At 64.8% G+C, this 115,003-nt stretch carries 98 protein-coding genes (1 of these 98 cut by a window edge); 39 read left to right on the forward strand and 59 right to left on the reverse strand.

Annotated elements, in window-relative coordinates:
* A partial coding sequence (locus tag LNV28_RS18805; protein WP_263519679.1) for a PEP-CTERM sorting domain-containing protein occupies window positions 1–675 on the forward strand: 675 nt, incomplete at its 5' end.
* A gap of 62 nt (window positions 676–737) precedes the next feature.
* On the opposite strand, the gene crcB is transcribed toward LNV28_RS18805, so the two are convergent.
* Window positions 738–1,145: a fluoride efflux transporter CrcB gene (gene crcB, locus LNV28_RS18810; RefSeq protein WP_263519678.1), complete on the reverse strand. Its 408-nt coding sequence runs from the start codon at window positions 1,143–1,145 to the stop codon at window positions 738–740.
* Window positions 1,142–1,642, reverse strand: a complete 501-nt coding sequence (locus LNV28_RS18815; RefSeq protein ID WP_263519677.1) for a molybdenum cofactor biosynthesis protein MoaE — start codon at window positions 1,640–1,642, stop codon at window positions 1,142–1,144. The genes crcB and LNV28_RS18815 overlap by 4 nt, the downstream gene beginning before the upstream one ends.
* Before the next feature lie 217 nt (window positions 1,643–1,859).
* Between LNV28_RS18815 and LNV28_RS18820 the strand changes: the two genes are divergently transcribed.
* The 3 genes from LNV28_RS18820 to LNV28_RS18830 are packed head-to-tail and all read left to right on the forward strand — an operon-like array spanning window position 1,860 to window position 4,830.
* Window positions 1,860–2,903 carry an SPFH domain-containing protein gene (locus tag LNV28_RS18820; RefSeq protein WP_263519676.1) on the forward strand — a complete coding sequence of 348 codons (1,044 nt, stop codon included), beginning with the start codon at window positions 1,860–1,862 and terminating at the stop codon, window positions 2,901–2,903.
* A gap of 13 nt (window positions 2,904–2,916) precedes the next feature.
* On the forward strand, window positions 2,917–4,566 hold the full coding sequence (locus LNV28_RS18825) for a DUF4178 domain-containing protein (RefSeq protein ID WP_263519675.1): 1,650 nt from the start codon (window positions 2,917–2,919) through the stop codon (window positions 4,564–4,566).
* Window positions 4,567–4,602: 36 nt separating this feature from the next.
* Entirely contained in the window at window positions 4,603–4,830 is a 228-nt protein-coding gene (locus LNV28_RS18830) for a DUF350 domain-containing protein (protein ID WP_263519674.1), read from the forward strand.
* Between the two features lie 43 nt (window positions 4,831–4,873).
* Here the strand turns inward: LNV28_RS18830 and LNV28_RS18835 are convergent, their stop codons facing one another.
* Window positions 4,874–5,542, reverse strand: coding sequence for a PEP-CTERM sorting domain-containing protein (locus LNV28_RS18835; protein WP_263519673.1), 669 nt, complete (start codon window positions 5,540–5,542; stop codon window positions 4,874–4,876).
* Window positions 5,543–5,806: 264 nt separating this feature from the next.
* Here LNV28_RS18835 and LNV28_RS18840 point away from each other — a divergent pair, with 264 nt between their 5' ends.
* From LNV28_RS18840 to LNV28_RS18850, 3 genes are all read left to right on the forward strand, one after another.
* Window positions 5,807–7,402: a polyamine aminopropyltransferase gene (locus LNV28_RS18840; protein ID WP_263519672.1), complete on the forward strand. Its 1,596-nt coding sequence runs from the start codon at window positions 5,807–5,809 to the stop codon at window positions 7,400–7,402.
* On the forward strand, window positions 7,402–9,012 hold the full coding sequence (locus tag LNV28_RS18845; protein WP_263519671.1) for a flavin monoamine oxidase family protein: 1,611 nt from the start codon (window positions 7,402–7,404) through the stop codon (window positions 9,010–9,012). The genes LNV28_RS18840 and LNV28_RS18845 overlap by 1 nt, the downstream gene beginning before the upstream one ends.
* A gap of 160 nt (window positions 9,013–9,172) precedes the next feature.
* The gene (locus LNV28_RS18850) at window positions 9,173–9,691 is read left to right on the forward strand and encodes an outer membrane beta-barrel protein (protein WP_263519670.1); all 519 of its coding nucleotides are present in this window, start codon (window positions 9,173–9,175) and stop codon (window positions 9,689–9,691) included.
* Between the two features lie 84 nt (window positions 9,692–9,775).
* Here LNV28_RS18850 and LNV28_RS18855 read toward each other — a convergent pair whose 3' ends face one another.
* Complete coding sequence (locus LNV28_RS18855) at window positions 9,776–10,804, reverse strand: questin oxidase family protein (RefSeq protein ID WP_263519669.1); 1,029 nt, start codon at window positions 10,802–10,804, stop codon at window positions 9,776–9,778.
* A gap of 96 nt (window positions 10,805–10,900) precedes the next feature.
* On the opposite strand from LNV28_RS18855, the gene soxR reads away from it, so the two are divergent.
* Together soxR and LNV28_RS18865 are read left to right on the forward strand one after the other, a co-directional pair.
* Entirely contained in the window at window positions 10,901–11,470 is a 570-nt protein-coding gene (gene soxR / locus LNV28_RS18860) for a redox-sensitive transcriptional activator SoxR (protein WP_263519668.1), read from the forward strand.
* 125 nt (window positions 11,471–11,595) lie between these two features.
* Window positions 11,596–12,126, forward strand: a complete 531-nt coding sequence (locus tag LNV28_RS18865) for an outer membrane beta-barrel protein (protein WP_263519667.1) — start codon at window positions 11,596–11,598, stop codon at window positions 12,124–12,126.
* 231 nt (window positions 12,127–12,357) lie between these two features.
* On the opposite strand, the gene speD is transcribed toward LNV28_RS18865, so the two are convergent.
* The 6 genes from speD to LNV28_RS18895 are packed head-to-tail and all read right to left on the reverse strand — an operon-like array spanning window position 12,358 to window position 18,276.
* The gene (gene speD, locus LNV28_RS18870) at window positions 12,358–12,729 is read right to left on the reverse strand and encodes an adenosylmethionine decarboxylase (RefSeq protein WP_263519666.1); all 372 of its coding nucleotides are present in this window, start codon (window positions 12,727–12,729) and stop codon (window positions 12,358–12,360) included.
* A 15-nt stretch (window positions 12,730–12,744) separates the two neighbouring features.
* Window positions 12,745–12,999 (reverse strand): MoaD/ThiS family protein, encoded by a 255-nt coding sequence (locus LNV28_RS18875; protein ID WP_263519687.1) that lies wholly within the window; start codon window positions 12,997–12,999, stop codon window positions 12,745–12,747.
* Window positions 13,000–13,016: 17 nt separating this feature from the next.
* Window positions 13,017–14,276 carry a molybdopterin molybdotransferase MoeA gene (locus LNV28_RS18880; RefSeq protein ID WP_263519665.1) on the reverse strand — a complete coding sequence of 420 codons (1,260 nt, stop codon included), beginning with the start codon at window positions 14,274–14,276 and terminating at the stop codon, window positions 13,017–13,019.
* Window positions 14,269–15,675, reverse strand: a complete 1,407-nt coding sequence (gene thrC, locus LNV28_RS18885) for a threonine synthase (protein WP_263519686.1) — start codon at window positions 15,673–15,675, stop codon at window positions 14,269–14,271. The genes LNV28_RS18880 and thrC overlap by 8 nt, the downstream gene beginning before the upstream one ends.
* 5 nt (window positions 15,676–15,680) lie before the next feature.
* Entirely contained in the window at window positions 15,681–16,994 is a 1,314-nt protein-coding gene (locus LNV28_RS18890; RefSeq protein WP_263519664.1) for a homoserine dehydrogenase, read from the reverse strand.
* 55 nt (window positions 16,995–17,049) lie between these two features.
* A complete protein-coding gene (locus LNV28_RS18895) occupies window positions 17,050–18,276 on the reverse strand; it encodes a pyridoxal phosphate-dependent aminotransferase (protein ID WP_263519663.1) in 1,227 nt (408 codons plus the stop codon).
* Between the two features lie 196 nt (window positions 18,277–18,472).
* On the opposite strand from LNV28_RS18895, the gene LNV28_RS18900 reads away from it, so the two are divergent.
* The 4 genes from LNV28_RS18900 (at window position 18,473) to LNV28_RS18915 (ending at window position 22,456) form a co-directional block, all read left to right on the forward strand.
* Window positions 18,473–18,847: an Mth938-like domain-containing protein gene (locus tag LNV28_RS18900; protein WP_263519662.1), complete on the forward strand. Its 375-nt coding sequence runs from the start codon at window positions 18,473–18,475 to the stop codon at window positions 18,845–18,847.
* Window positions 18,848–19,011: 164 nt separating this feature from the next.
* The gene (locus LNV28_RS18905; RefSeq protein ID WP_263519661.1) at window positions 19,012–19,491 is read left to right on the forward strand and encodes a peroxiredoxin; all 480 of its coding nucleotides are present in this window, start codon (window positions 19,012–19,014) and stop codon (window positions 19,489–19,491) included.
* A 281-nt stretch (window positions 19,492–19,772) separates the two neighbouring features.
* Window positions 19,773–21,518, forward strand: a complete 1,746-nt coding sequence (locus LNV28_RS18910) for a PhoH family protein (protein ID WP_263519660.1) — start codon at window positions 19,773–19,775, stop codon at window positions 21,516–21,518.
* Between the two features lie 101 nt (window positions 21,519–21,619).
* Window positions 21,620–22,456: an HAD family hydrolase gene (locus tag LNV28_RS18915; protein ID WP_263519659.1), complete on the forward strand. Its 837-nt coding sequence runs from the start codon at window positions 21,620–21,622 to the stop codon at window positions 22,454–22,456.
* Between the two features lie 21 nt (window positions 22,457–22,477).
* Here the strand turns inward: LNV28_RS18915 and LNV28_RS18920 are convergent, their stop codons facing one another.
* From LNV28_RS18920 to LNV28_RS18950, 7 genes are all read right to left on the reverse strand, one after another.
* A complete protein-coding gene (locus tag LNV28_RS18920; RefSeq protein WP_263519658.1) occupies window positions 22,478–23,494 on the reverse strand; it encodes a 2-dehydropantoate 2-reductase in 1,017 nt (338 codons plus the stop codon).
* 19 nt (window positions 23,495–23,513) lie between these two features.
* The gene (locus LNV28_RS18925; protein ID WP_263519657.1) at window positions 23,514–25,040 is read right to left on the reverse strand and encodes a tripartite tricarboxylate transporter permease; all 1,527 of its coding nucleotides are present in this window, start codon (window positions 25,038–25,040) and stop codon (window positions 23,514–23,516) included.
* 1 nt (window position 25,041) lies between these two features.
* Window positions 25,042–25,563 (reverse strand): tripartite tricarboxylate transporter TctB family protein, encoded by a 522-nt coding sequence (locus LNV28_RS18930; protein WP_263519656.1) that lies wholly within the window; start codon window positions 25,561–25,563, stop codon window positions 25,042–25,044.
* 33 nt (window positions 25,564–25,596) lie between these two features.
* Window positions 25,597–26,607: a Bug family tripartite tricarboxylate transporter substrate binding protein gene (locus LNV28_RS18935; RefSeq protein WP_263519655.1), complete on the reverse strand. Its 1,011-nt coding sequence runs from the start codon at window positions 26,605–26,607 to the stop codon at window positions 25,597–25,599.
* Between the two features lie 53 nt (window positions 26,608–26,660).
* Window positions 26,661–28,199, reverse strand: a complete 1,539-nt coding sequence (locus LNV28_RS18940) for an acyl--CoA ligase (protein WP_263519654.1) — start codon at window positions 28,197–28,199, stop codon at window positions 26,661–26,663.
* A 63-nt stretch (window positions 28,200–28,262) separates the two neighbouring features.
* Window positions 28,263–29,084 (reverse strand): phosphate/phosphite/phosphonate ABC transporter substrate-binding protein, encoded by an 822-nt coding sequence (locus LNV28_RS18945; RefSeq protein ID WP_263519653.1) that lies wholly within the window; start codon window positions 29,082–29,084, stop codon window positions 28,263–28,265.
* 225 nt (window positions 29,085–29,309) lie between these two features.
* Entirely contained in the window at window positions 29,310–31,295 is a 1,986-nt protein-coding gene (locus tag LNV28_RS18950) for a M3 family metallopeptidase (RefSeq protein ID WP_263519652.1), read from the reverse strand.
* Window positions 31,296–31,657: 362 nt separating this feature from the next.
* Here LNV28_RS18950 and LNV28_RS18955 point away from each other — a divergent pair, with 362 nt between their 5' ends.
* Window positions 31,658–32,422, forward strand: coding sequence for a C40 family peptidase (locus LNV28_RS18955; RefSeq protein ID WP_318013879.1), 765 nt, complete (start codon window positions 31,658–31,660; stop codon window positions 32,420–32,422).
* A gap of 53 nt (window positions 32,423–32,475) precedes the next feature.
* On the opposite strand, the gene LNV28_RS18960 is transcribed toward LNV28_RS18955, so the two are convergent.
* The 12 genes from LNV28_RS18960 to LNV28_RS19015 all read right to left on the reverse strand — a co-directional run bounded on the left by LNV28_RS18960 (window position 32,476) and on the right by LNV28_RS19015 (window position 43,756).
* Complete coding sequence (locus LNV28_RS18960) at window positions 32,476–32,982, reverse strand: hypothetical protein (protein WP_263519651.1); 507 nt, start codon at window positions 32,980–32,982, stop codon at window positions 32,476–32,478.
* A gap of 49 nt (window positions 32,983–33,031) precedes the next feature.
* Complete coding sequence (gene paaZ / locus LNV28_RS18965) at window positions 33,032–35,086, reverse strand: phenylacetic acid degradation bifunctional protein PaaZ (RefSeq protein ID WP_263519650.1); 2,055 nt, start codon at window positions 35,084–35,086, stop codon at window positions 33,032–33,034.
* Window positions 35,087–35,306: 220 nt separating this feature from the next.
* Window positions 35,307–36,485: an ABC transporter substrate-binding protein gene (locus LNV28_RS18970; protein ID WP_263519649.1), complete on the reverse strand. Its 1,179-nt coding sequence runs from the start codon at window positions 36,483–36,485 to the stop codon at window positions 35,307–35,309.
* A gap of 80 nt (window positions 36,486–36,565) precedes the next feature.
* Entirely contained in the window at window positions 36,566–37,189 is a 624-nt protein-coding gene (locus LNV28_RS18975) for a TetR/AcrR family transcriptional regulator (protein ID WP_263519648.1), read from the reverse strand.
* Between the two features lie 39 nt (window positions 37,190–37,228).
* Entirely contained in the window at window positions 37,229–38,308 is a 1,080-nt protein-coding gene (paaE, locus tag LNV28_RS18980) for a 1,2-phenylacetyl-CoA epoxidase subunit PaaE (RefSeq protein ID WP_263519647.1), read from the reverse strand.
* A 22-nt stretch (window positions 38,309–38,330) separates the two neighbouring features.
* Window positions 38,331–38,858, reverse strand: a complete 528-nt coding sequence (gene paaD / locus LNV28_RS18985) for a 1,2-phenylacetyl-CoA epoxidase subunit PaaD (RefSeq protein WP_263519646.1) — start codon at window positions 38,856–38,858, stop codon at window positions 38,331–38,333.
* Window positions 38,858–39,634, reverse strand: a complete 777-nt coding sequence (paaC, locus tag LNV28_RS18990) for a 1,2-phenylacetyl-CoA epoxidase subunit PaaC (RefSeq protein WP_263519645.1) — start codon at window positions 39,632–39,634, stop codon at window positions 38,858–38,860. The genes paaD and paaC overlap by 1 nt, the downstream gene beginning before the upstream one ends.
* 162 nt (window positions 39,635–39,796) lie before the next feature.
* Window positions 39,797–40,090: a 1,2-phenylacetyl-CoA epoxidase subunit PaaB gene (gene paaB, locus LNV28_RS18995; RefSeq protein WP_263519644.1), complete on the reverse strand. Its 294-nt coding sequence runs from the start codon at window positions 40,088–40,090 to the stop codon at window positions 39,797–39,799.
* Window positions 40,087–41,088 (reverse strand): 1,2-phenylacetyl-CoA epoxidase subunit PaaA, encoded by a 1,002-nt coding sequence (gene paaA, locus LNV28_RS19000; protein WP_263569028.1) that lies wholly within the window; start codon window positions 41,086–41,088, stop codon window positions 40,087–40,089. Before paaA ends, paaB begins: the two co-directional genes overlap by 4 nt.
* 33 nt (window positions 41,089–41,121) lie before the next feature.
* Window positions 41,122–42,447: a phenylacetate--CoA ligase PaaK gene (paaK, locus tag LNV28_RS19005; RefSeq protein ID WP_263519642.1), complete on the reverse strand. Its 1,326-nt coding sequence runs from the start codon at window positions 42,445–42,447 to the stop codon at window positions 41,122–41,124.
* Window positions 42,444–42,911 (reverse strand): hydroxyphenylacetyl-CoA thioesterase PaaI, encoded by a 468-nt coding sequence (paaI, locus tag LNV28_RS19010; protein WP_411970001.1) that lies wholly within the window; start codon window positions 42,909–42,911, stop codon window positions 42,444–42,446. Before paaI ends, paaK begins: the two co-directional genes overlap by 4 nt.
* 41 nt (window positions 42,912–42,952) lie before the next feature.
* Window positions 42,953–43,756: an enoyl-CoA hydratase-related protein gene (locus LNV28_RS19015; RefSeq protein WP_263519640.1), complete on the reverse strand. Its 804-nt coding sequence runs from the start codon at window positions 43,754–43,756 to the stop codon at window positions 42,953–42,955.
* 294 nt (window positions 43,757–44,050) lie between these two features.
* Between LNV28_RS19015 and LNV28_RS19020 the strand changes: the two genes are divergently transcribed.
* The 4 genes from LNV28_RS19020 (at window position 44,051) to LNV28_RS19035 (ending at window position 50,064) form a co-directional block, all read left to right on the forward strand.
* On the forward strand, window positions 44,051–44,662 hold the full coding sequence (locus LNV28_RS19020) for a phenylacetic acid degradation protein PaaY (RefSeq protein WP_263519639.1): 612 nt from the start codon (window positions 44,051–44,053) through the stop codon (window positions 44,660–44,662).
* Between the two features lie 230 nt (window positions 44,663–44,892).
* Complete coding sequence (locus tag LNV28_RS19025; RefSeq protein ID WP_263519638.1) at window positions 44,893–46,710, forward strand: PAS domain S-box protein; 1,818 nt, start codon at window positions 44,893–44,895, stop codon at window positions 46,708–46,710.
* Window positions 46,707–49,205, forward strand: coding sequence for a two-component system response regulator (locus LNV28_RS19030; protein ID WP_263519637.1), 2,499 nt, complete (start codon window positions 46,707–46,709; stop codon window positions 49,203–49,205). Before LNV28_RS19025 ends, LNV28_RS19030 begins: the two co-directional genes overlap by 4 nt.
* A gap of 76 nt (window positions 49,206–49,281) precedes the next feature.
* A complete protein-coding gene (locus LNV28_RS19035) occupies window positions 49,282–50,064 on the forward strand; it encodes an oxygen-binding di-iron domain-containing protein (protein WP_263519636.1) in 783 nt (260 codons plus the stop codon).
* Between the two features lie 47 nt (window positions 50,065–50,111).
* On the opposite strand, the gene LNV28_RS19040 is transcribed toward LNV28_RS19035, so the two are convergent.
* The 3 genes from LNV28_RS19040 to LNV28_RS19050 form a co-directional block, all read right to left on the reverse strand.
* On the reverse strand, window positions 50,112–51,206 hold the full coding sequence (locus LNV28_RS19040; protein ID WP_263519635.1) for a M48 family metallopeptidase: 1,095 nt from the start codon (window positions 51,204–51,206) through the stop codon (window positions 50,112–50,114).
* A 5-nt stretch (window positions 51,207–51,211) separates the two neighbouring features.
* Window positions 51,212–52,360, reverse strand: coding sequence for a DUF898 family protein (locus LNV28_RS19045; protein ID WP_263519634.1), 1,149 nt, complete (start codon window positions 52,358–52,360; stop codon window positions 51,212–51,214).
* 71 nt (window positions 52,361–52,431) lie between these two features.
* Window positions 52,432–53,373 (reverse strand): PfkB family carbohydrate kinase, encoded by a 942-nt coding sequence (locus LNV28_RS19050; protein WP_263519633.1) that lies wholly within the window; start codon window positions 53,371–53,373, stop codon window positions 52,432–52,434.
* Between the two features lie 142 nt (window positions 53,374–53,515).
* Here LNV28_RS19050 and moaA point away from each other — a divergent pair, with 142 nt between their 5' ends.
* Genes moaA through LNV28_RS19065 form a run of 3 tightly spaced genes read left to right on the forward strand, consistent with a single transcriptional unit; the run spans window position 53,516 to window position 55,838 of the window.
* Window positions 53,516–54,667: a GTP 3',8-cyclase MoaA gene (gene moaA / locus LNV28_RS19055; protein WP_263519632.1), complete on the forward strand. Its 1,152-nt coding sequence runs from the start codon at window positions 53,516–53,518 to the stop codon at window positions 54,665–54,667.
* 3 nt (window positions 54,668–54,670) lie between these two features.
* On the forward strand, window positions 54,671–55,285 hold the full coding sequence (gene mobA, locus LNV28_RS19060) for a molybdenum cofactor guanylyltransferase MobA (protein ID WP_263519631.1): 615 nt from the start codon (window positions 54,671–54,673) through the stop codon (window positions 55,283–55,285).
* The gene (locus tag LNV28_RS19065; RefSeq protein ID WP_263519630.1) at window positions 55,278–55,838 is read left to right on the forward strand and encodes a GNAT family N-acetyltransferase; all 561 of its coding nucleotides are present in this window, start codon (window positions 55,278–55,280) and stop codon (window positions 55,836–55,838) included. The genes mobA and LNV28_RS19065 overlap by 8 nt, the downstream gene beginning before the upstream one ends.
* Window positions 55,839–55,850: 12 nt before the next feature.
* Here LNV28_RS19065 and LNV28_RS19070 read toward each other — a convergent pair whose 3' ends face one another.
* A complete protein-coding gene (locus LNV28_RS19070; RefSeq protein WP_263519629.1) occupies window positions 55,851–56,615 on the reverse strand; it encodes a YceI family protein in 765 nt (254 codons plus the stop codon).
* A 104-nt stretch (window positions 56,616–56,719) separates the two neighbouring features.
* On the opposite strand from LNV28_RS19070, the gene LNV28_RS19075 reads away from it, so the two are divergent.
* Complete coding sequence (locus tag LNV28_RS19075; RefSeq protein ID WP_263519628.1) at window positions 56,720–57,265, forward strand: Mpo1 family 2-hydroxy fatty acid dioxygenase; 546 nt, start codon at window positions 56,720–56,722, stop codon at window positions 57,263–57,265.
* Between the two features lie 20 nt (window positions 57,266–57,285).
* Here LNV28_RS19075 and LNV28_RS19080 read toward each other — a convergent pair whose 3' ends face one another.
* The 5 genes from LNV28_RS19080 to hrpA all read right to left on the reverse strand — a co-directional run bounded on the left by LNV28_RS19080 (window position 57,286) and on the right by hrpA (window position 69,129).
* Entirely contained in the window at window positions 57,286–58,956 is a 1,671-nt protein-coding gene (locus LNV28_RS19080) for a methyl-accepting chemotaxis protein (RefSeq protein ID WP_263519627.1), read from the reverse strand.
* 312 nt (window positions 58,957–59,268) lie between these two features.
* Entirely contained in the window at window positions 59,269–60,366 is a 1,098-nt protein-coding gene (gene apbC, locus LNV28_RS19085) for an iron-sulfur cluster carrier protein ApbC (RefSeq protein WP_263519626.1), read from the reverse strand.
* 84 nt (window positions 60,367–60,450) lie between these two features.
* Window positions 60,451–62,973: a serine/threonine protein kinase gene (locus LNV28_RS19090; protein ID WP_263519625.1), complete on the reverse strand. Its 2,523-nt coding sequence runs from the start codon at window positions 62,971–62,973 to the stop codon at window positions 60,451–60,453.
* Between the two features lie 84 nt (window positions 62,974–63,057).
* Complete coding sequence (locus tag LNV28_RS19095; protein WP_263519624.1) at window positions 63,058–64,896, reverse strand: HDOD domain-containing protein; 1,839 nt, start codon at window positions 64,894–64,896, stop codon at window positions 63,058–63,060.
* Window positions 64,897–65,097: 201 nt separating this feature from the next.
* Window positions 65,098–69,129: an ATP-dependent RNA helicase HrpA gene (gene hrpA, locus LNV28_RS19100; protein ID WP_411969995.1), complete on the reverse strand. Its 4,032-nt coding sequence runs from the start codon at window positions 69,127–69,129 to the stop codon at window positions 65,098–65,100.
* A 152-nt stretch (window positions 69,130–69,281) separates the two neighbouring features.
* On the opposite strand from hrpA, the gene argA reads away from it, so the two are divergent.
* The 9 genes from argA to hemH all read left to right on the forward strand — a co-directional run bounded on the left by argA (window position 69,282) and on the right by hemH (window position 83,409).
* Window positions 69,282–70,631, forward strand: a complete 1,350-nt coding sequence (argA, locus tag LNV28_RS19105; RefSeq protein ID WP_263519623.1) for an amino-acid N-acetyltransferase — start codon at window positions 69,282–69,284, stop codon at window positions 70,629–70,631.
* 117 nt (window positions 70,632–70,748) lie between these two features.
* The gene (locus LNV28_RS19110; RefSeq protein WP_263519622.1) at window positions 70,749–71,021 is read left to right on the forward strand and encodes an oxidative damage protection protein; all 273 of its coding nucleotides are present in this window, start codon (window positions 70,749–70,751) and stop codon (window positions 71,019–71,021) included.
* A 308-nt stretch (window positions 71,022–71,329) separates the two neighbouring features.
* Entirely contained in the window at window positions 71,330–72,382 is a 1,053-nt protein-coding gene (locus LNV28_RS19115) for an extracellular solute-binding protein (protein ID WP_263519621.1), read from the forward strand.
* Window positions 72,383–72,583: 201 nt separating this feature from the next.
* Entirely contained in the window at window positions 72,584–72,880 is a 297-nt protein-coding gene (locus LNV28_RS19120; protein WP_263519620.1) for an H-NS histone family protein, read from the forward strand.
* Window positions 72,881–73,171: 291 nt separating this feature from the next.
* The gene (locus tag LNV28_RS19125) at window positions 73,172–76,306 is read left to right on the forward strand and encodes a putative bifunctional diguanylate cyclase/phosphodiesterase (RefSeq protein WP_263519619.1); all 3,135 of its coding nucleotides are present in this window, start codon (window positions 73,172–73,174) and stop codon (window positions 76,304–76,306) included.
* Between the two features lie 9 nt (window positions 76,307–76,315).
* Entirely contained in the window at window positions 76,316–78,349 is a 2,034-nt protein-coding gene (gene dnaG, locus LNV28_RS19130; RefSeq protein ID WP_263519618.1) for a DNA primase, read from the forward strand.
* A gap of 412 nt (window positions 78,350–78,761) precedes the next feature.
* Complete coding sequence (gene rpoD, locus LNV28_RS19135; RefSeq protein ID WP_263519617.1) at window positions 78,762–81,041, forward strand: RNA polymerase sigma factor RpoD; 2,280 nt, start codon at window positions 78,762–78,764, stop codon at window positions 81,039–81,041.
* Window positions 81,042–81,321: 280 nt separating this feature from the next.
* Entirely contained in the window at window positions 81,322–82,302 is a 981-nt protein-coding gene (locus LNV28_RS19140) for an adenylate/guanylate cyclase domain-containing protein (RefSeq protein ID WP_263519615.1), read from the forward strand.
* A gap of 15 nt (window positions 82,303–82,317) precedes the next feature.
* Window positions 82,318–83,409: a ferrochelatase gene (gene hemH, locus LNV28_RS19145; RefSeq protein ID WP_263519613.1), complete on the forward strand. Its 1,092-nt coding sequence runs from the start codon at window positions 82,318–82,320 to the stop codon at window positions 83,407–83,409.
* 19 nt (window positions 83,410–83,428) lie between these two features.
* On the opposite strand, the gene LNV28_RS19150 is transcribed toward hemH, so the two are convergent.
* The 4 genes from LNV28_RS19150 to LNV28_RS19165 form a co-directional block, all read right to left on the reverse strand.
* Entirely contained in the window at window positions 83,429–84,958 is a 1,530-nt protein-coding gene (locus LNV28_RS19150; RefSeq protein WP_263519611.1) for a tripartite tricarboxylate transporter permease, read from the reverse strand.
* 10 nt (window positions 84,959–84,968) lie between these two features.
* On the reverse strand, window positions 84,969–85,484 hold the full coding sequence (locus LNV28_RS19155) for a tripartite tricarboxylate transporter TctB family protein (RefSeq protein ID WP_263519610.1): 516 nt from the start codon (window positions 85,482–85,484) through the stop codon (window positions 84,969–84,971).
* Window positions 85,485–85,575: 91 nt separating this feature from the next.
* Window positions 85,576–86,535, reverse strand: a complete 960-nt coding sequence (locus LNV28_RS19160) for a Bug family tripartite tricarboxylate transporter substrate binding protein (RefSeq protein WP_263519609.1) — start codon at window positions 86,533–86,535, stop codon at window positions 85,576–85,578.
* A 78-nt stretch (window positions 86,536–86,613) separates the two neighbouring features.
* Window positions 86,614–87,642, reverse strand: coding sequence for a porin (locus LNV28_RS19165; RefSeq protein WP_263519606.1), 1,029 nt, complete (start codon window positions 87,640–87,642; stop codon window positions 86,614–86,616).
* Window positions 87,643–87,830: 188 nt separating this feature from the next.
* Between LNV28_RS19165 and LNV28_RS19170 the strand changes: the two genes are divergently transcribed.
* The 7 genes from LNV28_RS19170 to LNV28_RS19200 all read left to right on the forward strand — a co-directional run bounded on the left by LNV28_RS19170 (window position 87,831) and on the right by LNV28_RS19200 (window position 96,274).
* A complete protein-coding gene (locus LNV28_RS19170) occupies window positions 87,831–88,532 on the forward strand; it encodes a response regulator transcription factor (RefSeq protein WP_263519605.1) in 702 nt (233 codons plus the stop codon).
* Complete coding sequence (locus tag LNV28_RS19175; RefSeq protein ID WP_263519604.1) at window positions 88,525–89,976, forward strand: sensor histidine kinase; 1,452 nt, start codon at window positions 88,525–88,527, stop codon at window positions 89,974–89,976. The genes LNV28_RS19170 and LNV28_RS19175 overlap by 8 nt, the downstream gene beginning before the upstream one ends.
* 15 nt (window positions 89,977–89,991) lie before the next feature.
* Window positions 89,992–90,414 (forward strand): Hsp15 family ribosome-associated heat shock protein, encoded by a 423-nt coding sequence (locus tag LNV28_RS19180; protein WP_263519602.1) that lies wholly within the window; start codon window positions 89,992–89,994, stop codon window positions 90,412–90,414.
* Window positions 90,415–90,511: 97 nt separating this feature from the next.
* On the forward strand, window positions 90,512–91,033 hold the full coding sequence (grpE, locus tag LNV28_RS19185) for a nucleotide exchange factor GrpE (RefSeq protein ID WP_263519601.1): 522 nt from the start codon (window positions 90,512–90,514) through the stop codon (window positions 91,031–91,033).
* A gap of 119 nt (window positions 91,034–91,152) precedes the next feature.
* The gene (gene dnaK / locus LNV28_RS19190; protein ID WP_263519599.1) at window positions 91,153–93,114 is read left to right on the forward strand and encodes a molecular chaperone DnaK; all 1,962 of its coding nucleotides are present in this window, start codon (window positions 91,153–91,155) and stop codon (window positions 93,112–93,114) included.
* Between the two features lie 127 nt (window positions 93,115–93,241).
* Window positions 93,242–94,393, forward strand: coding sequence for a molecular chaperone DnaJ (gene dnaJ / locus LNV28_RS19195; protein WP_263519597.1), 1,152 nt, complete (start codon window positions 93,242–93,244; stop codon window positions 94,391–94,393).
* A gap of 261 nt (window positions 94,394–94,654) precedes the next feature.
* Window positions 94,655–96,274, forward strand: coding sequence for a response regulator (locus LNV28_RS19200; RefSeq protein WP_263519596.1), 1,620 nt, complete (start codon window positions 94,655–94,657; stop codon window positions 96,272–96,274).
* Window positions 96,275–96,292: 18 nt separating this feature from the next.
* Here LNV28_RS19200 and LNV28_RS19205 read toward each other — a convergent pair whose 3' ends face one another.
* From LNV28_RS19205 to ppsA, 9 genes are all read right to left on the reverse strand, one after another.
* The gene (locus tag LNV28_RS19205) at window positions 96,293–97,447 is read right to left on the reverse strand and encodes a PA0069 family radical SAM protein (RefSeq protein WP_411969996.1); all 1,155 of its coding nucleotides are present in this window, start codon (window positions 97,445–97,447) and stop codon (window positions 96,293–96,295) included.
* An 86-nt stretch (window positions 97,448–97,533) separates the two neighbouring features.
* Window positions 97,534–99,504, reverse strand: coding sequence for a 3'-5' exonuclease (locus LNV28_RS19210; RefSeq protein WP_263519593.1), 1,971 nt, complete (start codon window positions 99,502–99,504; stop codon window positions 97,534–97,536).
* A 31-nt stretch (window positions 99,505–99,535) separates the two neighbouring features.
* Window positions 99,536–101,002 (reverse strand): replicative DNA helicase, encoded by a 1,467-nt coding sequence (gene dnaB, locus LNV28_RS19215; RefSeq protein ID WP_263519592.1) that lies wholly within the window; start codon window positions 101,000–101,002, stop codon window positions 99,536–99,538.
* 248 nt (window positions 101,003–101,250) lie between these two features.
* On the reverse strand, window positions 101,251–101,703 hold the full coding sequence (rplI, locus tag LNV28_RS19220; protein WP_263519591.1) for a 50S ribosomal protein L9: 453 nt from the start codon (window positions 101,701–101,703) through the stop codon (window positions 101,251–101,253).
* Window positions 101,704–101,716: 13 nt separating this feature from the next.
* Window positions 101,717–102,007, reverse strand: a complete 291-nt coding sequence (rpsR, locus tag LNV28_RS19225; RefSeq protein ID WP_102767400.1) for a 30S ribosomal protein S18 — start codon at window positions 102,005–102,007, stop codon at window positions 101,717–101,719.
* A 44-nt stretch (window positions 102,008–102,051) separates the two neighbouring features.
* Window positions 102,052–102,339 (reverse strand): primosomal replication protein N, encoded by a 288-nt coding sequence (gene priB, locus LNV28_RS19230; RefSeq protein ID WP_263519588.1) that lies wholly within the window; start codon window positions 102,337–102,339, stop codon window positions 102,052–102,054.
* Between the two features lie 82 nt (window positions 102,340–102,421).
* Window positions 102,422–102,784: a 30S ribosomal protein S6 gene (rpsF, locus tag LNV28_RS19235; protein WP_263519586.1), complete on the reverse strand. Its 363-nt coding sequence runs from the start codon at window positions 102,782–102,784 to the stop codon at window positions 102,422–102,424.
* A gap of 180 nt (window positions 102,785–102,964) precedes the next feature.
* The gene (locus LNV28_RS19240; RefSeq protein WP_263569030.1) at window positions 102,965–105,049 is read right to left on the reverse strand and encodes a sodium:solute symporter family protein; all 2,085 of its coding nucleotides are present in this window, start codon (window positions 105,047–105,049) and stop codon (window positions 102,965–102,967) included.
* A 230-nt stretch (window positions 105,050–105,279) separates the two neighbouring features.
* Window positions 105,280–107,688 carry a phosphoenolpyruvate synthase gene (gene ppsA, locus LNV28_RS19245; RefSeq protein ID WP_263519583.1) on the reverse strand — a complete coding sequence of 803 codons (2,409 nt, stop codon included), beginning with the start codon at window positions 107,686–107,688 and terminating at the stop codon, window positions 105,280–105,282.
* Window positions 107,689–107,896: 208 nt separating this feature from the next.
* On the opposite strand from ppsA, the gene ppsR reads away from it, so the two are divergent.
* The gene (ppsR, locus tag LNV28_RS19250) at window positions 107,897–108,718 is read left to right on the forward strand and encodes a posphoenolpyruvate synthetase regulatory kinase/phosphorylase PpsR (protein ID WP_263519581.1); all 822 of its coding nucleotides are present in this window, start codon (window positions 107,897–107,899) and stop codon (window positions 108,716–108,718) included.
* On the opposite strand, the gene LNV28_RS19255 is transcribed toward ppsR, so the two are convergent.
* The 8 genes in view from LNV28_RS19255 to bamA are tightly spaced (at most 13 nt apart) and all read right to left on the reverse strand, a layout consistent with a single transcriptional unit that may run on beyond the window.
* Window positions 108,715–109,503 carry a TrmH family RNA methyltransferase gene (locus LNV28_RS19255; RefSeq protein WP_263519579.1) on the reverse strand — a complete coding sequence of 263 codons (789 nt, stop codon included), beginning with the start codon at window positions 109,501–109,503 and terminating at the stop codon, window positions 108,715–108,717. The two genes, ppsR and LNV28_RS19255, sit on opposite strands and share 4 nt — an antisense overlap.
* The gene (gene rnhB / locus LNV28_RS19260) at window positions 109,500–110,138 is read right to left on the reverse strand and encodes a ribonuclease HII (protein ID WP_263519578.1); all 639 of its coding nucleotides are present in this window, start codon (window positions 110,136–110,138) and stop codon (window positions 109,500–109,502) included. Before rnhB ends, LNV28_RS19255 begins: the two co-directional genes overlap by 4 nt.
* Window positions 110,110–111,255, reverse strand: a complete 1,146-nt coding sequence (gene lpxB, locus LNV28_RS19265; RefSeq protein ID WP_263519576.1) for a lipid-A-disaccharide synthase — start codon at window positions 111,253–111,255, stop codon at window positions 110,110–110,112. The genes rnhB and lpxB overlap by 29 nt, the downstream gene beginning before the upstream one ends.
* Before the next feature lie 4 nt (window positions 111,256–111,259).
* On the reverse strand, window positions 111,260–112,054 hold the full coding sequence (lpxA, locus tag LNV28_RS19270; protein WP_263519575.1) for an acyl-ACP--UDP-N-acetylglucosamine O-acyltransferase: 795 nt from the start codon (window positions 112,052–112,054) through the stop codon (window positions 111,260–111,262).
* A gap of 13 nt (window positions 112,055–112,067) precedes the next feature.
* Window positions 112,068–112,511, reverse strand: coding sequence for a 3-hydroxyacyl-ACP dehydratase FabZ (gene fabZ, locus LNV28_RS19275; RefSeq protein ID WP_263519574.1), 444 nt, complete (start codon window positions 112,509–112,511; stop codon window positions 112,068–112,070).
* The gene (lpxD, locus tag LNV28_RS19280) at window positions 112,508–113,539 is read right to left on the reverse strand and encodes a UDP-3-O-(3-hydroxymyristoyl)glucosamine N-acyltransferase (protein WP_263519572.1); all 1,032 of its coding nucleotides are present in this window, start codon (window positions 113,537–113,539) and stop codon (window positions 112,508–112,510) included. The genes fabZ and lpxD overlap by 4 nt, the downstream gene beginning before the upstream one ends.
* 3 nt (window positions 113,540–113,542) lie before the next feature.
* Window positions 113,543–114,052, reverse strand: coding sequence for an OmpH/Skp family outer membrane protein (locus tag LNV28_RS19285; RefSeq protein WP_263519571.1), 510 nt, complete (start codon window positions 114,050–114,052; stop codon window positions 113,543–113,545).
* Window positions 114,052–115,003: the 3' end of an outer membrane protein assembly factor BamA gene (bamA, locus tag LNV28_RS19290; protein WP_263519569.1), read on the reverse strand. 1,376 nt of this gene lie beyond the right edge of the window; only the last 952 of its 2,328 coding nucleotides appear in the window; its start codon lies off the right edge, out of view; it ends in the stop codon at window positions 114,052–114,054. Before bamA ends, LNV28_RS19285 begins: the two co-directional genes overlap by 1 nt.

Below are 115,003 nucleotides of genomic sequence, written 5' to 3' on the forward strand. Positions count from 1 at the left end.
AACAACGCCGGCAGCTACGAACGCAACGGCCTGGGCACCACCAACGCCTATGGCTTCAACAACAGCGGCACGCTCAACATCAATTCGGGCACTTTTTTGCTGCGAAGCGCTTGGAACAACACCGGCATTACCCACATTGCCGCTGGCGCAAACCTGGCTTCATCGGAGTCCAACTTCAACAACCAAGGACGACTGCAGGGCGACGGCACCATCCGCACCGCAGGCCTGAACTACGCCTTGTTGAACCAGGGTGAACTGGCACCGGGAACCTTGTCCACCGTCGGCCGACTGGCTATCGACGGCGATCTGACCCTGGGCAGCGGCTCAGTGCTGGACATCGATCTGGCCAGTTTGAGCAGCTTTGATGCGATCAGCATCAGCAGCGATCTGCGGGTAGGTGGTGTGCTGAAGGTGGAAAACCTGGGCGGGTTCACCCCTCAGGTAGGAGACAGCTTCAAAATCGCCAGCTTCAGCCAACTGGTCGGCGGCAGTAGCTTCAGCCAGGTGCAATGGCAGGGCAACCCAGGTATGACGCTGAGCGTCGAGTACAACGCCAGCGACATCACCTTGCGGGTGGCGGCGGTGCCCGAGCCCTCGAGCTGGGTGCTGATGTTCTCTGGCCTTGCCTTGTTCGGCTGGTTGTCGTCGCACCGGCGCCGTCTGGCAGAACAGTAAGCAAGGAAGCGCGATCGAGCTCGCAACAAGTGAGCTCGATCGCTATCCCCCTGGTCGCGACTTCAATGGCCCAGCATGAGCCACAAACGCATCAGCTTCATACCCAGCGCCGCGCACGCCAGCGAGCCCACCACATGGGCCGCTGCGTGCAGCAAGGCCATTCCCATCTCACCCCGCTGCAGCAGCCCCAGCGATTCGCCCGAGAAGGCAGAGAAGGTGGTCAGCCCGCCGAGGAAGCCGGTGACCAGCAACAGACGCAAGAACTCGTCCGGCGTTCGGCCGAACCACTCCAGCGCCATGCCGATCAGCAGGCCACCGACCAGGTTGACCAACAAAGTGCCGAGCGGGAAGCCAGCATAGCTGCTGTTGAAGTACACGCTGGCGATCCAGCGGCACAGGGCACCCAAGGCTGCGCCGCCGGCGACGGCCGCGCCCTGCATCAGCCATAGAGGATTGCCGCTGCCGCTCATGCCGACGGCCCGGCATTGCCGGCCACCTTGAGGCCCCAGCGCGCCAGTGCCGCGTCGTCCGCCTCGCGTGCGTCGACCCACTGGCCGCCCTCGGCGGTGTATTCCTTTTTCCAGAACGGCGCCTGAGTCTTGAGGTAGTCCATCAGGAATTCACAGGCTTGAAAGGCCTGGCCGCGGTGACGCGATGTCACCAAGACCAGCACGATCTGATCCAGCGCGGCCAGACGGCCGACCCGGTGGATCACACGAGCACCGTGGATGTCAAAGCGTTGCGTCGCGGCATCGATCATTGCTTCGATGCTGGCCTCAGTCATGCCGGGGTAATGCTCGAGTTCCATCGCCTCGATGGCGGGCGCGTCGCCAGCGACATCCCGCACCGTGCCCAAAAAGCTGACCACAGCACCTGTGCGCCCATCGCCCGCACGCAGAGCGGCGGCTTCATGGCTCAAGTCAAAATCTTCCGTCTGGATGCGGACGCGGGCTGGGCGGGCTGTCATGGCGCGAATTGTGTCATCGGCGGGCGAGGTATCACATCCAGCTTGGGGAGCGACGGTGAATTTGACCCGGGCCGGCCAACAGCGGCTTCGGTACTTTGCCGCATACTGCCCGCCAAGCGCTGTCGGTTCGGGTCGAAGTATGGGCTTCGATGCTTGTTCGTGATCATCAACAAGTACCGGCAGCATGTGAACGGAGTGACAACAAGGAGACACGGCCATGGGCCTGATGGATTTCATCAAGAAGCAGTTCATAGACATCCTCCAGTGGACCGAGGACGGTGATGGCACGCTGGCCTGGCGCTTCCCCATGGCCGATATGGAAATCCAGTACGGCGCCTCGCTGACGGTGCGAGAGTCGCAGCTGGCCGTGTTCGTCAACGAGGGCAAGGTGGCCGATGTCTTCGGGCCCGGCACCCACACCCTGAACACCCAGACCTTGCCGGTACTGACCTACCTGAAGAACTGGGACAAGCTCTTCGAGTCGCCCTTCAAGAGCGATGTCTATTTCTTCAGCACCCGCCAGCAGGTGGACCAGCGCTGGGGCACGCAGCAGCCGGTGACCATCCGCGACAAGGACTTTGGTGCCGTGCGCCTGCGCGCCTTCGGCAACTTCGTCTACCGCGTGGCCGATGCGAAACTCTTCCACACCGAGATCTCCGGCACGCGCGAGCGCTACACCGTGCAAGACCTGGACGGTCAGCTGCGCGGCCTGATGCTGCAACACATCAGCGATGCGGTGGCCCAGAGTGGCATCCCCTTCCTGGACCTGGCGGCCAACCAGATCGAGTTTGCGCGCCAGCTGCAAGCAGCCACGGCGCCCGAGTTCGAGAAGATCGGTCTCAAGCTCGAAGGCGTGACCCTGCAGAACGTCTCCCTGCCGGAAGAGCTGCAAAAAATCCTCGACCAGAAGATCGGCATGGGCATGATCGGCCAGAACATGGGCCAGTTCATGCAGTACCAGACCGCGCAAGCCATCCCCAAACTGGCCGAAGGCGTGGGCCAAGGCGGTGGCGGTGGTGTGGCCGGCGACGCCATGGGCCTGGGTGCTGGCCTGGCCATGGGCCAGGTGCTGGCCCAGCAGCTGCAAGGCGGCCTGGCCGCTGCCGCTACTCCTGTGGTGGCCGCAGCCGCACCCGCTGTGCAAACGGCCGATGACATCGTGCTGCTGCTGGAAAAGCTGGGTGACCTCAAGACCAAGGGCATCCTGACCGACGAGGAATTCGCCGCCAAGAAAGCCGACTTGCTGAAAAAACTGAGCTGAAGCAGCGCGCGTCTTGACATCCGACACGACCCCGTCCGGCGCGCCTCAGCGCCGCTGGCAGGCGGCCTGCCCGAATTGCGGCGCCACGGTGGAGTTCGCTTCGGCGGCCTCCGCCAGCGCTGTTTGCAGCTATTGCCGCAGCAGTCTCTTGCGCGAGGGCGATGCCCTGCGCAAGATCGGACTCAGCGCCGAACTGATCGAAGACTATTCGCCGCTGCAGATCGGCGCCAGCGGGCGCTACGCCGGCGCGCCCTTCACGGTCGTCGGCCGCCAACAGATCGCCTATGCCGAGGGCAGCTGGAACGAATGGCATGTGCTGTTTGATGGCGGCGCCGCCGGGCCGCGCTCCGGCTGGCTGGCCGAGGACAACGGCAGCTATGTCATGGCCTTCGAGGCGCCGCTGTCCGAAGCCGCGCCCAAAGCTCAGGAGCTGATCCTCGACCGCATCCTGCAACTGGCCGGCCAGCGCTGGACGGTGGCGGCCGTCACCCTATGTCATCTGAGCGCCGCCCAGGGCGAACTGCCACGTCCACCCGTGCTCGGGGCCGAGCGGCAGTATCTGGTGGCCGAGCTGCGCGGGCCCGGCAATGAAGTCGGCAGCCTGGATTTCAGCCCCAGCCTGCAAGCGAGCAGCGCGGCGCCGATCTGGTCGCTGGGCCGCGCTATCCGCCTGGACGCCATGGCCATGCAAGGCCTGCGCGAAGAGGCCAGCAGCAACAAAGACCTGAAATCACGCAGCCTGGAATGCCCCAGCTGCGGCGCCGCCCTGACGCCCAGCCTCAGCAGCACCAAATCCATCGTCTGCGGCCAGTGCCATGCGGTGGTGGACATCTCTCAAGGCGCGGGGGCCGATCTCGAACACTATGCCCAGAACAACGGCATGGAGCCACAGCTGCGTCTGGGCAGCACGGGCATGCTGCAGACCGAGACCGGCCAGGCCATCAGCTGGCAGGTGGTGGGCTACCAAGAGCGCTGTGACCTGCCCGAGAGCAGCGAGGACGAGCAGACCTTCTGGCGCGAGTACCTGCTCTACAACAAGATCGAAGGCTTTGCCTTACTGGTCGACACCGAGGAAGGCTGGAGCCTGGTGCGGCCCCTGACCGGCGCCCCGGTGAGCAGCCGCGGCGAGCGCATCGACTGGGGCGGCAAGAGCTACAAAAAGCGCTGGACCTACCAGGCCAAGGTCACCTATGTGCTGGGCGAGTTCTACTGGCAGGTCAGCCGCGAGCAGCGTGCCCTGGTCAGCGACTACGAAGGTCAGGGCGAGGCGCGGCAGATGCTGCTGAGCCGCGAGCAGACCGACAACGAGGTGGTCTGGAGCCTCGGGCGCAAGCTCGACGCCGCCGTGGTGGCTCGCGCGTTCAAACTGGCACCCGAGCGCGCTGCGGCCCTGGGCCGCGATGCCAGCAGCCTCAGTGACGGCGGCGGCCTGCTGCGCAAGATCGTCATTGCTGTCTTCATCCTGCTGGTACTGGTCTTGCTGCTGCGCGCCTGCAGCCGGGACGACTGTCAGGCCTACAAGGACAGCTACGGCGAAGCCAGCGCCGAGTACCAGCAATGCCGCCGCAGCGGCGCTCGCATCAGTTCGGGCGGAGGTTCGTACGGAGGCTCATCGGGCGGCTCATACGGTGGCTACAGCAGCGGTGGCGGCGGCCACAAATGAACCCGCGACAAGGCAAGACTTCAGGAGAACACACCCATGGAACATGCATTTGAATGGCTCAAACCCGGCATCGTGCTGGGCTCCATCCTCTACGCCCTGATCGGCGTGCTGGTGTTCTGGATCAGCTTTGTCATCATCGACAAGCTGACGCCCTACAAGCTCTGGGAGGAGATCGTCGAACACAGAAACATCGCCCTGGCCATCGTGGTCGGGGCGATGTGCATCTCGATCGGCCAGATCGTGGCTGCGGCAATTCACGGCTGATGGGCGCGGCTGGCTCCGGCCAGACCGGCCCATCACTGGAGATTCAGGCGCTGCGGCGGCGACGCACCAAGCCAACAGCCATCAGGGCGACCAAGGTCAAGGCCAGCGACTGCGGTTCCGGCACATGGGTGGCGGTGGCTTGCACGCCATTGATGAAACTGGTGCGGTCATAGTTGCCCAGATTCCGGCTTCGGAATTCCAAAGCACCGGAGCCGCTGGCGGTGAAGTCAAGATTGCGCTGACTCCACTCCTGGCCGACCTCGGTTGAAAAGCTGCCCAGAATCGTGCCGGCAAACAAAACATCATAGGTTTGCACACCCGAAGACCAATTGCTGCGGCCGGCATCAAACCAGCTCAAAGCCACTTGCGTGCCCGCATCCAGGGTCAGGTTTTGCGACAGCGTGGCGCCGTCCATCTGTAGGCCCACCACAAAGTTGCCCAAGCCGGACTGACCGTTTGTCAAGCTCGACGGGTTCCCCCAGGGGCCGCTGCTGGCCCCGATCACAACGGCATAGCCCGAAGTATTCCAGTCGGCCAAGGTGCAACCCGCGTGCAAGCTTGTGTAGCAATAGTCGCCGTTAGGGCCGCCCATGGTCTGAATTTCGAAGCCACCGTTCTTCACGACAGAGGTCACAGGGCCAGCCTGCACCGCAGCAGCCGACATCAGCGTCGCGGCAAAACACAAAGCGCTGAGGGAAGAGGTCGAAATCATCTGCCTTTTCATGGGACGTTCCAGGTAGTGAAGAAGTTGTGGCCGCAGTGTCTATGCAAAGAGCAAGACCTGACCCCTTGGGCCGCCCTGTCACAGTGACGCAAATCACGGCCCGGCTTGTCAGCCGCTGAAAACCCCCTCATCCGAGTGCCATTCATAGAGCTCTCATGGCGGCCCCGGTGCAGAGACAGGGCAAGCACAATGCAGCTGCCGATCGGATTCGGACACGCAGGCAAGTCGCCGCCATCGGTTAACCTCGCGGCCATGCCTTCCCTTGCTGACCCTCCCGCAACGCCCGTCGATTCAGAGCCCGCCGTCGGCCGCATTTCCCTGCACGAGGTCTTGCTTCTGGCCAGCGTCTTTGTGGTGGCAGCCTGCGGTCTGGTCTACGAACTGGCTGCCGGGGCCTTGGCCAGTTATCTGCTCGGTGACTCGGTGCTGCAGTTCTCCACCATCATCGGTACCTATCTGTTTGCCATGGGCCTGGGCTCCTGGCTGAGCCGCTATGTCGAGCGCCAGCTGATCGCGCAGTTCCTGAAGATCGAGCTGCTGGTGGGGCTGGTCGGCGGCCTGATGCCGGCCGCCCTCTTCCTGGCTCACAGCCTGCTGCCACCGGGCCATCAGGCCGCGTTTCGCGTGCTGCTCTATGGCCTGGTGCTGCTGGTCGGGGCCCTGGTCGGGCTGGAGATTCCGCTGGTCATGCGCATCCTCAAGAAGCAGTTCCGCCACCGCTATGCCTTGCGCGATCTGGTCTCACAGGTGCTGACCTTCGACTACCTTGGCGCCCTGGTGGTGGCCCTGGCTTTTCCCTTGCTGCTGGTGCCGCATCTGGGCCTGGTGCGCACCGGGCTGTTCTTCGGCCTGCTCAATGTGGGCGTGGCGATCTGGGCGCTCTACCTGTTCCGCAGCGAGCTGCGCGCCTGGCGCGGCCATGCCCTGGCCTGCGGCTTCAGCATGCTCCTGTTGCTGGTCGCCATGCTCCTGGCCGACCGGCTCAACACCTGGGCCGAAGACCGCTTCTACGGCGAACACATCATCGTGCGCGAGAGCAGCGACTACCAGCGCGTGGTGGTGACCTCGGGCCAGGCCGGCACACGCCTGTTTCTGAACGGCAATCTGCAGTTCCATTCGCGCGACGAATACCGCTACCACGAAGCCCTGGTCCACCCCGCCATGGCCGGCCACGGCGCGCCCAAGCGGGTGCTGGTGCTGGGCGGCGGCGACGGCATGGCCGTGCGCGAGGTGCTGCGCTACCCCAGCGTCGAGCGTGTCACCCTGGTCGAGCTGGACCCGCACATGACCCGGCTCTTCTCCACCCTCCCCTTGCTGCGCCAGCTCAACCGCGACGCCTTGCTCAGCCCCAAGCTGAAGATAGTCAATGCCGACGCCTTTGGCTGGCTGGAAGAACAGCCGGCCGACGAACACTTCGACGTCATCGTCATCGACTTCCCCGACCCCAGCAATTTCGCGCTCGGCAAGCTCTACAGCAGCAGCTTCTACCGACTGATCGACCAGCGCCTCAATGCCGGCGGCTACGCCGTGGTGCAGACCACCTCGCCCCTGATCGCGCGGCGCAGCTTCTGGACCGTGGTGACCACCTTGGAGTCGGCCGGACTCACGACCACGCCTTACCACGCCCATGTACCCAGCTTCGGCGAATGGGGCTTTGTGCTGGCCGGGCGCCGGCCCTGGGCGATGCCGCGACAGTTGCCCGATGGCTTGCGTTTCCTGAGCCCAGCCGGGCTACCGGCCTTGCTCGATTTCCCGCCCGATATGGCGCGGCTGCCGACCGAAGTGAACCGCCTGTCCAACCAGATTCTGGTGCACGAGTTCGAGGCCGAATGGGGTCAAGTGCATTGATGGCGCTGCGTCGTCGCGAACTGATGCTGGCAGCTCTGGCCGGTGGCGGCAGCGCACTCTTGCAAGGCTGCCAGGCACAGGCACCCGATTTGGCCAGCCTGCCCGGCGGCTGGCTGGGCGCGAGCGCCGAACGCGGTCACCGCCTGCGCCAACCCCTGCCCGCGGGCAGCAGCCACCACAGCTTGCCGACACAGCGACGCCAGGTCTTGATCGTCGGCGGCGGCATCGCCGGCCTGGGCTGCGCACGCGGCCTCAGCCAGGCCGGCATTGACGATTTCGCGCTGCTGGAGCTGGAAGACGAAGTCGGTGGCAACAGCCGAGGCCACCGTATGGGCGGCATGGCCTGCCCCATGGGCGCCCATTACTTGCCTCTGCCGGGGCCACATGCGCGCGAGGTCTACCAGTTGCTCGAGGAGCTGGGCCTGGTTCACCAGGAGCTCGGCCGCCCCGTCTGGGATGAACGTCAGCTCTGCCACAGCCCGCAGGAGCGCCTGTACTTCCAAGGCCAGTGGCTAGAGGGCCTGTTGCCGCCGGCGCGCAGCCCAGCGGCCAAGGCTCAGCTGCAGCAATTCGAACAGGCGGTGGAACGCGCGCAGCGCGAACTCGGCTTTGCCATGCCCAGCCATCGCCTGCCCTGGACCGCCGGCCATGCTGCACTCGACGCTCAGACTTTTGCCGAATGGTTGAACCAGCATGGGCTCGATGACCCGCAGCTGCGTTGGTACTTGGATTACTGCTGCCGCGACGATTTCGGCGCCGGGCCTGAAGCCGCCTCGGCCTGGGCTGGCCTGCACTATTTCGCCAGCCGCCACGGCTTCCATCCGCCGGGCTCGGACACCTCGGAGCGCGAGCCCGTGCTGACCTGGCCGCAGGGCAACGCATTTCTCAGCGAAGCCATCGCGGCCCCCTTGCAGCCGCAGATTGAGCGCGGGCGCACGGTGCTGCATGTCGAGACCGGCAAGCATGAGATCACGCTGCGGGTCTGGAACGAGGCCGCACAGCGCGAAGAGCGATGGCAATGCCAGCAACTGGTCCTGGCGACACCGCTGTTCGTTGCACAGCGCCTGCTGGGCCAGGCCGTTTCAGCCCTGAACGATGCCGTCGCATTGCAGCGTCATGCCCCTTGGTTGGTCGCCAATCTGCAGCTCAAAGGCCCCATGCTGCAAGGCCTGGGCGTGGCGCCGTCTTGGGACAATGTCATCTTCGGCAGTCAGGCGCTCGGCTATGTGGACGCCATGCACCAGAGTCTGAAGCCTGTGAGCGGGCCGACCGTGATCAGCGCCTATTGGGCCTTGCCGCAAGCTCGCCGCGGCGAGCTTCTGCGCTCGGACTGGCACCACTGGCTGACGCAAGTCTTGGCCGAATTGACCACCGTTCACCCCGATCTTCCCGAACTCTTGCAGCGGGCCGATTTGGTGCGCTGGGGCCATGCGATGAGCATTCCAAGCCCGGGCCTGCGCGGCTCGCGCGCCCTACAGGCCCTGCGACGACCGCAGGGGCGGATTCACTTCGCACACAGCGATTTGGCGGGCTACTCGGTGTTTGAAGAGGCCTACACCCGCGGCTGCGAAACTGCGGTGACGGTTGCGAAATTTGCATCCATCAAGTAACAAAACAAGAAAAGGTAGCAATATTCAAGACTCAACGACTGCATGCTGGCACCTGCACCGCAGGCCACGACACCGCAGCGAAGCCTGGTTAGAGTGCGAAGCATCTCCCGAGGGGGAGCTTGATTTCAACCGCAACTTTTCCCTGAAAGCAGTCCACACCATGAACAAATTCATCGCCGCCGCCGCCCTGGCCCTGATCGCCACCACCGCCTCTGCCGCCGACAGCAATTTCTACGTCGGTGGAGACATCGGCTCGAGCAAGTTCAAAGCCGATGGCGATTCCCGCTCTAAGACGGGCTTCGGCGCCACCCTGGGTTACACCCTGAACCCCAATGTGGCCTTCGAACTGACGGCACGCCGCCTGGGCAGCTTCAAGGAAGACGGCAGCAAGCTCAGCGTCAATGCACTGCAAGCCTCGGTGCTGGGCATCGCTCCGATCACCAACGAGTTCTCGATCTACGGCCGCCTGGGCATGGGCCGCAACTCCCTGGACTTGAGCGAAGGCGCTGTCAGCGCTTCCGTGCACAAGAACAAGGCCCTGGTGGGCATCGGCGCCAGCTACCAAGTGGCCAAGAACGTCGCACTGCGCGGCGAGTACACCAATCTGGGCAACAACAAGGTGGGCGACACCAGCGTCAAGATGCACCAGTTCAACGTCGGCATGACTTACGCCTTCTGAGCCCGCCGGCCTTGAGGCCGGTTCGCCGGCTCCTCTGAATGACAAGCAAGCCCCGCCACAGCGGGGCTTTTCCTTTTTCAGGAATCAGCGCAAGACCAGCGCCGCAGCCTGGAGATAACGGGCATCGCCATAGACTGCCATTTCCTCGCGGCAGGCGTGGACGAGCTTGATCGTGTGGTCGTCGCGGGCTTGCGTGGCAGCCTCAGCCAACTCGCTCCAGCTCAGGTCCTCTGTTCGGGCCAGCGCCGTCGCAGTCGATCGAGGCTGGACACGCCCCGCCATATAGGCCGCGACAAAAGCCTCGCCCAGCAGATTCTGAACGGCCGGGTCAGAGCGCAAGGCCTCCGGCAACCAAGGCAAGAGCAGGCGCAGGGCGCGCAGACCGGTGATCATGTGCAAGACGGTGAAGTTGGCGCTGTCCAGGTAGTAGCCCAATGCCAAATGCGCCAATTCAGCGAGGCGCTGCTCCAGCGAAGCAGCGGGTGCCAGACCATGGGCCAATTCGGCATACAAGGGCATCTGTGTCGCCGCTTCCATGCGCAAGAAGATCAAGGGCGCCTCACTGCGCCAGGACTTGGCACCGTCGACCAGCGCTTGTGACCAGCCCTCCTGCTGACGCAGCGAAGCGGGTCCGGCAGCCGGTGCCGGCAAGACTTGCCATCGGCAGGCCCAGTAGGCCAAGGCCGAGGCCAGTTCCGCAGCGTGGCCGGACTCGAGTGCATGAGCGGTACGGATGGCACCGTGAAAAGCCACGGCCGAGACACCGGGCAGCAGCACCGGCAAAACCTGGCGCAGCAGCACGTCGCGCCCCTGCTCGGCGAGAGCAGCCGCGAAACTGTGCCGCAGATCTGCAAAGGCCTCGTAGCGACCCAGTGCCGCTTGCCAGTCAGGCAAGACTCGGCCCTCGCCCGGGCTGCGGCGGCCCTCGAAGCGCTCGGTGTAGCTTGCGAAGAAGTTTTCGATGCGAACCTCATCGGCGCCCAGGCTGTGCAGGGCCTGCAGAGCCATGGGCAGGTGGCTGCTCAACTGCTGTCCATACTCGGGCGGGAAAGCAAGGCTGCGGTCCAGCCAGGCATGGAGCTGTTTGCTGCTGGAAACGGTGGAACTGGACATGGTGGAAACGCTCGGAAGTGATGCAAGGCTCCTATACTGAAAGTTCAAGTGAACTTGAAGTCAAGCGCTTTTTCGATCAAGTCGATCAGGATTCATATGCCAAGTAAATCCGCCACCAAGCTGCCCATCGACACCGCTCAGGCACGACCGGATCCGCGCGCCAAGGCCCCTGCCGCGGCGAGCGATCGGCTACCCATCGGGGAACTGGTGCGGCGCAGCGGCGTGGCGGCCAGTGCCCTGCGCTTCTATGAAGACGCCGGGCTGATGCAAAGCACACGCAGCGGCAGCGGTCGGCGCCAGTACGCGCGCGCCGATCTGCGTCGTCTGGCCTTTGTCCGTGCGGCCCAGGCGGTCGGTTTGAGCCTGGAGCAGATCCGCGCAGCTCTCGCCCAGCTGCCCGATGGCCGCACACCGACCGTGGCCGACTGGGAACACCTGTCTGCCTCCTGGCGGCCCATGCTGGACCAACGCATCGCCGAGCTCACGCGCTTGCGCGACACGCTGAGCTCATGCATAGGCTGCGGCTGCCTGTCCTTGAGCAAATGCGGTCTCTACAACCCCGATGACCAGGCCGCTCGGCATGGCGCGGGCGCCCGCTACTTGCTCGGCGACAGTGCCCCGGCGGCCATCCAACAAAAGCCGATGCGCCGCAGGCGCGCTGGGTAATCTTTCCATCAAACCTTGATGGCTCGATACAACAGCCGAGAAAGGACAAGGGGAAACCCTTGATAGGATGCGCGCCTCTCTCCGGAGGGAGAGTTTTTGTGATCCTAGAAAAGAGTTCCATTTCCATGAAGAAGATTTTTGCCCTGGCCGCTCTGGCCTTCGCCGCTTCCACCGCTTGCGCCGCTGACAACAGCTGGTATGTGGGTGGCGACATTGGTTCGAGCCGCTTCAAGATCGAAGGCGATTCGGGCTCCAAAACCGGTTTCGGCGCCAGCGTTGGCTATCAGCTGAACACCAATGTGGCTTTCGAGGCTTCTGTGCGTCGTCTGGGTTCGGACACCGAAGACGGCCTCAAGCTGTCGGTCAACGCGCTGCAAATTTCGGCACTGGGTATCGCCCCGCTGAACAAGGAGTTCTCGCTGTTCGCACGCCTGGGCGTGAGCCGCAATTCGCTGGACTTCACGGTCAGCAATATTGACTTGTCTTTGCACAAGACCAAGGCCTTCTTCGGCCTGGGCGGCGCGTACCAGTTCGACAAGGCTCTGAGCCTGCGCGCTGAGTATGTGAACCTGGGCAACAACAAGATCAGCGCTGGCGGCGAAAGCGCCGAGTTCAAGATTCACCAGTTCAACCTGGGCCTGAACTACGCCTTCTGATCTTCACCGGTCCGAACGCACCCATAAGAAGCCCCGCAGCCGCGGGGCTTTTTTGTTTGTGAGCCGCACCTTGAGAGACTGCGAGCGGCACAAAGCGGAACCCTAAATGCAACCACAGAGGCACGGAGGCACAGAGCTAAAACCAATTCAGCTTTGTATTTCTCTGTGCCTCCGTGCCTCTGTGGTTGCCTTTTGTATTCGGCTGCTTTGCGCCGATTCCAGCCGACCTCGTCAGCCGCGCACCAAACGCTGTTCGCGCCGTTCGCCTGGGTCAAAGGCATCACAAAGCATCTGCATCAGCCGTTCGGCCGCGGCGCTGTTGTCTCCCGCCAGGTTGCAGACATACACGTCGAGCGTGACGCCGCCCAGCTCGGGCCAGGTGTGAATGGCCAGATGCGATTCGGCCAGCAGAACCACGCCCGTGATGCCGCTCTGCTCACAGCCAGGCGCGACCTCAAAACGATGAAACAGCTCGACCACAGCGCCCAAACCAGCCGCCTGTACGGCATCGCGGCACAGGCGACCGAGAGACTCTGGGTCCAGCATCAACGGGGACTGCGGGTCGCAGCCACGCAAATCGGCAGTCAGATGCAAGCCCTGCACAGCAGCCTCATAGACTCAACCGCCGGTGACCGGCGGGAAAAAGGCCAGCTCGGCATCGGCCGAAATGCGGGTCTGGTCGCTTGCCACCATCTGCTGGTTGAGCGCACAACGAACGGCTCTCCCAGGCCCCAAGGCGTCCGCATGCGCCGCCGAGCGCCCACAGAGCTGCTCGCGCAAAGCGGCCACGCTGGTGCCGGCGGGAATCTCGAGTCGCTCGCCCGCCCCCAACTGCTCCCGCAGCGAAGCAAAAAAACGCAGTTGCACCTGGATCATGACCACGGCATCACTCATGACAGCAACTCACTGAAGGGCAGAAAGCGCACCGTGTCGCCGGGCGCGATGCTGCGGCCCGAGGGGTTGTCCACCAGGCCATCGCCCCAGACCGCCGAGCTGAGCACGCCCGAGCTTTGGTTGGCGAACAGATCCAAGCCGCCGGCCTCGTTGAGCCGGGCACGCAGAAACTCCTGGCGCCGATCGGCACGCGGCCAGGCGAAATCCGCACGCAGTGCATAGGCGCGCGGCTGCAGGCGGGTGGCGCCCTGCAGGCGCAAGATCACCGGCCGAACCAGCAGGCAGAAGGTCACCAAACTGGCCACCGGATTGCCTGGCAGACCGACGAACCACGCTGAACCGCCATCACCATCGCGCCGCACCGAACCGAAGGCCAAGGGCTTGCCCGGTTTGATGGCGATCTGCCAGAGCTCCAGCTGCCCTTCGGCCTGCACGGCCGGCCGCAGATGGTCTTCCTCGCCGACGGATACGCCGCCCGAGGTGATGATGAGGTCCGCCCGCGCCGCCGCTTCACGCAGCGTCGCGCGCGTAGCGTCGAGCCGGTCCGGCACGATGCCCAGATCCAGCACCTCGCAGCCCAGGCCTTGCAGCAGGCCGCGCAGGGTGAAGCGGTTGGAGTTGTAAATGGCGCCGGGACGCAGCGGCTCGCCGGGCATGACCAACTCATCGCCGGTGGAAAACAGCGCCACGCGCGGGCGCTGCGCCACATGCAGCTGTGCCGCACCGACCGAAGCGGCCAGGCCCAAGCCCGCCGGATCCAGGCGGCTGCCCACCGACAGCACGGTGGCGTCGCGCTCCACATCTTCGCCACGGCGCCGGATTGCATTGCCCAGCTCAGGCACGCTCAAGAATCGTACGGCGCCCAGGCCCTCGCCCGGTACGGCCTCGCATTGTTCCTGCATCAGCACGGTGTCGGCGCCCACTGGCACTTGCGCACCGGTGAAGATGCGCGCCGCCGTGCCCGGCTGGTGGGCCGCGCCGACCACGCCGGCCGGCACGCGCTGCGCCACCGGCAGAACCGTGCCCGGCTCGCGCACATCGGCGGCGCAAAAGGCATAGCCGTCCATGGCCGAGTTGTCGGCCGGCGGCACGTCGAGCAAGGACATCACGTCCTGGCTCAGCACCCGGCCCAGGGCCTCGGCCGTGGGCAGCACTTCGCTCAAGCCCAGGGGCTGAACAGCAGCCAGCAAGCGGGCCAATGCCTCGTCCAGCGGCAGCATGGCCGGCTTGGCCTGGGCGGCAGAGGACTCAGACATGGGTTTCAATGAAACGCTGGACTGCGGCCAGATCGACCGGCATCACCACCACGCGCTTGGGCAAAGATTCGATGTGCTCCAGACCAGCGGGCCGAGGTGGCGGTGTGCCCAGCGCTTCCTCGATGGTGGCCGCGAACTTGACCGGCAAAGCTGTCTCCAGCACCAGCATGGTCACACCGGGCTCGCGGCGCTCTTGTGCCACCTTGAGGCCATCGGCGGTGTGGGTGTCCACCACCACGCCGTAGCGTGCGTGGGTGGCGCGAATGGTGGCCAGGCGGTCGGCATGGCTGCTGCGGCCGGACTGGAAGCCATAACGCGCAATCTCGGCATGTTCGCTGGCGCTGATCTGGAAACGCCCTTCGCGGGCAATGGCCTCGCCAAACAAGCCCTTGACCCGCTGGCCGTCACGCCCCAGCAGATCGAACACAAAACGCTCGAAATTGCTGGCCTTGGAAATATCCATGGACGGGCTCGAGGTCTCGTGCGTCTCGGCGCTGCCGCGCACGCGGTAGACGCCGGTGCGGAAGAACTCGTCCAGCACATCGTTTTCGTTGGTGGCCACCACCAAATGCGCAATCGGCAAGCCCATCATGCGCGCCACATGGCCCGCGCAGACATTGCCGAAATTGCCCGAGGGCACGGTGAAGCTGACCCGCTCAGCATTGCTCGTCGTCGCCTGGAAGTAGCCGGCAAAGTAGTACACCACCTGGGCCAGCAGACGTGCCCAGTTGATTGAGTTGACCGTACCGATCTGGTACTTGCGCTTGAACTCGAGGTCATTGCTGACCGCCTTGACGATGTCCTGGCAGTCGTCGAACACGCCCTCGACGGCGATGTTGTGGATGTTGGCGTCCTGCAGGCTGAACATCTGGGCCTGCTGGAAGGGGCTCATGCGGCCATGAGGGCTGAGCATGAAGACATTGACGCCAGCCTTGCCGCGCATGGCGTATTCGGCCGCGCTGCCGGTGTCGCCCGAGGTGGCGCCCAGAATGTTGAGCGTCTGGCCGCGCCGGCCCAGCTCGTACTCGAACAACTGGCCCAACAGCTGCATGGCCATGTCTTTGAAGGCCAGGGTCGGGCCGTTGGACAGGGCTTGCAGGGCCAGGCCCGGCTCCAGGGTCTTGAGAGGAGTGATCTCGGGCGTGCCAAACACGGCCTCGGTGTAAGTGCGGCGGGTGATGGCGAGCAGGTCTTCGGCCGGGATGTCGTCGATATAGAGCGACAAAATCTCAAACGCCAGATCGGCATAGGCCAGGCCGCGCCAGCGTGTCAGGGTTGCATCGTCCACCTGCGGGTAGCGGACTGGCAGGTAGAGGCCGCCATCGGGCGCCAAGCCCTCCAGCAGGATGTCGCAGAAGCGGCGCTCGGTTTGGTCGCCGCGGGTGCTGATGTATCGCATGCTCGTCAAGCCAATTCTTCCTTGCGCAGGCGCACGATGGGCGCCAGCACGGTGTTCAGACCTTGCATCTGAGCCAGGGCCAGGTTCATGCGGCCTTCCTGGGTCTCGTGGGTCAGGATGATCAGGTCGGTCTGGCGCTCGCCCTCGTTGGATTCGCGCTGCAGCACCGCGTCGATCGAGATGTCGTGCTCGGCCAGGATGGTGGTGATGCGCGAGAGCACACCGGCCTCGTCGGCCACGCGCAGACGCAGGTAATAGCTGGTCAACACCTCGGCCATGGGCAAGATGGCGGTGTCGCTCATCGCGTCGGGCTGGAAGGCCAGATGTGGCACCCGGTGGTCGGGGTCGGCGGTGTGCAGGCGAGTGATGTCCACCAGATCGGCAATCACGGCCGAGGCGGTCGGCTCGGCTCCGGCGCCCTTGCCGTAGTAGAGCGTGGTGCCAACGGCATCGCCCTGCACCACCACGGCGTTCATCGCGCCTTCGACATTGGCAATCAGGCGGCTCATGGGCACCAGGGTCGGGTGCACGCGCAGCTCGATGCCCGTGTCCCGGCGGCGGGTCAGGCCCAAAAGCTTGATGCGGTAGCCCAGTTGCTCGGCGTACTTGATGTCGGCCGCTTGAAGCTGGCTGATGCCTTCCACATGGGCTTTGTCGAACTGCACCGGCACGCCAAAAGCGATGGCGCTCATCAGCGTCAGCTTGTGGGCGGCGTCCACGCCTTCGACGTCAAAGGTCGGGTCGGCCTCGGCATAGCCCAGGCGCTGCGCTTCCTTCAGCACGGTGGCGAAGTCCAGCCCCTTGCTGCGCATCTCGGACAGGATGAAATTGGTGGTGCCGTTGATGATGCCGGCGATCCACTCGATGCGATTGGCGGTCAGGCCTTCGCGCAAGGCCTTGATGATGGGGATGCCACCGGCCACAGCCGCTTCAAACGCCACCATCACGCCTTTGGCGCGCGCGGCCGCAAAAATCTCGGTGCCATGCACGGCCAGCAGCGCCTTGTTGGCGGTGACCACATGTTTGCCCTGAGCGATGGCTTCCAGCACCAGGGTGCGGGCCAGATCGCAGCCGCCTATGGTCTCGACAACGATGTCGATCTCGGGGTTGCGGATGATCTCGAAGGGGTCGGCAGTGACCACCACATCGGCATCGCCCACGATCTGACGCGCCTGGGCCAGATCACGGCGGCACACCATGCTCACTTCGATGCCGCGGCCGGCGCGGCCCTTGATCTCCGCCTGGTTGCGACGCAGCACATGGAAGGTGCCACTGCCCACGGTGCCAATGCCGAGGAGGCCGACTTTGATCGCTTTCATGCTGTCTGTCACTTTGCTGTTCACGTTTCGAAGAAAACAAACCCGGGAGGGCGGCTCAGGTGCCGTGGCGCTTGCGGTAATGGGCCAGGAAGCGTTCGATGCGGCCGATCGCTTCCTTCAGGTCGTCGGAATTGGGCAGGAAGACCAGGCGGAAGTGATCGGGCGCCACCCAGTTGAAACCCGTGCCCTGGACGATCAGCACCTTCTCCTCGGCCAGGAGCTCGTAGGCAAACTGCTGGTCGTCGGTGATCGGGTAGACCTTGGGGTCCAAGCGCGGGAACATGTAGAGCGCTGCCTTGGGCTTGACCACGCTGACGCCCGGGATCTGGCTCAGCAGCTCGTAGGCCAGATCACGCTGGCGGCACAGGCGGCCGGTCGGGGCCACCAGGTCCTTGATGCTTTGATAGCCGCCGAGGGCGGTCTGGATGGCCAGCTGGCCCGGCGTGTTGGAGCACAGGCGCAGCGAGGCCAGCATGTTCAGGCCCTCGATGTAGTCGCGAGCATGGCGCTTTTCGCCGCTGACCACCATCCAGCCGGCACGGTAGCCGCAGGAGCGATAGTTCTTGGACAGGCCGTTGAAGGTCACGAACAGCACATCGTCGGCCAGGCTGGCCATGCTGGTGTGGGTGTTGCCGTCGTACAAGGTCTTGTCGTAGATCTCGTCCGCGAAGATCAAGAGCTGGTGGCGGCGGGCGATCTCGATGATGCCCAGCAAGAGGTCGTCCGGGTACAGCGCACCGGTCGGGTTGTTGGGGTTGCAGACCATGATGGCGCGGGTGCGCGGCGTGATCTTGGACTCGATGTCGTTCAGGTCGGGCAGCCAGCCCGCGCCCTCGTCGCAGAGGTAGTGCACCGGTTTGCCGCCGGACAGCCCCACCACGGCGGTGTAGAGCGGAAAGTCGGGCGCCGGAATCAGCACTTCGTCGCCGTCGTTGACCAGGGCATTCATCGCAATCTGGATCAGTTCCGACGCGCCGTTGCCCAGGTAGACATCATCCACCGTCACGCCCTTGACGCCTTTTTCCTGCGTGTAGTGCACCACGGCCTTGCGCGGGGCGAACAGGCCCTTGCTGTCGGTGTAGCCGGCGGCATCAGGCAGGTTGCGGATCATGTCCTGCACGATCTCGTCCGGCGGCATCAGCCCAAAGGCGGCCACATTGCCGATGTTCAGCTTGATGATCTTCTGACCCTCGTCCTCCATCTGGCGCGCCTTGTCCAGCACGGGGCCACGGATGTCATAGCTGACGCTGGCGAGCTTGCTGGACTTGGCAATGGGCTTCAAGACGGGGACTCCTGGTGCTGTCGGGTAAAGGATCAGTGTCTGCGCTGCGGCCATGGGCCTTCGATACTCATGTTGCAGTGCAAAACCATACAATTTAATCACAGGGCTGCGGCTGCCAAGACGCCTGCCGCCTGAGAGTACAAGCAAGTGAGCCTTCGCAGGTCCCGGCGCTGTCGCCACCCCCTCCCCCGCCACGATGAAATTCCAACTCGACGAGCCGCAAGGCGGCAACATCATTTCGCGCCATGACGGGCAAAGCGTCCGGGTCAATGCCGACGAACACCGCAGCAGTGTGCTGGTGCCCTGGCGCGGCGATGTGCAAACCTGGGCGCTGACACGCTTCGAAGACTTGAACGAAAGCCACTTTGAGCAAATTCTGGCGCTCAAGCCCGAATTGGTGATCTTCGGCAGTGGCAGCCGCATCCGCTTCGCCAATCCACGCCTCTACCGTTGCCTGATCGAAGCCCGCATTGGCATCGAGACCATGGATCTGGCGGCCGCATGCCGCACTTACAACGTGCTGAGCAGCGAGAGCCGTGCGGTGCTGGCGGCCTTGCTGATCGAAGGCTGAGCTTCCGCGCCAAGCGCAGTCAAAGAGCCCCGCCAGAAGGCCACAGGAGCGGGGACGAGGGCAATCCCCCTAAATGACGAGCGGCCGCCTCCCGGAGGGGACTCGTCAAAGGCCGTATAATCAACGGCTATGCCCAGCCGGGCACATCATACATAGAACGCCACATGACGCCAGCGCTCAACAAACCTCTCCCGGAAATTGAAGCCCTTGCCACCGGAGGCGTGAAGTTCACACCACATACCTATCAAGGTCAAGCCGTGGTGCTGTACTTCTACCCGAAGGACAACACCCCCGGTTGTACTACGGAAGCGATGCAATTTCGCGACCGGCACAAGGACTTCGTGAAAGCTGGCGCAGTTGTGCTCGGTGTTTCACGCGACAACATGGCCTCGCACGACAAGTTCAAGCAAACGCTGGAACTCCCCTTCGAGCTGATCGCTGACACCGAAGAGAAGCTCTGCCATATGTTTGGCGTCGTCAAGAACAAGATCATGTACGGCAAGAAGGTCAAGGGCATCGAGCGCTCGACCTTCCTGATCGACGCTTCGGGCGTGTTGCGTGCCGAATGGCGCGGCATCAAGGTGGCCGGCCATGTGGACGAAGTGCTGAAGGAAGTGGGCGCGCTGAAAAAGACCGCCGCCTGATCCACAGGCCGGCAGCTCCGCTGCCGCCGATACGAAGCCGGACCGGGCCTTGCCCGCGCCGGCTTTTTTCATGGGCCAGGCGAGTCGCTTGGATTGCCACGAGTCGTCGTCGGCATTGTGCATAATGGTTTCATGCCCGAGAGCCACGCAGCCCAAGAACAAAGCCCATCAAGCCGCACAGCAGCCTGTGCGGCTTTTTGCTTTTTTCGCCGCTGCTGGCTTTTGCCGTCTCCCGATTCCGACAGCATGGCGGGCTCGCGCCCGTCAGAACACTGAGCACCATGCCACTGCCCAAGCCCCCGACCAAACGCGCCGCCCGCCTCGAGCCCACCGCCTTTGCAAACACCTTGGCGGTGAGCCCCAGCAAGGCCGAAGCCCCTACCCCCAAACCCAGTCGTAGCAGCAGCGCCAGCAAGGCGGTCGCCGCCGCGCCGCTGCCCGTCACCCTCAGCGCCCCCGCGGCCAAAGCACGCCCCGCCGCCCCCAAGGCAGCGCCTGGTCAGGCCCTGGACGCAATGACGCCGACGGTCTATCCAGCCGACAAGCCCAAAGCCAGTCGGGCGGCCCCCGCCGCCGCGCCGGCGGCCAAGCCGAGCAAGGCCGGCCGCTCCAGCAAGGCCGGCGCCGCCGCGCCCAAGCTCTTTGTGCTCGACACCAATGTGCTGATGCACGACCCGATGAGCTTGTTCCGCTTTGAGGAACACGACATCTACCTGCCCATGATCACGCTCGAAGAGCTGGACGGGCACAAAAAGGGCATGACCGAAGTGGCGCGCAATGTGCGCCAGGTCAGCCGCGAACTGGACAACCTGGCCGGCGGCCTGAAGAGCAGTGGCATCGAGGAAATGGCCAAGGGCCTGCCTCTGGACCACACCGGCCACCGCGAGGCCGGCGGCAAGCTGTTCTTCCAGACCCAGCTGATCGACACCCCCCTGCCGGCCGGCCTGCCCCAGGGCAAGGCCGACAACCAGATCCTGGCCGTGGTGCAGGCGCTGAAGATCCAGCAGCCCGAGCGCGAAGTCGTCCTGGTGTCCAAGGACATCAATATGCGCATCAAAGCGCGTGCCCTGGGCCTGCCGGCCGAGGACTACCGCAATGACAAGACGCTGGAAGACTCCGACCTACTCTACACCGGCGTACAAGCCCTGCCGGCCGACTTCTGGGAGCGCCATGGCAAGACCATGGAAAGCTGGCAGCAAGGCGGCCTGACTTTCTACCGCATCAGCGGCCCGCTGGTGCCCTCGCTGCTGGTCAATGAATTGGTCTACCTGGAAGCACCCGGCGCCGTGCCGCTCTACGCCAAGGTGCTGGAGATCACCGGCAAGACCGCCGTGCTGCGCACGCTCAAGGACTACGGCAACCAGAAGCATTCGGTCTGGGGCGTGACCGCCCGCAACCGCGAGCAGAACTTCGCGCTCAACCTGCTGCTCGACCCCGACTGCGACTTCGTCACCTTGACCGGTACGGCCGGCACCGGCAAGACGCTGATGACCCTGGCCGCCGGCCTTTCGCAAGTGCTGGACGAGCGCCGCTACAGCGAGATCATCGTGACCCGGGTGACCGTGCCCGTGGGCGAGGACATCGGCTTCCTGCCAGGCACGGAAGAGGAAAAGATGAGCCCCTGGATGGGCGCCCTGGACGACAACCTGGAAGTGCTGGCTCGTGGCGACAGCGCCGCCGGCGAATGGGGCCGTGCCGCCACCAACGACCTGGTGCGCAGCAAGATCAAGATCAAAAGCTTGAACTTCATGCGCGGCCGCACCTTTTTGAACAAGTTCGTCATCATCGACGAGGCGCAAAACCTGACGCCCAAGCAGATGAAGACCTTGATCACCCGCGCCGGCCCCGGCACCAAGATTGTCTGCCTGGGCAACCTCGCGCAGATCGACACGCCTTACCTGACCGAAGGCAGCTCGGGTCTCACCTACGCCGTGGACCGTTTCAAGGGCTGGGCCCACAGCGGCCATGTCACGCTGGCCCGCGGCGAACGCTCGCGGCTGGCAGACTTCGCTTCCGAAGTGCTCTGACCCAGTAATCCACGTGACTCACGGGCGGCCCAGGCCGCCCTTTTTCTTTCCCGCCGCCGATTCACGATTCACCTGTTCACCCGATCATCCGCCCGCGCCCCATGACCCTCTACGTCTCCGACCTCGACGGCACCCTGCTCGACCCGCAAGGCCGCCTCGCCGACAGCACCCGCGCCGGCCTGACCCGCCTGCTGGACCAAGGCCTGCTCTTCACCGTGGCCAGCGCCCGCCATGTCACGTCGATCCGCCACATCCTCGGCGATCTGCCCCTGCGCCTGCCCGTGATCGGCAGCAATGGCGCTTACCTCAGCGATATGGCCAGCGCCGAGCATGAAGTGGTCAACGCCATGGAGCCGGCCCTGGCTCAGGCCGTGTTCGCCCTGATCCGCCAGCATGGGCTGATGCCCTTCGTCTCCACCCACGGCCCGCTGGGCGACCAGCTGTTTTACCAATCGGTGCACAACGAGGCGCAGCAGGCCTTTGTCACCGAGCGTCAGCGCAATGCCGACCCACGCCTACGCCACAGCCCGCGCCTGCAAGACGAGCTGCGCGACCCGGCCGTGACCTTTGTGGTGGTGGAACGCGAGGCGCCGCTGGCGGCGCTGCAGGCGGACATCGACGCGCTCTGCGGCGATGCGGTGGAAACCCATCTGGCCGAGGACCTGTACAAGCCCGGCTGGCCCTGGCTGACCGTGCACGACCGCCGTGCCACCAAGGACCAGGGCATTCAGCTGCTGGCCCAGCGCTACGGCCTGCAGGAACGCGAGGTGGTGGTCTTTGGCGACCATGTCAACGACATCAAGATGCTGCGCGCCGCCCACCGCGGCATCGCTGTGGCCAACGCCATCGAGGCGGTCAAGCAGGAAGCCCACCAGGTGATTGGGCCGCACCATGAGGATGCGGTGCTGCGCTTCATTGAGAGCGACTGGCGGCGCTGAAAGCTGCCTCCTTGACAGGCGTCAGGCTGGGCTGATCTGCAAGCGGCCACCCTGCCGGCCCAGGCTCAGGGCCAGCAGGCGCGTGACGGCATAGATGGCGTCGAGATTGGGCGTCACGGTCTCGGTGATGCGGGCCAGCTCGACGACGGCGCCGAGCAAGGCCTCCAGCTCCAGCGCGCGGCCGGCTTCGACATCCTGAAGCATCGAAGTCTTGTGGGCGCCCACGGCCTCGGCGCCGGCGATGCGTTTGTCCAGCGAGATCTTGAACTGCACGCCCAGCTTTTCGCCCACCTGCTGGGCCTCGCCCATCATGCGCGCGGCCAGCTCGCGGCTGAGCGGGAAGCGGCAGATGTCTTCCAGCGTGGCGTGGCTCAGGGCCGAGATCGGGTTGAAGCTCAGATTGCCCCAAAGCTTGACCCAGAGCTCGGAGCGGATGTCCTTGGCCACCGGCGCCTTGAAGCCGGCGCGCATCAGCGCTTGTGACAAGGCCTCGATGCGTTCGCTGCGCTGGCCGTCGAGCTCGCCCAGGCTGAAGCGATTGCCCTCGATCAGGCGCACGCGCCCGGGAGCTTCCAGCTGCGCCGCCGGGTAGACGATGCTGCCGATCACCTGGGCCGCGGGCAGCGTGGCGGCGATGGCGCCGCCCGGGTCCACCGACTCCAACACGCGGCCCTCATGCGGGCCGGCCAGGCCCTGGAAATACCACCAGGGCAGGCCGTTGATCATGCTGACGATCAAGGTCTGCGGGCCGATCAGGGCCGGCAGCTCGGGCAGCAGATCGACCAGCTGATGCGCCTTGACGGTCAGCAGCACGACATCCTGCACACCGGCTTCGGCCATGCGCTGAACCGCATGCAAGTTCGGGCCGGCCGGCTGCGTCAGCTCGCGACCGTCTTCCTCGATCAGGGTGAAGCCCTGGGCCTGGATGGCGGCCAGGTTCTTGTTGCGGGCGATGAAGCAGACCTGCTCACCGGCCACGGCCAGGCGCACCCCGAGCAGGCCGCCGATGGCGCCTGCACCCACGATGGCGAACTTCATGCGCGCGTCCTCATTCCGCTCATATGGCCTTCACCTCTTGTTGTGCATCTGCCGCCGAACCGCGGGCCCAGCGCTTGGCCACATCGAACAGTGGCCAGAGCAGCATCAGCAAGGCCAGACCCGTGATGCCACCGACCAGGCCATTGGACCAAAAAATGCTGAGCTCGCCCTGCGAGAGCAGCATGGACTGGCGGAAGTTGGCCTCGGCCTTGTCGCCCAGCACCAGGGCCAGCACCAGCGGCGCCATCGGGTACTTGAGCTTCTTGAACAAGTAGCCCAGCACGCCGAAGCCCAGCATCAGGTAGACATCGAACATGGAGCCATGCACGGTGTAAGCGCCAATAGCGCAGGTGACGATGATGATGGGCGCGATGATGGCAAAGGGGACCCGCAGGATGGCCGCCCAGAAAGGCACAGTCGTCAACACCACGATCAGGCCGACGATATTGGCCAGGTACATGCTGGCGATCAGGCCCCAGACGAAATCCTTGTGCTCGGCAAACAGCATGGGCCCGGGCTGCAGCCCCCAGATCACCAGGCCACCCAGCAGCACGGCAGCCGTGGGCGAGCCTGGAATGCCAAGCGTCAACATGGGCAACAAGGCCGAGGTGCCGGCCGCATGGGCGGCCGTCTCCGGCGCCACCACACCGGCCAACTCGCCTTTGCCAAAGCCCTCGGGGTTCTTGGCCATGCGCCGCGCCACGCCATAACTCATGAATGACGCGGGTGTGGCACCACCGGGCGTGATGCCCATCCAGCAGCCGATGGCCATGGAACGCAGAAAGGTCTTCCAGTGGCGCAGCAGTTGCACCCAGGTCTGCCAGACCACGCGCGGGCTGATGCGGGCGCTCTGGCCCTTGAAGGCAAGCCCCTCTTCCATGGTCAGCAGGATCTCGCCGATGCCGAAGAGGCCGATCACCGCAATCAGGAAATCGAAGCCCTTGAGCATATCGGTGAAGCCATAGGTCATGCGCAGCTGGCCGGTCATGTCATCCATACCCACGGCGGCCAGGGCGAAGCCCAGCAGCATGGCGATCAGGGTCTTGACCGGCGCCTCCTGGCTCATGCCCACAAAGCTGCAGAAGGTCAGCAACTGCACCGCAAACAACTCGGCCGGACCGAAGCGCAGGGCAAAGCGGGCCAGCAAGGGCGCGAGAAAGGTGATCAGCAGCGTGGCGAACATGGCGCCCACGAAGGACGAGGTGAAGGCCGCCGTCAGCGCCTGCGCCGCCTGGCCGCGCTGGGCCAAAGGGTAGCCGTCAAAGGTGGTGGCCACCGACCAGGGCTCACCGGGGATGTTGAACAAGATGGACGTGATGGCCCCACCGAACAAAGCGCCCCAGTAGATGCAGGACAGCATGATGATGCCGGTGGTGGGGTCCATGGTGAAGGTCAGCGGCAGCAGGATGGCCACGCCATTGGCGCCGCCCAGACCCGGCAGCACGCCGATCAAAACCCCCAGCAGAATACCCACCAACATATAGCCCAGATTGGGCACGGTGGCAGCGACCGAAAAGCCGTGCAGCAGATTGGAAAAATCATCCATCTCAGAAGCCCAGCCAATGTTCGATCGGCCCCTTGGGCAGGGGCTGGGTGAAGGCACGCTCGAACAGCAGGAACAAGCTGACACTCACCGCCAACGGCAGACCGACAAGCCAAGGCCAGCGGTAGCCGCCGTTGCGCCACATGAACCAGGCGATCAGCAGGCTGGCCGCCAGATACATACCCAGCCAGGGGATGGCTGCGACAAACACCGCGGTGGGCAGCAGCACGGCCGCCACATCGCGCAGCTGCCCGCGCTCGGCAAACACCAAGCTGCGCAAGCGGGGCCAGCGCAAGAGCTGCTGGATCAGCAGCCAGGCCGAACAGCCCGCCAGAGCGACGCCGATGCGAAAAGGGAAGTAGCCGGAGCGCGGTCCGTCATCGGCCCAACCGATGCCCAGCCTCAGGCTGTCCTTGACCACCAGCCCCGCCACAATGAGCAGAAACAGGGCCACGCCCAGCTCCACCCAACGCAGCTGCCAGGCACCCGGCGCCGCCTCGCTCTGCAATTCTTGTTCTTCCTGCATCACCTCGCCTCCCAGTCGAGATGGACTCCCGGCTCACTGCGCCATGAAGCCCGCTTCCTTCATCAGCACCCGGTGCAACTGCTCGTTCTTGCCCAGCCAATCGACAAGCTCCGGGCCCTGCAAAGCGCTCTGCTTGAAGGCGCCTTTGGCCATGAAGTCCTTCCACTCGGGCAGAGCGCGCACCTTGGCCAGCAGCTCCTGGTAAAAGGCGGTCTGCTCGGCGCTGACGCCCGGAGGCATGAAAATGCCGCGCAACATCAGATAGCTGACCGGAATGCCTTGAGAGGTGCAGGTCGGCAGATCGGCCCAGCTTTGCGTCGCGGTGACCTTTTCCGGGTAGGGCATGCGCTGCTCGTCGAACACACACAGCGGCCGTAGCTTGCCGGCCCGCCAGTGCGACTCAGCCTCGATGGGATTGTTGACCGTCGAATCGACATGCTTGCCCACCAACTGAACCGCCACATCGCCACCGCCCTTGTAGGGGATGTAGATCATCTTCTTGCTGGTGGACTTCTCCAGCATCACCGTGATGATCTGGTCCTCCTGCTTGGAGCCCGTACCGCCCATCTTGAAGCTGTTGACGTTCTGAGTCTTGACCGCATTGAAATAGTCCTTGGCGGTCTTGTAAGGCGCTTCTTCATTGACCCAGAGCACGAACTGATCCAAAGCCATCATGCTGACCGGGGTCAGGTCACGCCAATTGAAAGGCACACCTGTGGCCATGGGCGTGGTGAACAAATTGGACAAAGTAATGACAAGCTTGTGCGGATTGGCCTTGTCGCCCTTGACGTCAAGAAAGCCTTCTGCACCGGCACCGCCGGCCTTGTTGACCACCACCACCGGTTGCGGACTCAGCTGATGCTTGCCGACCATGCCCTGGATGAAGCGTGCCATCTGGTCGGCGCCGCCGCCGGTGCCGGCCGGCACGATGAATTCGATCGGCTTGGTCGGAACCCAGCCCGCCGCCTGCGCCTGCCAGGCCGCCAGGCCCAACAAAGCGGCAAGCCAGAAGGGTTTGTTGTTCTTGTTCACACGCACTCCCATGACCCGCTCTCCCTCTTTCGCTGATTGCAATGAATATGTGCCGAGCTGCAAGCTCACCCCAGACCGAGCTTCTGCGCCAGCCCAATGCGCTGCAGCTTGCCCGTCGCCCCCTTGGGAATCTCATCCATGAACAGGATCTTGCGCGGCACCTTGAAGTCAGCCAGACGCTGGCTCACAAAGTCCTGCAGCTCGCGCTCGCTGGCCGCAGCGCCTTCGCGCAAGACCACCACAGCGGCGACGTCCTCGCCCAGCTTGGCATGCGGCATGCCAAAGCACACCACCTGCGCCACGGCGGCATGGTCCATCAAGGCCTCGTCCACTTCGCGCGGGCTGATCTTCTCGCCGCCCCGGTTGATGATCTCCTTGAGCCGGCCGGTGATGGAGACATAACCCTCGGCATCCATGACACCTTGGTCACCGGTGCGGAACCAGCCGTGACTGAACGCCTCGGCATTGGCGCTGGGATTGCTCTGATAGCCTGCCGTCACATTGGCGCCGCGAATGACGATCTCGCCGGTTTCACCGTTCGGCAGAAGCTGGCCGCCCGCATTCATGATGGCCACCTCGGGGCCGGCGGCCACGCCCACCGTGCCCGGTTTGCGGATGGCCGGGGGCAAGGGGTTGCAGCACATCTGATGGGTCGCCTCGGTCATGCCATAGGCCTCGATCAAGGGCGCGCCGAAGACCTGCTCCAGTTCGGCGATCACTTGCGGCGGCATCGATGAGGACGAGGAGCGCATGAAACGCAGCGGGTGGCGGGCGATCACCTCGGCGTTCTTGCCGGCCCGGCTCAGAATCGCCTGATGCATGGTCGGCACGGCCGTGTACCAGCTCGGCGCCGCCTCATCCATCCAGGCAAAGAATTTCAGCGCGTTGAAGCCCGGCGTGCAGAAGACCTGAGAGCCGGCCGACAGCGGCGCCAGCACCCCGGCGATCAGACCGTGGATGTGGAACAACGGCATGATGTTCAAGCCGCAGTCGCTGGGCTGGAACTGTAGGCTCTGGCGGATATTGCGTGCCGAGGCGCAGAGATTGCGCTGCGACAGGGGCACGATCTTGGGCCGCGAGGTCGTGCCCGAGGTGTGCAGCACCATGGAGATGTCGTCAGCCTGGGCATAGCCGCCCTGGAGCGTGGATGCCACAGTTGCGGGCGAGGCAGCAGAGCCAGCCTCCTGCAGGCTGAACTGCCCCGCCGGAGCACCCGCCTCCACCACCAACTCCAAAATGCGAACGCCGAGCTTGAGCGCCACCGCGACCGCAGGCGACTCACTGCCGCGCTCGACGATCAAGGCCCGCGCTTGCAGGTCGCCGAGATAGAACTCGAATTCGTCGGCACGATAGGCCGGATTCAGCGGCGCGCTGGCCACACCGCAGGCGCAGGCGAGGAAACAGGCGGCCATCTCCGGGCCATTGTTCAGCACCAGAGCGACCCGGTCATTGCGCCCCAAGCCCAGGCCATTGAGGCAAGCGACCGTGTCGGCCACGAGCTGGGTCAGCTGACCATGGCTCAGGGCCGGCCGGCTCGGCGCGCGCAAGGCGGCGGCCTCGGGCGAACTCTGACGCAGCATTTCAAACAGGGAATCTTGGCTCATCGTTGCATCTCGTTCAGATCCATGACCAGACAGCTTCAAGCCGCAGTGTCGCAGCGCAAGATGTCATTTCACATCCAGCCAAACACCGAGTTTCAGCAGTGCCGCCTGGTCGTAGGCTTCGAAGCCCTTCCATTTGGTGGGCTCCAGCTTCTTGCGGCCATCCTCGCTGCTGTCCAGGGCCAGGAAATAGCTGCGCACCTTCTCAAGCTGCTCCGCGCTGAGCTGGGGGCTGGCAATGATGTGCTTGATGGGCACAGGCTTGGAGGCCATCAGCACCTTGCCGCCCTTCTCCTGCCATTCCTTGACCAGTGCATTCGACGCCGTGGCACCGGCATGGGTCAGGCGGTTCTCGACAAAGAAGGGCACGGCGTCTTGGTAGCGCGTGTAGGTAATCTCCAACTGCTTGGGTGTCATGCCGTTGTCACGCAAGGTGGCTCGCACCATCATGGAGGTGATGGAATCCTCGTCAGGAGCGCCGAGGCGCAGACCCTTGAGCTCAGCCAGCGACTTCAGCGTGCTGTCCGCGCGCACCAGAAAGCTGGCTTTGTAGCCGGTGAAGCCCTTGGTGACGGCCACCAGGCTGTAGCCCTGGTCGCGGATGGCAGCGATCGAGATATGAGCCGGATGGACCAAGGCCAGCTCCCAGCGCTTTTCGGCCAGGCCTTGGCGCAGCGAGGGGTAGTCGCCGACCGGCTCGATGGTGACAGGCTGACGCAGGAGCTTGCTGAGGTCTCCTGCGATGCCCTCGTAGCGGGCGCGAATCTCGCTTAGGGGCACCCGATAGCTGACGCCTTCGTTGACAGCAAAGCTGAGAGCCTGGGCTGCCAGCGCGGGCAGCAGCAGGAGGCCAGACACAAAGATGGCACGCGCCGTGTGGTAACTCAAGACGGGAACTCCGGTTGTCACAAATTTTTCAAAAACACCGCAGAACCTGTCATCTGAGCGGTGCAATGTCCCCGGGCAGAAGGCCCCGATGGGCGGCATTGTGCGGGTTTCATATGACTCTCGACGTAACAATTACCCTGAGCTGCAAGCAAATGAAAAAACCCGTAACTCCATGAAAGAGTTACGGGTTGGCGGGGACCGTGGTGGCCGCAATTGCGGCGATGATCAGCGGCTCAGATAGTCGGCGAAGGCCTTGGCATTGCTGTCGCGCCGCAGAAAGTCGCGCACCAGTTCGGGCGCCGGCTTCTGCCCCCCCTGCCCGAGCACGCTGTTGCGGTAGCGCAGGCCGGTCTCCGGGCTCAGCTTGTCGGCCGCGAAGGCGGTGCGCAAATCCATGGCCACCACCAGGCTCCACAGATAGCCGTAGTAGCCGGCCCCATAACCGCCTGCCACATGGGCAAAGCCGGCCGGGAACTTGCTACCTTCCACATAGCCCTGGGGTGTCGCGCTCTGCATCTTGGCCCACAGGGCCAGAGGCTGCTGGTGCTCGGGCCCGTGCAGTGCCAGGTCATAGCTGGCGAACAGGTGTTGGCGGCCGTACTGCGAGCCCTTGCCGAACTCCTTGGCAGCCACAGCCTTGTCCACCAGCGCATCGGGCACAGGCTTGCAGCTGGGGCAAACCTCAGCCATCAGCTGGAGCACTTTTTTGTCGTAGACCCAGTCTTCCAGCATCTGCGACGGGGCTTCGACAAAGTCCATCATCACGCTGGTGCCACCTTGCAGGGCGTAGTGGGTGTTGGACAGGTTGTTGTGCACGGCGTGGCCGAGCTCATGCAGCAGCGTCTCCATTTCGCCCAGGGTCAGGCCCTTGCGGTTGAAGTTGACCACCAAGGCGGCCGTGGGCGTGCGGCCGATGCGGGTGGCGCTGGAGCGCAGCGACCAGACCGCCGCGTGGTTGTACTTGGCCTCGCGCGGGAACAGGTCCACATAAAGCGTCGCCAAGGCCTTGCCGCTGGCAGCGTCGCTGACGGCATAGGCTTGAGCCTCCGGATGCCAGAGCTCGGCCGGCACGCGGGTGTACTTGACTCCCATCAAGCGCTCGATCACGCGCATGGCGAACTGCAGGCTTTCCTGGGCCGGGAAGTACTCGCGAAAGGCCTCCTGGTCGACCGAGAACTGGCTCTGACGCAAGCGCTCGCTGTAGAAGGCACTGTCCCAGGCCTGTAACTGGGTGGCTTCCAGAGGCGTGCCCAGGTGCTCGGCCTTGGCGGCGCGAAGCTGCGCAATATCGGCCACTTCTCGCTCGCTGACCTGGCGCTTCACCTCATTGAGGAACTTCCAGGCCGTGGCCGAATCCTTGGCCATGCGGCGGCGGAGATTGAAATCCACGAAATTGTTGTAGCCGAAGAGCTTGGCGAAGTCCTGGCGCGCTTGCGTGATCTCGTCCAGCAGCTTCAGATTGGCATCCCCACCTTCGCTGTTCTTGGCTCGCCACATGCGCTCGCGCGCGGCCGGGTCCTCGGCCATCTGGATCACCGGGCCCGAGCTCGGGTAATCGACGCCCAACACGATGCGCCCTTGCTCGTCGCGCGGCGCCTTGGACCAGACGCCCTCGGGCACGCCCTTCATCTCTGCTTCGCTGAAACTCACCTTGACGCCGGCATCACGCAGGTTCTGACTGAATTTCTGATCCAACTCGGCCAGGCGCATCAGCAAGGTCCTGGCCTGTTTGCGCTTGGCGGGCGGCAGGGCCACACCGGCATCTTCAAAGCTGCCCAGACTGACGCGTTGCAATTCGCGGTCCAGGGCCGTGGGCGTGGGTACGCTCTTCAGGGCGCGGTAGATCTTCTCGTTCTGACCGAAAGCAGTGTTGTACTCGGACCAGGCCATGGCGCAGGCCTGGGCCGCTTCACGCACCGCCTTGTCCGGGTGCACATTGAGCACGAACTCGATTGGGTACTGCACATCCTCCTGCAGCGCGTAGTAGTCGTCGAACGCAGCCAGCCAGCCTGTGTCGAGCTTGCGGCGCTCCAGCGCCGCCAAGCGCTTCTTGGCGGCGGCCAGGCCGCTGGCACAGGCCGTCTTGACTTGAGCGGCCGATTGGAATTGCGGAAAAGCCGGGCCCGGCAGGCTGGCGGCGTGGGTGCCGCTCCAGGGGGAGGTGGTCAGCAGCAGCGCAACAGCGCCGGCGAACCAGGGGGCTTGCTTCATAAAGGGAGCTCCGAACGTGTGCAGATGGCCGCCGCAGCCCGGATCAGACCCGGCGGGAACGCGCGGATTGTGCCCCTTGAAAATCGACCATGCCTGCGGGTTTGCGACAGGCCAAAGCGCCTCCAGCGGCGCATGCAGCGCTGCACACGGGCGCAGGCCGTGAAACCTTGCCGCAAAGCAAGAGCAGGCGCCTCGGGCTGTGCGAGGATCTGTGTTCAAATTAAGGGTTAGCCCTAGGCTTTCGAGCCGTTTGGGGTCTGCTCTTCCGCCATCACTGCTATCTGCGCCGGGATTTCCCTCGGTCGCCTGCCACTTTGCTTGACACCCGCAACAGCCCCCCCATAAGCTCCGCGCCGAACACCATGCTCGACGCACGCCGCCACATCCCTGCCGCCACTGTCGCTCCGACCGGACGCGCCGTCTGTGCGCTGGCCGTTTGTGCGCTGGCTGTTTGTGCGACTGTGGGTCTGACTGTTGAAGCGCGGGCTCAGGCTCTGCCGCCGCCCGGCATGGTCACCGGAGCGTGGGGTCAGAGCCAGTTGTTGACGCCACCGGGGGCGCCAGCCGCGGGCGGCGCCGTGGCAGCCACCGCGGCCCTGGCCGCGGCCTCCGCCAGTACCCTGCCCGCGGCCACAGCCAACGATCCCGTCAGCCGCTTCCTGCAGGAACGCGGCCTGTTGGCCCAAGCAGAATCGAACAGCTTGTTGAATCAAGTGCGCGACACGGCTTCCGGCCTGGTGCTCTCGGCCATGAACTTCCTGGGCGTGCGCTACACACGCGGCGGCAAGTCGGTCGAAAGTGGCTTTGACTGCAGCGGCTTTACCCGCCACATTTTTGAACTCAGCGTGGGCATGGTGCTGCCGCACCGCGCCGACGAACAGGCGCGGCTCTCGAGCCTGCTGCCCATCAACAAGACCGAGCTCAAGCCCGGCGATCTGGTGTTTTTCAACACCATGAAACGCACCTTCTCCCACGTCGGCATCTATGTGGGCGAAGGCAAGTTCATCCATTCACCGCGCGTCGGTGGCGCCGTGCGGGTGGAAGATATGCGTGAAGCCTACTGGGCCAAGCGCTTCACCGGCGCACGCCGCGCCGACCTGAACGCAGCCGCGACCAAGGAAAAGTGACGGGGCAGCCATCGCTGTTCACCCGTTCACCTGATCACCAAATCAGCTGGCCCTCAGGGCCGCAAAAAGTCCTTGGCCACCCAGGCCAGCGCTGAGCTTTCCGTCAAGCGAAAGCCGGCATCGACTTTGAGCTGGGCCAGGGTGTCGCCATCGGCATTGCGCGCGGTCAGCGTGGCATAAGGGTTGTCTTCATCGGGCACGATGTCCAGCAGCACCTGGATGCGCCCCTGCTCGGTATCCACCTTCAAGCTCTTGTGCAACTGGGCATGGAGCTGCTGCTCATGGCGACGCAGCACTTCGGAAGCCGTCTTCACCAAGGTGTGAAAGGCCGGCGCCGACAAAGGCTTGGGGTTCTTCTTGTCCCGACCCATGGTCCAAGGCCCGACCAGGGCCGGCTCGGCCTCACCGGCCAAGGTCATGGCCACGGCCCAGCCTTCGTCGTCTTCGTTCTTGACCACCTGGGCGGTCCAGCGCTCATCGCGCCACAGCAGATCACTCTGCACCCAGGTGTCTTCTTCGTTCAGCACCGCGCTCTGAGCGGCTTGCAAATGCGTGTTCATGGCCGGCACGGTATCACGGCGCCGGCCCGGGCTTGTCAGCAGAGGACGCTCAAGCCGCCTTCTTGGCCACCAGGGTCAGGATGTCATAACTGGCCACCAGCTCGCCACGCTGGTTCATCACCTGCACATCCCAGGCCACCACGCCCTGCGGCGGCTGGTCCGGGCGATTGCCGCGGTCGATGCGGCGTTTGCAAGTGAGGCGAGCCTGGATGGTGTCACCGATCGCCACCGGGTTCACAAAGCGCAAGGTGTCGAGGCCATAGTTGGCCAGCACCGGGCCTGGAGCCGGCGACACAAAGAGGCCAGCCGCCGCCGAGAGTACGAAGTAGCCATGGGCGATGCGCTGGCCGAACTGCGTGTCCTTGGCCGCGACCTCGTCGAAGTGCATGTAGAAGTAATCGCCCGACACGCCACCGAAATTGACGATATCGGCCTCGCTGACGGTGCGGCGGTGGGTCAGCAGGGAATCGCCAACCTGGATCTCTTCGAAATACTTGCGGAAGGGATGGACGGCATCCTCCTGCACGCGACCACCGCGCTGGTATTCGCCGGTGATGGCGCTCAGCATGGTCGGGCTGCCCTGCACCGCGCAGCGCTGCAAATAGTGCTTGACCGAGCGGATGCCGCCCAATTCCTCGCCACCGCCGGCGCGGCCGGGGCCGCCATGCTTGAGCTGAGGCAAGGGTGAGCCGTGGCCCGTGGATTCCTTGGCGGCGTCGCGGTCCAGCACCAGCAGGCGGCCGTGGAAGGCCGCGGCGTGATAGACCGCCTGCGCAGCAATCGCCGGGGTCTTGGTGACCACCGAGCCGACCAGGCTGCCGCGGCCCTTGGCGGCCAGGCTCAGGGCCTCGTCCAGCTCCTGGTAAGGCATCAAGGTGGACACCGGGCCGAAAGCCTCCAGGTTGTGCACCTGCTCATTGGCAAAAGCATCGCGGCAGAGCAGCAAGGTGGGCGCGAAGAAGGCGCCCTCGCCCACGCCCTCGCCCACCGGCGCAAAGCCGTCCTTGGCGCCGAACACCACTTCATTGCCGGCACTCAACAAAGCCACGCGCTCGGCCACATCGGCCTGCTGGGCCTTGGAGGCCAGGGCGCCCATGCGGACGCCGTCCACGACCGGGTCACCGACCTTGATCTTGGCCAGGCGCGCACGCAAGGCCTCGGCCACCGCATCGATGTGTCGGGCAGGCACGATGGCGCGGCGGATGGCCGTGCACTTCTGCCCGGTCTTGGCCGTCATCTCGCGCGCCACCTCTTTCACGAAGAGTTCGAACTCAGGGTCGCCCACCTCCACATCGGGCGCCAGGATGGCGCAGTTCAGGCTGTCCGCCTCGCCGTTGAAGGGGATCGAGCGCGCAATCAGGTTCTTGTTGACGCGCAGCATGGCGGCGGTGTCGGCCGAGCCGGTGAAGGTGACCACATCGGTCTCTTCCAGGCGGTCCAGCAAATCGCCCGAGCCGCCCACGATCAGTTGCAAGCTGCCGGCCGGCAATAGACCGCTCTCATGGATCAAACGCACACAGGCCTCGGCCACGAAGGAGGTGGCGGTGGCCGGCTTGACGATGCAAGGCATGCCGGCCAGGAAGCTGGGGGCGAACTTCTCCAACATGCCCCACATGGGGAAGTTGAAGGCATTGATGTGCACCGCCACGCCACGTTTTGGCACCAGGATGTGGGAGCCGATGAACTGTCCTTCCTTGCTCAGCGGGATGGCCGGGCCCTCATGGAAGACATTGCTGGACGGCAGCTCGCGCCGGCCGATGCTGGCGTAGGCGAACAAGGTGCCGATGCCGCCTTCGATATCGATCCAGTTGTCGCTGCGCGTGCCGCCGGTGTGGGCGGAAATGGCGTACAGCCCCTCCTTGCGCTCCATCAGGTAATTGGCCAAGGCCTTGAGGCGGGCGGCGCGCTGCTGGAAGTCCAGGGCCAGCAGCGCGGGCAAGGCCTGACCCCGCGCATAGCTCAGGCTCTCGGCAAAGTCGATTTCATCCGCATGGGTCAGCGCCACCGGCCGGCCGTTGACCGCGCTGTGCAGGGCACGGGCCGCCTGGCTGCCGATCCAGCGGTTGGCAATCAGGCTTTGAAGAATGGGAGGGGTGGCGCTCATGGCGTTTGTGTTTCTTTGGATGGACTTCAAAAGGGGCCCGATCGGGCCCCTGACTTAAAAAATACTGTATCTAGCGGAAAGCTTGAAGGGGTTTTTCGTCGCGAGCGGCTGTCAGGCAAGGCGACCGAAGCGAAAGGACCGGAACGTACATCCTGTACGTGAGGATCCTGCAGCGCCGGTCAACGCAGCATGGCAGCCGCGCAGTAGAAAAACCTCAAGCTCAGGGCTGGTAGAGCCAAGTCCCTTTATCGATCTTCACCATCACCCGCGCCCGCTGATCCAGGCCCAGGTGATCGGTTGGCGACATATTGAAGACGCCGTGTGCGCCGGGCAGCTCTTTCACGCCCTCCAGCGCATCGCGCAGCGCGGCGCGGAAAGCCGGCGTGCCCGGCTGCGCCTTCTTCAGCGCCACCGGCAAGGCCGCCTGCAGCAGCAGACCGGCGTCCCAGGCATGGCCGCCGAAGGTCGAGACCGTGCCCTTACCAAAGGCTGCTTCGTACTTGGCGACGTAGTCGAGTGCGCTCTTCTTGACCGGATGATCGGCCGGCAGCTGGTTGGCCACCAGCACGCCGCCGCTGGGCAGGAAGGTGCCTTCCACATCCTTGCCGCCGACGCGCAAAAAGTCGTTGTTGGCCACGCCATGAGTTTGGTAGTACTTGCCGGCATAGCCGCGCTCACGCAGCGACTTTTGCGGTAGCACGGCCGGCGTGCCGGAGCCCGCGATCAGCACCGCATCGGGCTTGGCCGCCACCAGCTTGAGCACCTGGCCAGTGACCGATGTGTCCGTGCGGTTGTAGCGTTCGGATGCGACCAACTTCAGGCCCTTGAGTTCGGCAATCTTGCTGAACTCCTGAAACCAACCCTCACCATAAGCATCGGCAAAGCCGATGAATCCCACCGTCTTCACGCCCGCCGAAGCCATGTGCTGGGCGATGGCCAGGGCCATCATGATGTCGTTCTGCGGGGTCTTGAAGACCCAGCGCTTCTTGGCGTCGACCGGGTCGACGATGCGGTTGGAGGCCGCCATGGAAATCATGGGCGTGGCGCCCTCGACCACGGCGTCGATCATGGCCAGGGAATTGGGGCTGGTGGTCGAGCCGATCACGACATCGACCTTGTGTTCGGTGATCAGCTTGCGCGTATTGGCCACAGCCGAAGTGGTGTCGGAGGCATCGTCGAGCACGATGTAATTGACCTTCTGGCCGGCGATGCTGGTCGGCATCAGGCTCAAGGTGTTCTTCTCCGGGATGCCCAGGGAAGCGGCCGGCCCGGTGGCCGAGACGGTGACGCCGACATTGATGTCGGCCAGGGCATGGGCGCACAGCAAGAGTCCAGCGGCCAGGCTCAGCCAGGTCTTGCGGTGTGACGACGATGGGTGCTTCAACGAAGTGGCGTTCATGCTCGTTCTGTCTCCTGTGTGTTGTCCGTGAAAAGAGGCGTGCATAGGCAAGCCAGCCATGGTCCGCCGCCAAGCCTTCATCAAGCTTGCAAGGCCTGCGCCCCAGGCTCGGCTTGCACCGCGCCCAGTCCGCCAAAGAACAGATCGGCCACCATGGGGGCGACCGCCTCATAGGTCAGCTCACCATCGGGCTTGAGCCAGGTGAAGGTCCAGTTGATCATGCCGAATAGCAGCATGGTCAAGGGTTTATGCAACTTGACAGCCTGCAACTCGGGGCGCACGGCCGCCACGCTGTCGGCAAAGGCCGCAACCACACGGCGCTCAATCGCCGTCAGGCGCAAACGGTCGGCTTCGTCCAGGAACTTCACATCTTCCGTCAGCACCCGGTGCTCGTTCTGCGCCTCGCCATAGGCCTGCACGAAGCGGGCGATCAGGGCGCGCAGGCGAGCCTCGGGGGCCAGGTCTTGCGCCAGAACCTCCTGCACCAAGGCCTCCAGGTCCTGCACATGACTCTCGCAGATCTGCACCAAGAGCTCGTGCTTGTCGCGCACATAGTGGTAGAGCGTGGGCTTGCTCACTGCGCAGGCCTCAGCCACGGCATTCATCGAGGTGCCCGGATAGCCTTGATGCGCGAACAGTCGCGCGGCCTCGCGCAAGATCTGCTCGCGCTGGTTCTCGAAACCGGGGGCGCGTCCGCGTGCCATCAGCGCGCATCCATCGTTGAACGGAAGCGCAACATCAATTCAACGTTCATCGAAAGAAATCACCACACGTGGCGTCAGCGCATGGGCCTGGCAGCTGAGGATGAAGCCAGCAGCGACTTCATGCTTGTCGAGCGCGAAGTTCTTGTCCATGCGCACCTCGCCTTCGAGCAGCTTGCAGCGGCAGGTCGAGCAGACCCCGCTCTTGCAGGAGAAGGGCACATCCATGCCGGCACGCGCGGCGGCGTCGAGCAGGCTGGCATCGCTCTTGGCGAATTCGATCTCGCGGCTGATGCCGTCGCGAATCACCGTCACACGGGCACTGTCGGCGTCGCCGGCCAGGCTTTGGTGGGGCGCGGGCTGGCCCGCCTGCATCTCGGGCGTGCCGAAGCGCTCGACATGGATGCGAGCCTCATCCACCCCTGAAGCGCGCAGCGTGGCCTCGGCCGCCTCGTTCATCTCGAAAGGCCCGCAGACATAGGCATGGTCAATGCTGGACGGCGGCAAGACCGTGGCCAGAAAGACCGCCAGCTTGCCCGCATCGATGCGCCCCGCTTGCAGCGGCGCATCGACCTGCTCGCGCGAGAACACGGGGTGCAAGGAGAGCCGCGTCATATAGCGGTTCTTCAGGTCCTCGATCTCCTCCTTGAACATCGTGGAGGCCTGGGCCCGGTTGCCGTAGATCAGCGTGAAGCGGGCCTCGGGGTCGCGCGCCAGCACCGTCTTCATGATGGACAGGATGGGCGTGATGCCTGAACCGGCAGCGATGCCAACATGATGCTCGCCGCGCCCGGCCAGAGCCTGGGCGCCGAAACGGCCCTGGGGCGGATAGCTCTCGATCACCGCGCCGGCCTTGAGCTCGCCATGCACCCAGGTCGAAAAGGCACCGCCCTCCACCCGGCGCACGCCCACGCGCAGCTCGCCATCATCGGCGCCAGCGCAGATGGAATAGGAGCGGCGCAGGTCCTGGCCCTTCACCTCATGGCGGAGGGTCAGGTATTGCCCAGGCACAAACTGGAAATCGGCTTGCAGGCTGGCAGGCACCTCGAAGCTGAGGATCACGGCGTCGTCAGTGTCCGGGGTCACCGCACGAACTTTGAGGGGATGGAAATGCAGACTCATCGCAGGGATCCGTCTTTTGTATTCAGATGGGTTTGAAATGCTCAAACGGCTCGCGGCAGCTCAAGCATCGGTACAGGGCCTTGCAGGCGGTAGAGCCAAAAGCAGACAGCTTTTCGGTCTGCAGGCTGCCGCAGCGCGGGCAGGCCAGCTGGCTCAGCGAGGCGCGGTGCACCAAGCGGATCGGCTGCTCGGCACCCGCCGCCGCTGGCCCTGGTGGCGCAATGCCATAGGCGCGCAGCTTCTCTCGGCCCTCGGCCGTGATCCAGTCGGTGGTCCAGGCCGGCGCGCGCTGCAGGGTCACATGCACCGCGCCGAAAGCGGACAAGGCCGCACGCACATCGTCTTGGATCAGCTCGGTCGCCGGGCAGCCGCTGTAAGTGGGCGTCAGCACCACCTCCAGGCCCTCGACCCCGTCCTCGCGCAGGCGCAGATCGCGCACGATGCCGAGCTCGCAGAGCGAGATCACCGGCACCTCGGGGTCGGGAATCTGGCGCAGCACCTCCCAGGCGGCTTCGAGCCGACCGCAGGCGCTGCTTGATGGCAGACTCATTACCACTTGCCCCCGGGGTAGGCGCGCTGCAGGTACTGCATCTCGGCCAGCAGATGGCCCATATGCTCGCTGTGCACGCCACGGCGGCCGGCGGACACGTAGGCGCTGGGCTTGGGATGGGCCAGGGTGGCGTCGGCCAGCACCTCGTCCATCTGCGCCTGCCAGTCGGCGCGCAGCTCAGACCAAGCCGGGCCCAGGCCTTGGGCCACGGCGGAGGCGTCCACCGCGTCGGCGTCAAAGAGCTCATTGAACAAGGGCCAGAGCTGGGCCAGGGCTTCGCGCATGCGGGCAGCGGATTCATCCGTGCCATCACCGAGTCGCACCACCCAATCGGCGGCATGCTGCTGGTGGTAACGCGATTCCTTGACGGCCTTGGCGGCGATCGCAGCAACCTCCGCATCGCTGCTGGAAGCCAAACGACCCCAGAGCAGCTGCAGCCAGGTGGCGACAGCGAAGTTGCGCACCTGGGTAAAGGCGAAATCGCCGCGCGGCAGCTCCATCAGCACCGGGTTCAGGTACTGGCGCTCCTCGCGCAAGAAGGCGAGTTGGTCTTCGTCATGGCCCTGCCCGTCCAGATGGGCGGCATGGGTCAGCAGTGCGCGCGCCTGGCCGATCAGGTCCAGGGCCATATTGGCCAGGGCCAGGTCTTCCTCGAGGATGGGGCCATGGCCGCACCACTCGCCCAGACGCTGGCCCAGGATCAGGCAGCTGTCGGCGATGCGCAGCAGGTACTGCACTTGCGGGCTCGCGCCCACTTGAATCGATGCTTGGCTCATACCTCAGGACTCCCGCCGGGCCGCCCCAAGGGAGGCCTGCGCCCCCTCGGGGGGCTGTGCCCGCACCGAACGAGCGCCTGCGCGCTCGTTCGAGGCTGGCGAAGGCCAAAAGGCATGCAGGCCTTTTGGCAGTGAATGCAATGAACGTGGGAGCTTCATGTCTTACATGTGGTTGATGGCGTCGGGCAGCTGGTAGAAGGTCGGGTGGCGGTACACCTTGTCTTCGGCCGGATCGAAGTACATGCCCTTCTCGCCCGGGTCCGAGGCGACGATCTGGCTGGACAGCACCACCCAGATACTGCAACCTTCCTGGCGCCGGGTGTAGACCTCGCGGGCCATCTGCACCGCCATCTTGGCATCGGGGGCGTGCAAGCTGCCGCAGTGCTTGTGGTCCAGGCCAGCCTTGCTGCGCACGAAGACCTCCCACAGAGGCCATTCTTTGTCAGTCGAACTCATGCTGCTTGCTCCTTGTTCATTTGTTTGCGGGCGTGGGCCAGTGCCGCCTCGCGCACCCAGGCACCCTCGTCCCAGGCCTTGACGCGGGTGGCCAGGCGTTCGCGGTTGCAGGGGCCGTCGCCGCCGACCACGCGCCAGAACTCGGCCCAGTCGATGGCGCCGAAGTCATGCTCGCCGCGTTCTTCATTCCACTTGAGGTCGGGGTCGGGCAGCGTGATGCCCAGAATCTGCGCCTGGGGCACGGTGGCATCGACAAACTTCTGGCGCAGCTGGTCGTTGCTGATGCGTTTGATGCCCCAGCGCATCGATTGCTCGGAGTTGGGCGAATCCTTGTCGGCCGGGCCGAACATCATCAGAGACGGCCACCACCAGCGATTGACCGCGTCCTGCACCATGGCTTTTTGCTCGGCCGTGCCTTCTTGCATCATCACCAGCAGGGACTCATAACCCTGACGTTGGTGGAAACTTTCCTCGCGGCAGACGCGAATCATGGCTCGGGCATAGGGCGCGAAAGAGCAACGGCACAAGGGCACCTGGTTCATGATGGCCGCACCATCGACCAGCCAGCCGACCACGCCGATATCGGCCCAGGTCAGCGTCGGGTAGTTGAAGATGGAGCTGTACTTGGCCTTGCCGCTGTGCAGCGCATCAAGCATCTGATCACGGCTGGTGCCCAGGGTCTCGGCGGCCGAGTAGAGGTAGAGGCCATGGCCGCCCTCGTCCTGCACCTTGGCCAGCAGAATCGCCTTGCGCTTGAGTGTGGGCGCGCGGCTGATCCAGTTGCCTTCGGGCAGCATGCCGACGATCTCGGAATGCGCATGCTGGCTGATCTGGCGCACCAAGGTCTTGCGGTAATGCTCGGGCATCCAGTCCTTGGCTTCGATGAAGTCGCCCGCGTCGATGCGGGCTTCGAAGGCGGCCTCGCGGGCCGCGTCCTCGGCGCTCTTGGCCTTGGCGGCCACATCTTGTGGGCCGACGCTCATGGCTTGGGTGTACATCTGATTTGCTCCTGAAAGAGGTCGCCGCGGGGCTCAGCGCGGGCGCTTGTCGATCACCCGGCGGGCCTTGCCCACCAAGGTGCGCTCAATGGAATCGGGGGCACCGACATGGACCTTGGTGGACACGCCCACCAGGGTCTTGATGCGGTGCTGCAAGGACTTGGCCACCTGGGCGACCTGGCTGCCATCGGCGGCCGCGGCGGCCGGCTGCAGTTCGCAGCGCACCTCCACCTCGTCGAGCGTGCCCTCGCGCGAGACCACGATCTGGTACTGGCCCGAGAGCTGCGGCTCCTGCAGCACGAGCTCCTCGATCTGGGTCGGGAACATATTGACGCCGCGGATGATCAGCATGTCGTCGCTGCGGCCGACGATCTTGCCCATGCGCCGCATGCTGCGCGAGGTGGGCGGCAGCAGCCGGGTCAGATCGCGGGTGCGGTAGCGAATGATGGGCAGGGCCTGCTTGCTCAGCGAGGTGAAGACCAGCTCGCCCTCGGCACCATCGGGCAGCACGGCACCGGTCTCGGGGTCGATGATCTCGGGGTAGAAATGGTCTTCCCAGATCACCGGGCCGTCCTTGCTTTCGACGCACTCGCTGGCCACGCCCGGGCCCATGACCTCGGACAGGCCGTAGATGTCCACTGCGTCGATGCCGGCCTTGCCCTCGATCTCGCGGCGCATGGCCTCGGTCCAGGGCTCAGCGCCGAAGATGCCGATGCGCAGCGACATCTCGCGCGCATCCAGGCCCTGGCGTGCGAACTCCTCGATGATCACCTGCATATAGCTGGGCGTGACCATGATGATGTCGGGCCGGAAATCCTGGATCAGCTGCACCTGCTTCTCGGTCTGGCCGCCGGACATGGGGATGACCGTGCAGCCCAGTTTTTCGGCGCCGTAGTGCGCACCCAGCCCGCCGGTGAAGAGCCCATAACCATAAGCCACATGGACCAGATCGCCCGCTCGGCCACCGGCGGCGTAGATGGAGCGCGCCACCAGACCGGCCCAGGTGTCGATGTCTTGCTGGGTGTAGCCCACCACCGTCGGCTTACCCGTGGTGCCCGAGGAGGCATGGACCCGTGCCACCTGCTGGCGTGGCACGGCGAACATGCCGAAGGGGTAGTTGTCGCGCAGGTCTTTCTTGGTGGTGAAGGGAAACTTGGCCAGATCGGCCAGGCTTTTCAAATCGGACGGGTGCACGCCGGCCGCATCGAACGCGGCCTTGTAATGCGGCACCTGGTCGTAGGCATGTTGCAGGCTCCAGCGCAGGCGCGTCAGCTGCAAGGCTTGCAGCTCGTCCTGGCTGGCATTTTCGATCGCGTCCAGACCCAAACGCGATGCGGGGCCACTCTTGCTCTCACTCATGCCTCGCCCTCCGACGAATCCAGATTCGGGGCCAGCGGCAAGAGCACCACCGGCTTGCCCTTGATGCGGTAGCTCTTGCCGCGAAACACGGCCACCAGTTGGTCGGCCTGGTTTTTGACCGTGATGTCGTAGACGCCGGTGCGGCCGGCCAGCGAAACCTCGCGCGCCACCGCGGTCAGCCGGTCACCCAGGCGAGCCGGGGCGACGATGTCGATGCTGAAACCCGAGGCCACGGTCAACTCGTTGTAAGAGTTGCAGGCGAAGGCGAAGGTCGAATCGGCCAGGGTGGTGATCAGGCCGCCGTGGCAGATTTCAAAGCCATTGAGCATGTCCTCCCGCACCGTCATGGCCAGGGTGGCACTGCCGGGGGCAATCGCCAGCACGGCCATGCCCAAGCTTTGGCTGGCCCGGTCCTGGGCCCACATGCCGTGCCGCACGGCCTCGGCAATCTCTTGTGCATCCATGCTCATAGGCGGGCTCCGTCTTGATGCTGGCGCTTGATTGTTCAGCGGTCGCTGAACTTGGGCGCGCGCTTTTGCAAAAAGGCCGCGGCGCCTTCCAGATAGTCGGCCGAGAAGCCCAGCTGGCTTTGCGTCACCGCCTCCAGGCGCAGGGCGTCGTCAAAGTCCAGCAGGCCGGCTTCGTCAAACGCCATGCGGGTCTGCGCCATGGCGCGCACCGGCATCTGGCTGATCTTCTGCGCCAGGGCCTGGGCGCTGGCGGCCAGTTCTTCATCGGGCACGGCCTTGTAGATCAAGCCGATGGCCTGCGCCTCGGCGGCCGGCAGCTTCTCGCCCAACAAGGCGAGCTGCAAGGCCTTGGCGCGACCCACCAGGCGCGGCAGCAACCAGCTGCCGCCGCAATCGGGCACGAGGCCGATCTTGGCAAAGGCCTGGATGAAGCTGGCGGAGTTGCCAGCCAGCACCAGATCGCAGCCCAGGGCGAGGTTGGCGCCTGCACCGGCCGCCACGCCGTTGACGGCGGCGATCACGGGCACCGGCATGCTGCGCACGCGCTGGGCCAGGGGGATGTAGAAGCCGTCGAGCAAGGCACCGACGTCCTTGGGCGACTCGCCGGGCTTGAGATCGGGGTTGACCATGGGGTCGCTGAGATCCTGGCCGGCACAGAAAGCACGACCGGCGCCCGTGATCACCACGCAGCGCACGCTGGCATCGCTTGCGGCCGCATCCAACGCCTCGCGCAGCTCGGCCAGCAGGCCGGACGTGAAGGCATTGAGCGCCGCGGGGCGGTTCAGAGTCAGGGTGCGGACGGCACCGTCCTGCTGGCTCAGGAGTTGCGGTTCTTGCATGCGGCAGGCCTCGGGGCGGTTCGTTCGACGAAGGAAGGCAGCGAATCGATCAGCTCAAACACTCTTGACCGACCGGTCGGTAGATCGTAAGGTTGGTCTTGATTTGGCGCAAGACGGCGCTACTCAGCGTAAACCCTTGGAATGCAGTGAACAAGTGAATGGGTGAACAGGTGAATCAGCCACACCCGTTCACCCGTTCACCCGTTCACCCGTTCACGATTCACGATTCACGATTCACGATTCACGATTCACGATTCACGATTCACGATTCACGATTCACCCATCCCCCCATCCATGCCCACCTACTCCATCGACGGCGTCATCCCGGTCGTCCACCCCAGCGCCCATGTCCACCCCACAGCCGTGCTGATCGGTGATGTCCACATCGGCCCGGGCTGCTACATCGGCCCCTTGGCCAGCTTGCGTGGCGATTTCGGCCGCATCGAAATCCACGAAGGCGCCAATGTCCAGGACAACTGCGTGGTGCACGGTTTCCCGGATTCCCTGACCGTGGTCGAACGCAATGGGCATATCGGCCACGGCGCCGTGCTCCATGGCTGCATCGTGCGCCACGACGCCCTGGTCGGCATGAATGCGGTGGTCATGGACGCGGCCGAGGTCGGCGCCTACAGCATCGTTGCGGCCTGCGCCTTTGTCCGCGCCGGGCTCAAGCTGCCCGAGCGCTCGCTGATCGCCGGCCTGCCGGCCAAGGTCATGCGCGAACTCAGCGATGACGAAATCAGCTGGAAACGCGCCGGCACCGAAACCTATCAAGACCTGACCCTGCGCTGCCGGGCCAGCTTGAAAGAAGTGGCGCCGTTGCCCCAGGAAGAGGTTGAGCGGCCACGCCTGCAGGTCCGCGAGCACCGCCCCAAGAAAGAAGGCAAGACCGATCAACAGCGCTGAAGCTGCCGCTGGTCGCTGACCCAAGAAACAAGCAAGCTGGACGGCTGTTGCCGGGTAGACTCGGAATTGACAAACATCAAGATAGATGGGGTCTGCACCGATGTCGTTGAATCCACGATGTTTCTCAGGGAGAGAACCAGCATGCAGTTCCCGATGCAATCGGCCCGCGGGCGCCACGCCGCCCGCCCCAGGCGCGCCGAAACGGAAGTCGGTCTGTGGGCGCATCAAACATGAAGGCGGAGCCGGCTGACCACGCGGTACTCGACAGCCTGTTCGCCAGCGATCTGCCAGTCGGCTTGGCCGTGCTGGACCGGCAACTTCGCTACACACGGGTGAACCGGGCCTTGGCCGAGTTCAATGGCGTGCCGGTCGAGAAGCTTTTGGGGCGCAGCGTCGCCGAAGTGCTGCCGCTGGCCTTCGACAAACTCGAACCCCTGCTGCGCGCGGTGCTGGACCATGGTCATGCGCTGGAAAAGTTCCGTGTTCAGGTCCTGGTGCCCAGTCATCCAGACACGCCGTCCGACTGGGAAGCCAGCTACCTGCCCATACGCGATGCTGAGCAAGTGGTGGTGGGCATACTGGTTCAGGCTGTCAACATCACCAGCCATCGCAAGGCCGAGGCCATCCTGAGGGAGAGCGAGGAGCGCCTACGCCGGGTACTCAACGGTTTGTTCGCCTTTGTCGGCGTACTCAGCACCGAGGGCATCTTGTTGGAAGCCAACCGGGCGCCGCTTGAAGCCGCTGGCATCGGCATCGACGAGGTCCGCGGCAAGGCGTTCTGGGATACCTATTGGTGGTCGCACGACCTGGATCTGCAAACTTGGCTGCGTGGCGCCATGATCGAGGCCGCCGAAGGCAAGGTGATACGAAGTGACGTCATCGTGCGCATGCGTAACGACAGCCGCATGACCATCGACTTCATGCTGGCTCCGTTGCGCGACGATGGAGAGCAAGTCACCCACGTGATCGCCTCCGGCATCGACATTTCCGACCGCGTGCACGGCGAGCGGGCTCTGCGGGCCAGCGAGGCCCGCTTTCGCAGTGCTTTCAACGCCGCCCCTGATGGCATGGCCCTGGTCAATGGCGAGGGCCGTATCCTGCTCGCCAACACCGCCATGGACCGGCTGTTTGCCTGCCTGCCCGGGACGCTGGAAAACAGCGACATCAACGAGCTTGTGCCCGTGGCTTCACGCCCCGGTCATCCGGCACTGATCAGCCACTTCTTTGCCCATCTCCAGACCCGGCCCATGGCCAAGCGCAGGCGGCTGCAGGCCTTGCGGCATGACGGCAGCAGCTTCAATGTCGAGGTAGGGCTGAACCCGATTCCAGGCAGCGATCCTCCCGAGGTGTTGGCCACCGTCATCGATATCGACGAACGCCTGGCTGCCCAGGCCCAGATTGAACGCGCCCTGCAGGAGAAGACAGCGCTGCTCAGCGAAGTGCACCACCGGGTCAAAAACAATCTGCAAATCGTCTCCAGTCTCTTGCGCCTGCAGTCGCGCTACGTCGATGACTCGGTCAGGGCCGTGCTGCGTGACAGCAAGAGCCGGATCCGCGCCATGGCACTGACCCACCAGCTGCTCTACGAACGCAATGACTTCTCTGCACTTGAACTGGGCCCCTACCTCAAGCGACTGGCCACCTTGCTGCACGACAGCTACGCCAACCCCGAGAAAGCCCTGGAACTGAAGGTGCAGGCCGACGATGAAGGCATGGCGATCGATTTGCAGGCGGCCATCCCCTGCGGGCTGATCGTCAACGAGCTGGTCACCAATGCCTTCAAGCACGCCTTCCCCAATCGGAGCAACGGGCGCATCGTGATCAGCGCAAAGCGCGCCGACGACCACAGCCTGCAGATAGAGGTCAGCGATGACGGCATCGGCCTGCCCAGCGATCCTGACTGGGAAAACAGCAAGACATTGGGCTTTCAACTGGTCCCCATGCTGACCGAACAACTCGACGGCACGCTCCGTCTGATGGCCGGGCAAGGGACCCGTGTGAGAGTCAACTTCATGAACTCAAGGGATGCAAAGGAAACCACGACATGACGGACTCCATGGTTGTGCCGGCGGCGCCACGGCTGGCGCGCATTCAGATCGTCGAGGACGAGCGCATCGTCGCCTTGGACCTCAAGCAGGACCTTGAATCCCTGGGCTATGAGGTCAGTGGCATGGCCGCGTCGGAAAGCCGCGCCGTCGAATTGGCCCGCGGCGACCGCCCGGATCTGGTGCTGATGGACATCAACCTCGGCCACGGCGGTGACGGCACGCGCGCTGCCCACACCGTCATCAGCCAGCTGAAGATCCCCGTCATCTATCTGACCGCCTATGCCGAACCGGCCACCTTGGAACGAGCCGGTTTGACCGCACCTTACGGCTACTTGCTCAAGCCCTTCGAGCTGCGCGAACTGAACGCCACCATACGCATGGCCCTGGCACGGCGTACAGCCGAACAGCAGGCCGAACGGGCCGAGCAGCGCTACCGCCTGGCGCTGGATGCCGCGCAGCTGGGCGTGGTGGAGTTCCGGCCGGACTCCGATGACATCGAGCTGCACGGCCATATCAAACCCCTGTTCGCCAGCGAGCCGCGTGGCTTTGCGATTTCGCGCCAGGAATTTCTGGCTTGTATCGATGAGCGGGCGCGCCAGCAGATGTCATGCTTGCTGGCCCCCGGCGGATCCGTCCACTGCGTGACCCGCTGGCGCCCAGAGGAAGAGCCCCCCGTCTGGCTGGAGATCAAGGCCTGCCATTTTCCCGAGGAGGGCAAGATCATCGGCGTGTTCCGAGACATCAGCTTGCAGCGGGAAAGCGAGGCGCAGTTGCGCCGAGCTGCGGTCGTGTTCGAATCCGCCGCGGATGCCATTCTCATCCTCGACGAACAGTTGCGCGTGCGGGCCGTCAATCCGTCGTTCAGCCAGATGACGGGCTGGCTCTTGCATGAGATCGTCGGGCGCGATGTGCGCGGCTTTCTGCACGCGCAAAGAGTCGGCGATGCCGCCGGCTTTCACGCCCTGGGCAATCCGGCAGCGCCAATCAGCAGCAGCGCCGCCATCTGGCATGGCGAGACCATCTGCCGGCATCGCGATGGTCGCGTCTTTCCGGCCTGGCAGCATCTTGCGCCCGTGCTGGACACGCAAGGCCAGCTCAGCCACCAGGTGCTGACCTTCACCGACATCTCGGCCCTGCGCCGCGCCGAGACCCAGATCCAGCACCTGGCCTACCATGATGCCTTGACGGGACTGGGCAATCGCCATCATCTGGAGATTTGCCTGCGCCACTTCATCGCCGGCGATGCGCGCCTGGACTCCCCTGGTGAAGGCCGCGATGGCGCCCGCTTTGCACTGCTCTTTCTCGACCTCGATGGCTTCAAGACCATCAATGACACTTTGGGTCACAGCGTCGGTGACGAGCTCCTGATCAAAATCGCGCGCCGCCTTGAGCTCTGCCTGCGCCGTTCCGATGTCTCGGTGCGCCTGGGCGGTGATGAATTCATCATCCTGCTCAGCGATATCACTCGCACCGAGGACGCCACTACTCTGGCCGAGAAGCTGCTGGCCGAGATCCGTTTGCCGGTTGAGCTGGAAGGCCGTGAGCCCGTCTCCGTGTCGGCCAGCATCGGCATCGCCCAATTTCCTGACCATGCCAACACGTCCGACGCGCTGATCCAGGCAGCCGACACCGCCATGTACGAAGCCAAGGCCGGCGGTCGCAACCGCTACGAGGTCTTCAGCGCCACGCTCTCGGACAAGGCGATCGCCCGCATGCAGATCGAACAAGGCCTGCGCCGCGCGCGCCTGGGCCACGAGCTGGTGCTTCATTGGCAACCCATCATCGACATGGCCCGCCACCGCGTCATCGGTGCCGAAGCCTTGATGCGCTGGAACCACCCGGAATTGGGGCCCATCAGCCCCGACCGTTTCATTCCAGTGGCTGAGGAGATCGGACTGATCGAGGACTTCGGCCGCTGGGCTCTGGACCAGGCCTGCCGTCTGGGCGTGCGCTGGCTGGCGAGCGGCCGCCCGCTGGACCGGCTGGCCGTCAATATTTCGGCACGCCAGCTGCAGCGCCCCGGCTTTGTCGATGTGGTCGCGCAAGCCCTGGCCCGCCACGGCCTGCCGCCGGCCTGCCTGGAGCTGGAGATCACCGAATCGACCCTGCAGTCGATCGACAGCGGCCGATTGATCCTGGGCGAGTTGCGACGCCTCGGAGTCAAGCTGGCCATCGACGACTTCGGCACCGGCTTTTCATCCCTGTCCCTGCTCAAGTATTTCCCGCTCGACCGGCTCAAAATCGACAAGAGCTTTGTGCGCGACATCGAGCGCGCCGGCAACGACCTGGCCATCGTGCGAGCCATCGTCGCTCTCGCAGACACTCTGGGCCTGGCCATCACGGCCGAAGGCGTGGAGACCGAGCACCAGCGCCAGGCTCTGCTGAACCTGGGCGTCAGCGATGCCCAGGGCTGGCTCTACAGCCCCGCCCTGCCCGAGGCGGGTCTGCTGGCCCTGCGCGGCACGCTCAAGCCGGCAGGCGGCGGCGACGCTTGATCTTGCTCAAGGGCGCGCGAGCCCGGCCTCGCTAGAGTGGCGCCATTCCACTGCCGGATTCGTCCGTCCACGCGCCATGTCCATCGAACTGTTCCGTCAGGGCTCACACCAATGCCTGATGTTCTCCAAGCTCAGCCTGGAGGACGGCGAGGCTGTGCAATCCAACCAGTTCTTGCTGGTCCATGGCAACACCGGCGCGATCCTGGACCCGGGTGGCAATATCGCCTACAACGAGCTCTACCTGGGCCTGACCCAGACCATGGCGCCGCACAAACTGGCCGCCATCCTGGCCTCGCACGCCGACCCCGACATCATTGCTTCACTGGACCGCTGGATGACGGCCACCACGGCGCCGGTCTATATCTCGCGCATCTGGGAGCGCTTCGCACCGCACTTTTGCAAGCCCGGCAAGACCGCCGGCCGCATCATCGGCCTGCCCGACGCCGGTCAGCGCCTGCGCCTGGGCCAGGGCAGCGACGACAGCTTCGAGCTCTGGGCCCTGCCCGCCCACTTCCTGCATGCCGAGGGGAACTTCCAGTTCTACGACCCGATCAGCCGCATCCTCTTCTCAGGCGACCTCGGCGCCTCGCTGGGCGCCAACCTGGACCCGGCCAAGCAGGTGACCGAGCTGGACGGCCACATCCGCCACATGGAAGGCTTCCACCGCCGCTATATGGTCAGCAACAAGGTCATGCGCCTGTGGGCGGCCATGGTGCGCGAGTTGCCCATCGACATGATCGTGCCGCAACACGGCAGCCCCATGAGCGGCCCGGCCGTGCAGCAATTCATCGCCTGGGCCGAGAGCCTGGCCTGTGGCATCGACTTGATGGGACCGGCCGACTACCGCATTCCCGACTGAGCGGGCTTCCGGCTCACCCAAAGTGCATTGCAGACGATGGACCCGCGTCAGCGCGGGGCGGCCGGCAGCGCTTGCAGTGGGGCCTCCTCTTCGGCAGCCCAGGCCTGAGCCCGGCGCAAACGTTCCTCGGTGCTCGGGTGGCTGGCGAATCCGTCGAGCAAGGAGGCACGCGACCCTTGCGCGAGTTCCTGCTTTTTGAATTGCTGCCAGGTCGAAACCAGGGTGGCAGCCGGCAGGCCGGCCTGGCGCAGGAATTCGCGCGCGTCGGCATCGGCCTCGCGCTCGTCATCGCGCGAATGAGCGCTGGAACGCAGCAGAAACACCAAGTTGGCTGCCACCGAAGAGAAGTCCCCCAGCACCGCCCCGGCCACACTGCCCAGGCCGATGGAGCGCAGGGTGCCGCGAAGGGCGTGACGATGCCGCAAATGTCCGAGCTCATGGCCCAGCACGGCCATCAGTTCCTCGTCGCTGAACTGGGCCACCAAGCCATCGAGCAGGACCACCGTGCCATTGGGCAGGGTCAGGGCATTGAAGCCGCCCTCCGCACTGTCGAACTGGGCCTCGCGCGCAAACCGCAATTTGGGTGCGGGATCCATGGGCGGCAAGCGCTTCATCACCGATTCGAAACGCGCCACAAGGCGCTGCTGCCGGTCCGACGGCACCTGGCTGGGCCGCCACTCCGCCTCCAGGGAGTCCTCGACCATCCGCCCAAGCCCGCGATCAACGCTGGGCGGCAGGAGCGGCATGGCCGCACTGGCCAGCTTGGGCGCCCCCCACTGATCAAAACTGACCAGCACGGCCACCAGCAAGAGCAGGCAGAGGCCCATGGCAGGCACGTTCGCGAGCAAGCGCTCCTCCCAGGCCGGCCGCAGCCCAAGTGCAGCCTGCAGGCGCGCGGCGTCTAGGCTCACGCAGAGGGTGCTGCCATCCGGCAGGTCAAGAGGCTGCCGCGCCAGACCCAAGCTGGGACGCAAACGCAAGCGCCGGGCCTCGAAAGGACCGGCCAACGGCGCCAACTCGGGCCGCGGCTTTTCGCCCCAGGCACAGAGCCACAGGCCCTGTCCATCCACACGCCAACGGACCGTCTGCCCTTGAGCCCGCCGACCGTCGAACCACTGCCCCCTCCCCTCACTGGAGCTCATGGTGCTCACCACCCCAGGTCCAGGCCGAACAGATCGGCCGAACCTTCAGCCACCGTCGAGCCGGCGGCGGTTCGTGGTGATCGCAAATCCAGCTCTGCCCATGGACGCATGGAACGAAGCTTGAGCGACTCGATGCGATAGCGCGCCAGCGTTACGGCGGCAAAGGGCCAGTAGAGGCCCAGGCTCAACACCACCAACAGCATCTGCGACAAGGTCATGCGCCACAAAGGCCAGGCCTTCATCTCCCCCACGAAGCTCACCGGCCCCAGCCGCGTGCGATCCCAGACCACCCGCTGCAGGCGGGCCGCGAAGAACGGCCAGACCAACAGCCAGACCACGGCGCCGACCAAGATGCCGACCCACACATTGGCATAGCGCATCCAAGGCGCTAGCCAGGCTGAAAATTCCGGCCACCGACTCATGCCCTGCAGGACGATGCTCGCCAGCAGGAACTGCAGCAACAGAGCCAGACAAAGCAAGCAGGTCAACAGGGCATAGAGCTTGTAAAACTCCCACATGCTGGAACGGTAGGCGAAGCGCCGCCCGCCAAAGCGGGCGCAGCTGTGCTGGCCCGCCTTGAGCCGGGCATGCGCCCAGGGGCCGACGATCGCGAAGATCAAGGCCAGCAGCAGCACGTTGCCGTGGTTGAAGCGAAGCTCGAGACCGAATTCTTCTGGCACGGTATTGAGCTGCCAAAGCAGCAGCACCGGCAGGCAGATCCAGTAGGCCCGGTGCCGCGGCATCTGAAAGCCGAAACGCAGGCCGCGCCAGCTGCTGTTGACCAGGCGGAAGCGCTGGGCACTGGCGAACAGCAACGGGCCCAGCAGAAGCAAGACGGCCACCATCAGCCAGCCGGCCGTCTTCGACCACATAAAGGCATAGCCATTGCCGACCAGCAAGAGCAAGGCCACCAGCCGGCCCAGCAGCAGACGACGCGGGTCGGCGTGGTAGTCGAAGTTGTCGTCGAGCAGCCAAGTGTGCTGGGCAAACCAGCGCGCCTTGCGCACCTTGGCCCAGGGCGAATACAAGCCCAGACTGAGCAGATTGAGCAAGGTGTTGAGCACCCAGATTCGAAAGTAGTCAGCACCACGGCCACTGAAGCGCAGATGGGTTTCATGCCAGCCAGAAGCGCGCAAATGTGGCGAAGCTGTCACGCTGGCTGCGGTGGAGCCTTCAAGAGCCGGCTGATGCGAAGAGACGCTCGGCAAGGCGAGCTCAGACCCGCTCACAGCCCCGATTTCAGCAAAACCCGCTCCGCCAGCGTGGCCACCAAGGCTTCCGAGGGCGGGCAAAAGCCCGCCGCGCCGCAGGCCGCGGCTTCGGCGGCCACGGCCCAGCGCAAATGCTGCTGCGTCGGTGCCGCCCGGTGGTGCAGGCAGCTGAAGATCAGACCAGCAAGACCGGATTCCCGCGCACCGACCGGGTCGACCGCCTCGTGGTCGGCAATCTGCGCATGCCATTCCTCGCGCCCGCGGTAGAGCGTGGCGTGGCCGGCCACGCCGTGCTGAAGCAGCAGCACAGCATCTGGGTTCCAGGCGCTGATCTGGGCCAGACCCAAGCGATAGTCCTGCGCGCGAAACAGGCCGCGCAGTTCGGCTTCGGAGACCTGGATCACATCAGCCAGGCGGCACATGCGTTCCAGAGTTTCGTCGTAGCGCGAGTCCATCTGCAGGCTGAACTCGGGCGCGTAGCTGAGTGTCTTGCCCTCGGCTTTCAAACCTTCGGCCAGGGCCAGCAAACGCATGGCCAGGGGTTGGCGCACCAGGCTCATGCCGCCGAAATGAGCCCAGCGCAAGGCCTTGAGCCAAGCATTGGGCAGGCCCTCGGGGCGGAAATGCAGGTCGGCACTGTCCTGACCGACAAAGAACTGTGGCGCTTCATCATCGCGGCTCAGGGCCAGCAAGGGCGGCTTGGGCAGTTGCTGGATGAAGCGCAGATCCAGGTTGGCGTCGCTGCTGTCGATCCAGATTTCCTGGCCGAACTGGTCCTGACTGATGGCGCCGGCAAAGGCGCTGAGTTCGCCCAAAGTGGACAGAGCCACGGCCACCTGCCAGGGCGCGCCACGGTTGCGGCTGCGCCAGAGATCGGGGCCGCTGCGGCTGAGCTCGGTATAGACGGCGCCAAAAGCGATGAAGTGAGGCAGGTCAGGATGGAGTACGCCGGTCATGCCTCGCATTCCAACTGTTGCGCGCGCTGAGGGCAAGCCCCCTCTTGGGGTGATAGTCACAGCTGTGCGCCAGGCGGCCCCGGCCGAGGCCAAGCCGGCCTTCGCCAGGCCTGGCTTCTGCGCAGCGGGCACAATGGCGCGCATGGTCAACAAGCCTGTGATTCCCATCGTCGATCTGCGCCAAACCGAGAGTTCGCCTCGGGTCGCCTCCTTAGGCGCGTTTTCCGAGCTTGCCGCCCCCAGCTCGGGCGAAGCCAGCCCGCCACACGATCTGCTGGGCCGCCCCCTGCGCGATCTGCGCATTTCGGTCACCGACCGTTGCAATTTCCGCTGCAGCTACTGCATGCCCAAACAGGTCTTCGACAAGCATTACGAATTCCTGCCTCATAGCGAGCTGCTCAGCTTCGAGGAAATCACCCGTCTGGCGCGCAGCTTCGTGGCGCTCGGGGTCGAAAAGATCCGCCTGACCGGCGGCGAGCCGCTCTTGCGAAAGCATGTTGACCGCCTGATCGCCATGTTGGCCGAGCTGCGCACACCGGCCGGCCGGCCCCTTGATCTGACCTTGACCACCAACGGATCCCTGCTGGAACGCATGGCCGAGCGGCTCAAGCAGGCCGGCCTGCGGCGCGTAACCGTCAGCCTGGACGGTCTCGATGACGCCATCTTCCAGCGCATGAACGATGTCGGCTTCCCGGTCGCCTCGGTGCTGGCCGGCATCGCTGCCGCGCAAGCAGCCGGGCTGGGACCCATCAAGGTCAATATGGTGGTCAAGAAGGGTGTCAACGACAGCCAGATCCTGCCCATGGCCCAGCATTTCCTGGGCTCCGGCGTACAGCTGCGTTTCATCGAGTACATGGACGTCGGCGCCAGCAATGGCTGGCGCATGGATGAGGTACTGCCCTCGGCACAGCTGCTGGAGCGCCTGGGCGAGCAGTTCGATCTGCAGCCGCTGTCGGCCAGCGCGCCCGGCGAAACCGCGCAGCGCTGGCGCATCAGCCGCCAGGGCTTGAGCAGCGAGATCGGCCTGATCTCCAGTGTCAGCCGCGCCTTCTGTGGCGACTGCAACCGGGCCCGCCTGTCCACCGAAGGCAAGCTCTACACCTGCTTGTTCGCCCACCGCGGCCAGGACTTGCGCAGCCTGCTGCGCAGCCCGGCCACGGATGCACAAATCGAGGCCACGGTGGCTGGCCTGTGGTCGCAGCGCAGTGACCGCTACTCGCAGCTGCGCAGCCAAGGCCTGGGCGAGCCGCCGGTTGGCGAGCGCCGCATCGAAATGCACTACATCGGCGGTTGAGCCATGGTGGGCAGCGGCCGTCCGGACGCCATCGAGAACATCACCGGCCTGGTGCTGGCCGGAGGTCTGGGTCGCCGCATGGGCGGCGTGTCCAAGGGCTTGCAAATGTTCAAGGGGCGGCCGCTGCTGGCCTGCGTGCTGGAGCGGCTGCAGCCGCAGGTCGGAACCCTGCTCATCAACGCCAACCAAGAGCTGCAGCAGCACGGCCGCTTCGGCTGCCCCGTCGTCAGCGATGCCGACTCCGACTTCGCCGGACCCTTGGCCGGCATGCTGGCCGGTCTGCGGGCCTGCGGCAGCGACTGGCTGCTCAGCGTGCCCTGTGACAGCCCCTTCCTGCCCCTGGACCTGGGCGAGCGCCTGGCCGCAGCCCTGGTCAGCAGCGGCGCCGAGCTGGCCTTTCCCAGCTGCGCCGGGCAGGCGGAGCCAGTCTTCTGCCTGATGCACCGCCGCCTGGCCGACAGCGCCGCCGAGTTTCTGGCCCGAGGTGGCCGACGCCTGCAACAGTGGCAAGCCGCACAGAACCATGTCGTGGTCGCCTTTGATCAGCCTGGCGACCCGCAGGCCTTTCTCAATATCAACAGCCTGCGCGAATTGCAGGAGTGGCAAGACCATGCTTGAGAACTCCACACCCTCGCCCCAGCGAAGCCAGCTGGACTGTCAGATCCGCTTGATGCGCGAGGCAGACCTGCCGGCCTACAAGCAGCTACGTGATGGCATGCTGGCCGGACACCCCGAGGCCTTCACCTCCGACGCCCGCACCGAGCTGCTACGCGATGCCGAGAGCTACCGCGGCCGCCTCAGCGGCGGCGACGGCGGCGCCAACCTGTTCACCCTGACGGCTTGGCTGGACGGACAACTGGTCGGCGCCATCAGCTGCGAGCATGAGGCGCGCGTCAAGGTGCGCCACGTCGCCCATATCGTCGGCATGATGGTCAGCGACGGCCTGCATGGCCGCGGCGTCGGCCGGCAGCTCCTGCAACGCGCCCTCATGCTGCTGGAAGGCGAGCCGGTGCTGGAGCTGGTCACGCTCAGCGTCACCTCCAGCAACCTGGCCGCCGTGCGCCTTTATGAGAGTTGCGGCTTCATCCGCTACGGCCGCCTGATGGGAGCCATCAAATTGCCGGACGGCCGCTTGGTGGACAAGGATTTGATGAGCCGAAGGTTGCGCTGAGACCTGCCCCGCTCAGAGCCCCTGTAGCGCAAATTCGACCAGCAGCTCGTCCTGCACCGCCAGCAGCCCTCCTGCCACCGAGAACGGTGTCAAGCCGAAATCACTCTGGCGCAGCACCCAGGCGCCGCTCAGACGCACCGACTGCGCGTTCATTTCCACTTGCAGCGGCACTTCGTACTGGCGCGTGCGGCCATGCAAACTCAGTGCCCAGCGTGCCACCAGCTTGGGCGCCTCGCCGATCAGCTGCAGGCCCTGGATGCGCAGCTCGGGAAAGCGCTCGGCCTGCAGGCCGGCCTCGCCTAACATATTGCGCCGGGTGGCGGCAACGGCCTCGGGGCTCAGCGGCGAGGCCCAGCCGGGGCCCAATGCGGCGCGCAGCTCGGGAGGATCGAGCTGCAGCTCATCGAGGCGCAGCAGCAGCTCAAAACGAGCCGCCCCGGCGCCACGCAGAGCCGGAGCTTGCGATTCGGCATCCAAAGGCCACCACAGCAAACCCCGGACCTGCGGCGCAGCCAGCACATGGTTGTGCCCGAGTCCAGCCGCACGGCCGGCCCGGAATACATGGATATGGACCCGGCTGGCGGCAGGGTCCAGTCGGTACAAGCGCCCGCCGGCCAAGCCCTCCAGCTGCGCTTGCGCCAGGGCGAACTCCGGCAGGCTCGCCGCCTCCGCCATGGGGCTCGGCGGCGCTACGGTCGCGCAGGCACTGCACAAGGCCGCAGCCGCCAAGCTCAGGAGCAGGGTGTTGCACCGACGGCGTTTCTCGGGATTCTTCAAGGGCTGAGGCCTCACAGCAGGGAACTTACAAGCTCATTCTGACAGTGCGATGGGCAGCGCTTGCGCTAGCATCGCCTTCAAGACGCATCTCAAAGGAGCCAGCCATGGCCGCCAGCCCATTCCGCCCCGCCATCGATCTGATGGCCCAATACGCCAGCTACCACCGCGACCGGCGCAATATCGCCACCCACTTCGTCGGCATTCCCCTGATCGTGTTTGCCGCCGGTGTGCTGCTGGCCAGGATTCAACTCGAAGCCTTTGGCCTGCAGACCAATGGAGCCTGGGCGGTCTGGGCCCTGAGCACGGCCTGGTACCTGACGCGCGGCAATCTGGTGCTGGGCTTGGCCGTCAGTGCCGTCAACGGCGTGTTGATGGCCCTGGCCGAGCCGCTGGCCGCCGGCAGCGGCTCGCAGTGGCTGGCCTGGGGGCTGGGCAGCTTTGTGCTGGGCTGGATCATCCAGTTCGTCGGCCACTACTACGAGGGCAAGAAGCCCGCCTTTGTCGACGATCTGGTCGGCCTGCTGGTCGGGCCCATGTTTGTTGTCGGCGAGGCCTTGTTCGCCCTGGGCTGGGGCCGCGCCATGCTGGCCGAAATCGAGGCTCGCGTGGGCCCCACCCATCTGCGCGACCTGGCCCACCCGGCCACCTGAACACGGCTGGGGCGCGCGGCTCAACGCAAGGTGAAGACCGCCACCGCCTGCTGCAAGGTATTGGCCTGCTGACGAAGGCTCTCGGCCGCGGCCGCGCTTTGCTCCACCAGAGCCGCATTTTGCTGTGTGCTCTGGTCCATCAAGGTGACGGCTTGGCCAATCTCCGCCACCCCGGCGCTCTGCTCGCCACTGGCGGTGCTGATTTCGCCCATGATGTCGGTGACCCGCTTGATCGAGGCGACGATCTCCTCCATGGTGGAGCCGGCCTGATCGACCAGTTGGGTGCCACGCTCGACCCGCTCCACGCTGTCATTGATCAACTGCTTGATCTCCTTGGCCGCTTCGGCGCTGCGCTGAGCCAGGCTGCGCACTTCACTGGCAACGACTGCGAAACCCCGCCCCTGCTCGCCGGCGCGCGCCGCCTCCACCGCCGCATTGAGCGCCAAGATGTTGGTCTGGAAGGCGATGCCGTCGATCACGCTGATGATGTCGGCAATGCGGCGCGAGCTGTCATTGATGCCTTTCATGGTGTCGACCACCTGGCTCACCACATCGCCACCCCGGATGGCGACCGAACTGGCGCTGACCGCCAGCTGGTTGGCACTGCGCGCGTTGTCAGCGTTCTGCCGCACGGTGCTGCCCAGCACGTCCATGGATGAAGCCGTGCGCTGCAAATTGCTGGCCTGCTGCTCGGTGCGCGCACTCAGGTCGTTGTTGCCCTGGGCGATCTCGGCGCTGGCGGTGGCCACACCGTCGGTGCCATTGCGCACCTGGCTGACCGCATCGGCAAATTTATCCACCATCTGGGCCAGCACACCCATCACGCTCTGTGCATCGCTGCTCTGGTTGCGCAGACGCTGGGCCAGATTGCCGTCGGCGATCACCTGCACGGCCGCGACGACCTCGAAGGGCTCAGCGCCCAGACGCTGATTGACCCAATGCTTGGCATACCAAAGCAGGCCCAAGGTCGCCCCCGCCAGCGCCAGCATCAGACCCAACACGACCTTGAACCAGCGCGACTCGGCTTGTAGCGCCTCGCTGACCGCGGCCTCGGTGCGGCCATCCAGCAAGCGCAAGAATTCGTCCACCGGCGCCATGATCTTGGCCTTGTACTGGTGGTAGTTCTTGTCATGCATCATGGCCTGTGCCTTGGCCAGATCGGGCTCCCCCTTCTTGGTGTAGCCGCCATTGCCGTCTTCATAGAGGCCCTTGACCAAATTCATGGCGATGGTCTCGGTCTTGACCAAGTCGTCCGAGTTGCCAGCCGCCTCCTTGAGCTTGGCAAACTCGGCCTCGGTGAAGCCGGCCTTCTTCATGGTCTGCAGCAAGGGTTCCATCGTGCCGCCCTTGGCGCCCGAGGCGGGATCGCGGCCAGCGGCACGGAAGTCCCAGTAGATCTTCTCGTAGCCGGCCGGGCGCGCCTTCTTGCCATTGCGAATGTCCAGCACCTCAAAGTACTGCTGCTCCCAGACCGGGTCACCGCTCATCACATAGGTGCGCGCCAGCCGGGTCAGATCGTCGGAACTCTGGCGCAGCTCATCAGCCAGCATTGATGACACATAGCGCGCCTCCTGAGCCTTCGACAGTGCAACGCCGGCAGCATTGAGCTCATAGACCGACGCCAGCAAGAGCAGTACCAGGGCCGCCAGCACCAGTGTGGCGGCAGAGAACATCTGCTTGATCGTTTTCATGCAAAACCCCTTGGACCGAGACCGAAACTCAGAGCGGATCGCGGCACCGGGCGGGGGGAGCGGCACGAGGCAGGTACGGCGTTGCCGGCGCGGCACCCTGAATCGGCCGCCGGCTGCATCGCCCACTGTCGTCCTTCCCTGTTCGCGCACCTGGCAAGCCGCGACAACGACGACCGCAGCGGCGACCCGCATCGTGGCGGGGCATCTCGGCTTGCGGTACTTACAGGCTTTCGGTCAGCCCGGCCCAGACCTGAGGGCATTCACGGCATGCGGGAAAATTCACCACCAAGCCAAGGGCCTGGCCGGCCGAACTCAGCTGTCCTTGGAGATCGAGATGGTCGGGAACTTGGCCGAGTAATCCTTGGCCTGAGCGGCAATCTTGACCGCCACCTTGCGCGCCAGGGCCTTGTAGAGCACAGCAATCTCGCCCTCGGGCTCGGCCACCACCGAGGGCCGGCCGGCGTCGGCCTGCTCGCGGATGGACAAGGCCAGGGGCAGGCCGCCGAGATAGTCCAGGCCGTACTGCGCGGCCATCTTCTTGCCACCGTCGGCACCGAAGATGTGCTCGGCATGGCCACAGTTCGTGCAGATGTGAACGGCCATGTTCTCGACCAGGCCGATGATGGGCACGCCGACCTTCTCGAACATCTTCCAACCCTTCTTGGCATCGATCAGGGCGATGTCCTGGGGCGTGGTGACGATGATGGCGCCGGTCACCGGCACGCGCTGGCTCAGGGTCAGCTGGATGTCGCCGGTGCCGGGCGGCATGTCCACCACCAGGTAGTCCAAGTCCTGCCAGCGGGTCTGGCGCAGCAGCTGCTCCAGGGCTTGCGTGGCCATGGGGCCGCGCCAGATCATGGCCTGGTCGTCCTCGACCAGGAAGCCAATCGACATCAGCTGCAGGCCATGGGCCAGCTTGGGCTCCATCAGCTTGCCGTCCAGGCTGTCGGGTCGGCCCGAAGCACCCAGCATCAGGGGCTGGCTGGGGCCGTAGATGTCGGCGTCCAGCACGCCGACGCGCGCGCCCTCGGCGGCCAGCGCCAGCGCCAGATTGGCGGCGGTCGTGCTCTTGCCCACCCCGCCCTTGCCCGAGGCCACGGCGATGATGTTCTTCACGCCCGGCAGCAGCTGCACACCGCGCTGCACCGCATGGGCGACGATCTTGCTGCCGATGGTGATGTTCACCTGGCCGACACCGGGCAAGGTGCGCACAGCGTCCTCAAGACTGGCACGCAGGGCGGCATGCTGGCTGGCGGCTGGGTAGCCCAGCTCCACCTCAAAGGCCACATTGCCGGCGCTCAGGCGCAGGTTCTTGATCTGCTTGCCCGACACCAGATCGCTGCCCGTGTTGGGGTCGATCACAGTCTGCAGAGCTTGCAACACGGTGGCTTCTTGAACGGGGCTGGACATGGCGGCTGGACGAGCTTCTGGAAAGGGGCCCGCAGTCTAGCCGAGCCAGGAAAACCCTCACCCCGCAAGGCCAGCAGGGGGGGCTCAGCTCACCTGCTTGAAGGCCATCACTGCCTGGTTGCGCAAGGTGCGCAGCAAGGCCAGCTCTTTCTCGCCAAGGTCGATGGCGCCGGCCCTGGCCTTGTCGGCGTAAATCATGGCGAAAGGCTGGCCCTTGAGCAGCATGGGCAGCAGCAGAAAGCTTGGCGCGGCCACCGGCCCCTGGTACCAGGTTGGCAAGCGCTCGGCGATATTGGCAGCCGAGGCGTCGGCAATCAAGGTGTCGGCGCCCTTGTGGCAGACCGCCGTGAACAGGTCCACCGCGCCGCCGCTGGGCAGGCGCAGCGGCACACGGAAGGCCGGCACCACGGCCTCCACTCCCTCGCCCAGGCCGAAGCGACCGGTCAGTTGTTCACTCTTGGGATCGCGCAGGCAGAACACCACGCGCCGGAAGCCGATGGCACGGTAGATGGTTTCCAGAATCATGCGCAGCACTTCATTGAGCTTGAAGCTGTCCACCATGGCATTGGTGATGTCCTGGATGCCTGAAGCCATCATCTCCACCGCCTGCTCGCGCGTCAGCTGTTGGCCGCTGAGGCTGAGCGTGGGCTCCAGCACCTGGGTGGCTTGCAGCTGGTGTGGGCTCAAGGAATCGTCGGGCGCCGGCTGCAACGGCGCCAGCAAGCGGCGCGCCGGCGAGCCCTTGGGCAGGGCGATGCCCATGGCCTCGGCCATCTCGCTCAGGCGGGCACGGGCGCGGTCGGCCGCCTGGTCGAAATCGGCGGCGCTGACACCCAGGGCCCGGGCGTGCCGCTGGGCCATGGCGTGGACCCTGGCATGGGCTTGCTCCGGCTCGGTGTGCAGGATCACGTCGGCCACCGCATTGGCCGCATGGGCGAGCCAGCGCTGGCGTTCGGACGGTTTTTCGACCCAGCGCTGCGGCGGCTCCCCGCCGGGCCGGCGCATGCTTTCCTGCAAGCCATCGGGCAGGCCCCATTGGCGGGCCACGCCCAGACCGAGCTGCTCATAGCTCATGCCCAGGACCTGGATGGAGGCGCTGGCCTCGCTCAGGGCCGGCAGCGGGCGTTCGCCGGCTTCGCTGGCTTCCGGCCTGAGCATGCGCCGGACCTGGCGTGCTTCTTCCGGGAAATAGAACTCGGTCAGCGAACGGCCCAGGTGATAGAACATGCCGGCCAGAAAGGCCTCTTCGCTTTCCGGGCTGTTGACACAGAGCTCGCGCGCCAGCGACGCGGCCATCAAGGAGCGCAGAAATTCCTCGCGCAAGGCCTGGGCATGGGCCTTGTTTTCCATGCGCTCGAGCAGGATCAGGGACAGGGCCAGATTGCGGATGCCACCAAAGCCGATCAGGGCCACGGCGCGCGAGACCGTGCTGATGCCGCCGCCTTGGGCGCCACCGCTGGTGTGGCGGAACTGCACGGTGTTGACCAGGCGCAGCAGCTTTTGCGTCAGCGCAACGTCTTTGAGAATCTCGTTGGACAGGCTGGTCAGGCTCTCATGCTCGGACTGCGTCAGGCGCTGGATGCGGCTGATGGCCTGGCTCATGGCCGGGAAGTCGCTTTTGATGCGCATGCGGCGCAGCAGGAATTCCAGGGCCGCGCCCTCGCCCTGGGCGGCGGCCGCTTCTGGCGCAGCCTCGGGGTGCAGCCAGTGCGCCAGGGCATCGTGCATGGCCTGGGCACTGGGCCAGCGCTGGGCCGGCTCGCGAGCCAGGCCACGCTGGACGATGGCGCGCAAGGCGTCGTCCACCTCGGGGCCCAGGCCCGGCGGCAAATGCAGCTCTTGCTCGCGCAGCCGGCGCACCGAGGCCCAGGGATCGGCATCGTGATTGAGGCGCTGGCCACTGAGCATCTCGGCCAGAAGGATGGCGGCGGCGAACACATCCATGGCGGGAGACGGCGCTTCGCCACGCGCCGCCTCGGGGGACAGATAGGCGGGCGTGCCGACGATGCGCTGCGGCGCCTGGGCCTGCGCGCCCTTCTCCGGCGCGCTCAGGCGCCCGGCGATGCCGAAGTCCATCACGCGCGGCCGGCCCTTGGCGTCGATCAAGATGTTGCTCGGTTTGAGGTCCCGGTGCACCACGCCGGCCTGGTGGGCCGCCTGCAGACCGTCGAGCAGGCCCAGGCTCAGCTCGACCGCCACACGGGCCGGCAAGGCGCCGCCACTGTCCACCTGACGGCGCAAGCGGTCCGCCAAGGAGCCGCCGGCAACATATTCGAACACCAGATAGGCCTGGCCGTCCTGGATGTCGGCCTCAAACACCGGCACGATATTCGGGTGGTGGAGGCGGCTGACGGCGCGCGCCTCGTGCAGCCATTCGTCGACACTGCGGCCGTCGCTGGGCGGGTGCAAGACCTTCAGCGCCACCTCGCGGTCCAGGCGTGGATCATGGGCCAGCCAGACCGTGGCCTGCGCCCCCTCACCCAGGCGCTTGAGCAAATGGAAGCGGCCCAGCTGCGGCACATGCAGATCGCTCAGAGACGCGGGCATGGTGTAGGCACCCGAGTCGCCAGCGTCGGCGGCATCTTCAGCAGGGAGATCGGGCAGCATGGCGGGCAATTCGGGGTCCTCAGGCGAGCAGCGCAGAGACGCGGGTGGGCTATGGAGCGGACTTCATTTGCTGCACCACGGCGTTCAAGCACCACCGCCGGCTGCAGGCGGCGCATTGCCACCGGTCAAGCGCTTGCGCAAGGCTGACGCCCGGGGCCCCTCGCTCAAGGGCGGAGGCTGTTGGGCATCAAAGGTGGCCGGGGGCGGTGTCTCGGGGTTGAGGGCCAGCTTGATGTCCTGCAGCCCCAAGCCCAGGGCGCGGGCATAACGACGGGTGGCCGCCTCCACGCTGGGCTGGCGGCGCGCCTCGACCTGGGTCAGGGCATCGACCAGCTCATTGGCCAGGCTGCAGGTCAGACGCAGCAGGTCGGCGTCATTGTTGGGGTGGCGCACGGCCGCTTCAGGCGCCTGGCGACGGATCATGTGGACCAGTTCCTCGCCCAGGCTCCAATGCTTGGCCACGGCCGCGCCCAGCGCCTCCAGATCGCAGCCCAGCACGGCATAGGCAGCGGCCTGCTCGCTCATGCCCTGGGGATGGGGCTGGTCCTCGGTGGGCTCAGGCGGCTGCATCAGCTGGCGGATCTGCTGGGCATCGTCCGGGAAGTGGTATTGCAGCAGCAGGCGGCCGAGGTTCTGCATCACCGTGATCAGGTAGACCACCTCGCCGTCATAGCCGGCCGGGCGCAGCACCTGGGCGATCTGGCCGGCGCGGTGCACGCGCTTCATCAGGCTGCGCAGCATGGTGGCCTGCAACTCGCTCAGCGGACCGGGCCAGGGCTTGAGTGCACGCGCCGCCTGCTGCACGCCGTCCAGACCCAGCATGGCGATGGCGCGCTGCATATTGAGCACCGTGCCATCGACGGCCGCACCGCTTTGCTTCAAGGAATTGTTGACCCGGCGCAGCAGCTCCAGACTGAGCGCCATGTCCTGCAGCACCAAGGCCGACAAGGCGCTGGTGTGCTGGCGCTCCATGCTGGAGGACTGGGCGATGCGACTCAGCCCGGGGCTGCTGCTGGGCAGATGGCCGATGCGCTGCAGCTTGTCCATCAGCAAGGCGATCGGGCCGCCCTGGTCGCTGGCCGCCGTGGTGCGCCAACCGTCCAGGGCGCGCAAGAGCGTGCGGGCGATGTGATAACGCTGGCGGGCCTGGCGGTCGGTGGCGCGGTTGCTGATGGCGCGCAGCGGGTCGGGGATGGGGTGCGGCGTTTCCCAACCCAGGCGCACCAGTTCGCGGCCCAGCGGCTGCATCTGCTGTACGACGGCCTGCAGATCGCTCTGCTCCAGCACGGGCCGGCCGCTGAGGATTCGATGCAGCAGCAGGCCGACGCAGAGCACATCCTCGGCCGCCGACTCGCGCACGGCGCGGCGGGTGACGGTGTTGAAGTCCACGGTCGCCGGAAACACCTCCTGCGCCACCTCCAGGCCCAGCACACGGACCTGGTTGTTGGCGCCGATGATCAGCGTGGCGCATTGGACATCGCGGTGCGCATGCCCGGCCTCATGGGCAAAGGCCAGGCCTTCGAGGTATTGGCAGATCCAGTCGGCCGCCTCCACCGGCAGCGGCGCGCTCTGGCGCGCCAGGCGCTCGTCCAGGGTTTCGCCCAGGGCGCGGTCATAGGCCACAAACGGCCACTGTTCGACCTGGCCAATTTCAATGGCGTGAGCCAGATTGGGGTGTTGCACGCGCGAGGCGGCCTGGGCCATCTTCTGCCAATGCGCAGTCGCCGCGGCACTGTTGGGCGCCACCCGTGGCATGCAGAGAAACAGCTCCTGCCCCAGGCGGGCGTCATAGACCACCCACAACATGCTGCGCGCGCTTTTGCTCAACAAGGCGCGCAGCTCGAAGCGCCCGAAACGGCGCATGGGCGCGGCCGCCACCGCGGGCTTGTCAGTCGATGAGGAAGAGGCAGAAGCGTCAGACACAGGAAAGCGGGCCCCAACAGGACATCATGGATCGTTATCGCCCTATTGGACACAAAGCCCGGCACGGCAGTTGCAGCAAGCTGGGTGGGAAAGGCGGCCTATTTCCCCACCAGGCCTCAGCCTTGCAGCTGTGCCCAGACTTTGTGGCTCCGACCTGGCATGCCCTGCGGGCAGATGTCAGTCTCGCCGCAAAGTCTGGACTCAGCCCTGCAGCTGTGCCCAGACTTTGTCCAGGCGCTTGACGCTGACCGGCTGGGGCGTGCGCAGCTCCTGAGCGAAGAGGCTGACACGCAACTCCTCCAGCTGCCAGCGGAAATCGGCCAGACGTGCGTCCGCCGTGCCCTTGAGCTCGATGACGCGGCGCAGATAGCGCTGCTCCAGGGGCTTGAGTTCGCTCAGCAACTTGGCGTCACGGGCCGCATCGGCGCGCAGCTTGTCCAGGCGGGCGGTCACGGCCTTGAGGTAACGCGGCAGGTGCTGCAGCTGTGCCCAGGGCGTGGTACTGACGAAGTTCTTCGGGCACAGGCGCTGCAGCTGGGCCGTGATGTCCTCGGCCGCCTCCTTGCCAGCGCGCGCGTCCTTGAGTTTTTTCTGCGCCGCATGCAGCTCCTGCAGCACCACGCCGGTCTGGCGCGCCACTTCCTGGGCGATCAGATTGAGGCGGCTGCGCCCCTCCTCGATGCGGGTTTTGAAGCTGAACTCGTCCTTGGGCAAAGGTTCGGCCAGGAAGGCCCGGTCCAGGGCCACGCCGATGATCTGGTCGCGCAGCTCTTCGGCCGTGCCCAAGCTCATGAAGAGCACCGACATTTTTTGCAGGTCGGGGATGTTCTTCTCCAGGAACTTGAGCGGCTCCTTGAGCTGCAGCGCCACCAGGCGACGCAGGCCCAGGCGATGTTTGGCGGCGGCTACATCGGGCTCGTCGAAGACCTCGATCTCGACATGCGCGCCACGGTCCAGCAGGGCCGGGAAGCCGATCAGGCTTTGCGCGCCGCGGCTGACTTCCATCAGCTCGGGCAGCTCGCCAAACGTCCAAGCCGTGTAGGTCTTGGCGGATTCCTGCACCGGCTTCTTGGCTTGCACCACCTCGGCGCGAATGCCACCTTTCGCCACTGGCGGCAGCGGCTCGGAAGCAGGCGCAGAAGCTGGCAGCTTGAGCGCCGCCAGTGCCTGGAAAGCCGAGCGTGCCTGGCCACCCAGCTCCGACTTCAAAGCCGCCAGATTGCGGCCCTGGCCGAGCTGGCGGCCATGTTCGTCGACGACGCGGAAGTTCATGAACAGATGCGGCTGCAGCTGCTCAAGCTTGAAGTCATTGCGCTGCACGGCCAGCTGGCTGCGCTCCTTGACCGCCTTGAGCAGCACCTCGACCAAGGCGCCCTGCGCAAAGGGGTTGCTGGCGATGAACTCGGCAACAAAATCGGGCAGCGGCACCAGGCGCGAGCGCGGGCGCTGGTGCAAGCTCTTGAGCAAGGCGGTGATCTTCTGCGCCAACATGCCGGGAACCAGCCACTCGCAGCGCTCCTCGCTGACCTGGTTGAGCGCGAAGATGGGCACATTGACAGTGACACCGTCGCGCGCATCGCCGGGCTCGTGCAGATAGCTGACCGTGCAGTCAACGCCGCCCAGGCGCAGGGTCTTGGGGAAGGCCTCGGTGGTGACGCCGGCCGCCTCGTGGCGCATCAGCTCCTCGCGGCTCAGATGCAAAAGCTTAGGCTCGGCCTTGCTGGCCTGTCGATACCAGCGCTCCAACGTGGCGCCCGAGCAGACCTCGGCGGGAAGCTGGCTGTCGTAGTAGGCGTAGATCAGCTCGTCATCGACCAGCACGTCCTGGCGGCGCGACTTGTGCTCCAACTCCTCGACCTTCTTGATCTGGCGCTCGTTGTGGGCCAGAAAAGGCAGGCGCGATTCCCACTCGCCATTGACCAGGGCCTCGCGGATGAAGATCTCGCGCGCCGCCTTGGCATCGACATTGCCGAAGTTCACGCGCCGGTTGGCGTAGATGACGATGCCGTAGAGCGTGGCGCGCTCGAGCGCGATCACCTCGGCCGCCTTTTTCTCCCAATGCGGCTCCAGCAGTTGGGTCTTGATCAAATGGCCGGCAATGCCGGGCAGCCACTGCGGCTCGATGGCGGCAATGCCGCGGCCGAACAGCCGCGTGGTGTCCACCAGCTCGGCGGCGACGATCCAGCGGCCCGGCTTCTTGCTCAGGTGAGCGCCGGGATGGCGCCAGAACTTGATGCCACGTGCGCCCAGGTACCAGTCCTCGTCCTCGCTCTTGAGGCCAAGATTGCCCAGCAGGCCGGCCAACATGGACAGGTGCAACTGCTCGTAGGTGGCGGGGCTGCCATTGAGGCGCCAGCCCTGCTCGGCCACCACGGTATGGAGCTGGGAGTAAATGTCCTTCCACTCGCGCACGCGGCGCGGGCTGATGAAGTTCTCTCGCAGCAGGGCTTCGTAGCGGCGATTGCTGAGCTTGTGCTCGCCGTGCCCGCCCTTGGCCTCCTCGATCCATTTCCAGATCTTGAGGTAGCCCAGGAACTCGCTCTTCTCGTCGTCGAACTTCTTGTGCTTCTCGTCGGCCGCCTGTTGCTGCTCCATGGGCCGGTCGCGCACGTCTTGGCCCGAGAGCGCGCTGGCGATGATCAGCACCTCGTTGAGCGCCTCGCGGTTGCGGGCTTCCAAAATCATGCGGCCGACGCGCGGGTCCAGCGGCAGCTTGGACAGCTCGCGGCCCAAGGACGTCAGCTCGTTCAAATCATCGACCGCGCCCAACTCCTGCAGCAGCTGGTAACCATCGGCCACGGCCTTGCGTGGCGGCGGCTCGATGAAGGGGAATTCATCGACCTGTCCCAGGCCCAGCGACTTCATGCGCAGGATCACGCCGGCCAGCGAGCTGCGCAGGATTTCCGGGTCGGTGAAGCGCGGGCGTTCGTTGAAGTCCTTCTCGTCGTAGAGACGGATGCAGATGCCGTTGCTCACCCGGCCGCAGCGGCCCGCGCGCTGGTTGGCCGAGCTCTGACTGACCGGCTCGATCTGCAGCTGCTCGACCTTGTTGCGGTAGCTGTAACGCTTGACCCGTGCGGTGCCAGGGTCGATGACGTAGCGGATGCCGGGTACCGTCAGCGAGGTTTCGGCCACATTGGTGGCCAGCACGATGCGGCGCTGACCATGAGGCTCGAACACGCGGTCCTGCTCGGCCTGCGACAAGCGGGCGAACAGGGGCAGCACCTCGACGCCGGGCGGGTGATGCTTGCGCAAGGCCTCGGCCGCTTCGCGGATCTCGCGCTCGCCGGGCAGGAAGACCAGCACATCGCCGCCGCCCTCACGCCAGAGCTCGTCCACCCCGTCGCAGATCGCGTTGTTGAGGTCGTACTCGCGCGACTCTTCAAACGGCCGGTAACGCTGCTCGACCGGGAAGGTGCGGCCCGAGACCATCAGCACCGGCGCCGGCCCCTTGGCAGACTCGAAATGCTTGGCAAACCGGTCGGCGTCGATGGTGGCCGAGGTGACGATGACCTTGAGGTCCGGCCGGCGCGGCAGCACCTCGCGCAGATAGCCGAGCAGGAAATCGATGTTCAGCGAGCGCTCATGGGCCTCGTCGATGATGATCGTGTCGTAGGCCTTCAGCAGCGGGTCGGTCTGCGTCTCGGCCAGCAAGATGCCGTCCGTCATCAGCTTGACGCTGGCGCCCGGCTGCAGGCGGTCTTGGAAGCGGACCTTGTAGCCCACGATCTCGCCCAGCGGCGTCTTCAGCTCGTCGGCAATGCGCTTGGCGACGCTGCTGGCGGCAATGCGCCGGGGCTGGGTGTGGCCGATCAGCTTGCCCGAGTTCGCGCGGCCGCGACCCAGGGCCAAGGCGATCTTGGGCAGTTGGGTGGTCTTGCCCGAGCCGGTCTCGCCGCAAACGATGATGACCTGGTTCTCGGCCAAGGCCTGGGCGATGTCATCGCGCCGGCTCGACACCGGCAAAGACTCGGGGAAGGTGATGGGCGGCAGCGGGTTGGCCGGCGGCAGCGGCCGCTCGTTCTCTGGCCGAGGCGGCCGAGGTGGGCGCGGGGCGCGCGGAGGGCGCGGAGCTTCCGAGGCCTGGGCGGCAGGCGCCGTTTGGCCCGTCTGCGCGGGCTGAGGTGGACGCGGCGGACGGCCCTGCCCGGCAGCACGGGCTGCGTTGGCTTCGTTGGGGGCGCGGCGGGCGGTGCCCGGCGGACGAGGGGGATGGGGGGGCTTGGCGTTCACGAGGCGCGGATTATCGTTGTCCCGCGGCGGCCGGCTCCAAACAAGGGCAGGCGCCTCCGAATCCACGAGCCTGTTTCTCGCCTGGGCGCCCCACCCCAGTTCAAGCGCAAGCCCCCCAGGGAAGACCCGGAGCTGCGGCACAATCGCGGGCCATGAGCCTTGTCTTTCCCCACACCTTCGTTCCCTGGTTTCGCTCCGTCGCGCCCTATATCCATGCCTACCGAGGTGAGACCTTTGTGGTGGGCATGCCCGGTGAACTAGTGGCGGCCGGCAAGCTCAATGCCTTTGTGCAGGACCTGTCCATCCTGCATGCCATGGGCATCAAAATCGTGCTGGTGCATGGCTTCCGGCCCCAGGTGAACGAGCAGTTGGCGGCCAAGGGCCAGCAGGCGCAGTACAGCCACGGGGTGCGAGTGACCGATGCGGTGGCCCTGGACTGTGCACAGGAAGCCGCCGGCCAACTGCGTTTCGAGATCGAAGCGGCCTTTTCGCAGGGCCTGCCCAACACGCCCATGGCCAATGCCACGGTGCGTGTGGTGTCCGGTAACTTTCTGACGGCCCGCCCGGTCGGCATCGTCGATGGCGTGGATTTCCAGCACAGCGGCTTGGTACGGCGTGTCGATGCAGCGGCCATCCAGCGCGCCATCGACAGCGGCGCCGTGGTGCTGCTCTCCCCTTTCGGCTTCTCACCCACCGGCGAGGCTTTCAATCTGACCATGGAGGATGTGGCCACCAGTGCCGCCATCGCTCTGCAAGCGGACAAGCTGCTGTTTGTCTGCGAAGTGGCCGGCGTGCGTGAGGACCCCAACGACCCGGACAGCCCGGTCGATACCGAACTGGCCCTGGCCGATGCCGTGCGCATGTTGGCCCGGTCGAACAAGCCGACGGCCGGTGCAACACCGCCGATCGACGTCGACTTCTACTTGCAGCACTGCGTCAAAGCCTGCCAGGCCGGCGTGGAGCGCTCGCACATCGTGCCTTTTGCCGTTGACGGCGCCTTGCTGCAAGAGGTCTACACCCATGACGGCATCGGCACCATGGTGGTCGATGAAAAGCTGGAAAGCCTGCGCGAGGCTGATTCGGATGACATCGGCGGCATCATTGCCCTGATCGAACCGTTCGAGCGCGACGGCACTCTGGTCAAGCGGGACCGGACCGAGATCGAGCGCGACATCGAGCTCTACACCGTGATCGAGCATGACGGCGTGATCTTTGGCTGCGCAGCCCTCTACCCCTATGTGGAAGCGCGCACGGCCGAGATGGCGGCGCTGACTGTGTCGCCCGATGTGCAAGGCCAGGGCGACGGCGACCGCATCCTCAAACGCATCGAACAGCGCGCCAAGGCGCAAGGTCTGAGCAGCATCTTTGTGCTGACCACACGCACCATGCACTGGTTCATCAAGCGCGGCTTCCACCCCGTGGACCCGGAGTGGCTGCCCGAAGAACGCAAGCGCAAGTACAACTGGGACCGCCGCTCCCTGGTTCTGGTCAAAAAGCTCTGAGCTCAGCCTCTCACAAACACAGACAGCCCACCCCGGTATTGCCGGCGCGCTAGAGTCCGCGCCACCCGGCGCAAACCCGAGCAACGCGCACACACCCGAGAAATGAAGGAATACACCATGGCACGCACCATTCACTGCACCCACCTGAACAAAGAAGGCGAAGGCCTGGATTTCGCGCCCTACCCGGGCGAGCTGGGCAAACGCATCTACCAAAACATCAGCAAGGAAGCCTGGGCCCTGTGGATGAAGCACCAGACCATGCTGGTCAATGAAAACCGCCTCAATCTGGCCGATCTGCGCGCCCGCCAATACCTGGCCCGCCAAATGGAGCAGTTCTTCTTCGGCGCCGGCGCTGAAGCGGTGGCGGGCTACGTCCCGCCAACGACCTGAGCGGCCCGAAGGCAAGAATTGCGGGGAGCGCTCACCTGCGCGCAGCGCAGGTGATGGGATCACCAACAATTCTTCTTCGGCGGCAGCGCCAAAGCGGTGGTGCGCTACGTCCCGCCGACGCCTTGATCGCAAGCACCAGCTGATGGAGTGATCCTCACCGGGCCATCCGCAAGCAGCCTCAAGCCGCGCTCCCGATGCAAGCGCAGAAACAAGCCCGCAGTGTTCGGGCTTGTTTTTCAATCACAAACAAGAATCATTCTTGTTCAATGTAAACTTCGCCGCACACACACAGTTTGGAGTTTTCTTTCATGCGAAACCTTGCCTCTTCACTGACCCGCCCGCTTCTGAGCCTGGGGCTGTGCCTGGGACTGGCCAGCACGGTCCAAGCGCAAGATCAGGAACTGAACCTTTACTCGGCCCGGCACTACCAAACCGACGAAGCCCTGTACGCCAATTTCACGAAAGCCACCGGTATTCGCATCAATCGCGTCGACACCGATGACGCCGGCCTTTTGGCTCGCTTGAAAAGCGAAGGCTCGGCCAGCCCCGCCGATGTGGTTTTGTTGGTGGACGCCGCCCGCCTGTGGAAAGCTGAAGAAGAGGGTTTGTTTCTGCCGGTGAAATCCAGCCTGCTGAACCAACGCATTCCTGAGCAATTGCGTGCCAAAGAAAGCGAACAAGGCACAGCTTGGTTTGGCCTTTCGACCCGTGCACGCGTGATCGTTTACAACAAGTTGAGTGTCAAGAAAGAAGACGTCCTCAATTACGAAGACCTCGGTGCGGCCAAGAACAAAGGCCGTTTGTGCACCCGTTCCGGCTCACATCCTTACAACCTGTCGCTGTTCGGCTCGGTGTATGAGCATTTGGGAGCAGCGGCCACCGAACAATGGTTGAAGGGCATGGTGCTCAATATGGCCCGCGAACCCAAGGGCGGTGATACCGATCAAATCAAGGCCGTCGCCAGCGGTGAATGCGCCATTGCCATCACCAACACCTACTACCTCGCGCGCATGATGCGCTCCGAGAAACCAGATGATCGCAGCGCTGTGGAAAAGATTGGCGTGGTGTTCCCCAATCAGCAAAGCTGGGGCACCCACATCAATATTGCCGGCGGAGCTGTGGCGCGCCATGCCAAGAACCGCGCCAATGCCATCAAGTTTCTCGAGTATCTGAGCAGCGATGCCGCACAGGCCTACTTCGCCAATGGCAACAATGAATGGCCGGCCGTGGCCTCGGTTCGCCCGGCCAACCCAGCACTCGAGGCCATGGGCCGTTTCAAGAGTGAAACCATTCCTGTGGCCGTGGTGGGCAGCCACCAGCCGAAGGTGCAACAAATCCTGGATCGGGTTGGCTATAAGTGAAGCCCTGCGCTGCACCGCAGCAGATACAGCGCGGCGGTGCAGCGCTTTACTATTTAGCCGCGCCAGCTTTGGCAAATAGTAGGCAATACTGCGTAGCAAACCACAGCAGGGTTTCATGGGGCTTGTTTGATTTAGGGCTTGTATGCCTATAATGATTCGAACCCTATGGTGGGACTCCAAACCTTGCGAGGATTTGCATCAATGTCATCCCTGAAAGACCTCCTGGCCCAACGGGCTGCGCTTGACCAACAAATTTCAGAAACCAAGGAACGCGAGCGCGCCGATGCGATCGCCAAAGTCCGTTCCCTGATGGCTGATTTTGGTCTGACCGCTGCTGACTTGAGTACTCGCGCACCGAAGCCGGCGAAAACCTCCAAAGTCGCAGTCAAGTATCGCAACCAAGCGACCGGCGAGACCTGGAGCGGCCGCGGCCTGCAACCCAAATGGTTGAAGGCGGCGATTACCGCCGGCGCTTCTCTCGCTGATTTCCACGTTTAAGAACGATTCCGGCGCCGCGCAGACATATTTCCTGCCCGGCCCGCTCGCTGTTCACGAAGCCGCCTTTCAATGGCGGCTTTTTCATGCCCGGACAAACCCTGAGCAACGGTTCAGGTCGATGGTTTCCCTCGAGTTGCGCCACCTGTTTGGAGGGGGCCGCGCTGGGGAGTTTCTGAGCCGGGCTGCTAGCATCAGCGCGCAGGTACGGGCCCATCGCAGCGCCCTGGGCTCCCAACGATCAATTGCTGTTCACCTCCCGCGCCCAGGCCGCCAGCCAGGCGATCGACTGCCTTGGACGACACCTCCCCACTCCACACGCCAAGCTACTTGCGCCGCAGTTCGCTGACCGCGGCGAGCCAGAGCCTGCTCAAGTCGCTGGCGCTCTTGCTGGTCCACCTGCTCTGGGCTTGGTGGGTGATGCGGCTGACCCCCGCTGCGGGCTCGGGGTCTGGCGCCCTCGTTCACCATGGCGGCTTGCTGTGGGCGCCCGCTGGTCTGGCGCTGGCAGCCCTTCTTTGCTGGGGCACGCGCCACCTGCCAGTGCTCTGGCTGGGCAATCTGATGCTCGCCCTGCTGCTGGACACCCCACCCCTGCTGGCCCTGGCCCTGGCTTGCAGCCAGGTGTTCGGCCCCTGGGTCGCCGCGCACTGGCTCAAATCGGTCGGCTTCCAGACGCCGTTGCAGCGCGGCCGAGACATGGTGCAGTTGATCGTCCTGGGCGGTTTGTGCGGCAGCGGCCTCTCAGCCTTGGGCGCCTGCCTGGCACTGCAAGCTGCCGGGTTGATGCCCGGCCACACTGCCCTGGCCCATCTCTTGCTGAGCTGGACCGGCCAAGCACTGGGCGCGCTCGGTCTGACGGCACTGCTGATGCGCTTGACCCGATTCAAGCTGGCGGGGATTGCAACTGTTCCAAATAGCTGGCTGGCACTTCTGCTCAGCGCCAGTTTGGCGGTGGCCTGCCTCGCAGCCACGGCCTTGTTGCTTCAAGAACCGCAACTCGGTGTCGCCAGCCTGAGTTGGCTGCTGCTAACGCTGGGCTTGTTCAGCGTCCTGGCCCTGCGCGGCCAGGGCAGCCTCGCCGTGGGCACGCTGCCCCTGATTCTGGGCGGCCTGAGCCTGGCCACCGCTCAGGCTCAAGGGCCACTGGCCCCGCTGAGCAGCATCGAGCAGAGCGCCGCTTTGACGCTTTACGGCTTCACCCTGAGCCTGCTGCCAGGCCTGCTATTTGCGCAGCGCGCTGAAATGCACGAAGAGCGGCGGCATTGGCAAGGTCTGCTGGCGGCCACCGGCATCGGCTTGGCCGAATGGCGCCTCGGCCACGGCCAACGCGGCCTGCGCAAGGTGCAACTCAGCAGCCAGGCCTGCCCGACCTGGGTACGCTACACCGGCGCACAACCCGAACGCGATGCCTGGCCCAGCGACTGGCTGGCCGTCGCTCACCCCTTGGACCGTGAACGCTGCCGCCAAGCCATCGAGAGCTTGCTGCCACCCGGCGGGCCTGATGAATTCCTCGAGCCCCTGCGGCTGAATACGGCGGCCGGCCAATGGCATTGGTACGAACTCAAGGGCAGCGTTCAGCAGCGCGATGCCCAAGGACACAGCTTGCGTCTGCTGACCCTGCTCAGCGATGTCAACTGGCAGCACCAGGCCGAAGAGCGGCAGCGCATGAGCGTGGCCTTGTTCCAGCATCTGCACGAGGGCCTGGCGGTCACCGACACCGACTACCGCGTGCTCGATGCCAACCCCAGCTTCTGCCGCATGCTGGGTTTGCAGCGCGACGACCTGGTCGGACAGCCGGCCCCGCCGCTGACCCTGCCGGTGCTGCGGACCTCGGGCCTGAACCCCGAGCATCTGCAGCAGCAACTCTTGAGCGAAGGTTTCTGGCAGGCCCGCGTACAGGCAGCCCGAGCCGATGGCAGCGCCTGCCAGCTGCAGCTGACTGTCTCCAGCATCCCAGAGCCCAACGGACCGCTGCGCTACCGCGTGATCACCATGTCCGACCTGACCCTGGCCTTGCAGCAGCAAGAGCTGCTCGACCGCCAGGCTCGCTTCGACCCACTGACCGGCCTGCCCAACCAAGATGAATTCATGCGCCTGCTGCGCCAGGGGCTGGACAGCAGCCAGCGCGAAGGTTTTCGCCTGAGCATCTGCCGCCTGGACCTGGACCAGTTCAAGCACATCAATGCGGAGCTGGGCCCGGAACGGGGCGACAGCCTCTTGCTGCAAGTGGCGCAGCGCCTGCAGTCCGCCCTGCGCAGCAGCCCGCAATGGTCGGATGTGGTGGCGCGCCTGGGCGGCGACGAATTCGGCCTCTTGCTGCGCACCGATGGCCCGGAGGAAGCCCAGCAGGCGCTGGAACGTTTGCTCTCGGTGGTGGCACAGCCCTACCAACTCGAGGCCTGCACACCCCAAAGTTTGGTTGAGCCCACCCCTGTCATCAGCGAACTCAGCGCCAGCATTGGCGCGACCCTGTTCCCGCAAGACGACAGCGATGCCGAAACGCTCATGCGCCATGCCGGTCACGCGCTCTACCGCGTCAAGCACGGCGGCCGCAAAGGATTCCAGCTCTTCGACACTGCCAAGCGCTTGCGCAATGAGGCCAGCCTGATCGCGCTGGCTCGTGTCCAGCAGGCGCTCGATGCGGGCGAGTTGCAGCTCCACTTCCAACCCAAGATCGATATGCAGACCGGCCAGGTGCTGGGCATGGAAGCCCTGCTGCGCTGGCAACACCCGGAGCGCGGCTTGCTCGGCCCCGCGCATTTCCTGCCCTTGATCGAAAGCACGGGCCTGGGTGTGCAGGTCGGCGACTGGGTGATGGAGCAAGCGCTCAAGCACAGCGAGCAATGGCTGGCCCTGGGCCTGCGCCTGAACATCAGCGTCAACGTGACCGCCCGCCAGTTGCAGATGCCGGACTTTGCGCAGCGCCTGCTGGAACTGATTCAGCGCCACAGCGAGCCGGTGGCCCGCCACCTGTGCCTGGAGGTGCTGGAGTCCGCCGCCCTGGCCGACATCAGCGCCACCCAAGCCCTGATCAAACGCTGCCGCGGCTACGGCGTCAGCTTTGCCCTGGACGACTTCGGCACCGGCTACTCCACCCTGACCTATCTGCAGCGCCTGCCCGTCGATGCACTCAAGATCGACCGCTCCTTCGTGCAGAACATGTTGATCAACAGCCAGGACAGCGCCTTGGTCGAAGGCGTGATCGGCCTGGCGCGCAACTTTGGCTGCACGGTGGTGGCGGAAGGCGTGGAGACCGCGGCCCATGCACGCGCCCTGCTGCGCCTGGGCTGCATCCACGGCCAGGGCAATGGCATCGCCGAGGCCATGCCGGCCGGTGAGGTCGAGGCCTGGGTGCGGCAGTTTCCGCAATCGGGCTGGATGCAGGCTCTGCGCGCCCGCGAGGCCGGTGGCAGCGGCAGCTTGTAGACTCGCCGCGTGATTCCTCCCGGCTTTATCCAAGATCTCCTGTCCCGCACCGACATCGTCGAAGTCGTGGGGCGCCATGTCGAGCTGAAAAAAGCCGGCATCAACCACAAGGGGCTCTGCCCATTTCACGGTGAGAAGTCTCCGAGCTTCATCGTCAGCCCGACCCGCCAGACCTACCACTGCTTCGGCTGCGGCGTGCACGGCAATGCGGTCGGCTTTCTGATGGAGCACAGCGGCCTGGGTTTTGTCGAGGCTGTGCAGGACCTGGCTCAGCAGGCCGGCATGCAAGTACCGCAGGACGAACGCTCGGCCGAGGAACGCGAACGCGCCGCCCAGCAAAAGCAGCGCCAGGCCACCTTGACCGATGTGCTGCTGCGCGCCAGCGACCATTACCGCGGCCAGCTGAAAAAATCGCCTCGGGCCATCGACTACCTGAAGAAGCGCGGACTCACCGGCCAGATCGCGGCCCATTTCGCCCTAGGCTATGCGCCCGAAGGCTGGCGCGCTTTGGCCAGCGCCTTTCCGGCCTATGACGACCCCTTGTTGGCCGAGGCCGGCATGGTGATTGTTTCGGGCGAAGAAGGCGAAGAACAAAAGCGCTACGACCGGTTTCGCGACCGCATCATGTTCCCGATCCGCAATGTCCAGGGTGAAACCATTGGCTTCGGTGGCCGGGTGCTGGACAAGGGCGAACCCAAGTATCTGAACTCGCCGGAAACCCCGGTCTTCAGCAAGGGCCGCGAACTCTACGGCCTGTACGAGGCGCGCGCCGGCCTGCGCCAACGCGGCTACGCCCTGGTGGTGGAAGGCTATATGGACGTGGTGGCCCTGGCCCAAAGTGGCTTCAACAATGCCGTGGCCACCTTGGGAACGGCCTGCACGGCCGAGCATGTCCACAAGCTCTTCCGCTTCACCGAATCTGTGATCTTCAGCTTCGACGGCGACGCCGCCGGCCGCCGCGCTGCCGGCCGAGCACTGGAGGCCGCCCTGCCCCACGCCACCGACACGCGCAACGTCAAATTCCTGTTCCTGCCGGCCGAGCATGACCCGGACTCCTATGTGCGCGAGCTCGGCGCCGAGGCCTTCGAACGTTGCGTGCAGGAGGCGATTCCACTGTCGCGCCAGCTCATGGAGGCCGCGGCCGAAGGCTGCGACCTGGGCAGCGTCGAAGGGCGCGCCCGCATGCTCTCGAATGCCCGTCCGCTCTGGCAGGCCCTGCCGCAGGGCCTGATGAAGCGAGCCCTGCTCGGCGAACTGGCGCGCCGCGCCCAGCTGAGCGATCAAGACCTGATGTCGGCCTGGCAGGTGCAAAGCGAAGGCAGCCCAGGTCGCAGCGGCACCCGTGAGGCCGGCCCACGCCAAGCCGCCCCCCGACGCGCCTTCGATGGCCCCGACGATGCGCCCGCCCACTATGACGAGATGGACTTCGCGCCGGCGGGCGGCGACTACGACAGCGCAGCACCACAAGCCCATGCCGGCGAGCCGCGCCCGGAGCGCAAGCCATGGAAGCCCAAAAAAGAATGGGTGGACGCCAAGGACTGGAAAGGCAAAGGCGGCTGGAAGCGCCGCGAAGGCGGCGAGGACTCGGGGCCCCAGTTGCCCAGGCGCGCGCCCAGTTCGCCGGTCGACAACGCCCTGCGCATGCTGCTGCTGAACTGTGCCTGGTGGGAGCGCCTGAGCGCCGAAGACCACCAGCTGCTGCACCAGCTGCCCGGCGTGCACGGCGAGCTGGTAGCCTGGCTGGAGCGCCACCTGGTCCACCACGGAGCCAGTGCCTGGTCGGTGCTGGAGGCGGCCATGGCTGAGGACGGTGTGCTGGATTCGGCGCGCGGCCTCTTGGTGGACCTGTTCACGGAAGATGAGCCGCACTTCGAGGTCTTCCAGATGGCCATGCGCCAGCTCTGGATGGCGCAGTTGGGTGCCGAAGCACAGCAATTGGCCATGAGCAACCCGCAGGGAGAGAGCCTGGAGCGATTCAAGCAGTTGCGCGCCCGTATTCAGAGCTTGCAGAGCACGGCCTTGACGCCCGGGGAAAGCGCCTGATCTGCAATATTTGACGGCAACCGCGAGGCCGCCCTGTCAATATCAGCGATAATTCAGGGTTTTCGCGCGCGTCTCAAGAGTGACGGCATGTGCTTCCGGACCCGGCCACCCAGCGACACTGGGCACCCACAGCGGTATCAAGGCCACCTGTATCCGCCAAGCCATGCATTGAAAAACGTACACGCTAGCTTGGTCGCGCCACGTTGCTGAAGGAGCCTGAATCGCAGGCACTGACGGCGGCGTCTGAATGCCACCTGGGTCGAGCTCCGCCTTGAAAAGCGCAGTGACCGCCCCCAGGTGGCTGCTGCATTTGCAAAACGCTGCGGCACACCGAGTTCAGCGAAAAATATTTTCAGTTTCCAGCTTTCCCTAGCTTTACGGCCCGCCCGCCACCATCCACCCGAGGATCTGCATGACTGCCAAGAAGACCGCGACCACCGCTCCCGAAGCCGAAGAGACCAAGAAGCCCGCAGCCAAGGCTGTCCGGGTGGTCAAGGCCGTGAAGGCCGATGCAGCAGCCGCTGACAAGGCCGAAAAGCCCGCCAAGGCCGTGAAGGCACCCAAGGCGGCAGCGGCCACGGTCGAAGACGAGGACAAGCCCAAGCGCGGTCGCAAGCCCAAGGCAGCCACGGAAACCAAGAAGGCCACCGGCAAGAAGGCCGCCGAGGTAGAAGAAGAGGACTTCTCCGATCTCGAAGCCGACCTGGAAGGCGAGCCGGAAGCTGAAGCGGAAACCGAAGTCGCTGAGGTCGCCGAAGACAAGCCCAAGGCCAAGCCCCTGCGCATGAAAGTCTCGCGCGCCAAGGAGCGCGCGCTGATGCGCGAGTTCGGCCTGGAGGAAACGGCACTGACGGAAGAAGAAGCCGCCAAGCGCCGCCACGAGCTGAAGACCCTGATCAAGATGGGCAAGACGCGTGGTTTCCTGACTCACCAGGAAATCAACGACCACTTGCCCGAGAAGCTGGTCAACGAGGAAATCCTCGAGGCCATCATCTCCATGTTGAACGACATGGGCATCGCGGTCTATGAGCAGGCACCGGACGCCGCTACCCTGCTGATCCAGGGCAGCGCCACCGCCACCTCGACCGAAGAAGAAGCCGAAGAAGCCGCCGAAGCCGCCCTGTCCACTGTGGACTCGGAATTCGGCCGCACCACCGACCCGGTGCGCATGTATATGCGCGAAATGGGCACGGTCGAACTGCTGACCCGCGAAGGCGAAATCGAAATCGCCAAGCGCATCGAAGGCGGCCTGCAGGCCATGATGCTGGCCATCTCGGCCTCGCCCACCACCATCGCCCACATCCTGGACCTGGCCGACAAAATCCGCGCCGGCGAGAAGACCATTTCGGAAGTGGTGGACGGCTTCGTCGCTGCCGACGAGGCGGACGACTATGTGGCCGAAGAAGACTTCGACGAATTCGACGAAGAAGACGACGACGACGGCAATGGCGGCTCCAAGGCCCTGACCAAGAAGCTCGAAGAGCTGAAGAATGCCGCCCTCGTCAAGCTCGATTCGCTGGCCGTCAATTTCGACAAGATGCGCAAGTCCTTCGAGAAGGACGGCTACAAATCAGCCTCCTACAACAAGGCTCAGCAAGCGATCAGCGCCGAGTTGATGACCATCCGCTTCACCGTCAAGACGATTGAGAAGCTCTGCGATCTGCTGCGCTCGCAAGTGGACGATGTGCGCCGCTACGAGCGCGAGCTGCGCAAGATCGTGGTGGACAAATGCGGCATGCCTCAGGAGTACTTCATCAAGACTTTCCCACCCAATGCGCTGAACCGCGCCTGGGCCGAGAAGGAAGTGGCCGCCGGCAAGCCTTATTCCAATGTGCTGGCGCGCAATCTGCCGCCCGTGCAAGAACTGCAGCAAAAGCTGATCGACATCCAGAGCAAGGCCGTCGTGCCGATTGATGACCTCAAGGACATCAACAAGAAGATGAACGAGGGCGAAAAGGCCTCGCGCGACGCCAAGAAGGAAATGATCGAGGCCAATTTGCGCCTGGTGATTTCCATTGCCAAAAAGTACACCAACCGCGGCCTGCAGTTCCTGGACCTGATCCAGGAAGGCAATATCGGCCTGATGAAGGCGGTGGACAAGTTCGAATACCGTCGCGGCTACAAGTTCTCGACCTATGCGACCTGGTGGATCCGTCAGGCCATCACCCGTTCGATCGCCGATCAGGCCCGCACCATCCGTATTCCGGTGCACATGATCGAAACGATCAACAAGATGAACCGCATCTCGCGCCAGCATTTGCAGGAATTCGGCTTTGAGCCGGATGCGCCTACCCTGGCCGAGAAGATGGAGATTCCTGAAGACAAGATCCGCAAGATCATGAAGATCGCCAAAGAGCCGATTTCCATGGAAACGCCGATCGGTGACGATGACGACAGCCACCTGGGCGACTTCATCGAGGACACCAACAACACCGCGCCGATCGAAGCAGCGATGCAAGCCGGCCTGCGCGATGTGGTGAAGGACATCCTCGACAGCCTGACCCCGCGCGAAGCCAAGGTGCTGCGCATGCGCTTCGGCATCGAAATGAGCACGGACCACACGCTGGAAGAAGTGGGCAAGCAGTTCGACGTCACCCGCGAACGCATCCGCCAGATCGAAGCCAAGGCCATCCGCAAGCTCAAGCACCCCAGCCGCTCGGACAAGCTGCGCACGTATCTGGACAACCTGTAAGGTTGTTGAGATGCGTAGCCCGCTGCGGCGGGCTGCCGCGCAGCGGAAACGCAGCTTGCGCCGCAGGCACAAGCTGCGCACATATCTGGACAAGCTGTAATCGGGTTGGCCTAAGGAGCAAAGGGCTGGAGCAATCCAGCCCTTTTTTTGTGGCCGAGCACCTGGCGTGCGACGCCGATCTGGCCATCTGGAACGCTGGCGCGTGCTTTCTCCCGAAATGGGCCTGCTCGGGCCCCGGCTACACTGCCAACTACTTCACGCTCGCCGCTCTCGCCCTGACATGACCCACATCCGGGAACGCACTGTTTTGTTTGCCGATCTGCGCGGCAGCACGGCATTGTTCGAGACCTTGGGCAATGCGGAGGCCTCGGCCCTGGTGACCCAGACGGTGAACCAGATAGCCCGAGCTGTGGACGAGTGCAACGGGCGCCTGATCAAGACCCTGGGCGACGGGCTGATGGCCGTGTTCGAGGTGCCGCGTGACGGCGTCAAGTCGGCCATCCGCATGCACGAGCAACTCGAGCGCCTGGTGGCGCGCGGCAAGCAGCAAGGCTCAGCCGGCCTGCGCGCCCTGCGCATGCAGGTGGCCCTGGCCCGCGGCGAGGTGGTGGAGCTCAATGGCGATTGTTTCGGCGACGCGGTCAATGTGGCAGCACGCCTGCTCGACCATGCCGGCGACAACGAAACCCTGATCACCGTCGAGGTGCTCAATGGCCTGCCCAGCACCCAGAAGCTGCGCTTTCGAAGCCTGGACCTGATCGCCGTGCGCGGCCGCGCCGAGCCCGTGCATGTCCATGTGCTCGACCAGCCCAACCAGGGCGATATGGCAGCCACGCAGTTCGGCGAAGTGGTCCATGCCGTGGAGCCGGACGGTATCCGCCTGGTTTGGATGGACCTGGACCGGGTCTTCGACATCGACAGCATGCCCATCGTGCTCGGGCGCAGCGTGCAAGCCACCTACTGCATCACCGACGCGCGCGTGTCGCGTTCGCATGCCCGTGTCGACTGGCATGGCGGCAGCTTCTCCATCACCGACCTCAGCTACAACGGCACCTTTGTGCGCTTCGGTCTGGACGGCGAAATCGTCAGCCTCAAGCGCGGCAGCTGTACCCTGCACGGCAGCGGTGCCATCGGCCTGGGCAGCCCGCCGGTCGACGCGACCTCACCGACGGTGCGTTTTGAAGTTCTGCATTTCGCCGACACAGAGCCCTTGCAACTCAGTCAAGGACGCAGCAGCGCGAGCCAGTCAGCGATTGACTAGACCTATCATGCCCGCATGAGCATGAAGCCTGAACCCGCCTACCGCCACGGTACGGCCCCCAAGACCGCCCTCCTCTATTGCAACCTCGGCACACCCGAGGCGCCCACGGCCGCCGCATTGCGGACCTATCTGGCCCAGTTCCTCAGCGACGCACGCGTGGTTGAGATCCCGCGCCTGATCTGGATGCTCATCTTGCACGGCATCATCCTGCGCGTGCGTCCGGCCAAGTCGGCGGCCAAGTACGCCACCGTCTGGATGCCAGAAGGCTCACCGCTCAAGGTCTGGACCGAACGCCAGTCCAAGCTGCTGCAAGGCCTGCTGGGCGAGCGCGGCCACCGCGTCAGCGTGCGCTATGCCATGCGCTATGGCCAACCTTCCGTCGCCGCGCAACTCGATGCCCTGCGTGCCGAAGGCGTCACCCGCGTGCTGGTGCTGCCGGCCTACCCGCAGTACTCGGGCGCCACCACCGCCAGCGTGATCGATGATGTGGCGCGCTGGAGCTTGCAGACCCGCCACCTGCCCGAGCTGCGCTTCATCAACCGCTACCACGACCAGCCACAGCACATCGCCGCCCTGGCGGACAGCGTGCGCCGCCACTGGGCCGAGCACGGCCGCAGCGACAAGCTGGTGATGAGTTTTCACGGCATGCCAGCGCGCACTCTGGCCCTGGGTGACCCCTACCACTGCGAATGCCTGAAGACCGGCCGCCTGCTGGCCGAGGCCTTGGGCCTCGCCCGTGAGCAATGGCTGGTGACCTTCCAAAGCCGCTTCGGCAAGGCCAAGTGGCTGGAGCCCTACACCGAACCCAGCTTGATCAAGCTGGCCCAGGAAGGCCTGAAGAGCATCACCCTGATCTGCCCCGGTTTCAGTGCCGACTGCCTGGAAACGCTGGAAGAAATCAACCAGGAAGCGCGCGAAGCCTTTCTGCACGCAGGCGGCCAGGCCTTCAGCTATGTGCCCTGCCTGAATGACGACCCAGCTGGCATGCGCGCCCTGGCCGACCTGGCCGAACAGCATCTGCAAGGCTGGCCCACGCGCGAGCTGGCCGATGCCTCAGCCCAGGCGGCACAGCGCGAACGCGCGCTGGCCCTGGGCGCCAAGGACTGATCAGGCGGTTTGTCGAAGATCAGGAGGTGTGCGCAGCATTGCGCTGCGCCGCCAGCCTCACCTCACGCCAGCGCACCACCCGCGGCCACAGCCGCGGCAACACCAGCACCAGCACCACCAGCGCCAGCAGGCCGGCCGACATCGGCCGCTGCACGAACACGCCCCAGTGGCCCTCGCCGATGGACAGGGCGTTGCGCATCTGCGCCTCGGCGATCGGACCCAGAATCATGCCCACCACCACCGGCGCGGTCGGGAAGTCAAAGCGGCGCATCACCACGCCCAGCAGGCCGATGGCCAGCATGACGACCAGATCGAACGCACTTTGGCGCATGCCGTACACACCCACGGTCGCGAAGATCAGGATGCCCGCGTAGAGCTGCGGCTTGGGGATCTTGAGCAGCTTGACCCACAGGCCCACCAAGGGCAGGTTCAGCACCAGCAGCATCACATTGCCGATGTAGAGCGAGGCGATCAGGGCCCAGACCAGGGTGGACGAGGTCTGAAACAGCTGCGGCCCCGCCTGGATGCCGTAGTTCTGCAGGGCCGAGAGCATGATGGCTGCGGTCACCGAGGTCGGGATGCCCAGGGTCAGCAGCGGCACCAGAGTGGCGGTCACCGCAGCATTGTTGGCCGCCTCCGGGCCGGCCACGCCTTCAATGGCGCCGGTGGTGCCGAACTCTTCGGGGTGCTTGCTCAGCTTGCGCTCGGCGGCATAGCTCAGAAAGGTCGGAATCTCCGAGCCACCAGCCGGAATGGTGCCGAAGGGGAAACCGATCACCGTGCCGCGGAGCCAAGCTGGCCAGGAGCGGCGCCACTCGCTGCCGGTCATGTGCACGCTGCTCATCTTGTTGATCTCTTGGGTGCTGCGGCCCTCGTACAAGGCGTTGTACAAGGTCTCGCCCACCGCAAACAGGCCCACGGCCACGAGCACCGTCTCGATACCGTCCATGAATTCCGGCACACCGCCGGTGTAGCGCACCTGGCCGGTGATCTGGTCCAGGCCGACCAGGCCCATGGCCAGGCCGATGAACAAGGCCGTCATGCCGCGCAGCGTGCTCTTGCCCAGCACCGCACTGACGGTGGTGAAGGCCAGCAGCATCAGGCAGAAATACTCCGGCGGGCCGAGCGTGACCGCGAACTCGGCCATGACCGGCGCGAACAAAGTCACCAGCACGGTGGCAATCGTGCCGGCCACGAAGGAGCCGATGGCCGAGGTGGCCAGGGCCGCACCGGCTCGGCCGTTCTTGGCCATCTTGAAGCCTTCCAGCGCGGTCACCATGGTGCCGGTCTCGCCGGGCGTGTTGAGCAGGATGGAGGTGGTGGAGCCGCCGTACATGGCACCGTAGTAAATGCCGGCGAAGAAGATCATCGAGGCCGTGGGTTCGACCTGGGAGGTGATGGGCAGCAGCATGGCCACCGTCACCGCCGGCCCCAAGCCCGGCAACACACCGATGCCGGTACCGATCACACAGCCCAGAAAGGCCCAGAGCAGATTGACCGGTGTGCCGGCCGTCATGAAGCCGCCGAGCAGCTGATTCCAGAGTTCCATCACATCGTCCTCAGAGCCAGCCGCTGGCCGTCAAGCCGGGCAGTTGGATGGCCAGCAATTTGGTGAAGAGCCAGAACACCGGCGCGGCAATCAGCACACCGCTGACGCCGTCGATCACGGTCTGGCGCAGATCGCCGCCGGGGCGGCCTTCCGACATGCGCAGGCCACGCACCGCCAGGGTGAAGCACAGGGCACAGGCCAGGATGAAGCCGATCACGGTGATCAAGCCGGCATTGGCCAATACCCCAGCCACCACCCAGGCCACCGCCTTCCAGTCACCCCGGGCCGAGCCCGAAGGCGTCTCCATGGCTCGGTAGCCACCGCTGCGCGCCTCCCAGATCAGCCAGGCTCCGCAAATCATCAGCACCACCGAGACCAGCCAGGGCAAGGCATTGGGGCCCACACCGGCGTAACCCGCGTCGGAGGGGATGAAAGTGGCCCCGTAAGCCATCAGCGCGCCGATCAGCAGCGCGCCACCGCCGACCAGACTCTGGTGCAGCACGGAGGAAGAAGTTTCGGTCGCCATAGGACCCTCGCTAACAAATGAACTCAGCGCCATCCCGCCAGACTCCCGCCTGGCCGGATGCGCATGCCGCGCCTTGCTGACGCGCCCTCGTTCAGATCATTCCGGACTTGACCATCACCGCACGCAGCATCGCGAATTCCTGATCCACGAAATCGGCAAAGGCTTTGCCAGTCAGCAGCGCCGGCGTCCAGCCGTTCTTCTCCAGCGCTTCGATCCAGCTCTTGTTGCGGAACACCAAAGTCATCATGTCGGTCAGCGCCTTGTGTTGCTCTGGGCTGATGCCCGGGGGCGCGTAAACGCCGCGCCAGTTGCCGATCTCGACATTGATGCCCAACTCACGCAGCGTCGGCACGTTCAGGCCCTTGAGCCGGGTCGGCGCTGTCACGGCGATGGGGCGCATCTTGCCGCTCTCGATGTACTGGGCGAATTCGCTGTAGCCACTGCCACCGACGGTGACATTGCCGCCCAGAATGGCGGCCGTGGCCTCGCCGCCGCCACGGAAGGGCACGTAGTTGATCTTGGAGGCGTCCACGCCGACGTCACGAGCGATCATGGCCGCAGCCACATGCTCGGTGGAACCACGCGAGCCGCCACCCCACTTGACGCTTCCGGGGTCCTTCTTCATCTGCTCGACCACGTCCTTCATGGTCTTGAGCGGCGAGTTGGCCGGCAACACGAAGACGTTGTATTCGCTGGTCAGGCGAGCGACCGGCGTGGCCTGACTCAGGCTGACCGGCGGCTTGCCGGTGATGATGCCGCCCAGCATCACCGCGCCCATGACCATCAGCGCATTGCCATCGCCCTTGCTGGCGTTGACGAACTGGGCCAGGCCGATGGCACCTGCCGCGCCGCCTTTGTTCTCGTACTGCACCGAGGCCGCCATGCCAGCGTCCTGCATGGCCTTGCCCAAGGCACGGCCAGTGGTGTCCCAGCCGCCGCCCGGGTTGGCGGGAATCATCATCTTGATGTTGGCGCTGGCAGAGGCCAAATCCGGCAAGGCGCCGGCGGCAGCCATGGCGGCCAGGGATTTCAGAAAGGTGTCGCGACGCATGGTGTTTGTCTCCTGTGCTTTGATGTCTTGTTGTCAACCGGCGCCGCCCCAGCTCTGGTCCAGGGCGGCCCGCAGCGATCAGAACGAGTGGTAAATGCCCAGTTCCGTGCCGGTGGAACTTTGACCGGCCAGCACGGCCGAACCGCCGGGGATCAGGAACTTGCCCTTCGCGCTGTTCTGCACCCGAGATGCCGTGGCATAGATCGAGCTGCGCTTGGACAGGTTGTTGACATACCCCAGGGCCAGCAGCTTGCCACTGTAGTCGCTGCCGCTGGCGCTGTCGCGGTTCTTGGAGTGCACATGGCTGAAACGCAGCACATGGGCGCCCTGGGTGTAGCTGCCGCCCAGCACCCAGTTGGTCTGCTCACGTGTGGTCTGCTTGCTGACGTGGTACAGACCCATCAGCTTGAAGGCGTCGACCGTGTAGCTGGCGCCCAGATTGCTGACCTTGAACTTGGCATTGGCGGCGGTGTTGCTGGTCTCGGACCAGGCGCCGGCCACATCGAAAGCACCCGCCGCATAGCCCAGACGCCCACCTACATACTTACCGGTGGACCCTTCCCCTGCGGCCATCATGGCCTGGCCATAAATGCCGCCGAGATTGCCGGGTAGGAAGTAACCGACCGAGTTGTCGGAGCGAACCACGGTCTTGGACGTGCCGGAGGAGCCGTCAAAGCCATAGACCAGATTGCTGGCAGCGCCGACCCCATTGGTGCCGAAGGCATTGAACCGGCTGATGCTCCAGAAGGTGGGCGTGTAGTCGCGCCCCAGGCGCACCTCGCCGGCGGCCTTGTCGCTCAAGCTGACCGTGGCACGGCGGCGCCAGTCGCCGCCCGAGCCGACATCCGGGCCGATCGCGCCTTCCAGATGGAAACTGGCACTGAGGCCATTGCCCAGGTCCTCGGTGCCGCGAAAACCGATGCGGCTGGTCTGCATGCCGTCGATGCTGACCATGGACAGGCTTTTGCTGCCGTTCTTCAGGCGCTGCACGCCCACGTCCAGCACGCCGAAAATCGTCACATTGCTTTGGGCCGAGGCCAGGCCGGCACTGCTGCCGAGAACGGCCAGGGCCAGCCATGGGGCCCAAGACTTGCATCCACGTTTCATCGTTCTTGTCTCCGGTTCTAGGTTTGAGGTCACAACGCTGCGAGGGCGTTGCGCGCAAGGCGGGCGGAACCCGGCTGGCACCGACATGGTGCTGGGCCTGGCTGTCAAATGCCTGTCCAAAGCCCTGGGACAAAACCTGAGGCGCCCGAGCCGGCTCGGGGCCCAGGCGCTCTGCTATCGTCCCCGCCATGAAGCTGTTGGTGATCGAGGACAACCAGGCGATGCAGACCACGCTGCAGCGCTCGTTCGAGCGCCGTGGCTTTCAGGTCAGCACCTGCGACGACGGCGAGCGTGCGCTCTCGCGCTGGCGGGCCAGCCTGCCCGATGTGGTGCTGCTGGACCTGTCCATGCCGGGGCGGGACGGCCTCGATGTGCTCAGCGAAGCGCGCGCCGAAGGACTGAACACGCCGGTCATCATCATCACGGCGCGCGGCACCCTGGGCGACCGCATCCTGGGCCTCAATATCGGCGCCGACGACTACCTGCCCAAACCCTTCGACCTCGATGAACTCGAGGCTCGGGTGCGTGCTTTGGTGCGGCGCCGCGGCAGTGCCGCAGCACCGGAAGAACAGCGTCTGGCCGCGCCGGCTTTTTGTGGCTTGCGGGCCGACCCCGAGAGTGGGGCGGTCTACCTGCAAGGCCAGGTTCTAGACCTGGCGCCGCGCGAAGCCGCCTTGCTGCGCGCCCTGCTGGCCAAGCCCGGTCAGGCGGTGGCCAAGGAGCGGCTTTTCGATCTCGTGTTTGCCGATGCCAGCGAGGCCCTGCCTGATGCCATCGAGGTGGTGGCCTATCGCCTGCGCAAGAAGCTGGCGGCGAGCGGCAGCAGCGCCAAGCTGGCCACATTGCGCGGCCTGGGTTACTTGCTGCAGGCCGACGACAGCCATGGCTGAGGCCACGACAGAGGCCGCCCGCTGGAGCCGGCTGTCCATGCGCAGCCGCCTGCTGCTGGGCATCCTGCTGCCGGTCGGTGTGCTGGTGGCGATCAACACCGTGAGCCTCTACCGTGAGGCACTGGGTGCCGTGGACACCGCCTATGACCGCACCCTGCTGGCCTCGGCCAAAGCGATCGGCGAACTGCTGGGCGTGGCGAGCACACCGCAAGGCCCGCGTCTGCTGGCCAGCGTGCCCTACTCCGCCCTGGAAGCCTTCGAGTCGGGCAACAGCACACGCCTGTATTTCAAAGTGATCGGTTTCCAGGGCGAGATGGTCTCGGGTTACGACGACCTGCCCGCCTGGCATGGCAAGCTGCCCGACCGCAGCAAATACGCGGCACTGGTCGATTTCTACGACGACTTCTACCGCGGCGAACCGGTACGCATGGCCGTGCTGCTGCAACCGGTGGCGGGCGAGGCCGGGATCGGCCAGGCCACCATCCAGGTGGCCGAAACCCTGGACCTGCGTCACGCCCTGGCTCGCCAGGTGCTGCTGGACACCCTCTGGCGGCAAGCGACCATGCTGGCAGTGATTGCCGGCGTCGTCTGGCTGGTGGTGCAGCGCTCGACACGGCCGGTGCGCGCCCTCAGCGAGCTGATCGAAGCGCGCGAGGCCGACGACCTGAGCCCCATTCCTGCGCCGGGCCTGCCCACGGAACTGCAGCCCCTGATCGCCGCGACCAACGAGGCGCTGACGCGCCAGGCCAGGCTGCTGGAGCACCAGAAGCGTTTTGTCCGCGACGCCTCGCACCAGCTCCGCACACCGCTGGCCGTGCTCAAGGTGCAGGTGCAGTCGGCCCGGCAAGGCGATGTCGAGCCCATGCAGGCGCTGGCCGAGATCGACACCACGGTGGCACGCGCCACCCAGGTCGCCAACCAGATGCTAGCCCTGGCCAAGGCGGAGCAGATGCGCCAGCAAGGCGCGCAGTCCGACGCGGCGATGCCGCTGCAGGACTGGTCGGAAGTGACTCGCGCCGTGGCACTGGATCTGGCGCCGCTGATCGTGCAGCAAGGCCTGGACTTCGACATCGACACCGAGCCCGCGACCATCGCCAGCCATGAATGGGCCTTGCGCGAGCTGACCCGCAACCTGCTGCACAACGCCATCCTGCACACACCGGCTGGCGGCAGCCTGCGCATCCAGTTGGCGCTCTTGGGCCGCTGGGCGCGCCTGACCATCGCCGACAGTGGCCCCGGCCTCTCGCCGGCCCAGCAGGCCCGGCTCTTCCTGCCCTTTGCCAGCGGCGATTCGCAGTCGGGCTCGGGCCTGGGCCTGGCCATCTGCCACGCACTGGTGATGTCGCTGGGCGGGCGTATCGAGCTGTGCAACCGGGTGGATGGCGAGGCCGGTGGCCACGGCATCGCCGGCCTGGACGCGCTTGTGGACCTGCCGCTGTCCTGAGCGAAAATCCGGTCCATGAAATCACAAGAGTCGGCCAGCGCCGGCGTGCGCCTGGACAAATGGCTCTGGGCGGCGCGCTTCTTCAAGACCCGCTCGCTCGCAGCCGAGGAGATCGGCAAAGGCCGGGTGCAGATCAACGGCCAGCTGGCCAAGGCCTCACGTGAACTCAAGCTGGGCGACCTGCTGCGCTTTCGCCAAGGCGTGGTGGACCGCGAAGTCCGCGTGCTCGGCCTGAGCCCGCAACGCGGCCCGGCCACCCAGGCCCAGGGCATGTATGAAGAAACGCCGGACAGCGTCAGCCGGCGCGAGCAAGCGGCCGAGCGCCGGCGCCTGGCACCCGAGCCGGCCGCCACCATCAGCCAGGGCCGGCCCACCAAGCAGGACCGGCGTCGCCTCAGCGACTGGGAGCGCTGGTCTGCCGCGGCCGAGCCCGAATGAGACAATCAAGGGTTGACCCTTGTCATTCCGGCTGAAAAACCCCTCTTGAATTCCAGGGCATCACGCCCATCTGTCTGCCATTGCTTCTTTTTGCATCATGACCACAGCGACCCCTACCCCCCAAGAGCCGACTCCCGAGACCCCAGCCACTGAGGTGGGCAGCAACTCCGAGGCCAAACTGGCCGAAGTGGAAGCGCGCCTGGCCGAGATGTCGGATGCCTATCTGCGCGCCAAGGCCGAGGTGGAAAACATCCGCCGCCGCTCGGAAGAGGAAATGTCCAAGGCACGCAAGTTCGCCGTGGAATCTTTTGCCGAATCGATGCTGCCCGTGATGGACAGCATGGAAGCCGCCATCGCCCTGCCCGACGCCAAGGTCGAGACCGTGCTGGAAGGCGTGCACGCCACCAAGCGACAGCTGGCCGCAGCCCTGGAGCGCAACAAGGTGCTCGAGATCAACCCGGCCGCCGGCACCAAGTTCGATCCGCACCAGCACCAGGCCATTTCGGTCGTGCCGGCTGAGCAGGAACCCAACACCGTGGTGATGGTCCTGCAAAAAGGCTATTCCATCGCCGAGCGCGTGCTGCGCCCGGCCCTGGTGACGGTCACCGCGCCGAAGTAAAGAAAAGCGCATGCCCGGCTTGAAAGCCGGGCATGCAACCACAGCTAAGAAGCATCAGGCAGCCCAGGCTTCAACGAGGCAGGGCGCCGGCAACGCATCAAATTTTCAGGAGTAAGACCATGGGAAAGATCATTGGCATTGACTTGGGCACCACGAACTCGTGCGTCTCCGTCATGGAAGGCAACACGACGCGCGTGATCGAGAACGCCGAAGGCGCTCGCACCACCCCGTCCATCATTGCCTACCAAGAAGATGGCGAGATCCTGGTCGGTGCCTCGGCCAAGCGCCAGGCCGTGACCAATCCCAAGAACACCATCTACGCGGTCAAGCGCCTGATCGGTCGCAAGTTCACCGAGAAGGAAGTGCAGAAGGACATCGACCTGATGCCCTACACCATCACCGCCGCCGACAACGGCGACGCCTGGGTGGACGTGCGCGGCAAGAAGCTGGCACCGCCGCAAGTCTCGGCCGAGATCCTGCGCAAGATGAAGAAGACCGCCGAGGACTACCTCGGCGAGGAAGTGACCGAAGCCGTGATCACGGTGCCGGCCTACTTCAACGACGCCCAGCGTCAGGCGACCAAGGACGCCGGCCGCATCGCCGGCCTGGACGTCAAGCGCATCATCAACGAGCCGACCGCTGCAGCCCTGGCCTTCGGCTTGGACAAGCACGGCAAGGGCGACCGCAAGATCGCCGTCTATGACCTCGGCGGCGGCACCTTCGACGTGTCCATCATCGAAATCGCCGACGTTGATGGCGAAATGCAGTTCGAAGTGCTGTCCACCAACGGCGACACCTTCCTGGGCGGCGAAGACTTCGACCAGCGCATCATTGACTACATCGTCAGCGAGTTCAAGAAAGAGCAAGGCGTCGACCTGACCAAGGACGTGCTGGCCCTGCAACGCCTGAAGGAAGCTGCCGAGAAGGCCAAGATCGAGCTGTCCAACAGCGCCCAGACCGACGTCAACCTGCCCTATATCACCGCTGACGCGACTGGTCCCAAGCACTTGAACGTCAAGCTGACCCGCGCGAAGCTGGAGTCGCTGGTGGACGAGCTGATCGAGCGCACCATTGCGCCCTGCCGTACCGCCATCAAGGACGCTGGCGTGGCCGTCGGCGCCATCGACGACGTGATCCTGGTCGGCGGCATGACCCGCATGCCCAAGGTGCAGGAGAAGGTCAAGGAGTTCTTCGGCAAGGAACCGCGCCGTGACGTGAACCCGGACGAGGCCGTGGCCGTCGGTGCTGCGATTCAAGGCCAGGTGTTGGGCGGCGAGCGCAAGGACGTGCTGCTGCTGGACGTGACCCCGCTGAGCCTGGGCATCGAAACCCTGGGCGGCGTGATGACCAAGATGATCGCCAAGAACACGACCATCCCGACCAAGTTCAGCCAGACCTTCTCGACCGCCGACGACAACCAGCCGGCCGTGACCATCAAGGTCTACCAGGGCGAGCGCGAGCTGGCCCAGGGCAACAAGAGCCTGGGTGAATTCAACCTTGAAGGCATCCCGCCGGCACCGCGCGGCACGCCGCAGATCGAAGTGTCCTTCGACATCGACGCCAACGGCATCCTGCACGTCGGCGCCAAGGACAAGGGCACCGGCAAGGAAAACAAGATCACCATCAAGGCCAACTCCGGTCTGTCTGAGGCCGAGATCGAGAAGATGGTCAAGGACGCCGAAGCCAACGCTGGCGAAGACAAGAAGAAGGTCGAGCTGGTGCAGGCCCGCAACCAGGCTGATGGTCTGGTGCACAGCGTGCGCAAGTCGCTGAGCGAGCATGGCGACAAGCTGGAAGCCGGCGAGAAGGACAAGATCGAGGAAGCCATCAAGGCCGCCGAAGAAGCCATCAAGTCTGACGACAAGGCCGACATCGAAGCCAAGACCGAAACCCTGATGACGGCCAGCCAGAAGCTGGGCGAGAAGATCTACGCCGACGCTCAAGGCGCCCAAGCGGCCCAGGCTGCTGCAGCCGGTGCCGCCGGTGGCGAACAGCCCCAGCAAGCCCAGCAGGCTTCGGCCAAGCCGGCCGACGACAATGTGGTCGACGCCGAGTTCAAGGAAGTCAAGGACTCGAAGTAAGCAAGACCGTCGACGTGCCGGCCCCTGTTGGGTCCGGCCGTCATCGCCGCCGCGCCGCAGCCACGGAGTATTGATGCTCCCCACGCTCGACGCGGCGCTGTTGTTTTGAACCGCACGGACCCCGCCCATGGCAAAGCGTGACTATTACGAAATCCTCGGCCTCGCCAAGAGCGCCACCGAGGACGAGATCAAAAAGGCCTACCGCAAGCTGGCCATGAAGTACCACCCCGACCGCAACCAGGGCGACGGTGCAAAGAAGGCCGAGGAACAGTTCAAGGAGGTCAAGGAGGCCTACGAGATGCTGTCCGACGCGCAGAAGCGCGCGGCCTATGACCAATACGGTCACGCCGGCGTGGACCCCAATATGGGCGGTCGCGGTGGCCCGGGCGCGGAAGGTTTCGGCGGCTTTGCCGAGGCGTTTGGCGACATCTTCGGCGACATCTTCAATGGCGGCGGCGCCGGTGGTGCCGGCCGACGCGGCGGTGGCCAGCAGGTCTATCGCGGCAGCGATCTGTCCTATGCGATGGAGATCACGCTGGAGGAAGCGGCGCGCGGCAAGGAATCGCAGATCCGCATTCCGAGCTGGGAAGGCTGCGAAACCTGCAGCGGCACCGGCGCCAAGCCCGGCACCAGCGCCAAGAGCTGCGGCTCCTGCAATGGCTCGGGCACGGTCCATATGCGCCAGGGCTTCTTCTCGGTGCAGCAGACCTGCCCGCATTGCCACGGCACCGGCAAGATCATTCCGGACCCCTGCACCGCCTGCAACGGCCAAGGCAAGGTCAAGAAAAGCAAAACCCTGGAAGTCAAGATTCCGGCCGGCATCAACGAAGGCATGCGCATCCGCTCGGCCGGCAATGGCGAGCCCGGTGTCAACGGCGGCCCCTCGGGCGACCTCTACATCGAGATTCGCATCAAGCAGCACGAGATCTTCGAGCGCGACGGTGACGACCTGCACTGCACCATGCCGGTGGGCCTGACCACGGCCACCTTGGGCGGCAGCATCGAGGTGCCGACATTGGGCGGCAAGGCCGAGATCGAACTGCCCGAAGGCACCCAACACGGCAAGACCTTCCGCCTGCGCGGCAAGGGCATCAAGGGCGTGCGCTCGAGCTACCCCGGCGACCTCTATTGCCACATCAGCGTGGAAACCCCGGTCAAGCTGACCGAGCATCAGCGCAAGCTGATGAAGGAACTGGACAAGAGTTTCCGCGATGGCGGCGAGCGTCACTCGCCCAATGCCAAGAGCTGGACCGACCGCGTCAAGGACATCTTCAAGTGAGGCTTGAAGGCTCGGCGAGCCGAGCCTGACCCGCCATGACGGCGCCCTCGCTCCTCGGAGCCCGGGCGCTTTTTTACGCCCTCGTGCGGCCACACCCCGAGATCTGGCGGGCAATCACCTCCTTGTTGTCTTGTTCAGCAGGCTCAAGTCCAAGCGCCATGCAGCCGATACTTGCTAAGTGATACCCCATCAGCCCATCGAATCATCGCGCGCCCCAGGCAGGCCAGGCCCTGGGCCCGGCCGCGTACGCAAGGAGACAGCATGGCCCTGATGGACCGCGAGATCCAGAACGCCAGCGCGCTGATCATCGACAGCAACTCGACCTCGCGCAGCCTGCTTTCGGCCCAACTGCGCGACCTCGGCGTTCAGCAGGTGCGCCAGGCCTCGCGAGTCAGTGATGCGCGGGTGATCCTGGAGCACAAGACCTACGACATCGTCCTGTGCGACTACCACTTCGATGGCACCGATATGTCCGGCCAGGACCTGCTCGATGAATTGCGCCGTGAGCATCTGCTGCCCTACTCCACTGTCTTCGTCATGGTCACCGGCGAGGCCTCCTACGCCAAGGTGGCTGAAGCCGCCGAGGCCGCTCTTGACGCCTACCTGATCAAACCCTACACCAGCGCCTCGCTGGCCGACCGCTTGGCCCACGCGCGCCACCGCAAGCGCGTGCTCAAGGACATCTTCGAAGCGATCGAGAAGCAGGAGTTCGAAGCCGCGGCTGCACACTGCCTCAAACGCTTCAACGCGCGCGCCGAGTTCTGGCTCTACGCCGCTCGAATCGGCGCCGAGCTGCTCCTGCGTCTCAACCGCCACGAAGACGCGCACAAGCTGTACGACGCCATCATCGAAGCCAAGACCGTGCCTTGGGCGCGCCTGGGCGTGGCACGTTCCGAGCTGGCATCCGGCAATCTGGTCGCCGCTCGGCGCACGCTGGAAACCCTGATCGGCGACATCCCCGACCATGCCGACTCCTACGACGTCATGGGGCGCGTGCAGATGGAGCAAGGCGAGCTCAACGCGGCGCTGGAAACCTACCGCACGGCCGCCAAGCTGACCCCGGGATGCCTCTTGCGCCAGCAACGCTGCGGCAGCCTCGCTTTCTATGCCGGCCAACGCGACGATGCCCTGAAGATGCTGGAACGCACCATGGCCCAGGGCCTGCGTTCCAAGCTGTTTGACATGTTGACCCTGGTGCTGATCGGCCTGATGCGCTTCGACACCAAGGACAGCAAGGGGCTCAAGTATTCACATGACGCCATGGTCCAGGAGTTGGAGCGGCGCCCGCAGTCCAAGCGTCTGCAGCGTTTCGAGGCCGTGTTCCGCGGCCTGCGCTTTCTCTCCGAACACAAGGTAGGCAATGCCCTGGAACTGGCGCGCCAGCTGAGCCAGGAAGCCGATGCCGAGGACTTCGACCTGGAGGCCGGCAGCCTGCTGGTCGGCATCTGGATTCGTCTGTCCAAGCTGGCCATCCAACTCGATGAGATGGGACCCATCATCTCCAAGCTGGGCCTGCGCTTTTGCACCTCCAAGGCCAGCTCGGAATTGCTGGTCTCGGTGAGCGAGGACAACGAGACCGTGGCCAATGAGTTCCGCAGCTGCCACACCCGCATCTTTGGCGTGGCGGAAACCGCGATGCGGCATTCCATGCGCGGATCGGCCCGAACCGGCGTGGAGCTGCTGATCCAGCAAGGCGAGGCGACCCGCAACTCCAAGCTGATCGACATGGCCAGCCTGGTGCTCAAGCGCCACGCGGAAAAAATTGACGATGCCGATCAACTCGCCGAGCAGATACGCGTGCTGCAGGAACGCTATGTGATTCCGATAGCCAGCCTGAACAACCGCAACCGCGCCGCGGGCGGTCTGGCCCTGCGCACTTGACTAACTGAGCCGCCAGGCTCAGAACAGACTGCCTTGCTCGGGCTCGGTTGTGCTGCCGTCCGCCGCGGCACGGCCGGCTGGCCGGCAAAAGAGCGACAGATCGAGCGGCTGGCGTTCTCTCGACAAACCCAGACGCGCACAGGCCTTGTGCAAGCGCTGGGACAAGAGTTCGGCCCAGATACCCTCACCGCGCATGCGGCTGCCAAAGCGGGCGTCGTTGTCATTGCCGCCGCGCATCTCGCGCACCCGGGCCATGATGCGCGCGGCCCGCTCGGGCACATGGCGCTGCAGCCAGTCCTGGAACAGCGGGTTGACCTCCCAAGGCAGGCGCAGCGGGATGCAGAAAGCCGAGCGCGCGCCGGCCTCGGCGGCAGCCTCCAAGATGCGCTCCAGCTCAGGCTCATTCAAAAAAGGGATCAACGGCGACACGCTGACCCCGACCGGCACGCCTGCCGAAGCCAGGCTCTTGAGGGTGCGCAAGCGCCGCTGCGGCGAGGCCGCACGGGGCTCCAGGATGCGGGCCAGCGCCGGGTCCAGCGTGGTGATCGAGATGTAGCAAGACACCAAGCGCTGCTCGGCCATGGGCTGCAGCAGGTCCAGATCCCGCTCGATGCCCGAAGACTTGGTGAGCACCGAGAAGGGGTGGCGGTGCTCCTGCAGGACCTCAATCAAAGCCCGCGTCAAACCGAGCGTGCGCTCCACCGGTTGGTAGGCATCCGTGGCGGTGCCGAGGCAGGTCAGGCGTGGCACATAGGTCGGCTTGTCAAAGGCGGCCCGCAGTCGCTCGGCCGCATTGACCTTGGCAATGATGCGGGTCTCGAAGTCCAACCCCGGCGAGAGGTTCAGGTAGCTGTGCGTCGGCCTCGCGAAGCAGTAGATGCAGCCATGCTCACAGCCCCGGTAGGGGTTGATGGACTGGTCAAAGGGAATGTCCGGCGATTGGTTGCTGGACAGGATGCGCTGGGCGCATTCCTCGATGATCTGCGTGGCCGGCGGCAAGGCCTCAGGGTCGAACGATTGCGCCAAGGAACCCCAGCCGTCATCGAACTGTTCGCGCTGCTCGCCCTGAAAGCGATGGGCCATTGCCCAAGCGCTGCCCCGACCTTTCAGGGTGTCCGCGGCAATGTAGAGCGCTTGCGCCGCCTGAATGGGTGGGTTTGACCTGGATTTCATACTGTTTGTTTATACAGTATTCCAGGTTGACCCAGCACAAATAAACAGCCGCCGTTCAAGCAGCTGCGGACCGCACTCGCTCCGAACTACAGCACGCCTGCTTCGACCAGGAAGCGCGAAGGCGAATCAGTCTTGTAGGACAGGGTCAGGCGCTGGCGCGCACGCGTCATCGCGACGTACAGCAGATTGCGGTTTTCCGCGGCGCTGACATCGCCGACGAACTCGCCGCGCGAGAGATACGGGATCAGCACATGGTCGAACTCCAGGCCTTTGGCGGACTCGATGCTGGACAGAGTCACGCGGGTGTTCAGGCGCATGCGTGCTTGGATCTGATCCTGCAGATGAAGCACCCGGAAGGCCTCGGCCAGACCTTCGCCTTCGGCCACGATGGACTGAAGCAGTTGGTTGATGTTGTCCCGCACCTGCTGCACATCCTCTTTGCGCACCAGCACCGAACGCGCAAGGCCCTCGGGCTCCAGAGCGAGTCCGAAGCTGTTTCCGAAGTGCTGCAAGTCACCGGACTCCATCACCGCCATGGCCGCGCGCAGACGCTTCAAGGCGCGAGGCGAGGCATTGCGCAAGACCTGACCCTCGATGAAATCGTGCATGCCCTGCGGATGCTCCGTGGCCTCGGCAATGGCCTGACGCTGGGCGGTGACAGCGTCCACTTGTCGCAGCTCGCTGCTCTCGATCAAGGCGCCGGCGAACAACATCAGCGCGGCCAGGGTCTGCTCGCGCAGCGGCTTGCTCGCGAAGCCGCTGAAATCTCCGCTGCAGTAGGCGTACAGGCCGCGCACCAGCAAAACCTCGGGCCGGCGCAAAAAGGGCGCGAAGCCATCGACCCGGTAGTCCACCCCGAGCTTGAGCAACTCGCGCTCGATCAGGATGGACTGAGCCGGCCGCCGCAAGAGGATGCGCAAATCCTTTCGCTGCGTCTGGGCCATGTGCTCACGCGCCAGCCGAGCCACCATCTGCGCCATCACGCGCGGGGATTCGCAAGGCAGTGGCTCCACCTCGGTCGTGCAGTGCAAGGCGGCGGCATAGGGCTTGTTGTGCGCGAGGCGCCCGACCATCTGGGCCAGCTCCGAGCCGAAGCGGTGGCTAGCCGTCAGCGGCAAACGCAGCGGCTTGCCAATTTCCTGGACGAAGCAGTCATGCATGAAGGCCGCATCGGCGCCGGCCTGGGAGTGAATCACCTGGTCACGGTCGCCCACGCCGACAAAGGCCGCGCGCCGGTTGGCATCGAGCAAGCCCTTGAGCACGGTGAACATGGCACGGTTGGTGTCATGCATCTCGTCAACGACGATCAGCGCCAAACCCAGCGCCAGGGGCGAACCTTCGGGGGGAAGTTCTTCCATCAGCAGGGCGCGGGCCAGGTCGTAACAGGCGTCGCCCTCGAAGCGGAACTCAGGTCGGTCCGGATGGCCGCCTCGGCGAATGAACTCATAGGCCGAGCGCACCCGCAGGCTCAGGTAATCGAAACCCAGCTCCTCCGCCAATGCCGGGCTCATGGCCTCGTCAGCGGCCTGCAGCTCGATCAGCATCCGCCCTTTCAGCACCGCGAAAGTTCGCAGCAGTCCTTCGGCCAGAGCGGCAGGCGAACCGTCGACGCAAAGCTCATCGGGATGACGCTCACCCGGCAGGGTTTGCGCCCGCTCGATCGCCCGCAGCAGATAGGGCTTGACCTGCTCCAGGCGCTGCAGTGCCAGCGACCTGCCGCCTTCGAGGTCCTCCAGCATGGCCGTGCTGAACGATTCGAAGGTTTGGACTCGGATCGCATCCACCTGCTCGGCAGCCAGGCCGACCCAGCGCAGTTGCGTTCGCAAGGCCTGTACGGCCGGCTCGGTGTAGGTCAGCGCCAGAATCATGGCGGGGTCGGCGCCCCGCTGCAGCGCCTGCGCGATGCGCAGCGCCAGCGTGGTGGTTTTGGCGGCGCCTGCGTTGGCCTCGATCAGGACATGACGCGCCCGCGCCGCCTGTATGCGCTGCTGCTCCAACGTGGGCTCGAAACGCTGCGGCACATAGAGCAGATCCGGCAGGCTGGAAGGCTCGGTCACTGCGGGCGGCGCTGCCGCGGCGCCGCCGTCCTCAGTACTCGTCACCGACCGGGCTGACATAGTCCGGAGCCAGATTCTCGAACTTGGTGTGCATGCGCTGGAAGGCCAGCTTGATCGTGCCCACCGGGCCATTCCGCTGCTTGGCGATGATGATCTCGGCCACGCCCGGCTCCTTGCACTCTTCCTTGGTGTAGTACTCGTCGCGGTAGATGAACATGATGATGTCGGCATCCTGCTCGATGGCGCCCGATTCGCGCAGGTCGGACATCATGGGCCGCTTGTCGGGCCGCTGCTCCACAGAGCGGTTCAGCTGCGAGAGCGCGATCACCGGGCACTTCAGCTCCTTGGCCAAGGCTTTCAGGCCGCGCGAGATTTCGCCGATGACCGTGGCGCGGTTTTCCTCGTTGCCGCCGCCGTTGCCGCTCATCAGCTGCAGGTAGTCGATGATGATGAGGCCGAGCTGACCGCTGATGCGGGCCTGGCGGCGCGCGCGGGCACGCACCTCCGAGGGGCTCAGGCCTGGGCTTTCGTCGATGTAAATGGCTGCCTTGCCGAGCTTGTCCACCGCTTCCGAGAGGCGGCCCCATTCATCGTCAGCCAAGCGGCCCAGGCGCAAGCGGCTCTGGTCGATGCGGCCCACCGATCCGACCATACGCAGCGCCAGCTGAGCCGCGCCCATTTCCATGGAGTAGATGACGACGGGCAGGCCTTCGTTGATGGCGACGTTCTCGCCGATATTGACCACGAAGGCGGTCTTGCCCATGGAGGGACGCGCGGCCAGGATGATCAGGTCACCGGGCTGCAGGCCGGCGGTCTGCTTGTCGAGGTCGAAGAAACCGGTGCGCACGCCGGTCACGTCCTCGGCGCCGTTCTCGGCGAGCTCGTTGACGCGATCAATCAGCGCCACCACCAGGTTGTCCATGCTCTGGAAGCCCTGGCTGCTGCGGTTGCCTTCCTCGTTGATGCGGAAGATCTTGCCTTCGGCTTCGTCGACGATTTCCTTGACGGCCCGGCCTTGCGGGTTCATGGCCGCGCTGGCGATCTCGTCGCTGGCGGTGACCAGCTTGCGCAAGACGGCGCGCTCACGCACGATCTCCGCATAACGGCGCAGATTGGCGGCACTCGGCACACTCTGCGCCAGAGCATTCAGATAGGCCAGGCCACCGCACTCCTCGGCCTTGCCGAGCGAGGTCAGTTCCTCGAACACCGTGACCACGTCAGCCGGCTTGGCTGCGTTGATCAGCTTGCCCAGGGACAGGTAGATCTGCTTGTGCTCGAAGCGGTAGAAATCCGACTCGGTGAGCAGATCACCCGCCCGATCCCAGGCGCTGTTGTCGATCAACAGTCCACCCAGCACGCTTTGTTCGGCCTCGATGGAATGCGGCGGCACACGCAGGCGGGCCACTTCTTCATCGCGGCGATCGGCACCGCCGACGCTGAAAGAGCTCGAAGAGCCTGAAGAGTTGGGCAAGGGCGTGGGTGAAAAGGTCGCGCTCATGGCTGAAGGGGTCGCTGGTCGTACGGGATGGCGGGCTGCAAAGGGCTGAAAGCTGTGAACTGGAAACTAGGACCTGGAAACTGGGTACTTCGGGGCCAGACCCTCCACCAGCCTGCATTGTGGACAAGCCTGTGGATAGCCTGGGGGCAGCGCTGTATAAACCGCTGCCCGGAAACGCAAAAAGCCGACACTGCGGACAGCATCGGCTTTTTGACTGTCTGACCACTGACGGTCAGTGACGCCTGAGTTTACTCGGCGTCGCGCACCACTTGCACGCTGATTTCCACGACCACATCGGTGTGGGCAGCGACGCTGACGGTGAACTCACCCACGGCCTTCAGAGGACCGTTGGGCATGCGCACCTGAGCCTTGGCGATAGTGAAACCCAGCTTCACCAGGCCATCGGCCACGTCGGCGTTGGTGACCGAACCGAACAGACGGCCGTCCACGCCAGCCTTTTGGCTGATGCGAACGGTCTTGCCGGCCAGGGCTTCGCCCACGGCTTGTGCAGCGGCCAGCTTTTCAGCAGCGGCCTTTTCCAGTTCGGCGCGCTTGGCTTCGAACTCGGCGATCGCGGTAGCCGTGGCACGACGTGCCTGGCGTGTCGGGATCAGGAAGTTGCGTGCGTAGCCGTCCTTGACCTTGACGACGTCGCCCAGGTTGCCGAGGTTCGCGACCTTTTCAAGCAGAATGATTTGCATGTTGGGTTACTCCTCAGACCTTGTGCTGGTCGCTGTAAGGCAGCATGGCCAGGAAACGAGCGCGCTTGATGGCGACCGTCAACTGACGCTGGAAGAATGCGCGGGTGCCCGTCAGGCGAGCCGGCGTGATCTTGCCGTTTTCGCCGATGAAATCGCGCAGGGTGTCGATGTCCTTGTAATCGATCTGCTCAACACCGGTGACGGTGAAGCGGCAGAAACGCTTACGACGGAACAGCAGAGATTGGGTGTTGCGCTTGGGCTTCTTGTCTTTGGAGAAGCGACCCTTGCCACGTGGTGGTGCCATCGTATGACCTCTTTAATTTAATCCGGATTCGAACAATTCGGTGTTCAGTTGGGTGTCAGAGCGGTGAGGTGGAAGATCGTTCCACGGCCGTTCTTTTGAGCGCTGAGGAAGCCTGTGAACAGTGCATTTCCTCCCACTCCCAGCGACTGCAGACGTTTGCCGATTTCACCAATCGCGACCGCCTTGATTTCCATGGAAACCTTGCGGGGCTTGCCGGCTTCCTGCACCTGGGATTCATGCTTGAGCATGCAGTCCAGGGCCATCAATCCGGCCGGTGTGTATCTGACAAGTCCCAGCTCCAGCAGCTGTGCTTGCAAAACCAGTTGGTTCAAAGTGAAGAACGCTTGCCGGTCTTGGTTTGCACGCTGGTGGCCAGTGCGCTGGCAACCTTCATGAACACGGAGCTAAGCCTGATCAGGCCGTTGCGACTTGAGGCGCCTTGCGAGCGTCTTCGCGTTCCACGGTCTTCATCATCACCGAAGGCGTGGTCTCAGCCTTGGGCTTCACCACGGTCAGGTGGCGCAGCACGGCGTCGTTGAAACGGAAGCCGGTCTCGAGTTCAGCCAGGGTTTCCTTGCTGCATTCGATGTTGACGCACAGGTAGTGAGCCTTGGCCAGCTTCTGGATCAGGTAAGCCATCTGACGACGGCCCCAGTCTTCAATGCGGTGCACAGCGCCGCCATTGCTGGTGATCAGGGTCTTGTAGCGCTCCAGCATGGCCGGAACTTGTTCGCTTTGATCCGGATGGATCAGCAGAACGATTTCATAGTGACGCATAAATACTCCTTGTGGATTCCAGACTCGCCCGACGGTCGGTTGACCCTCTCGGTTCGCCTGAGGAAGCCGCGCCACAGCGTCAATTCACGTGGTCACGGCAAGGGGGAACTCGCGATTCTAGCGCAACTTGGTGGTTTGCGCCAGCTTTTGCCTCGGGAAGTTGCTTGAGAAGCTGGCGACCTAGGGCACGCCTACACCACCAGGCGCGGGGCTGCGCTGCGGCGGACTGCGCAGGCGATCGACCAACTGCGCTTGCTCCGCCGCCGGCCGCGGGGTGAAGCAGCTGACCAGCGCAATGGCCAGGAAACCGGCGGGTACCCCGAAGACACCGGCCGAAACCGGCGCGATGCCCCACAACAGCTCCGCCGGCCCCGGCACTCCCAGGGCGAGGCGCAAACTCGGGCTCGCCACCACCATGTAATAGAGCGTGACCGCCAGACCGGTCAGCATGCCGGCCACAGCCCCCCAGCCGTTGGCGCGCCGCCAGAAGATGCCCAGCACCAGGGCCGGAAAAAAGGTCGCCCCGGCAATCGAAAACGCCGAGGTGACGAGCAAGAGGATGTCGGCCGGCCTTTGTGCCGCCACTGCAGCGGCAGCCAGCGCTGTAGCCAGAAGCAAAGCCTTGGACAAGGTGACGCGCCGCGTCATTGAAGCATTCGGGTTGAACAGGCGGAAATAGACATCGTTCGACAGGGCCGCCGAAATGGTCAGCAGCAAGCCGTCGGCCGTAGACAGCGCGGCCGCGAGGCCGCCCGCGGCCACCAGCGCCGAGATCACGAAAGGCAAGCCCGCGAGCTCGGGCGCCACCAGCAACACGATGTCGCCGCTGAGGCGCAGCTCACCCAGCTGCAAGAGCCCATCACCATTGACATCGCTGACCGACAGCAAACCGGGGTCAAGGCGAGTCCACTGCATGATCCAGGTCGGCAGCTGGTCAAAGGCGGTACCCACCAACTGCGTGAAAATCTCGTACTTGACCATGACCGCCAAGGCTGGCGCCGTGAAGTAGAGCAAGGAGATAAAAAACAAGGACCACGCCACCGACTGGCGCGCCTCTCCCACAGTGGGCGTGGTGTAGTAGCGAGTCAGCAGGTGCGGCAGGCCCGCAGTCCCCACCATCAAGCAGAACACCAGGGCCAGAAAGTTGCGCCGAGACTCATCGAACTTGAGGCGATCGGCGGCATCACCCTCGGGATCGCCGGCAAAGGCCAACGCATGGGGCGGCATGCCCGCCAGGGGCTGGGCCAGGGCGGTATTGCTGGCGCGACCGCGCTGCCATTGCTCGCTGGCTTCGGTCGGTGTGCGCGGCAAGGCCGCCTGGCTCTTTTCGGCGGCCTGGATGGCGGCCAGAGAGGCGTCCTGCGCCTTCAACAACGCGACTTGCCGAGCGGCCTCCGCCCGGTCCGCGGCCAAGGCTTGGGGCACGTCGCTGAGCTTGCGTTCGAAGCTGGCGGCGCGCTCGATGAAGACCGCCCTGACCTGCAACTCGGCCGGGTCCTGATTCAATCGTTGTTCGGTGGCCGTGATCTGTTGCAGCTGATGGCCATAGACCCACTGCGGCCAGGGCACGCCGGTCTGCTTCAGGCACATCCAGATCACCGGCACCAGATACGCAATCAGCAGCACGATGTACTGCGCCACCTGCGTCCAGGTGACTGCGCGCATGCCACCCAGGAAGGAGCACAACAGGACGCCCCCCAGGCCGAGAAACACGCCGATCTCGAAACTGAAACCCGTCAAGCGAGCGGTGATCAGGCCGACCCCGTAAATCTGGGCAACGACGTAGATGAATGACACCAGCGTGGCCGCCAAAGCTCCCAACAGGCGCGGCGCCATGCCGCCGTAGCGAGCACCGAGGAAGTCTGGGATGGTGTATTGGCCGAACTGGCGCAGATAGGGCGCCAGACACAAGGCCACCAGGCAGAAGCCCCCCGTCCAACCCAGCACATAGGCCAGACCCCCATAGCCGCTCAGGTACAGAGTGCCCGCCAAGCCAATAAAGGAGGCTGCGCTCATCCAATCGGCGCCGGCGGCCATGCCATTGAAAATGGCAGGCACGCGCCGCCCGGCGACGTAGTACTCGTCGGCGTCGGTCGTGCGGCTGAACAGGCCGATGCAGGCATAGACACCCACGGTCGCCGCGAGAAAGCTGATGCCAATCGCGTTCTTCGACAAGCCCAGTTGCTCCAGCAGGGCCAGCCCCAACAGGAACAGCACAAAGCCCAGGGTAAAGCCCAGATAGATGCGCTTCAGGCGCGCGGCCAAAGGCTGCTGAGCCTTGGCGCCGCCAGGAGGGTGAGATCGAACAAGGGCCACGGACAAATAGGGGTCAGGTCTGCAACAGGGGAAAACTCAGGCCACATCATGCGAGCCAGCAGGGGCGACTGTCGATACCGGAAACCCGGCCCCGCAGCGCGACCGACATGCTGCCCGGCGCCACGCAAGAAAAAAGGCCCGCACGAGGCGGGCCTTTCAAGAACAGGGTTCAGCTCAGCTCAACGCTTGGCCAGACGCTGCCAGGTCTCGATCACGGTGTCCGGATTCAAGGAAATGGAAACAATGCCCTCGCTGGCCAGCCAGTCGGCGAAGTCCGGGTGGTCGCTGGGCCCTTGGCCGCAGATGCCGATGTACTTACCGGTGGCGCGGCAGGCGGTGATGGCGCGCGAGATCATGGCCTTGACGGCAGGATCGCGCTCGTCGAAGTCACCGGCCAGTTGCTCCAGGCCGGAGTCGCGGTCCAGGCCCAGGGTCAGCTGGGTCAGGTCGTTGGAGCCGATCGACATGCCGTCGAAATGCTCCAGGAACTGCTCAGCCAGGATGGCGTTGCTGGGCACCTCGCACATCATGATGACGCGCAGGCCGTCCGTGCCGCCATCAGCGGCACGCTTGAGGCCGCGCTCGGCCAGCATGCCGACCACGCGTTCGGCCTGGCGCACCGTGCGCACGAAGGGCACCATGATCTCGATATTGCTCAGGCCCATATCGCTGCGGGCGCGCTTGAGCGCCTCGCACTCCATGGCGAAGGCATCGGAGAACTCGCCGCTGATGTAGCGCGAAGCGCCGCGGAAGCCCAGCATCGGGTTCTCTTCATCGGGCTCGTAGCGCGAACCGCCGATCAACTTGCGGTACTCATTGCTCTTGAAGTCCGACAAGCGCACGATCACCGGGCGCGGGTAGAACGCAGCCGCAATGGTGGCGATGCCTTCGACCAGCTTGTCGACGTAGAAAGCGCGCGGCGAGGCGTGGCCGCGGGCCACCGACTCGACCGCCTTCTTCAAGTCAGCATCGATATTCGGATAGTCCAGGATGGCCTTGGGGTGGACGCCGATATTGTTGTTGATGATGAATTCCAGGCGGGCCAGGCCGACACCTGCGCTGGGCATCTGGGCAAAGTTGAAGGCCAGCTGCGGATTGCCAACGTTCATCATGATCTTGATCGGGCAGTACGGCAGTTCACCCCGATGGACTTCGCTGACTTCCGTTTCCAGCAGGCCGTCATAGATATAGCCGGTGTCACCTTCCGAGCAGGCCACGGTCACCAGTTGACCATCCTTCAGCGTCTCGGTCGCGTCACCGCAACCGACCACAGCCGGAATGCCCAGCTCACGCGCGATGATGGCAGCGTGGCAGGTACGACCACCGCGGTTGGTGACGATGGCGGCGGCGCGCTTCATCACCGGCTCCCAGTTCGGGTCGGTCATGTCGGTGACCAGCACATCTCCAGGCTGGACACGTTCCATTTCGCTGATGTTGTGCACCAGACGCACCGGGCCGGTGCCGATCTTCTGACCGATCGCGCGGCCTTCGGCCAGCACGGCGCTGTGGCCCTTGAGCTTGTAGCTGTGCTCGACCTGGCCTTCGGCCTGGCTTTTCACGGTCTCGGGGCGTGCCTGCAGGATGTAAAGCTGGCCATCGACACCGTCGCGGCCCCACTCGATGTCCATGGGGCGCTGGTAATGCTGCTCGATGATGAGCGCGTACTTGGCCAGCTCGATCACTTCCGCATCGTTGAGCGAATAGCGGTTGCGCGCTTCCGGCAGGGTGTCCACGGTCTTGACCAACTTACCCGAGGCGGCCCGCTCTTCCGGCGAGGAGAACTCCATTCGGATCAGCTTGGATCCGAGGTTACGTCGGATGATGGGGAGTTTGCCTCGGGCCAAGGCCGGCTTGTGCACATAGAACTCGTCGGGGTTGACGGCGCCCTGCACCACGGTCTCTCCGAGGCCGTAACTGGAGGTGATGAAGACCACATCCTTGAAGCCAGACTCGGTGTCGATGGTGAACATGACGCCGGCCGAACCGAGGTCGGAGCGCACCATGCGCTGCACACCGGCTGACAAGGCCACGTCGGCGTGGGCGAAGCCCTTGTGAACGCGGTAGCTGATGGCGCGGTCGTTGTAGAGGGAGGCGAACACCTCCTTCATCTTGTGCAAGACCTCTTCGATGCCCACCACGTTCAGGAAGGTCTCCTGCTGGCCGGCGAAAGAGGCGTCGGGCAGGTCTTCTGCCGTGGCCGAGGAACGCACGGCAAAGGACACGCCGGGGTTGTCGGCGGTCAGCTGCGCAAACGAGGTGCGGATCTCTGCTTCCAGGTCGGCCGGAAAGGGCTGCGCCTCCAACCAGCCGCGAATCTCAGCACCGGCCTCGGCCAGCGCGCGCACATCGTCGGTGTTCAGGGTCGCCAGGCGCGCCTCGATGCGCTTGTCCAGGCCTTCGTGCTTGAGGAACTCACGGAAGGCGTGCGCGGTGGTGGCAAAGCCGCCAGGCACGCGAACGCCCGAATGGGCCAGTTCCGAAATCATCTCGCCGAGGCTGGCGTTCTTACCGCCAACGACCTCGACGTCGCTCATCCTCAGATTCTCAAAGGGGACGACCAGGGCGGTCGGCTCATAGCGTGCAGACATGGGAAAACTCCGTGATGTTGAAAATTCCGGAGTCCCGCCGGGGCGCCCGCAGCGCCCCCCATGAATTGCAGCCACGCGGCATCCCGGCCGATTCTTTGTGATTCTGTTTGTGAGACGGGGATGGTCATGGCGCGAAGGCAGGACATTTCGCGCGATTCTACGGGCAGGCCCGACTTATGATGAAGAAAGACTCTAGAGCATTCCGACCATGCCCAATCGCACCGTGTACTTTGTCTCGGACGGCACCGGCATCACCGCCGAGACCTTTGGCAACTCCATCCTGGCCCAGTTTCCTGGCAAGCCGCGCCATGTGCGCCGGCCCTTTGTGGACACGGCCGAGAAGGCCCACCAGGTGGTGCACGAGATCAACCAGACCAGCGAGCAAGAAGGCCGGCGCGCCATCGTCTTCGCCACCCTGGTCAACCGCGAGGTGCTGCAGGTCGTGCGCGAGCATTGCAAGGCCCGGGTGCTGGACATGTTCAACACCTTCATCGAACCGCTGGAAGAAGAGTTCCAGGTCAAGAGCAACCACCGGGTCGGCCGCTTCTCGGATGTGGCACGCAGCCAGGAGTACCACGACCGCATCGAGGCCATCAACTTCTCGCTGGCCCACGACGACGGGCAGTCGGCCAAGAACCTGGAGTCGGCCGATGTCATCCTGGTCGGCGTGTCGCGCAGCGGCAAGACACCGACTTCGCTCTACCTGGCCATGCAGCATGGCATCAAGGCCGCGAACTATCCGCTGATCCCGGAAGACTTCGAGCGAAGCAAGATCCCGTCCATGCTGGAGCCGCACAAGCGCAAATGCTTCGGTCTGACCATCGACCCTGAGCGCCTCTCGCAGATTCGCAACGAGCGCCGCCCGGGCAGCAAGTATGCCGACCTGATGAACTGCCGCTACGAGGTCAATGAGGCCGAAGCCATGATGAAGCGCAATGGCATCGCCTGGCTGTCATCGACCCACAAGTCGATCGAGGAAATCGCCACCACCATCCTGCGCGACATCCGGCCGGATCGACTGATCTACTAGCCCTGCGCCACCAAGCGCTGGCGCGCCGACTCGTACAGGCAGATGGACGCTGCACTGCCGACATTCAGCGATTCTTCCCCACCAGGCTGAGGAATGCCGACCGTCAGGCTGCAGCGAGCCATCAGCTCCGCCTGAACGCCCTGCCCTTCATGGCCCATGACCCAGGCGCAGGGGCTGGGCAGCTGGATCTGGTGCAGTTGCGCTTCGGCATAAGAGCTGGTGGCCACCAGCGGCAGCTTCAAGGCGGCCAGGTCTTCGGGCGCCAGGCCCTCGATCAGACGCAGACCGAAATGCGCGCCCATGCCGGCGCGCAAGACTTTGGGTGACCACAGAGCCGCCGTGCCCTTGAGCGCCAAGACCTGGCGAAAACCCATGGCCGCCGCGCTGCGCAAGATCGTGCCGACATTGCCGGCGTCTTGCAGGCGGTCCAGCACCACGGTGTCCGCCTCGGGGGCCAGGTCTTGCCCGGCGTCCAAGGGCACTTCAAAGCCGATCTGCGCCGGTGACTCCAGGCCGCTGATCTGCTTGAACAAGGCCAGGGGTACGACCAACTGGCGCGGTGCCGCGTCACCCAGGGCGCGCAACACCGGGTCCGCCGCGGCCGCCTCGGTCAGCACTGCCTGCAGCACCGGATGGCCACGTTGCAAGCAGGCGCGTACCAGATGGTCGCCCTCCAGCCAGACGCTGCCCAGCTTGCGATAGGCGCTGCCGTCCTGGCTGAGTTTGCGCAGGCGTTGCAAGGCGGGGTTGTCCCGCGAGGTGATGTGAAGAATCTGACTGCTCATGCGCTCTCGATGATCTGGCGCACCGGGCCGAAGCTGCGTCGGTGCCAGGCGCTTACACCGTGGCTGCGCAGAGCCGCCAGGTGCTCGGCCGTGGGGTAGCCCTTGTGGCCGGCAAAACCGTATTCAGGGTGCAGTTCGTGCATGGCCATGCATTGGCGGTCACGCGCCACCTTGGCCAAGATGGAGGCCGCCGAGATCGCCTGCACCTTGGCGTCGCCCTTGACGATGGCCTCGGCCGGAATCTTGAGCACGGGCAAGCGGTTGCCATCGACCAGCACCTTGGCAGGCTTCAGGCGCAGGCCCTCGACCGCGCGCTTCATGGCCAGCATGGTGGCCTGCAGAATATTCAGGCGGTCGATTTCTTCGACGCTCGCTTCGGCGATGCAGCAGCACAAGGCTTTGGCACGGATTTCGTCGAACAGGCGCTCGCGCTTCTTTTCGGTCAGAACCTTGGAGTCGGCCAGGCCCAGGATCGGGTTGGCATCATCGAGGATGACGGCAGCGGCCAGCACCGGGCCAGCCAGGGGCCCGCGGCCAGCTTCGTCGACGCCGGCCAGCAAGCCGATGCCATCCCAGCTCAAGCCCAATTGCTGAGGCTCACGGGAATCAGCAGCCGAGGACTTGCGCGATCGCATCGCAGGCCTTTTGCGCGGTATTGCAGCGCAGCAGCTCATGTTGTTGCTGAAACACTGCCCGCGCCCGCTCGCAGCGCGGCGCGTCGTCCAGCCAGGCCAAGCCTTCATGCGCCAGCGCCTCGGGCGTGCACTGATCCTGGATCAGCTCGGGCACGATGAACTCACGCGCCAGCACATTGGGCAGGCCCACCCAAGGTTGGTAGTTCTTGCCCTTCATGCGCCACCAGTTGAGCGCGTGCATGCGATAGGCGATCACCATGGGCCGCTTGAACAGCGCCGCCTCCAGCGTGGCCGTGCCGCTGGCCACCAGGGTGATGTCGCAGGCGGCCAGGGCCTCGTGCGAACGACCATCCAGCAGATCAAGCTTCAAGCCCGACGCGTGCCGAGCCACCAGCGGATCAATCAGCGAGCGCAAGCCCGGCGCCACCGGCATCACAAAGCGCAGCTCGGGCCGCGCGCGTTGCATCAGGACGGCGGCGCGCAGCAAGGGCTCGGCGATATAGCGGATCTCGCTGCGGCGGCTGCCGGGCAACAAGGCGACGACGGTGTCAGCATCGCCTAACTTCAGAGCCGAGCGGGCCTGCGTTTGCGGTGGCTGCAGCGGAATCGCATCGGCCAAGGGGTGGCCCACATAGCTGGCGCCGATGCCGTGGGCCTGCAAAAGCTCAGGCTCAAAAGGGAACAAGCACAGCACATGGTCGGCCGAACGCTTGATCTTCTCGACCCGCTCGGCGCGCCAGGCCCAGATCGAGGGGCAGACGAAATGCACCGTCTTCACGCCCGCTTCGCGCAGGCGCTGCTCCAGGCCGAAATTGAAATCGGGCGCGTCCACGCCGATGAAGGCGGCCGGCGGCTGGGCCAGCAGGCGGTCGCCCAACTGGCGGCGGATGGCCAGCAGCTCGCGGATATTGAGCAAGGCATCGACATAGCCAAACACCGAGAGCTTGCTCGATGGCCACCAGGCTTCGAAGCCCCGGGCGGCCATGCGCGGGCCGCCAATGCCCTGGGTCTTGAGCTCGGGCCAACGCGCTTGCAGGCCCTGGATCAGCAAACTGGCGAGCAGGTCTCCGGAAGCCTCGCCGGCCACCAAGGCTAGGCTCAGCGAAGGCTCAGCCATGGGATCAGCGCACCAGACCGCGCTTGGCGCTGGCGATGAAGTCCAGCATCAGCTGCACATCAGCCTGAGAGTCCTCGCCCTGCTCGCCCCGCAGCACAGCGATCTGCTCGACCGACTGCTCCAGCGTCAGGCCGCTGCGGAAGATCAGCTTGTGCAGCTGACGGATCACGGCGATGCGCTCGTTGCTGAAGCCGCGGCGGCGCAGGCCCGTCAGGTTGACGGCGCGCACAGCCAGCGGATTGCCATCCACGGTCATGAAAGGCGCGACATCCTGCGACACATGGCCCTGGAAACCGATCATGGCGTGGGCGCCGATCTTGACGAACTGGTGCACGCCGGTCAGGCCGCCAATCACCGCCCAGTCACCCACATGCACATGGCCGGCCAGCGTGGCGTTGTTGGCCAGCACGCAGTGACTGCCCAGCTGCACGTCATGGGCCAGATGCACATAGGCCATGATCCAGTTGTCGGACCCGACCCGGGTGATGCCCTCTTCCTTGAGCGTGCCGGTGTTGAGCGTGCAGAATTCGCGCACGGTGTTGCGGTCGCCGATCACGAGTTCGGTCAGCTCGCCGCCGTGGCTCATATCCTGCGGCATCGCGCCGATGGAGCTGAACTGGTAGAACTGGTTGTCGCCACCGATGGTGGTGCGGCCTTCGATCACACAGTGCGGGCCGATGCGGGTGCCCGCACCGATCTTCACCTGCGGGCCGATCAGGGTGTAGGCACCGACCGTGACCGAACTGTCCAGCTCGGCAGCGGGGTCGATGATGGCCGTCGGGTGAATCCTGCTCGTCATGTCGCGCAGTGCCTCAGGCTTCGATACGGCGCATGGTGCAGATCAGCTGCGCCTCGCAAGCCAGCTCAGCGCCCACCATGACCTTGCCGCTGAATTTGTAGATGCCGGCCTTGGCGCGGTCCAGAGTCACATCCAGCAGCAGCTGGTCACCGGGCTCGACCACACGCTTGAAGCGGGCGTTGTCGATGCCAGCAAAGTACACCACCGTGTTCTCATCGAGCACGGTGCCATTGCTGTCCAGAGCCAGCAAGGTGGCGGCCTGAGCCATGGCTTCGAGCATCAGCACACCCGGCATGACGGGGCGGTGCGGGAAATGGCCGACGAAATAGGGCTCGTTGATGCTGACGTTCTTGATCGCCTGGATGCGCTTGCCCTTCTCGATCTCGATCACGCGGTCCACCAGCAGCAGCGGGTAGCGATGCGGGAGCTTCTTGAGAATTTCGTGGATGTCCATCATGTTGAATTCTTCTTCTCTAGTGCGCGGATACGGTCGCGCAAGGTATGCAATTGACGCAGTGTGGCCGCGTTCTTTTCCCAGCTGGCATTGTCGTCGAAGGGGAAGACGCCGCTGTACTGGCCCGGCTGCTTGATGCTGCGGCTGACCACGGTGGCAGCCGAAACATGGACTTGGTCCACCAAGCTCAGATGCCCCAGGATGATGGCGCCACCACCGACCGTGCAATGGGCGCCGATGCGCGCGCTGCCCGCCACACCGGCACAGCCGGCCATGGCCGTGTGTGCGCCGACATGGACGTTGTGACCGATCTGGATCAGGTTGTCGAGCTTGACGCCGTCTTCCAGCACGGTGTCCTCGAGCGCGCCGCGGTCGATGCAGGTGTTGGCGCCGATCTCCACATCGTTGCCAATGCGCACCGCGCCCAGCTGCTCGATCTTTTCCCAGCGCCCTTGCGTCGGTGCGAACCCGAAACCGTCAGCGCCGATGACCACGCCCGCATGCACGATACAGCGCTCACCGATCTGGCAATCAAAGCCCAAGGTCACCCGGGCGGCCAGGCGGCTGCCGGAGCCCACGCGGGCATTGCGCTCGACCACGCAGTGCGGGCCGATCTGGGCGCCATCGCCGATTTGCGCGCCGGCCTCGATCACCGCCAGAGCACCGATGCTGACATCCGCGCCAATCAGCGCACTCGCGTCAATCACGGCACTGGGATGGATGCCTGCCGCAGCGCGCGGGCGCACGCGCGCCGCCCACCATTGGGTGAGCCGCGCGAAATAGAGGTAAGGATCGGGCGTGACGATGGCGGCGCCGCGAGCAGCGGCGGCCTCGGCAAAGGCCGGAGCCACGATCACGCAGGCCGCTGAGCTGCTGGCCAGCTGCGCCTGGTAGCGAGGATTGGACAGAAAGCTCAGCGTGCCCGCATCGGCCGCTTCCAGCGGGCCGATGCGCGTGATCTGCGTTTCGGACGCACCATGAAGATCGCCGCCCAAGGCGGCGATCACATCAGCCAGTGAGACTGCGCCCACTGATTACTTCTGGGCGTTGAGCGCGTCGATCACCTTCTTGGTGATGTCCACGCGGGCGCTGAAGTGGATGGCATCTTGCAGGATCAGGTCGTACTTTTCAGCATCGAAGATCTGCTTGATGACCTTGTTGGCGCGGTCGACGACAGCTTGCAGCTCTTCGTTCTTGCGCTGCGTCAGGTCTTCCTGCCACTCGCGGCGCTTGCGCTGCAAGTCGCGGTCCAGCTCGACCAAGTCACGCTGGCGACGGTTGCGCTCGGCTTCCGACAAGGTCGGCGCTTCCTTTTCCAGCTTCTCAGCCGAATTGCGCAGCTTGGACTCAATGTCCTTGAGCTCTTTCTCTCGCTTGCCGAATTCGATTTCCAGCTTCTGGGTCGCAGCCTTGCCGACATTGGCTTCGCGCAACACGCGATCGCTGTTGACATAGCCAATCTTCAAGTCCTGCGCCTGCACGCCCAGCGTCGACACAGACATCATGGCAGCCAAAGCCACCGCCTTAAAAAGCTTGCTCTTCATCAGAATGCAGTCCCGATCTGGAATTGGAATTTTTCGATTCTATCTGTTGGATGTTTGCGCAAGGGCACGCCATAGCTCAGACGCAGCGGACCCATGGGTGAGACCCAACTCAAGCCGAAACCTGCCGAAGCCCTCAACATGGAGGTGCCGTTCTTCAAGGTATCGAAATTGATCTTTTCATGCTCTGCCCAGACGTTGCCGGCATCGACGAAACCGAACAGGCGGAAGGTCTTGTCATTGCCGCTGCCCGGAACCGGCAGATAGAGCTCAGCATTGACGTTGACGCGACGATTGCCGCCCGAGTAGGAGCCGGTCACATCAACCGGACCCAAAGAGCCCGCTTCGAACACGCGCACCGAACCGAGGCCGCCGGCGTAGAAATTCTTGAAGATCGGATATGGCCGGCCGCCAATGCCAGCGCCCCAACCGAGTTCACTGTTCAAGCCCAGAGTGATCTTGTTGGTGATGGGGATGTACTGCTGGTACTGAAGATTGGCACGGACATAGCGCGCATCACCAGCCGGGCTCATTTCCAGGTTGATGCGCTGGTACTTGCCAAACATGGGCGAGATGATGCTGTCGCGGCTGTCGCGCTGCCAGCCAATGGTCAGCGGCAAGGACAGGCTGTTGTTACCAAAAGCGCGACCGTAGAGCAGATAGCTCAAAGGCAGGCCCTGGTTGGTGGTCATCTTGGTGCGCTCGTAGCCGACCCCGAAGAACACCGTGTCCTGTTCCGAGAACGGCACGCCAAAACGGATCGAACCGCCATGCGTGACCATCTCAAACTGCTCGCCCAGGTTATTGAGCGGCTTCTGCGTGCGGTAGAAGACATCGAGCGCGCGCGAGACACCGTCGACCGTGAAATACGGATCCACCGTGGACAGCACCAGAGCGCGGCCGACCGAAGAGGTGTTCACTTCCACGCCCAGGTAATTGCCCGAGCCGAACACG

Origin of the sequence: Paucibacter sp. DJ2R-2, from assembly GCF_025717675.1 — a bacterium.
GTDB lineage: Bacteria > Pseudomonadota > Gammaproteobacteria > Burkholderiales > Burkholderiaceae_C > Paucibacter_A.

Excerpts from the sequence above, each read along its gene's own strand:
- LNV28_RS18905 (WP_263519661.1), top strand. The coding sequence starts at position 19,012 with ATGACGCCAGCGCTCAACAAACCTCTCCCGGAAATTGAAGCCCTTGCC.
- LNV28_RS19080 (WP_263519627.1), bottom strand. The coding sequence starts at position 58,956 with ATGAAAACGATCAAGCAGATGTTCTCTGCCGCCACACTGGTGCTGGCG.
- LNV28_RS19035 (WP_263519636.1), top strand. The coding sequence starts at position 49,282 with ATGTCCATCGAACTGTTCCGTCAGGGCTCACACCAATGCCTGATGTTC.
- LNV28_RS19255 (WP_263519579.1), bottom strand. The coding sequence starts at position 109,503 with ATGAGCAGTCAGATTCTTCACATCACCTCGCGGGACAACCCCGCCTTG.
- LNV28_RS18840 (WP_263519672.1), top strand. The coding sequence starts at position 5,807 with ATGCCTTCCCTTGCTGACCCTCCCGCAACGCCCGTCGATTCAGAGCCC.
- LNV28_RS19155 (WP_263519610.1), bottom strand. The coding sequence starts at position 85,484 with ATGGCGACCGAAACTTCTTCCTCCGTGCTGCACCAGAGTCTGGTCGGC.
- paaB (WP_263519644.1), bottom strand. The coding sequence starts at position 40,090 with ATGAGTTCGACTGACAAAGAATGGCCTCTGTGGGAGGTCTTCGTGCGC.
- LNV28_RS19115 (WP_263519621.1), top strand. The coding sequence starts at position 71,330 with ATGCGAAACCTTGCCTCTTCACTGACCCGCCCGCTTCTGAGCCTGGGG.
- LNV28_RS19180 (WP_263519602.1), top strand. The coding sequence starts at position 89,992 with ATGAAATCACAAGAGTCGGCCAGCGCCGGCGTGCGCCTGGACAAATGG.
- moaA (WP_263519632.1), top strand. The coding sequence starts at position 53,516 with ATGGTCAACAAGCCTGTGATTCCCATCGTCGATCTGCGCCAAACCGAG.
- LNV28_RS19050 (WP_263519633.1), bottom strand. The coding sequence starts at position 53,373 with ATGACCGGCGTACTCCATCCTGACCTGCCTCACTTCATCGCTTTTGGC.
- LNV28_RS19040 (WP_263519635.1), bottom strand. The coding sequence starts at position 51,206 with ATGAGCTCCAGTGAGGGGAGGGGGCAGTGGTTCGACGGTCGGCGGGCT.
- LNV28_RS19015 (WP_263519640.1), bottom strand. The coding sequence starts at position 43,756 with ATGCAAGAACCGCAACTCCTGAGCCAGCAGGACGGTGCCGTCCGCACC.
- LNV28_RS18910 (WP_263519660.1), top strand. The coding sequence starts at position 19,773 with ATGCCACTGCCCAAGCCCCCGACCAAACGCGCCGCCCGCCTCGAGCCC.
- LNV28_RS19030 (WP_263519637.1), top strand. The coding sequence starts at position 46,707 with ATGACGGACTCCATGGTTGTGCCGGCGGCGCCACGGCTGGCGCGCATT.
- paaC (WP_263519645.1), bottom strand. The coding sequence starts at position 39,634 with ATGAGCCAAGCATCGATTCAAGTGGGCGCGAGCCCGCAAGTGCAGTAC.
- LNV28_RS18925 (WP_263519657.1), bottom strand. The coding sequence starts at position 25,040 with ATGGATGATTTTTCCAATCTGCTGCACGGCTTTTCGGTCGCTGCCACC.
- apbC (WP_263519626.1), bottom strand. The coding sequence starts at position 60,366 with ATGTCCAGCCCCGTTCAAGAAGCCACCGTGTTGCAAGCTCTGCAGACT.
- LNV28_RS19285 (WP_263519571.1), bottom strand. The coding sequence starts at position 114,052 with ATGAAGAGCAAGCTTTTTAAGGCGGTGGCTTTGGCTGCCATGATGTCT.
- dnaK (WP_263519599.1), top strand. The coding sequence starts at position 91,153 with ATGGGAAAGATCATTGGCATTGACTTGGGCACCACGAACTCGTGCGTC.
- LNV28_RS18915 (WP_263519659.1), top strand. The coding sequence starts at position 21,620 with ATGACCCTCTACGTCTCCGACCTCGACGGCACCCTGCTCGACCCGCAA.
- fabZ (WP_263519574.1), bottom strand. The coding sequence starts at position 112,511 with ATGATGGACATCCACGAAATTCTCAAGAAGCTCCCGCATCGCTACCCG.
- argA (WP_263519623.1), top strand. The coding sequence starts at position 69,282 with ATGAGCCTTGTCTTTCCCCACACCTTCGTTCCCTGGTTTCGCTCCGTC.
- LNV28_RS18820 (WP_263519676.1), top strand. The coding sequence starts at position 1,860 with ATGGGCCTGATGGATTTCATCAAGAAGCAGTTCATAGACATCCTCCAG.
- LNV28_RS19175 (WP_263519604.1), top strand. The coding sequence starts at position 88,525 with ATGGCTGAGGCCACGACAGAGGCCGCCCGCTGGAGCCGGCTGTCCATG.
- hemH (WP_263519613.1), top strand. The coding sequence starts at position 82,318 with ATGAGCATGAAGCCTGAACCCGCCTACCGCCACGGTACGGCCCCCAAG.
- paaI (WP_411970001.1), bottom strand. The coding sequence starts at position 42,911 with ATGGATGCACAAGAGATTGCCGAGGCCGTGCGGCACGGCATGTGGGCC.
- LNV28_RS19150 (WP_263519611.1), bottom strand. The coding sequence starts at position 84,958 with ATGGAACTCTGGAATCAGCTGCTCGGCGGCTTCATGACGGCCGGCACA.
- LNV28_RS18960 (WP_263519651.1), bottom strand. The coding sequence starts at position 32,982 with ATGAACACGCATTTGCAAGCCGCTCAGAGCGCGGTGCTGAACGAAGAA.
- ppsR (WP_263519581.1), top strand. The coding sequence starts at position 107,897 with ATGCCCAATCGCACCGTGTACTTTGTCTCGGACGGCACCGGCATCACC.
- LNV28_RS18935 (WP_263519655.1), bottom strand. The coding sequence starts at position 26,607 with ATGGGAGTGCGTGTGAACAAGAACAACAAACCCTTCTGGCTTGCCGCT.
- paaD (WP_263519646.1), bottom strand. The coding sequence starts at position 38,858 with ATGAGTCTGCCATCAAGCAGCGCCTGCGGTCGGCTCGAAGCCGCCTGG.
- LNV28_RS19025 (WP_263519638.1), top strand. The coding sequence starts at position 44,893 with ATGAAGGCGGAGCCGGCTGACCACGCGGTACTCGACAGCCTGTTCGCC.
- dnaB (WP_263519592.1), bottom strand. The coding sequence starts at position 101,002 with ATGAGCGCGACCTTTTCACCCACGCCCTTGCCCAACTCTTCAGGCTCT.
- LNV28_RS19140 (WP_263519615.1), top strand. The coding sequence starts at position 81,322 with ATGACCCACATCCGGGAACGCACTGTTTTGTTTGCCGATCTGCGCGGC.
- LNV28_RS18890 (WP_263519664.1), bottom strand. The coding sequence starts at position 16,994 with ATGAAAGCGATCAAAGTCGGCCTCCTCGGCATTGGCACCGTGGGCAGT.
- lpxB (WP_263519576.1), bottom strand. The coding sequence starts at position 111,255 with ATGGCTGAGCCTTCGCTGAGCCTAGCCTTGGTGGCCGGCGAGGCTTCC.
- LNV28_RS19120 (WP_263519620.1), top strand. The coding sequence starts at position 72,584 with ATGTCATCCCTGAAAGACCTCCTGGCCCAACGGGCTGCGCTTGACCAA.
- mobA (WP_263519631.1), top strand. The coding sequence starts at position 54,671 with ATGGTGGGCAGCGGCCGTCCGGACGCCATCGAGAACATCACCGGCCTG.
- LNV28_RS18970 (WP_263519649.1), bottom strand. The coding sequence starts at position 36,485 with ATGAACGCCACTTCGTTGAAGCACCCATCGTCGTCACACCGCAAGACC.
- paaA (WP_263569028.1), bottom strand. The coding sequence starts at position 41,088 with ATGTACACCCAAGCCATGAGCGTCGGCCCACAAGATGTGGCCGCCAAG.
- crcB (WP_263519678.1), bottom strand. The coding sequence starts at position 1,145 with ATGAGCGGCAGCGGCAATCCTCTATGGCTGATGCAGGGCGCGGCCGTC.
- LNV28_RS19200 (WP_263519596.1), top strand. The coding sequence starts at position 94,655 with ATGGCCCTGATGGACCGCGAGATCCAGAACGCCAGCGCGCTGATCATC.
- paaE (WP_263519647.1), bottom strand. The coding sequence starts at position 38,308 with ATGAGTCTGCATTTCCATCCCCTCAAAGTTCGTGCGGTGACCCCGGAC.
- LNV28_RS18865 (WP_263519667.1), top strand. The coding sequence starts at position 11,596 with ATGAAGAAGATTTTTGCCCTGGCCGCTCTGGCCTTCGCCGCTTCCACC.
- LNV28_RS19165 (WP_263519606.1), bottom strand. The coding sequence starts at position 87,642 with ATGAAACGTGGATGCAAGTCTTGGGCCCCATGGCTGGCCCTGGCCGTT.
- LNV28_RS18930 (WP_263519656.1), bottom strand. The coding sequence starts at position 25,563 with ATGCAGGAAGAACAAGAATTGCAGAGCGAGGCGGCGCCGGGTGCCTGG.
- soxR (WP_263519668.1), top strand. The coding sequence starts at position 10,901 with ATGCCAAGTAAATCCGCCACCAAGCTGCCCATCGACACCGCTCAGGCA.
- LNV28_RS19170 (WP_263519605.1), top strand. The coding sequence starts at position 87,831 with ATGAAGCTGTTGGTGATCGAGGACAACCAGGCGATGCAGACCACGCTG.
- LNV28_RS19110 (WP_263519622.1), top strand. The coding sequence starts at position 70,749 with ATGGCACGCACCATTCACTGCACCCACCTGAACAAAGAAGGCGAAGGC.
- LNV28_RS19160 (WP_263519609.1), bottom strand. The coding sequence starts at position 86,535 with ATGCGTCGCGACACCTTTCTGAAATCCCTGGCCGCCATGGCTGCCGCC.
- LNV28_RS18975 (WP_263519648.1), bottom strand. The coding sequence starts at position 37,189 with ATGGCACGCGGACGCGCCCCCGGTTTCGAGAACCAGCGCGAGCAGATC.
- LNV28_RS18950 (WP_263519652.1), bottom strand. The coding sequence starts at position 31,295 with ATGAAGCAAGCCCCCTGGTTCGCCGGCGCTGTTGCGCTGCTGCTGACC.
- dnaJ (WP_263519597.1), top strand. The coding sequence starts at position 93,242 with ATGGCAAAGCGTGACTATTACGAAATCCTCGGCCTCGCCAAGAGCGCC.
- LNV28_RS18940 (WP_263519654.1), bottom strand. The coding sequence starts at position 28,199 with ATGAGCCAAGATTCCCTGTTTGAAATGCTGCGTCAGAGTTCGCCCGAG.
- LNV28_RS18855 (WP_263519669.1), bottom strand. The coding sequence starts at position 10,804 with ATGTCCAGTTCCACCGTTTCCAGCAGCAAACAGCTCCATGCCTGGCTG.
- LNV28_RS19205 (WP_411969996.1), bottom strand. The coding sequence starts at position 97,447 with ATGAAATCCAGGTCAAACCCACCCATTCAGGCGGCGCAAGCGCTCTAC.
- ppsA (WP_263519583.1), bottom strand. The coding sequence starts at position 107,688 with ATGTCTGCACGCTATGAGCCGACCGCCCTGGTCGTCCCCTTTGAGAAT.
- rpsR (WP_102767400.1), bottom strand. The coding sequence starts at position 102,007 with ATGGCACCACCACGTGGCAAGGGTCGCTTCTCCAAAGACAAGAAGCCC.
- LNV28_RS19065 (WP_263519630.1), top strand. The coding sequence starts at position 55,278 with ATGCTTGAGAACTCCACACCCTCGCCCCAGCGAAGCCAGCTGGACTGT.
- LNV28_RS18955 (WP_318013879.1), top strand. The coding sequence starts at position 31,658 with ATGCTCGACGCACGCCGCCACATCCCTGCCGCCACTGTCGCTCCGACC.
- lpxA (WP_263519575.1), bottom strand. The coding sequence starts at position 112,054 with ATGACGAGCAGGATTCACCCGACGGCCATCATCGACCCCGCTGCCGAG.
- LNV28_RS19090 (WP_263519625.1), bottom strand. The coding sequence starts at position 62,973 with ATGCTGCCCGATCTCCCTGCTGAAGATGCCGCCGACGCTGGCGACTCG.
- LNV28_RS18880 (WP_263519665.1), bottom strand. The coding sequence starts at position 14,276 with ATGTCTGAGTCCTCTGCCGCCCAGGCCAAGCCGGCCATGCTGCCGCTG.
- grpE (WP_263519601.1), top strand. The coding sequence starts at position 90,512 with ATGACCACAGCGACCCCTACCCCCCAAGAGCCGACTCCCGAGACCCCA.
- LNV28_RS18815 (WP_263519677.1), bottom strand. The coding sequence starts at position 1,642 with ATGACAGCCCGCCCAGCCCGCGTCCGCATCCAGACGGAAGATTTTGAC.
- thrC (WP_263519686.1), bottom strand. The coding sequence starts at position 15,675 with ATGCGATACATCAGCACCCGCGGCGACCAAACCGAGCGCCGCTTCTGC.
- rplI (WP_263519591.1), bottom strand. The coding sequence starts at position 101,703 with ATGCAAATCATTCTGCTTGAAAAGGTCGCGAACCTCGGCAACCTGGGC.
- LNV28_RS18900 (WP_263519662.1), top strand. The coding sequence starts at position 18,473 with ATGAAATTCCAACTCGACGAGCCGCAAGGCGGCAACATCATTTCGCGC.
- paaK (WP_263519642.1), bottom strand. The coding sequence starts at position 42,447 with ATGAGTGAGAGCAAGAGTGGCCCCGCATCGCGTTTGGGTCTGGACGCG.
- LNV28_RS19075 (WP_263519628.1), top strand. The coding sequence starts at position 56,720 with ATGGCCGCCAGCCCATTCCGCCCCGCCATCGATCTGATGGCCCAATAC.
- LNV28_RS18850 (WP_263519670.1), top strand. The coding sequence starts at position 9,173 with ATGAACAAATTCATCGCCGCCGCCGCCCTGGCCCTGATCGCCACCACC.
- LNV28_RS18835 (WP_263519673.1), bottom strand. The coding sequence starts at position 5,542 with ATGATTTCGACCTCTTCCCTCAGCGCTTTGTGTTTTGCCGCGACGCTG.
- rnhB (WP_263519578.1), bottom strand. The coding sequence starts at position 110,138 with ATGCGATCGCGCAAGTCCTCGGCTGCTGATTCCCGTGAGCCTCAGCAA.
- LNV28_RS18830 (WP_263519674.1), top strand. The coding sequence starts at position 4,603 with ATGGAACATGCATTTGAATGGCTCAAACCCGGCATCGTGCTGGGCTCC.
- LNV28_RS18845 (WP_263519671.1), top strand. The coding sequence starts at position 7,402 with ATGGCGCTGCGTCGTCGCGAACTGATGCTGGCAGCTCTGGCCGGTGGC.
- paaZ (WP_263519650.1), bottom strand. The coding sequence starts at position 35,086 with ATGAGCGCCACCCCTCCCATTCTTCAAAGCCTGATTGCCAACCGCTGG.
- LNV28_RS19020 (WP_263519639.1), top strand. The coding sequence starts at position 44,051 with ATGCCCACCTACTCCATCGACGGCGTCATCCCGGTCGTCCACCCCAGC.
- rpsF (WP_263519586.1), bottom strand. The coding sequence starts at position 102,784 with ATGCGTCACTATGAAATCGTTCTGCTGATCCATCCGGATCAAAGCGAA.
- rpoD (WP_263519617.1), top strand. The coding sequence starts at position 78,762 with ATGACTGCCAAGAAGACCGCGACCACCGCTCCCGAAGCCGAAGAGACC.
- LNV28_RS18920 (WP_263519658.1), bottom strand. The coding sequence starts at position 23,494 with ATGAAGTTCGCCATCGTGGGTGCAGGCGCCATCGGCGGCCTGCTCGGG.